General features: G+C 73.2%; 105 protein-coding genes (1 of these 105 cut by a window edge). 52 read left to right on the forward strand and 53 right to left on the reverse strand.

Features of this window, described 5'->3' with window-relative positions; all coding sequences use genetic code 11:
* From ACIRQF_RS28375 to ACIRQF_RS28385, 3 genes are all read left to right on the forward strand, one after another.
* The coding region (locus ACIRQF_RS28375) for an acyl-CoA dehydrogenase family protein (protein ID WP_404096138.1) at nucleotides 1-472 on the forward strand (472 nt) is incomplete at its 5' end.
* A gap of 37 nt (nucleotides 473-509) precedes the next feature.
* Complete coding sequence (locus tag ACIRQF_RS28380) at nucleotides 510-1295, forward strand: electron transfer flavoprotein subunit beta/FixA family protein (RefSeq protein ID WP_376629166.1); 786 nt, start codon at nucleotides 510-512, stop codon at nucleotides 1293-1295.
* Nucleotides 1296-1328: 33 nt separating this feature from the next.
* A complete protein-coding gene (locus ACIRQF_RS28385; RefSeq protein WP_376629164.1) occupies nucleotides 1329-2285 on the forward strand; it encodes an electron transfer flavoprotein subunit alpha/FixB family protein in 957 nt (318 codons plus the stop codon).
* Between the two features lie 67 nt (nucleotides 2286-2352).
* Here ACIRQF_RS28385 and ACIRQF_RS28390 read toward each other — a convergent pair whose 3' ends face one another.
* The 6 genes from ACIRQF_RS28390 to ACIRQF_RS28415 all read right to left on the reverse strand — a co-directional run bounded on the left by ACIRQF_RS28390 (nucleotide 2353) and on the right by ACIRQF_RS28415 (nucleotide 6758).
* Entirely contained in the window at nucleotides 2353-2748 is a 396-nt protein-coding gene (locus ACIRQF_RS28390; RefSeq protein WP_376629162.1) for a Zn-ribbon domain-containing OB-fold protein, read from the reverse strand.
* Nucleotides 2749-2876: 128 nt separating this feature from the next.
* The gene (locus ACIRQF_RS28395) at nucleotides 2877-3581 is read right to left on the reverse strand and encodes a TetR family transcriptional regulator (protein WP_382481305.1); all 705 of its coding nucleotides are present in this window, start codon (nucleotides 3579-3581) and stop codon (nucleotides 2877-2879) included.
* A gap of 57 nt (nucleotides 3582-3638) precedes the next feature.
* Nucleotides 3639-4400: an SDR family NAD(P)-dependent oxidoreductase gene (locus ACIRQF_RS28400; RefSeq protein ID WP_382481308.1), complete on the reverse strand. Its 762-nt coding sequence runs from the start codon at nucleotides 4398-4400 to the stop codon at nucleotides 3639-3641.
* A gap of 102 nt (nucleotides 4401-4502) precedes the next feature.
* On the reverse strand, nucleotides 4503-5129 hold the full coding sequence (locus ACIRQF_RS28405) for a GNAT family N-acetyltransferase (RefSeq protein ID WP_404096144.1): 627 nt from the start codon (nucleotides 5127-5129) through the stop codon (nucleotides 4503-4505).
* Nucleotides 5116-5520: a hypothetical protein gene (locus ACIRQF_RS28410; protein WP_376629154.1), complete on the reverse strand. Its 405-nt coding sequence runs from the start codon at nucleotides 5518-5520 to the stop codon at nucleotides 5116-5118. Before ACIRQF_RS28410 ends, ACIRQF_RS28405 begins: the two co-directional genes overlap by 14 nt.
* An 83-nt stretch (nucleotides 5521-5603) precedes the next feature.
* A complete protein-coding gene (locus ACIRQF_RS28415) occupies nucleotides 5604-6758 on the reverse strand; it encodes an acyl-CoA dehydrogenase family protein (RefSeq protein ID WP_376629152.1) in 1155 nt (384 codons plus the stop codon).
* A 127-nt stretch (nucleotides 6759-6885) separates the two neighbouring features.
* Between ACIRQF_RS28415 and ACIRQF_RS28420 the strand changes: the two genes are divergently transcribed.
* Entirely contained in the window at nucleotides 6886-7491 is a 606-nt protein-coding gene (locus ACIRQF_RS28420) for a TetR/AcrR family transcriptional regulator (protein ID WP_376629150.1), read from the forward strand.
* A gap of 65 nt (nucleotides 7492-7556) precedes the next feature.
* Here ACIRQF_RS28420 and ACIRQF_RS28425 read toward each other — a convergent pair whose 3' ends face one another.
* The gene (locus tag ACIRQF_RS28425; protein ID WP_404096654.1) at nucleotides 7557-8468 is read right to left on the reverse strand and encodes a GlxA family transcriptional regulator; all 912 of its coding nucleotides are present in this window, start codon (nucleotides 8466-8468) and stop codon (nucleotides 7557-7559) included.
* A gap of 140 nt (nucleotides 8469-8608) precedes the next feature.
* Between ACIRQF_RS28425 and ACIRQF_RS28430 the strand changes: the two genes are divergently transcribed.
* Nucleotides 8609-9202, forward strand: a complete 594-nt coding sequence (locus tag ACIRQF_RS28430; RefSeq protein WP_376629142.1) for an MBL fold metallo-hydrolase — start codon at nucleotides 8609-8611, stop codon at nucleotides 9200-9202.
* A 273-nt stretch (nucleotides 9203-9475) separates the two neighbouring features.
* On the opposite strand, the gene ACIRQF_RS28435 is transcribed toward ACIRQF_RS28430, so the two are convergent.
* The 3 genes from ACIRQF_RS28435 to ACIRQF_RS28445 are packed head-to-tail and all read right to left on the reverse strand — an operon-like array spanning nucleotide 9476 to nucleotide 13064.
* Nucleotides 9476-10357 (reverse strand): MerR family transcriptional regulator, encoded by an 882-nt coding sequence (locus tag ACIRQF_RS28435; RefSeq protein ID WP_404096148.1) that lies wholly within the window; start codon nucleotides 10355-10357, stop codon nucleotides 9476-9478.
* Nucleotides 10358-10390: 33 nt separating this feature from the next.
* Nucleotides 10391-11542 carry an XdhC family protein gene (locus ACIRQF_RS28440; RefSeq protein WP_404096151.1) on the reverse strand — a complete coding sequence of 384 codons (1152 nt, stop codon included), beginning with the start codon at nucleotides 11540-11542 and terminating at the stop codon, nucleotides 10391-10393.
* A 55-nt stretch (nucleotides 11543-11597) separates the two neighbouring features.
* Complete coding sequence (locus ACIRQF_RS28445; RefSeq protein WP_376629136.1) at nucleotides 11598-13064, reverse strand: NCS2 family permease; 1467 nt, start codon at nucleotides 13062-13064, stop codon at nucleotides 11598-11600.
* Nucleotides 13065-13550: 486 nt separating this feature from the next.
* On the opposite strand from ACIRQF_RS28445, the gene ACIRQF_RS28450 reads away from it, so the two are divergent.
* Both ACIRQF_RS28450 and ACIRQF_RS28455 read left to right on the forward strand, forming a co-directional pair.
* Entirely contained in the window at nucleotides 13551-15245 is a 1695-nt protein-coding gene (locus tag ACIRQF_RS28450) for a PucR family transcriptional regulator (protein ID WP_404096154.1), read from the forward strand.
* A gap of 179 nt (nucleotides 15246-15424) precedes the next feature.
* On the forward strand, nucleotides 15425-16192 hold the full coding sequence (locus tag ACIRQF_RS28455; protein WP_376629187.1) for a hypothetical protein: 768 nt from the start codon (nucleotides 15425-15427) through the stop codon (nucleotides 16190-16192).
* A gap of 151 nt (nucleotides 16193-16343) precedes the next feature.
* Here ACIRQF_RS28455 and ACIRQF_RS28460 read toward each other — a convergent pair whose 3' ends face one another.
* Nucleotides 16344-17870 carry a WD40 repeat domain-containing protein gene (locus ACIRQF_RS28460; RefSeq protein ID WP_404096157.1) on the reverse strand — a complete coding sequence of 509 codons (1527 nt, stop codon included), beginning with the start codon at nucleotides 17868-17870 and terminating at the stop codon, nucleotides 16344-16346.
* A 61-nt stretch (nucleotides 17871-17931) separates the two neighbouring features.
* Entirely contained in the window at nucleotides 17932-18927 is a 996-nt protein-coding gene (locus ACIRQF_RS28465; protein ID WP_404096160.1) for a GntR family transcriptional regulator, read from the reverse strand.
* Between the two features lie 148 nt (nucleotides 18928-19075).
* Between ACIRQF_RS28465 and ACIRQF_RS28470 the strand changes: the two genes are divergently transcribed.
* Together ACIRQF_RS28470 and ACIRQF_RS28475 are read left to right on the forward strand one after the other, a co-directional pair.
* Nucleotides 19076-19933, forward strand: a complete 858-nt coding sequence (locus ACIRQF_RS28470) for a (2Fe-2S)-binding protein (protein ID WP_404096163.1) — start codon at nucleotides 19076-19078, stop codon at nucleotides 19931-19933.
* Nucleotides 19934-20152: 219 nt separating this feature from the next.
* Nucleotides 20153-21226 (forward strand): DUF2637 domain-containing protein, encoded by a 1074-nt coding sequence (locus tag ACIRQF_RS28475; protein ID WP_382481328.1) that lies wholly within the window; start codon nucleotides 20153-20155, stop codon nucleotides 21224-21226.
* Nucleotides 21227-21271: 45 nt separating this feature from the next.
* Here the strand turns inward: ACIRQF_RS28475 and ACIRQF_RS28480 are convergent, their stop codons facing one another.
* From ACIRQF_RS28480 to ACIRQF_RS28495, 4 genes are all read right to left on the reverse strand, one after another.
* A complete protein-coding gene (locus tag ACIRQF_RS28480; protein ID WP_376629124.1) occupies nucleotides 21272-21673 on the reverse strand; it encodes an ATP-binding protein in 402 nt (133 codons plus the stop codon).
* An 85-nt stretch (nucleotides 21674-21758) separates the two neighbouring features.
* Nucleotides 21759-23501 carry a pyruvate dehydrogenase gene (locus ACIRQF_RS28485; protein ID WP_376629122.1) on the reverse strand — a complete coding sequence of 581 codons (1743 nt, stop codon included), beginning with the start codon at nucleotides 23499-23501 and terminating at the stop codon, nucleotides 21759-21761.
* 27 nt (nucleotides 23502-23528) lie between these two features.
* Entirely contained in the window at nucleotides 23529-24980 is a 1452-nt protein-coding gene (locus ACIRQF_RS28490; RefSeq protein ID WP_404096167.1) for a protein phosphatase 2C domain-containing protein, read from the reverse strand.
* 135 nt (nucleotides 24981-25115) lie between these two features.
* On the reverse strand, nucleotides 25116-28943 hold the full coding sequence (locus ACIRQF_RS28495) for a S8 family peptidase (protein ID WP_404096169.1): 3828 nt from the start codon (nucleotides 28941-28943) through the stop codon (nucleotides 25116-25118).
* 235 nt (nucleotides 28944-29178) lie between these two features.
* Between ACIRQF_RS28495 and ACIRQF_RS28500 the strand changes: the two genes are divergently transcribed.
* The 4 genes from ACIRQF_RS28500 to ACIRQF_RS28515 all read left to right on the forward strand — a co-directional run bounded on the left by ACIRQF_RS28500 (nucleotide 29179) and on the right by ACIRQF_RS28515 (nucleotide 31748).
* The gene (locus ACIRQF_RS28500; RefSeq protein ID WP_376629117.1) at nucleotides 29179-30162 is read left to right on the forward strand and encodes a helix-turn-helix domain-containing protein; all 984 of its coding nucleotides are present in this window, start codon (nucleotides 29179-29181) and stop codon (nucleotides 30160-30162) included.
* A gap of 76 nt (nucleotides 30163-30238) precedes the next feature.
* Nucleotides 30239-30673 carry a hypothetical protein gene (locus ACIRQF_RS28505; protein ID WP_382481341.1) on the forward strand — a complete coding sequence of 145 codons (435 nt, stop codon included), beginning with the start codon at nucleotides 30239-30241 and terminating at the stop codon, nucleotides 30671-30673.
* 65 nt (nucleotides 30674-30738) lie between these two features.
* A complete protein-coding gene (locus ACIRQF_RS28510) occupies nucleotides 30739-31221 on the forward strand; it encodes a DUF456 domain-containing protein (RefSeq protein ID WP_404096173.1) in 483 nt (160 codons plus the stop codon).
* A 146-nt stretch (nucleotides 31222-31367) separates the two neighbouring features.
* Nucleotides 31368-31748 (forward strand): PPOX class F420-dependent oxidoreductase, encoded by a 381-nt coding sequence (locus tag ACIRQF_RS28515; protein ID WP_376629111.1) that lies wholly within the window; start codon nucleotides 31368-31370, stop codon nucleotides 31746-31748.
* Between the two features lie 329 nt (nucleotides 31749-32077).
* On the opposite strand, the gene ACIRQF_RS28520 is transcribed toward ACIRQF_RS28515, so the two are convergent.
* From ACIRQF_RS28520 to ACIRQF_RS28530, 3 genes are all read right to left on the reverse strand, one after another.
* The gene (locus ACIRQF_RS28520; protein WP_404096176.1) at nucleotides 32078-33493 is read right to left on the reverse strand and encodes an AlkA N-terminal domain-containing protein; all 1416 of its coding nucleotides are present in this window, start codon (nucleotides 33491-33493) and stop codon (nucleotides 32078-32080) included.
* 193 nt (nucleotides 33494-33686) lie between these two features.
* On the reverse strand, nucleotides 33687-34808 hold the full coding sequence (rsgA, locus tag ACIRQF_RS28525) for a ribosome small subunit-dependent GTPase A (protein WP_376629108.1): 1122 nt from the start codon (nucleotides 34806-34808) through the stop codon (nucleotides 33687-33689).
* A gap of 259 nt (nucleotides 34809-35067) precedes the next feature.
* The gene (locus ACIRQF_RS28530) at nucleotides 35068-35886 is read right to left on the reverse strand and encodes an SDR family NAD(P)-dependent oxidoreductase (protein ID WP_404096179.1); all 819 of its coding nucleotides are present in this window, start codon (nucleotides 35884-35886) and stop codon (nucleotides 35068-35070) included.
* Between the two features lie 160 nt (nucleotides 35887-36046).
* Here ACIRQF_RS28530 and ACIRQF_RS28535 point away from each other — a divergent pair, with 160 nt between their 5' ends.
* Entirely contained in the window at nucleotides 36047-36466 is a 420-nt protein-coding gene (locus tag ACIRQF_RS28535; RefSeq protein ID WP_404096182.1) for a VOC family protein, read from the forward strand.
* A 27-nt stretch (nucleotides 36467-36493) separates the two neighbouring features.
* Here ACIRQF_RS28535 and ACIRQF_RS28540 read toward each other — a convergent pair whose 3' ends face one another.
* Nucleotides 36494-37183, reverse strand: a complete 690-nt coding sequence (locus tag ACIRQF_RS28540) for a helix-turn-helix domain-containing protein (RefSeq protein WP_404096184.1) — start codon at nucleotides 37181-37183, stop codon at nucleotides 36494-36496.
* A 69-nt stretch (nucleotides 37184-37252) separates the two neighbouring features.
* Complete coding sequence (locus ACIRQF_RS28545) at nucleotides 37253-38377, reverse strand: YihY/virulence factor BrkB family protein (RefSeq protein WP_376629100.1); 1125 nt, start codon at nucleotides 38375-38377, stop codon at nucleotides 37253-37255.
* A gap of 17 nt (nucleotides 38378-38394) precedes the next feature.
* Here ACIRQF_RS28545 and ACIRQF_RS28550 point away from each other — a divergent pair, with 17 nt between their 5' ends.
* The 14 genes from ACIRQF_RS28550 to ACIRQF_RS28615 all read left to right on the forward strand — a co-directional run bounded on the left by ACIRQF_RS28550 (nucleotide 38395) and on the right by ACIRQF_RS28615 (nucleotide 52392).
* Nucleotides 38395-40050 (forward strand): acyl-CoA dehydrogenase family protein, encoded by a 1656-nt coding sequence (locus ACIRQF_RS28550; protein WP_404096187.1) that lies wholly within the window; start codon nucleotides 38395-38397, stop codon nucleotides 40048-40050.
* 475 nt (nucleotides 40051-40525) lie between these two features.
* Entirely contained in the window at nucleotides 40526-41827 is a 1302-nt protein-coding gene (locus ACIRQF_RS28555; protein ID WP_382481361.1) for a GAF domain-containing protein, read from the forward strand.
* Between the two features lie 401 nt (nucleotides 41828-42228).
* Entirely contained in the window at nucleotides 42229-42798 is a 570-nt protein-coding gene (locus ACIRQF_RS28560) for a GNAT family N-acetyltransferase (RefSeq protein ID WP_376629094.1), read from the forward strand.
* A gap of 186 nt (nucleotides 42799-42984) precedes the next feature.
* A complete protein-coding gene (locus ACIRQF_RS28565; protein WP_351188065.1) occupies nucleotides 42985-43068 on the forward strand; it encodes a putative leader peptide in 84 nt (27 codons plus the stop codon).
* A 126-nt stretch (nucleotides 43069-43194) separates the two neighbouring features.
* On the forward strand, nucleotides 43195-44892 hold the full coding sequence (locus tag ACIRQF_RS28570) for a nitrite/sulfite reductase (RefSeq protein ID WP_382481364.1): 1698 nt from the start codon (nucleotides 43195-43197) through the stop codon (nucleotides 44890-44892).
* Nucleotides 44889-45068, forward strand: coding sequence for a hypothetical protein (locus ACIRQF_RS28575; RefSeq protein WP_376629090.1), 180 nt, complete (start codon nucleotides 44889-44891; stop codon nucleotides 45066-45068). Before ACIRQF_RS28570 ends, ACIRQF_RS28575 begins: the two co-directional genes overlap by 4 nt.
* Nucleotides 45065-45772, forward strand: a complete 708-nt coding sequence (locus ACIRQF_RS28580) for a phosphoadenylyl-sulfate reductase (protein WP_376629088.1) — start codon at nucleotides 45065-45067, stop codon at nucleotides 45770-45772. The genes ACIRQF_RS28575 and ACIRQF_RS28580 overlap by 4 nt, the downstream gene beginning before the upstream one ends.
* Nucleotides 45772-46341 carry an adenylyl-sulfate kinase gene (cysC, locus tag ACIRQF_RS28585; RefSeq protein ID WP_404096193.1) on the forward strand — a complete coding sequence of 190 codons (570 nt, stop codon included), beginning with the start codon at nucleotides 45772-45774 and terminating at the stop codon, nucleotides 46339-46341. Before ACIRQF_RS28580 ends, cysC begins: the two co-directional genes overlap by 1 nt.
* Nucleotides 46338-47273, forward strand: coding sequence for a sulfate adenylyltransferase subunit CysD (gene cysD / locus ACIRQF_RS28590; RefSeq protein ID WP_404096196.1), 936 nt, complete (start codon nucleotides 46338-46340; stop codon nucleotides 47271-47273). The genes cysC and cysD overlap by 4 nt, the downstream gene beginning before the upstream one ends.
* Nucleotides 47273-48619 (forward strand): sulfate adenylyltransferase subunit 1, encoded by a 1347-nt coding sequence (locus ACIRQF_RS28595; RefSeq protein ID WP_404096199.1) that lies wholly within the window; start codon nucleotides 47273-47275, stop codon nucleotides 48617-48619. The genes cysD and ACIRQF_RS28595 overlap by 1 nt, the downstream gene beginning before the upstream one ends.
* 205 nt (nucleotides 48620-48824) lie before the next feature.
* On the forward strand, nucleotides 48825-49934 hold the full coding sequence (locus ACIRQF_RS28600; protein ID WP_404096202.1) for an aliphatic sulfonate ABC transporter substrate-binding protein: 1110 nt from the start codon (nucleotides 48825-48827) through the stop codon (nucleotides 49932-49934).
* A 34-nt stretch (nucleotides 49935-49968) separates the two neighbouring features.
* Nucleotides 49969-50766, forward strand: coding sequence for an ABC transporter ATP-binding protein (locus ACIRQF_RS28605; RefSeq protein ID WP_376629079.1), 798 nt, complete (start codon nucleotides 49969-49971; stop codon nucleotides 50764-50766).
* Nucleotides 50753-51646 (forward strand): ABC transporter permease, encoded by an 894-nt coding sequence (locus tag ACIRQF_RS28610; RefSeq protein WP_404096205.1) that lies wholly within the window; start codon nucleotides 50753-50755, stop codon nucleotides 51644-51646. Before ACIRQF_RS28605 ends, ACIRQF_RS28610 begins: the two co-directional genes overlap by 14 nt.
* 2 nt (nucleotides 51647-51648) lie before the next feature.
* Nucleotides 51649-52392 (forward strand): sirohydrochlorin chelatase, encoded by a 744-nt coding sequence (locus ACIRQF_RS28615; protein ID WP_404096208.1) that lies wholly within the window; start codon nucleotides 51649-51651, stop codon nucleotides 52390-52392.
* Here the strand turns inward: ACIRQF_RS28615 and ACIRQF_RS28620 are convergent.
* The 4 genes from ACIRQF_RS28620 to ACIRQF_RS28635 form a co-directional block, all read right to left on the reverse strand.
* On the reverse strand, nucleotides 52389-52955 hold the full coding sequence (locus ACIRQF_RS28620) for a TIGR03086 family metal-binding protein (protein ID WP_404096211.1): 567 nt from the start codon (nucleotides 52953-52955) through the stop codon (nucleotides 52389-52391). The two genes, ACIRQF_RS28615 and ACIRQF_RS28620, sit on opposite strands and share 4 nt — an antisense overlap.
* A gap of 132 nt (nucleotides 52956-53087) precedes the next feature.
* Nucleotides 53088-53693 carry a DsbA family protein gene (locus ACIRQF_RS28625; protein WP_376629071.1) on the reverse strand — a complete coding sequence of 202 codons (606 nt, stop codon included), beginning with the start codon at nucleotides 53691-53693 and terminating at the stop codon, nucleotides 53088-53090.
* A gap of 67 nt (nucleotides 53694-53760) precedes the next feature.
* Complete coding sequence (locus ACIRQF_RS28630; protein WP_404096214.1) at nucleotides 53761-54318, reverse strand: DUF1697 domain-containing protein; 558 nt, start codon at nucleotides 54316-54318, stop codon at nucleotides 53761-53763.
* A gap of 74 nt (nucleotides 54319-54392) precedes the next feature.
* Nucleotides 54393-55598 (reverse strand): S8 family serine peptidase, encoded by a 1206-nt coding sequence (locus ACIRQF_RS28635; RefSeq protein ID WP_376629067.1) that lies wholly within the window; start codon nucleotides 55596-55598, stop codon nucleotides 54393-54395.
* Between the two features lie 485 nt (nucleotides 55599-56083).
* On the opposite strand from ACIRQF_RS28635, the gene ACIRQF_RS28640 reads away from it, so the two are divergent.
* The gene (locus ACIRQF_RS28640; protein ID WP_404096217.1) at nucleotides 56084-56494 is read left to right on the forward strand and encodes a RidA family protein; all 411 of its coding nucleotides are present in this window, start codon (nucleotides 56084-56086) and stop codon (nucleotides 56492-56494) included.
* A 97-nt stretch (nucleotides 56495-56591) separates the two neighbouring features.
* Here the strand turns inward: ACIRQF_RS28640 and ACIRQF_RS28645 are convergent, their stop codons facing one another.
* Genes ACIRQF_RS28645 through ACIRQF_RS28655 form a run of 3 tightly spaced genes read right to left on the reverse strand, consistent with a single transcriptional unit; the run spans nucleotide 56592 to nucleotide 59711 of the window.
* Nucleotides 56592-57935, reverse strand: coding sequence for an ABC transporter substrate-binding protein (locus tag ACIRQF_RS28645; protein ID WP_404096220.1), 1344 nt, complete (start codon nucleotides 57933-57935; stop codon nucleotides 56592-56594).
* Nucleotides 57932-58774, reverse strand: coding sequence for a carbohydrate ABC transporter permease (locus tag ACIRQF_RS28650; RefSeq protein ID WP_404096223.1), 843 nt, complete (start codon nucleotides 58772-58774; stop codon nucleotides 57932-57934). The genes ACIRQF_RS28645 and ACIRQF_RS28650 overlap by 4 nt, the downstream gene beginning before the upstream one ends.
* A 10-nt stretch (nucleotides 58775-58784) precedes the next feature.
* Entirely contained in the window at nucleotides 58785-59711 is a 927-nt protein-coding gene (locus ACIRQF_RS28655) for a carbohydrate ABC transporter permease (protein WP_404096658.1), read from the reverse strand.
* Between the two features lie 153 nt (nucleotides 59712-59864).
* Between ACIRQF_RS28655 and ACIRQF_RS28660 the strand changes: the two genes are divergently transcribed.
* On the forward strand, nucleotides 59865-60722 hold the full coding sequence (locus ACIRQF_RS28660) for a phosphotransferase enzyme family protein (RefSeq protein WP_404096226.1): 858 nt from the start codon (nucleotides 59865-59867) through the stop codon (nucleotides 60720-60722).
* 46 nt (nucleotides 60723-60768) lie between these two features.
* Nucleotides 60769-61596: an alpha/beta fold hydrolase gene (locus tag ACIRQF_RS28665; protein WP_404096229.1), complete on the forward strand. Its 828-nt coding sequence runs from the start codon at nucleotides 60769-60771 to the stop codon at nucleotides 61594-61596.
* 9 nt (nucleotides 61597-61605) lie between these two features.
* On the opposite strand, the gene ACIRQF_RS28670 is transcribed toward ACIRQF_RS28665, so the two are convergent.
* From ACIRQF_RS28670 to ACIRQF_RS28685, 4 genes are all read right to left on the reverse strand, one after another.
* Complete coding sequence (locus tag ACIRQF_RS28670) at nucleotides 61606-62328, reverse strand: 3'-5' exonuclease (RefSeq protein ID WP_404096232.1); 723 nt, start codon at nucleotides 62326-62328, stop codon at nucleotides 61606-61608.
* Nucleotides 62329-62403: 75 nt separating this feature from the next.
* On the reverse strand, nucleotides 62404-63657 hold the full coding sequence (locus ACIRQF_RS28675; protein WP_382481399.1) for an SAV2148 family HEPN domain-containing protein: 1254 nt from the start codon (nucleotides 63655-63657) through the stop codon (nucleotides 62404-62406).
* 131 nt (nucleotides 63658-63788) lie between these two features.
* On the reverse strand, nucleotides 63789-65096 hold the full coding sequence (locus ACIRQF_RS28680) for a copper amine oxidase (protein ID WP_404096237.1): 1308 nt from the start codon (nucleotides 65094-65096) through the stop codon (nucleotides 63789-63791).
* Between the two features lie 51 nt (nucleotides 65097-65147).
* A complete protein-coding gene (locus tag ACIRQF_RS28685; RefSeq protein ID WP_404096240.1) occupies nucleotides 65148-65990 on the reverse strand; it encodes a Tat pathway signal sequence domain protein in 843 nt (280 codons plus the stop codon).
* Between the two features lie 151 nt (nucleotides 65991-66141).
* Here ACIRQF_RS28685 and glgX point away from each other — a divergent pair, with 151 nt between their 5' ends.
* From glgX to ACIRQF_RS28705, 4 genes are all read left to right on the forward strand, one after another.
* The gene (gene glgX / locus ACIRQF_RS28690) at nucleotides 66142-68262 is read left to right on the forward strand and encodes a glycogen debranching protein GlgX (protein WP_376629049.1); all 2121 of its coding nucleotides are present in this window, start codon (nucleotides 66142-66144) and stop codon (nucleotides 68260-68262) included.
* Between the two features lie 454 nt (nucleotides 68263-68716).
* Nucleotides 68717-71080, forward strand: a complete 2364-nt coding sequence (gene treY / locus ACIRQF_RS28695; RefSeq protein ID WP_404096243.1) for a malto-oligosyltrehalose synthase — start codon at nucleotides 68717-68719, stop codon at nucleotides 71078-71080.
* A 126-nt stretch (nucleotides 71081-71206) separates the two neighbouring features.
* Nucleotides 71207-71635 (forward strand): hypothetical protein, encoded by a 429-nt coding sequence (locus tag ACIRQF_RS28700; protein WP_404096246.1) that lies wholly within the window; start codon nucleotides 71207-71209, stop codon nucleotides 71633-71635.
* 277 nt (nucleotides 71636-71912) lie between these two features.
* A complete protein-coding gene (locus ACIRQF_RS28705) occupies nucleotides 71913-72392 on the forward strand; it encodes an SsgA family sporulation/cell division regulator (protein ID WP_382481410.1) in 480 nt (159 codons plus the stop codon).
* 253 nt (nucleotides 72393-72645) lie between these two features.
* Here the strand turns inward: ACIRQF_RS28705 and ACIRQF_RS28710 are convergent, their stop codons facing one another.
* Nucleotides 72646-73677 (reverse strand): cytochrome P450, encoded by a 1032-nt coding sequence (locus ACIRQF_RS28710; protein ID WP_404096249.1) that lies wholly within the window; start codon nucleotides 73675-73677, stop codon nucleotides 72646-72648.
* A gap of 483 nt (nucleotides 73678-74160) precedes the next feature.
* Nucleotides 74161-74718, reverse strand: coding sequence for an FHA domain-containing protein (locus tag ACIRQF_RS28715; RefSeq protein ID WP_376629039.1), 558 nt, complete (start codon nucleotides 74716-74718; stop codon nucleotides 74161-74163).
* A 117-nt stretch (nucleotides 74719-74835) separates the two neighbouring features.
* On the opposite strand from ACIRQF_RS28715, the gene ACIRQF_RS28720 reads away from it, so the two are divergent.
* Together ACIRQF_RS28720 and treZ are read left to right on the forward strand one after the other, a co-directional pair.
* Nucleotides 74836-75807 (forward strand): GNAT family N-acetyltransferase, encoded by a 972-nt coding sequence (locus ACIRQF_RS28720; RefSeq protein ID WP_376629037.1) that lies wholly within the window; start codon nucleotides 74836-74838, stop codon nucleotides 75805-75807.
* A gap of 96 nt (nucleotides 75808-75903) precedes the next feature.
* Complete coding sequence (treZ, locus tag ACIRQF_RS28725; RefSeq protein ID WP_382481421.1) at nucleotides 75904-77655, forward strand: malto-oligosyltrehalose trehalohydrolase; 1752 nt, start codon at nucleotides 75904-75906, stop codon at nucleotides 77653-77655.
* Between the two features lie 46 nt (nucleotides 77656-77701).
* On the opposite strand, the gene ACIRQF_RS28730 is transcribed toward treZ, so the two are convergent.
* Nucleotides 77702-78835 carry a M24 family metallopeptidase gene (locus ACIRQF_RS28730; RefSeq protein ID WP_404096253.1) on the reverse strand — a complete coding sequence of 378 codons (1134 nt, stop codon included), beginning with the start codon at nucleotides 78833-78835 and terminating at the stop codon, nucleotides 77702-77704.
* A 389-nt stretch (nucleotides 78836-79224) separates the two neighbouring features.
* Here ACIRQF_RS28730 and ACIRQF_RS28735 point away from each other — a divergent pair, with 389 nt between their 5' ends.
* Entirely contained in the window at nucleotides 79225-81501 is a 2277-nt protein-coding gene (locus tag ACIRQF_RS28735; RefSeq protein WP_404096255.1) for a hypothetical protein, read from the forward strand.
* Between the two features lie 82 nt (nucleotides 81502-81583).
* On the opposite strand, the gene ACIRQF_RS28740 is transcribed toward ACIRQF_RS28735, so the two are convergent.
* The 3 genes from ACIRQF_RS28740 to ACIRQF_RS28750 are packed head-to-tail and all read right to left on the reverse strand — an operon-like array spanning nucleotide 81584 to nucleotide 84027.
* Nucleotides 81584-82546 carry a hypothetical protein gene (locus ACIRQF_RS28740; protein WP_376629030.1) on the reverse strand — a complete coding sequence of 321 codons (963 nt, stop codon included), beginning with the start codon at nucleotides 82544-82546 and terminating at the stop codon, nucleotides 81584-81586.
* A 52-nt stretch (nucleotides 82547-82598) separates the two neighbouring features.
* The gene (locus ACIRQF_RS28745; protein WP_382481426.1) at nucleotides 82599-83489 is read right to left on the reverse strand and encodes a LysR family transcriptional regulator; all 891 of its coding nucleotides are present in this window, start codon (nucleotides 83487-83489) and stop codon (nucleotides 82599-82601) included.
* Nucleotides 83490-83493: 4 nt separating this feature from the next.
* A complete protein-coding gene (locus tag ACIRQF_RS28750) occupies nucleotides 83494-84027 on the reverse strand; it encodes a tetratricopeptide repeat protein (protein ID WP_376629026.1) in 534 nt (177 codons plus the stop codon).
* 96 nt (nucleotides 84028-84123) lie between these two features.
* Here ACIRQF_RS28750 and ACIRQF_RS28755 point away from each other — a divergent pair, with 96 nt between their 5' ends.
* Nucleotides 84124-84915: a hypothetical protein gene (locus ACIRQF_RS28755; protein WP_404096259.1), complete on the forward strand. Its 792-nt coding sequence runs from the start codon at nucleotides 84124-84126 to the stop codon at nucleotides 84913-84915.
* Here ACIRQF_RS28755 and ACIRQF_RS28760 read toward each other — a convergent pair.
* Nucleotides 84902-85471: an isochorismatase family protein gene (locus tag ACIRQF_RS28760; protein ID WP_404096261.1), complete on the reverse strand. Its 570-nt coding sequence runs from the start codon at nucleotides 85469-85471 to the stop codon at nucleotides 84902-84904. The two genes, ACIRQF_RS28755 and ACIRQF_RS28760, sit on opposite strands and share 14 nt — an antisense overlap.
* 108 nt (nucleotides 85472-85579) lie before the next feature.
* Nucleotides 85580-86206 carry a nucleoside/nucleotide kinase family protein gene (locus tag ACIRQF_RS28765; RefSeq protein ID WP_382481435.1) on the reverse strand — a complete coding sequence of 209 codons (627 nt, stop codon included), beginning with the start codon at nucleotides 86204-86206 and terminating at the stop codon, nucleotides 85580-85582.
* 415 nt (nucleotides 86207-86621) lie between these two features.
* Between ACIRQF_RS28765 and ACIRQF_RS28770 the strand changes: the two genes are divergently transcribed.
* Together ACIRQF_RS28770 and ACIRQF_RS28775 are read left to right on the forward strand one after the other, a co-directional pair.
* On the forward strand, nucleotides 86622-87194 hold the full coding sequence (locus ACIRQF_RS28770; protein ID WP_382481439.1) for a GNAT family N-acetyltransferase: 573 nt from the start codon (nucleotides 86622-86624) through the stop codon (nucleotides 87192-87194).
* Nucleotides 87195-87399: 205 nt separating this feature from the next.
* On the forward strand, nucleotides 87400-87810 hold the full coding sequence (locus tag ACIRQF_RS28775; RefSeq protein WP_389757092.1) for a VOC family protein: 411 nt from the start codon (nucleotides 87400-87402) through the stop codon (nucleotides 87808-87810).
* Between the two features lie 113 nt (nucleotides 87811-87923).
* Here the strand turns inward: ACIRQF_RS28775 and ACIRQF_RS28780 are convergent, their stop codons facing one another.
* Nucleotides 87924-89639, reverse strand: a complete 1716-nt coding sequence (locus ACIRQF_RS28780) for an RICIN domain-containing protein (RefSeq protein WP_404096264.1) — start codon at nucleotides 89637-89639, stop codon at nucleotides 87924-87926.
* Nucleotides 89640-89757: 118 nt separating this feature from the next.
* Complete coding sequence (locus ACIRQF_RS28785) at nucleotides 89758-90105, reverse strand: hypothetical protein (protein WP_404096266.1); 348 nt, start codon at nucleotides 90103-90105, stop codon at nucleotides 89758-89760.
* A gap of 96 nt (nucleotides 90106-90201) precedes the next feature.
* On the opposite strand from ACIRQF_RS28785, the gene ACIRQF_RS28790 reads away from it, so the two are divergent.
* Complete coding sequence (locus tag ACIRQF_RS28790; RefSeq protein WP_404096268.1) at nucleotides 90202-91239, forward strand: NAD(P)-dependent alcohol dehydrogenase; 1038 nt, start codon at nucleotides 90202-90204, stop codon at nucleotides 91237-91239.
* A 54-nt stretch (nucleotides 91240-91293) separates the two neighbouring features.
* Here the strand turns inward: ACIRQF_RS28790 and ACIRQF_RS28795 are convergent, their stop codons facing one another.
* From ACIRQF_RS28795 to ACIRQF_RS28805, 3 genes are all read right to left on the reverse strand, one after another.
* Nucleotides 91294-92043: an SDR family oxidoreductase gene (locus ACIRQF_RS28795; RefSeq protein WP_404096270.1), complete on the reverse strand. Its 750-nt coding sequence runs from the start codon at nucleotides 92041-92043 to the stop codon at nucleotides 91294-91296.
* Nucleotides 92044-92266: 223 nt separating this feature from the next.
* Nucleotides 92267-92968: a DUF4232 domain-containing protein gene (locus ACIRQF_RS28800; RefSeq protein ID WP_404096272.1), complete on the reverse strand. Its 702-nt coding sequence runs from the start codon at nucleotides 92966-92968 to the stop codon at nucleotides 92267-92269.
* A 161-nt stretch (nucleotides 92969-93129) separates the two neighbouring features.
* Nucleotides 93130-93633: an ATP-binding protein gene (locus ACIRQF_RS28805; protein ID WP_404096275.1), complete on the reverse strand. Its 504-nt coding sequence runs from the start codon at nucleotides 93631-93633 to the stop codon at nucleotides 93130-93132.
* Nucleotides 93634-93762: 129 nt separating this feature from the next.
* On the opposite strand from ACIRQF_RS28805, the gene ACIRQF_RS28810 reads away from it, so the two are divergent.
* From ACIRQF_RS28810 to ACIRQF_RS28820, 3 genes are read left to right on the forward strand one after another with little or no spacing between them, the layout of a single operon-like run.
* Nucleotides 93763-94590, forward strand: coding sequence for a Scr1 family TA system antitoxin-like transcriptional regulator (locus ACIRQF_RS28810; RefSeq protein WP_404096278.1), 828 nt, complete (start codon nucleotides 93763-93765; stop codon nucleotides 94588-94590).
* On the forward strand, nucleotides 94587-94832 hold the full coding sequence (locus ACIRQF_RS28815) for a DUF397 domain-containing protein (protein ID WP_404096281.1): 246 nt from the start codon (nucleotides 94587-94589) through the stop codon (nucleotides 94830-94832). Before ACIRQF_RS28810 ends, ACIRQF_RS28815 begins: the two co-directional genes overlap by 4 nt.
* Complete coding sequence (locus ACIRQF_RS28820; protein WP_404096284.1) at nucleotides 94832-95602, forward strand: SDR family NAD(P)-dependent oxidoreductase; 771 nt, start codon at nucleotides 94832-94834, stop codon at nucleotides 95600-95602. Before ACIRQF_RS28815 ends, ACIRQF_RS28820 begins: the two co-directional genes overlap by 1 nt.
* Before the next feature lie 20 nt (nucleotides 95603-95622).
* Here the strand turns inward: ACIRQF_RS28820 and ACIRQF_RS28825 are convergent, their stop codons facing one another.
* From ACIRQF_RS28825 to katG, 3 genes are all read right to left on the reverse strand, one after another.
* A complete protein-coding gene (locus tag ACIRQF_RS28825; protein WP_403530201.1) occupies nucleotides 95623-95895 on the reverse strand; it encodes a hypothetical protein in 273 nt (90 codons plus the stop codon).
* Nucleotides 95896-95912: 17 nt separating this feature from the next.
* The gene (locus ACIRQF_RS28830) at nucleotides 95913-96671 is read right to left on the reverse strand and encodes a hyaluronoglucosaminidase (protein ID WP_404096288.1); all 759 of its coding nucleotides are present in this window, start codon (nucleotides 96669-96671) and stop codon (nucleotides 95913-95915) included.
* 224 nt (nucleotides 96672-96895) lie between these two features.
* Nucleotides 96896-99121, reverse strand: a complete 2226-nt coding sequence (gene katG, locus ACIRQF_RS28835; protein WP_376628996.1) for a catalase/peroxidase HPI — start codon at nucleotides 99119-99121, stop codon at nucleotides 96896-96898.
* 187 nt (nucleotides 99122-99308) lie between these two features.
* On the opposite strand from katG, the gene ACIRQF_RS28840 reads away from it, so the two are divergent.
* Nucleotides 99309-99746, forward strand: coding sequence for a Fur family transcriptional regulator (locus tag ACIRQF_RS28840; protein ID WP_376628994.1), 438 nt, complete (start codon nucleotides 99309-99311; stop codon nucleotides 99744-99746).
* A 57-nt stretch (nucleotides 99747-99803) separates the two neighbouring features.
* Here ACIRQF_RS28840 and msrB read toward each other — a convergent pair whose 3' ends face one another.
* The 4 genes from msrB to ACIRQF_RS28860 form a co-directional block, all read right to left on the reverse strand.
* The gene (gene msrB / locus ACIRQF_RS28845; protein ID WP_376628992.1) at nucleotides 99804-100211 is read right to left on the reverse strand and encodes a peptide-methionine (R)-S-oxide reductase MsrB; all 408 of its coding nucleotides are present in this window, start codon (nucleotides 100209-100211) and stop codon (nucleotides 99804-99806) included.
* Between the two features lie 43 nt (nucleotides 100212-100254).
* A complete protein-coding gene (gene murC / locus ACIRQF_RS28850) occupies nucleotides 100255-101646 on the reverse strand; it encodes a UDP-N-acetylmuramate--L-alanine ligase (RefSeq protein ID WP_376628990.1) in 1392 nt (463 codons plus the stop codon).
* Nucleotides 101647-102466: 820 nt separating this feature from the next.
* Nucleotides 102467-102937, reverse strand: coding sequence for an indole-3-glycerol phosphate synthase (locus ACIRQF_RS28855; protein WP_376628988.1), 471 nt, complete (start codon nucleotides 102935-102937; stop codon nucleotides 102467-102469).
* Between the two features lie 106 nt (nucleotides 102938-103043).
* Nucleotides 103044-103895, reverse strand: a complete 852-nt coding sequence (locus ACIRQF_RS28860; protein ID WP_382481469.1) for a pyrimidine reductase family protein — start codon at nucleotides 103893-103895, stop codon at nucleotides 103044-103046.
* Between the two features lie 36 nt (nucleotides 103896-103931).
* On the opposite strand from ACIRQF_RS28860, the gene zapE reads away from it, so the two are divergent.
* The 3 genes from zapE (at nucleotide 103932) to ACIRQF_RS28875 (ending at nucleotide 107010) form a co-directional block, all read left to right on the forward strand.
* Complete coding sequence (gene zapE / locus ACIRQF_RS28865; RefSeq protein ID WP_389757059.1) at nucleotides 103932-105023, forward strand: cell division protein ZapE; 1092 nt, start codon at nucleotides 103932-103934, stop codon at nucleotides 105021-105023.
* A gap of 34 nt (nucleotides 105024-105057) precedes the next feature.
* Complete coding sequence (locus ACIRQF_RS28870) at nucleotides 105058-105483, forward strand: OsmC family protein (RefSeq protein ID WP_376628983.1); 426 nt, start codon at nucleotides 105058-105060, stop codon at nucleotides 105481-105483.
* Between the two features lie 135 nt (nucleotides 105484-105618).
* Nucleotides 105619-107010 carry an alkaline phosphatase PhoX gene (locus ACIRQF_RS28875; RefSeq protein ID WP_404096295.1) on the forward strand — a complete coding sequence of 464 codons (1392 nt, stop codon included), beginning with the start codon at nucleotides 105619-105621 and terminating at the stop codon, nucleotides 107008-107010.
* Nucleotides 107011-107138: 128 nt separating this feature from the next.
* Here the strand turns inward: ACIRQF_RS28875 and ACIRQF_RS28880 are convergent, their stop codons facing one another.
* Nucleotides 107139-108071: an oxidoreductase gene (locus tag ACIRQF_RS28880; protein WP_404096298.1), complete on the reverse strand. Its 933-nt coding sequence runs from the start codon at nucleotides 108069-108071 to the stop codon at nucleotides 107139-107141.
* Nucleotides 108072-108148: 77 nt separating this feature from the next.
* Between ACIRQF_RS28880 and ACIRQF_RS28885 the strand changes: the two genes are divergently transcribed.
* From ACIRQF_RS28885 to ACIRQF_RS28895, 3 genes are all read left to right on the forward strand, one after another.
* On the forward strand, nucleotides 108149-108769 hold the full coding sequence (locus ACIRQF_RS28885; protein ID WP_404096301.1) for a TetR family transcriptional regulator: 621 nt from the start codon (nucleotides 108149-108151) through the stop codon (nucleotides 108767-108769).
* Between the two features lie 28 nt (nucleotides 108770-108797).
* Nucleotides 108798-109652 (forward strand): PPK2 family polyphosphate kinase, encoded by an 855-nt coding sequence (locus ACIRQF_RS28890; protein WP_404096304.1) that lies wholly within the window; start codon nucleotides 108798-108800, stop codon nucleotides 109650-109652.
* A gap of 94 nt (nucleotides 109653-109746) precedes the next feature.
* Nucleotides 109747-110644, forward strand: partial view of a polysaccharide deacetylase family protein gene (locus tag ACIRQF_RS28895; RefSeq protein WP_376628975.1) — the 5' portion only. The gene runs 56 nt beyond the window's last position; the window shows 898 of its 954 coding nt (coding positions 1-898); it begins with the start codon at nucleotides 109747-109749; its stop codon lies beyond the right edge, outside the window.

Raw genomic sequence — 110644 nt, forward strand, 5'->3', positions numbered from 1 at the left:
CATGATCGGCGCCGAGGGCACCGGCTTCGCCACCGCGATGAAGACCCTCGACCACACCCGCATCACCATCGCCGCCCAGGCCCTCGGCATCGCCCAGGGCGCCCTCGACTACGCCAAGGGCTACGTGCGGGAGCGCAAGCAGTTCGGCAAGCCCATCGCCGACTTCCAGGGCGTGCAGTTCATGCTCGCCGACATGGCCATGAAGCTCGAGGCCGCCCGCCAGCTCACCTACGCGGCCGCCGCCAAGTCCGAGCGGGTCGACGGCGACCTCACCTTCTTCGGCGCCGCCGCCAAGTGCTTCGCCTCCGACGTCGCCATGGAGGTCACCACCGACGCCGTCCAGCTCCTCGGCGGCTACGGCTACACCCGCGACTACCCCGTCGAGCGCATGATGCGCGACGCCAAGATCACCCAGATCTACGAGGGCACCAACCAGGTCCAGCGCATCGTCATGGCCCGCAACCTCCCGTAACCGTCTGCCACTCGCGCCTCTTGAAAGGAGACAGGCCGTGACCCTGAAGATCGCTGTCTGTGTGAAGTACGTTCCCGACGCCACCGGCGACCGCGGTTTCGCCGATGACCTCACCACCGACCGCGAGGCCGTCGACGGCCTCCTGTCGGAGCTCGACGAGTACGGCGTGGAGCAGGCGCTGCGGATCGCCGAGGAGGCGGACGACGCCGAGGTCACCGTGATCACGGTCGGCCCGGACGACGCCAAGGACGCGCTGCGCAAGGCGCTGTCGATGGGCGCCGACAAGGCCGTGCACGTCAACGACGAGGACATCCACGGCACCGACGTCATGGGCACCTCGGCGATCCTCGCCAAGGCCCTGGAGAAGACCGGCTTCGACCTGGTCGTCTGCGGCATGGCCTCGACGGACGGCACCATGGGCGTGCTGCCGGCGCTGCTCGCCGAGCGTCTGAACCTGCCCCAGGTGACGCTGCTGTCCGAGGTCTCGGTCGAGGACGGCACCGTGAAGGGCCGCCGTGACGGCGACGCCGCCAGCGAGCAGCTGGAGGCCCCGCTGCCGGCCGTGGTGTCGGTCACCGACCAGTCCGGCGAGGCGCGCTACCCCTCCTTCAAGGGGATCATGGCCGCCAAGAAGAAGCCGGTCGAGGAGCTGGACCTGGACGACCTCGGCATCGACGCCGACGAGGTCGGCCTCGGCGGCTCCTGGACCCTGGTCGAGTCGGCCGCGGCGCGCCCGGCCCGCACGCAGGGCACGATCGTTACGGACGAGGGCGACGGCGGCAAGCAGCTGGCCGTGTTCCTCGCCACCCAGAAGTTCATCTGACCCACCGTCACCACCCCTCAGGAGCAAGGAATCATGGCTGAGATCCTGGTTCTCGTGGACCACGCCGACGGTGCGGTCCGCAAGCCGGCCCTCGAACTGCTGACCCTGGCCCGCCGGATCGGCGAGCCGACGGCCGTCGTCCTCGGCGCCGGCGAGGCCGCCGCCGCCATCGCCGCGAAGGCCGGCGAGTACGGCGCGGCCACCGTGTACGTGGCGGACGGCGCCGAGTTCGCCGAGCAGCTCGTCGTGCCGAAGGTCGACGCGCTCACCCAGATCGCCAAGGACAAGGGCGTCGCCGCCGTACTGGTGACCTCCTCGGGCGAGGGCAAGGAGGTCGCGGCGCGCGTGGCGCTGCGCCTGGGCTCCGGTCTGATCACGGACGCGGTGGAGCTGGAGGCCGGTGAGAACGGCCCCGTCGCCACCCAGTCGGTGTTCGCCGCCTCGTACCAGACGAAGTCGACCGTCTCGCACGGCGTGCCGGTCATCACGGTCAAGCCGAACTCGGCGGCCCCGGAGGCGGCTCCGGCCGCGGGCGCGGTCGAGAACGTCACCGTGGCCTTCACCGGCAACGCGGCCAAGGTCGTCTCGCGCACCCCGCGGGTCTCCACCGGACGTCCGGAGCTGACCGAGTCGGCGATCGTGGTCTCGGGCGGCCGCGGTGTCGGCGCGGCCGAGGGCTTCGGGGTCGTCGAGAAGCTGGCCGACTCGCTCGGCGCCGCGGTCGGCGCCTCGCGCGCCGCGGTGGACGCGGGCTGGTACCCGCACTCCAACCAGGTCGGCCAGACCGGCAAGCAGGTCTCCCCGCAGCTGTACATCGCGGCGGGCATCTCCGGCGCGATCCAGCACCGGGCCGGCATGCAGACCTCGAAGACGATCGTCGCGGTCAACAAGGACCCCGAGGCCCCGATCTTCGACCTGGTCGACTACGGCGTGGTCGGCGACCTCTTCGAGGTCCTGCCGCAGCTGACGGACGAGATCGGCACCCGCTGATCCGAATGCCGAAGGGGCGGGTGGCACTCTGTGCCACCCGCCCCTTCCGTTCGCCCTCGGGCCGCGCTCAGAACCAGCCGTCGAGCGCGACCTCCTCGCACAGCCGGACGACCGGCCTGCGTCCCGGTCCGGAACCGTCGTGGGACAGCCGCACCCGCACCCCGGGGCGCACCGCGTGCGGCGGTCCGTCGACCCGGCAGCGCACCACGAAGCCCTCGGCCATGTGCACCGGCCAGAGGTCGGCCTGGGCGGCCGTGAAGGCCCGGCGTACGGAGATCACGCCTTCGCCCGCGCTGAGTTCGGGGTTCAGGTCCGTCGACCCGCAGGTCGGACAGAGCAGGCGCTGGAAGGTGGTGGTCTGGCACCAGCGGCAGCGCTGGAAGTAGAGCTCGGGCTCGGCGGCCGACTCGTCGGCCAGGACGGCGGTCCCGTTCCGCAGGCCCGTGGATCCGGTGTGGAACACGATGCTTCTCCTTGCACTCGGCGGCTCAACCGTGCATGGAGCAAACATATGGCACTGAGTGCCAGCAAATAAAGACCTGAGTTCCCTCAATTGACGATACTGAGATCCCCCCGTGTCCCGGGGGTCACTCAGACGTCCCCGAGGCTCGCCTCGACCTCGCGGACCACACGCCACATCGGGGTGGACCGCTTGGCGATGACCACGACCACGTCGTCGGTCTCCTGCTCCCCCGCCGCGCCGGCCGCGCCGCCCTCGGGGCTCCAGTTCTCGCGGACGAACTCCAGGGCCCGGTCGACCTCCGCCAGCGGATCACCCTCACCGCCGGAGCGCAGCCAGCGGCGCAGGCAGTGGTTGTGCGCGGCGACGACGGAGGCGGCGACGACGTTGGCCCGCAGGGTGCCGTCCCGCCGGTCGGCGAAACGCGTGCGCAGATAGTCGCCGAGGGTCTTCTCGTACCGCCAGACGACGGAGAGCTCGTACGTCCGCAGACCGGTCACCTCGCGGGTGAGGCGGTAGCGCTGGACGGAGAAGGTGGGGTTCTCGGCGTACATCCGCATGACGAGCCGGGTGGCCTCGCAGACCCGGGCCAGCGGGTCGTCGCCGTCCTCGCTCGCGGCGAGGAACGCGGTCATGTCGGCGAGGCTCTGCTCGTGGTCGGGGAAGACCACGTCCTCCTTGGACGGGAAGTACCGGAAGAAGGACCTCCGGCCGACCCCGGCCGTGCGGACGATGTCGTCGATCGTCGTCTGCTCGTAGCCGCGCTCCAGGAAGAGCTGGAAGGCCGCCGCGACGAGGGAGTCACGCATCGAGGGCTTGGCGGGGTGGGTACTCATGTCCCGAACCTAGCACTCGGATCCCTCACACGGCGGCACTTGGTGCCATTCTCCAGGTCAGCGGGCTGCCATGCGCAGGGCACCGTCCATCCGGATGGTCTCACCGTTCAGGTAGTCGTGCTCGGCGATCATCGTGACGAGGCGGGCGTACTCCTCGGGACGGGCCAGCCGCTGCGGGAAGGTGACGCTCGCGGCGAGCCCGGCCCGGACGTCGTCGCTGAAGCCGGCCATCATCGGGGTGTCGACGATGCCGGGCGCGACGGTCACGACCCGGATGCCGAACTGCGCGAGGTCACGGGCGGCGGTGACGGTCATCCCGGCGACGCCGGCCTTGGAGGCCGCGTACGCGATCTGGCCGACCTGTCCCTCGAAAGCGGCGATGGAGGCGGTGTTGACGACGAGCCCGCGCTGGCCGTGCGCGTCGGGCTCCTGCCGGGCGATGACCTCGGCGGCGAGCCGCATCACGTTGAAGGTGCCGACCAGGTTGACGTCGAGGACCGCGCGGAACAGGGCCAGATCGTGCGGGCCCTTCCGGCCGAGCACCCGCGCGGAGGGCGCGATGCCGGCGCAGTTCACGGCGAGCCGCAGCTCGGCGCCGTCCTCCTCGATCCGCGCGAGCGCGGCCCGCACCTGCTCCTCGTCGGTGACGTCGGCGCCGATCAGGGTGACGCCGTCCGTGGGGGCCCCGGCGCCCGCGACGGCCTTGTCCAGGTCGAGGCCGTAGACGGTGGCCCCCTTCGCGGCGAGCGCGGCGGCGGTGGCGGCGCCGAGCCCGGAGGCGGCACCGGTGACGAGCGCGGCGGAACCTGCGATGTCCATGAAACTCCTCGTACGAGATTGCCTTCGACTGAACTGTCTGCTGTGCCCGGCCGGCCGAACCGTCCGTTGCCACCGGTCTTCCGGCCGGTTCCTCCGACCGGTCTACCGGGTGTCGAGCTCCCTGCTCATGAACAGGGCCGTCTCCCCCTCGCTCGCGGTGCCCCGGTAGAAGGTGGTGTCGAGCCCGCACAGCTCGAAGCCCATGCGCCGGTAGGCCCGGATCGCGGGCGCGTTCACGTTCGTCACCTCGAGCCAGGCGGTACGCGCCCCGGCCCGGCGTCCGTAGGCGCAGGCCCGCTCCATGAGCGCGGCGCCGATGCCGCGGCCCCGGTGGGCGGGCGCCACCGCGATCTGGTGGACGACGAGGCGGCTGTGCCACTCCTCGATCCCGCAGGCGACGAAGCCGCACACCTCGTCCCCGGCGACGGCGACCTCGACGTGCGAGCCGCCGGGGCCCTCGCCGTCCCCCGCGCCGCCCGTCCCCTCCCCGGCGTCCTCGAAGTCCTCGGCGTCCTCGGGGTCCTCGGGGAAGACCTTCACGAGCGGCGGCTCGACGCCCCGCTCCCGCAGGGCGAACCCGCTGTCGTCCGCGACGACCTCGTAGATCCGGTCCGTCGTGAAGGAGTCGTCGATCGCCTCCACCGCCTCGCGGTCGGCGGGCGCCGCCGACCGGTAGCCGATCGGCGGCGCGGACGCCTCCCTGAGGCTCCTGGCGCTACTTCCACTCATAGACCTTCGCCGTGGCCTTTCCGCTCTCGTCCGTCTCGAACTCGAAAACGCCGGCGATCGTGTTGAGCCGGCTGAACGCGGCAGCGGCGGTCTCCCAGAAGAGGGCGCCGCGCCAGTGCACCGTGCCGGCCTCGTCGATGCGGCCGACGCCGGAGCCGTGCCAGGTGATCGTGTCGCCTCCCTGGGTCATGACGACGCCCTGGCCCTCTCCGAAGAGCGTGCCGTCGGGGCGCATCACCGACTCGTACGTGCCCATGTCCCTCACCCCGGTACCCAGGAGGGTGCCGGTCGCCTGGAAGGACGCCTCCAGGACCGGGTGGCCGCCGTCGGTGGACAGCACCCGCATTCCGGTGGTCTCGCCCTGTTCCTCGCCGATCAGGTCGCCGAGCATGATGGGGCTCCTCTCCGAACGTGACGGATCGGGTCCCCTCCTTCCGGACTACGCCCGAAGGCACGGCCGGGCAACCGGAGCCCTCAGGCGGTGAGCTGGCGGCTGATGACGAGGCGCTGGATCTGGTTGGTGCCCTCGAAGATCTGCATGATCTTGGCCTCGCGCATGTAGCGCTCGACCGGGAAGTCGCGCGTGTAGCCGTAGCCGCCGAGGACCTGGACGGCGTCCGTGGTGACCTTCATCGCCGTGTCGGTGGCGATGAGCTTGGCCGCGCTGGCCTGCCGGCTGAAGGGCCGGCCGAGGTCGCGGCGGCGGGCCGCGTCCAGGTAGGTGGCGCGGGCCGCGTCGACGGCGGCGGCCATGTCGGCGAGCAGGAAGCCGAGGCCCTGGTGGTCGATGATCTTCCGGCCGAAGGTGCTGCGCTCGTTGGCGTACGCGACGGCGGAGCTCAGGGCGGCCTGGGCGAGGCCGGTCGCGCAGGCGGCGATGCCGAGGCGCCCGGAGTCGAGGGCACTGAAGGCGATCTGCAGGCCCTGGCCCTCGTCGCCGATGCGACGGTCGGCCTCGATCAGGGCGCCGTCCCAGTGGGCGGAGGTGGTGGGGACGGCCTGGAGGCCCATCTTGCGCTCGGGCTTCCCGAAGCCGAGGCCCTCGGTGGCGCCGGGGGCGAGGAAGCAGGAGATGCCGTGGCTGCCGGGCGCGGTGCGGGCGAAGAGGGCGTAGAAGCCGGCCTTGCCACCGTGGGTGATCCACGCCTTGTTGCCGGTGATGCGGTAGGCGCTGCGGCCCTCGCCGTCGGTGGTCGGCTCGGCCTTGCAGGCGAGGGCCGCGGCGTCGGAGCCGGCCTGCGGCTCCGAGAGGCTGTAGCCGCCGATGAGCCTGCCCTCCAGCATCTCGGGCAGCCAGCGCTCCTTCTGCTCGGCGGTGCCGAAGGAGTGCAGCGGGTGGCAGGCGAGGGTGTGGACGCTGGTGGCGACGGCGACGGCGGCCCAGCGCGCGGCGAGCTCTTCGAGGGCCTGGAGGTACACCTCGTAGGGCTGGCCTCCGCCGCCGAACTCCTCGGGGTACGGAAGGCCGAGCAGACCGGCCTCGCCGAGGGTCGCGAACAGGCCTTCCGGATAGGTCTCGGCAGCCTCGTGCTCGTCGGCGCGAGGCGCGAGCTCCTTGTCGGCGATCTCCCGCGTGAGAGCGATGAGATCCGCTGCCTCGGAGGTGGGAAGCAGGCGGTCGACATCCATGGCGACTCCATCACGACGCGTACGGTGCTGCGAAACGGTACTGCGAGGGGTACGGCAGTACCGGTTAGCGTAGCGCAGAAGGGTGCTTCCGTAACCCCCCGAAAGAGTCACCCGGCATACTGTTCGGGTGATCGAGACCTCCGCCGTCGGCGCCCCCAAACTCACCGGCCGGGGTGCCGCCCGGCGCTCCGAGCTCTTCGAGGAGCTGGTGGCGCTGTTGGTCGGCGAGGGCTTCGCCCGGCTGACCCTCGACGACCTCGCCGCCCGGCTGCACTGCTCCAAGCGGACCCTCTACGGCCTCGCGGGAAGCAAGGAACAGCTGGTGCGGGCCGCCGTCGTGCACTTCTTCCGGCGCGCCACCGTGCGGGTCGAGGCGGTGCTCGCCGCGGCGACCGGCCCGGCCGAGCGCCTCGCCGCCTATCTGCGCGCGGTGTCCGCCGAACTCGCCCCGGTGTCCCCGCAGTTCTTCGACGACGTGGCCGCCTTCGAGCCCGCCGCCGAGGTCTACGAGCGCAATACGCGGGCCGCCGCCGGGCGGGTGCAGCAGCTGATCGAGGAGGGCGTGACGGCCGGGGTCTTCCGCGAGGTCCACGTGACCTTCGCGGCGGACGTGATCGCCTCGGTCATGGTCCGCATCCAGCGGCGGCAGGTGGCCGCCGCGACCGGGCTCGCCGACGCAGCGGCGTACGAGCAGCTCTCGGAGCTGCTGCTGCACGGCCTCCGCAAGGGCTGACGCAGGGGTCGGGTGCTCTCCCCTGTGGGCCGAGCCGCAAGCCCGGCGAGATCCGAAAGAGACGGCTAACCGGGCGTGGCGGTGAAGGCGCGCCGGTAGGAGCGGGGCGGGACGCCGCGGCGGCGGACGAACTGCTCGCGCAGGACGGCCGCGCTCGCGTAGCCCACCCGGTGGGCGATCTCCTCGACCGGAAGGTCGGTGGTCTCCAGGAGCTCCTCGGCCCTGCTCAGCCGCAGCTCGCGCAGCCAGGCGTGCGGAGTGCTGCCGGTCGCGGCGGTGAAGCGGCGGGCGAAGGTGCGCCGGCTCATCATGGCGCGGCGCGCGAGCTCGGTGATCGGCAGCGGCTCGTGCAGGTGCGCGCGGGCCCAGCCGAGGACCTCGGTGAGCCGTTCGTCCTGGCCGTCGGCGGGGACGGGCGCGGCCAGGTACTGGGCCTGCCCGCCGTCGCGGTGCGCGGGCAGCACCATGTCGCGGGAGACGCCGTTGGCCCGTGCCGCGCCGTACTCGCGCCGGAGCAGGTGCAGGCACAGGTCGAAGCCCGCGGCGGCGCCGGCGCCGGTGACGACGTCGCCCTCGTCGACGTAGAGGGCGTCGGCCTCCACGGTGACCGAGGGATGGCGCTCGGCGAGGAGTCCGGCGAACCGCCAGTGGGTGGTCGCCCGGAGCCCGTCGAGCAGTCCGGCGGCGGCGAGCGCGAAGGTGCCGACGCAGTGGGCCGCGACGACCGCGCCGCGCTCGTGCGCCGCCCGCAGCGCCTCGACCACGGCCGGGCCGGGCGGGGTCCGGAACCCGGCCCCGGGCAGGGCCATGACGAGATCGGCCTCGGCGAGCCGGTCGAGGCCGTGACCGACGGACAGCGGCACACCGCAGTCGGTCGGCACCGGGCCCGGTTCCTCGGCGCACAGGGCGAGGTCGAAGCCGGGCAGCGCCGGTCCGTGGGGGCCGAAGACCTCGGTGACGACACCGACGGCGAGCATGCCGACGCCCGGCGGGGCGTACGCGGCGACAGTCCTGAAGGGCGGCACGGCCGCAGTCTCGCACACCGTGGCACGAATCCTGCGATCGTAGGCACCCGTGCCACTCGTGCGCGGCCCCCACGATCCGCAGGATGGAGGGCATGACAGACGCACCGCTCGGCCGCAGCGCCGTGTACAAGGTCCTGACCACCGGTTACGTGGGCTCCACCGGCCCCGGCGTGGCCGCCACCGTCTCCTACGTCTCCGACGCCGGACGGCACGTGATCTTCGACCCCGGCATGGTCGCGAGCCCCGACCGCATCCTCGCCCCGCTCGCCGAACTGGGCCTCGGCCCCGCCGACATCACCGACGTGGTGCTCAGCCACCACCACCCGGACAACACCATGAACGTGGGCCTCTTCCCCGCGGCCCGGGTGCACGACCACAAGGTGGAGTACCGGGGCGACCGGTGGAGCAACCGGGACGCGGAGGGCTACGAGCTCACTCCGTCGCTGCGCCTGATCCGCACCCCGGGCCACAGCCCCGAGGACATCACGCTGCTCGCGGGCACGGACACGGGCGTGGTGGCCTTCGCCGGCGACCTGTGGTGGCACGCGGAGGGCCCGGCGGACGACCCGGTCGCCCCGGACCGCGAGCTGCTGCGCGCCTCCCGGCTGCGCGTGCTGGCCGCGGCGGACCTGATCGTGCCCGGCCACGGCGCCCCGTTCGAGGGCGGCGAGGACACCCCGCTCTGAGAGCCCTCTCGGCGCCGCCCCGGGCCGTGTGCGGAACGTGACGCCGTCCGCCCTGAGGGCAGTGCTCACGGCGTCCGCCGCGTGCGCCCGCACGGCGGCGGGTCGCCCTCGTACCGGACGCACTCCGACGATCCCGACCACGCCGCGAGCGTGCGGGCCGGGCGTCGCGGCCCAGGCGCGACCTCACGGACACGCCCTCGGACCAGCGCACCGACCCCCCTGACCTCACGGCCCTCAGGTCAGCGCGCCGACCACTCTGACCTCACGGCCCCCTCAGCTCAGCGCGCCGACCACCCAGTCGAGGACGGGTGCCAGGGGTTCCGGCGCCGGCCAGCCGTTGATCCGGGCGAGCAGCTCCAGGTGGCGTTGGCGGCGGGGGTCGTTCAGGGTCTTCAGGCGCGCGAGCAGCTCGGCGCGGCGCTCGGCTCCGCCGTACAGCGCGAGCAGGTCCCGCACCACCGGCGCGGCCTCGGGCGAACGAGGCGGGATGCCGGCGGCGAGGGCAGGGGTCACGAGGCCGCGGATCCGTGCGACCAGGTGCGGGCGCGGCGGCCCGGCGGGCTCGCGCTCGGCCACGTACTCCTCGGCCAGCCGCCGCAGCAGCGCGCGGAAGTCCGGGTCGCCGGCCAGCTCGGCCCATTCCAGCCAGGCCAGGAGCTGGTCCCGGGTGGGGTCGGCGGGCGGTTCGGGGGTCATGCTGCGGACGACGCCCGCGAGTTCGGGGGCGTCACCGAGCGCGGAGTCGAGGAAGTCCTCGACGAGGCGCGTGCGTTCGGCACCGGTGAGGCCGGCGAGCCGGTGCAGCAGGGCCGTCTGCTCGGCGTCGCACCCGCGCCGGACGACCTCGGTCAGCACCGCGTGCCGCCGGCGCTGCAGGCGGATGCTCACCTCCAGGGCCTCGGCGTGCGCGGCGGCCACCTCCGCGAGGGTGGACTCGCGGTCGAGCACCTTGCGGATGGTGGCCAGGTCGAGGCCGAGCTCGCGCAGGGTGCGGACGAGGTCGAGGCGGGCGGCGGCGTCGGCGTCGTAGAGCCGGTAGCCGGCGCCGGTCCGGGCGGCCGGTGCGACCAGGCCGGACTCGGACCAGGCGCGGATCGTCTTGACCGAGAGGCCGGTGCGCAGGGCGAGTTCGCCGATGGGGAGGAGCGTGTCCATGGCCCCACTGTGGCGTCTCCCCCGGGGGGAGACTCAAGCGCGGGCGGGTCGGGCGACGGAGCCGATCCGGCCGGCCGGTGCGCGGGTGCCGTCGTGGTGGATCGGGATCCGGGCGCCCGTCAGGGAGACGCCGCTGCCGCCGCGGCGGTCGGCGACGATCTCCGCGCCGATGGACAGCGCGGTCTCCTCGGGCGTGCGGCCGCCGAGGTCGAGTCCGATCGGGGAGCGCAGCCGGGCGAGTTCGCGTGCGGTGACACCGGCCTCGCGCAGACGCCGGTTGCGGTCCTCGTGGGTGCGGCGGGAGCCCATCGCGCCGATGTAGGCGACGGGAAGCCGGAGGGCGGCCCGGATCAGGGGGACGTCGAACCTGACGTCGTGCGTGAGGACGCAGAGCACGGTCCGGTGGTCGACCTCCGTCGACTCCAGGTAGCGGTGGGGCCACTCGACGACGATCTCGTCGGCTTCGGGGAAGCGGACCCGCGTGGCGAAGACGGGGCGGGCGTCGCACACGGTGACGTGGTAGCCGAGGAACTTGCCGACCCGGACCAGGGCGGAGGCGAAGTCGACGGCGCCGAAGACGATCATGCGCGGGGCGGGGACGGAGGACTCCACGAGGAGGGTGAGCGGCTGTCCGCAGCGGCTGCCTTCCTCGCCGATCTCCACGGTGCCGGTACGGCCCGCGTCCAGCAGCGCCCGCGCCTCGGCGGCGGCGGTGCGGTCCAGCTCGGGGTGGCCGCCGAGGCCGCCCTCGTACGACCCGTCGGGGCGGACCAGGATCGCCCGGCCGAGGAGGTCCCCGGGGCCGGAGACGACGCGGGCCAGGGCCGCGGCCTCGCCGGAGACGACCGCGGCCAGGGCGGCGGGGTAGACCCCGCCGCGTACCGGGGTGACGAGGATGTCGATGGTGCCGCCGCAGGTCAGGCCGACCGCGAAGGCGTCCTCGTCGCTGTAGCCGAAGCTCTCCAGGACGGTCCCGCCGTCCTGGAGGGATTCCCGGCACAGTTCGTAGACGGCGCCCTCCACACAGCCCCCGGAGACGGAGCCGATCACCGTGCCCTCGCCGTCGACGGCGAGGGCGGCTCCCGGTTGCCGGGGAGCGCTGCCGCCGACCGTCACGACCGTGGCGACGGCGAACTCCCGTCCCTGCTGGACCCACCGGTGCAGCTCGTCGGCGATGTCCAGCAACGCGTACTCCTCGGGAAGGGGTGTGGAGGGAGACGCTACCCCGCGTCCGGGCCCGTCACCCGACGCCCAGCCAGCTCTCGATGGGGTGGATGGCGAAGTAGATGACGAACACGCCGGTCAGCGCCCACATGAAGCCGCCGACCTCCCTCGCCTTGCCCTGCGCGAGCTTGATCACCACGTAGGAGATCACACCCGCCGCGACACCGGTGGTGATGGTGTAGGTGAAGGGCATCAGGACCACGGTCAGGAACACCGGGATCGCCACGGAGCGGTCGCTCCAGTCGACGTGCTTGGCGTTCTGCATCATCATCGAGCCGATGACGACCAGGGCGGCGGCGGCGACCTCCTGCGGCACGATCGCCGTCAGCGGCGTGAAGAAGAGGCACAGGGCGAAGAAGCCGCCGGTGACCACGGAGGCCAGACCGGTGCGGGCGCCCTCACCGACGCCGGTGGCGGACTCGACGAAGACCGTCTGACCGGAGGCACCGCCCGCGCCACCGAGGACGCCGCCGGCACCGTCGATGAACAGGGCCTTGGACAGGCCGGGCATGCGGCCCTGCTCGTCCGCGAGCTTGGCCTCGGTGCCGACGCCCAGGATGGTCGCCATGGCGTCGAAGAAGCCGGCCAGCACCAGGGTGAAGACGATCATCGTGATCGTGATGTAGCCGACGTCTCCCCATCCGCTGAAGGACACGTGCCCGATCAAGGAGAAGTCCGGTGCGGAGACCGCGCTGCCGTCCAGCTCCGGCGGGCCGGAGAACCAGGCCTTGCCCGGGATGTCCGCCACCGCGTTCAGGACGACCGCGACGAGGGTGCCGACGACGATGCCGATGAGGATGGCGCCGGGGACGTTGCGGGCCTGCAGGGCGAAGATCAGCAGCAGGGTGACCGCGAAGATCAGGACGGGCCAGCCTTCGAGCTCACCGGCCGGGCCGAGCGAGACGGGACCGCCGCCGGGGGCGGGGTTCTCGTGCACGAAGCCGGCCTTCACGAAGCCGATGATCGCGATGAAGAGACCGATGCCGATGGTGATCGCGTGCTTGAGCGCGAGGGGGATCGCGTTCATGATCATCTCGCGTAGGCCGGTGACGACCAGGAGACAGATCACGGCGCCGTACGCCACCGACATGCCCATCGCCTGCGGCCAGGTCATGACCGGGACGACCTGGGAGGCCATCACGCCGGAGACGCTGAGGCCAGCGGCGAGGGCCAGCGGGACCTTGCCCCAGAAGCCCATCAGGAGGGTCGTGGCGGCGGCGCAGAGCGCCGTCGCGGTGATCAGCGCGGGCTGGCTGAGGACGTTGCCGTCCACATCCTTGCCGGAGAGGATCAGGGGGTTGAGCAGGAGAATGTACGCCATCGCCATGAAGGTGGTGACGCCGCCGCGGATCTCCGTCGCGACGGTGGATCCTCTCTCCGAGATGTGAAAGTACCGGTCGAGCCAAGACCTGCCGGCCGGGTTGCGGGAACCGTTGCCCGCATCCTCCGACGTGGTCTTGGGCTCCACTGACGACTGGGTCATGGGGCCTACTCCCAAGGTTCAAAGGGGCACCCGCGTGAATCACTGGGGACTGCGGGATTTGGGATTTCCAGTTGGCTGCACGACCCGGGGGACGGCCCGAGACGAACGGGTGAATCGGTGCTGCGGTACTGCGGTCTCCCCGTGAGGGGGAGCCCCGGACGGGGCGGCGGGAGGGAAGTGTGACGTTCCTGGGAGGCACGCACCGTCCGGAGGGTCTGGCGAGGTGAAGGAGAGCGGTCGGTGGCCCAGGATCTCTTCACGTGCTGTTAACGCGGTGTTGTGTGGCCTAGTACACAAGCCCGGCTCGCCCGTGTGCAGCCACCGAACACATGAAGGAGTTGGCTGGCGACCGCCACCGTCTTGTAGATTCGAACGAAGAGCGCGGAAACAGTCACCTCACTGTTCCCCCGTGGAAACGGCGGCACCACGCCACCGACCACATCGCGACACCCACCCACCACCACGAGAAGGAACGGCGGCGACATCATGCGGCTGCGCGCATTGCTGGAGAACGACGCGCTGGGGCTGCGCCTGCTCGGCGGCGACGACGAGCTGGACCGGACCGTGCGTGGCGTGATGACGACGGACCTCAAGGACCCCAGTCGCTACCTTTCCGGGGGCGAGCTGGTCCTCACCGGCCTCGCCTGGCTCCACGAGCCGGCCGACGCCGAACCCTTCGTGCGCATCCTCACGGGCGCCGGAGTGGCCGCCCTGGCGGTCGGTGAGGCGGAACTCGGCGACATCCCCGGCGATCTCGTGGAGGCGTGTTCTCGCCACCGTCTGCCGCTGTTCGCGGTGAACGAATCCGTTGCTTTCGCGACGATCACCGAACACGTTGTTCGACAGGTCTCCGGCGAGCGGGCGGGCGACCTGGCGGCGGTGGTCGACCGGCACCGGCGCCTGATGACCTCCGGCCCGGCCGGCGGCGGCCCCGAGGTCGTCCTCGACCTGCTCGGCTCCGACCTGGACCTCCGGGCCTGGGTGCTCTCCCCCACCGGCCGCCAGATCGCGGGCGCCGGGGAGTCCCTCGACGCGTCGCTCGCCGCCACCCTCGCGGGCGAACACCTGGCCGCCACCCGTACCGGCCGGCGCGGCCCGCACCGGCTGACCGCGAGCGGAAGCACCTACTCGCTCTTCCCGATCCGCAACACCGGCCGCGGCGCCACGCCCGCGTCGCGCGACGTGCGCGAGACCGTGCTCTCCGACTGGCTGCTCGCCGTCGAGGCCGACGCCGGCGACTGGCCGGCCGCCCGCCTCGACCTGCTGCAGGGCGTCACCCAGCTGATCGCCGTCGAGCGGGACCGTAGGGACGCGGCCCGGACGGTACGCCGCCGGCTCGCCCAGGAGGTCCTGGAGCTGGTCCAGACGGGCGCCGCGCCCGCCGAGATCGCCGCCCGTCTGCGCGTCGCGGCCCCGGTGCTGCTGCCCGGCCTGGGCACCGCCCCGCACTGGCAGGTCGTGGTCGCGCGCGTCGAGTGGGACCAGGAGGCCGGCCAGAACCAGATCGACAGCGGGCCGGTCGCCCAGGCCCTCCTGGAGGAGATCCTGGTCGACCCCGCGGCCTCCGGCGCCGAGTCCGCCGACCGGATCGCCGTCGCCCACAGCGGCGACGAGGCCATCGCGCTGGTGCCGCTGGCCGCCGCGCCGCTGCCGGACAGCGAGGACGAGCTGCCCCCCGTGGCGGTCGGCCTGCACGCCGACGCGCTGCTCGCCGCCGTCCGCGCCCCGCTGTCCGCCGGGCTCTCCGACGACGGCCGGCTCACCCTGGGCGTCAGCGCCGCCGTGCACTCCGCGGAGGGCCTCCGCGGCGCCCTGGAGGAGGCCCGGCACGCCCGCCGGGTCGCCGCCGCCCGTCCGGGCCGGGTCTGCGCCGCCGGGCACCACGAACTGGCCTCGCACGTCCTGCTGCTGCCCTTCGTCCCGGACGACGTCCGCCGGGCCTTCACGGCCCGCCTGCTCGACCCGCTGCGCGACTACGACCGCCGGCACCGGGCGGAGCTCATCCCGACCCTGGAGGCCTTCCTGGACTGCGACGGCTCCTGGACCCGCTGCGCGACCCGGCTCCACCTGCACGTGAACACGCTGCGCTACCGGGTGGGCCGCATCGAGCAGCTCACGGGCCGGGACCTGTCCCGCCTGGAGGACAAGCTCGACTTCTTCCTGGCCCTGCGGATGAGCTGACCTCCCGGTTCATCTCTTCGGGTGATCGCGGGAACTGACGGGGCGGCAGGCGACTGCCGCCCCGTTGCGGCGTCAGGCCCGGTCCCGGACGCCCCTCCCCTTGTGAATTCTTTCACCCGACCCCTTGGCCCCCGCCCCGCGCCCGTGCTGAGATGCCGTCCTACTCACAGCTCGATGGCGTGCTCGGGGAGGGCAATGTGGCGTACGGCCGGGAAACCCCACTGGAGACCGCGGTCTGGAGACTTCGCTCCCGCGGCTGCTGGACGGACGCCGCCGAACTCCTCACCCCCCGAGCGGCCGAGCCGGCCGCGGCCCTGGAACGGGCGGCCCTGCTGATCGAACGCTGCCTGTACACCGAGCAGGGCTGGGCCGAGGCGGAGGAGGCCCTGCGGGCGGCGGAGGCGGTGGCCAGGACCGACGAGGAGCGCGGGGCGGCCGCGTGCGAGCGCGGCTACCTCGCGTACGCGTCCACCCTGCTGGCCGTACGGGACCGGGCGGACGAGGCGAGGGCCGCGCTGGGCCGCGCGGCGGCGCTCATCGGCCCGGAGACGCCGGGCCGGGCCGTGCTGGACTTCCGGCGCGGCCTGATCGCGCAGAACCTGGGCGACTCGCCCCAGGCGGCCCGCGCCGCCTACCGCCGCGCCCACGCGGCGGCCACCGCCCACGACGACGCCCTGCTGCTGTCGTTCACCTGGCGACACCTGGCCGGACTCGCCCTGCGCGAGGGCGAGTTGGCGGAGGCGCGACACGGATTCGCCGAATCCCTGCGCATCCGCGAGGAGTTGGGCTACCTGGTGGGCACGGCCCCGGCCCTGGCGTCACTCGCCGAAGCGGAGACCGAACCGGAGGCGGGCCGCCTCCGCGCCGAGGCCACCCGCCTCTTCCGTCTGCTGGGTGGCGTCCCGACCTGGCTGGCGGGCCAGCTGACACCACGTCCGGCGATCTGAGGGGGCTCCGTCCGGCGGAGCCGGCGTGCGGGCCGGGCGCGCCGGGCCGGGGGGCGTTCGCCGGGCCGGGCGCCGACCGGGCGTTCGCCGGGTGGCCCGCGGGAAGGCTGCCGCGACGGCCGCGGCCCGTGCGAGGAGCCCGGGCGCCGGGTCAGTCGGCCCGGCGCTCCAGGCGGACCAGTGCGTCCTCCAGGCCGACCACGAGGGCGCCGTCCGCCGTGACCGTGACCGCCCGGACCGGCGGGCCGGGGCGGTAGGTCACGTGGTGGGACCGTTCCACACGGTGGAGTTCGACCGTGCCGTCCGCCCAGGCGACGCCGAGGACCGGGCCGTGCGGGGTCTCGGTGGCGGCCAGCGAGACGACCGGCGAGGAGCGCTCCGCGAGCGGGGCCGGGTCGGGGTCGCGGCCCGGCGTCCAGCGGCGGACCGCACCGTCGGCGCCGCCGCTGCACACGAAGGGGGTCGCCGACTCGACGGCCGCCACGGCCGTGACCCGCCCGCTGTGCAGCGCCGCCTGGTGCAGCCCGGTCAGTCCGAAGGCGTGCACGGAGCCGAGCCGGTCGCCCACCACCACGGAGCCCGCGATGGCCGCGAGCGCCGTGCCGGGGTGCCGGGTCAGGGTGGCCGAGACCGCCTCCGTGAGGCGTTGCAGGTACGGCGCGCGCGGCTCCCGTCCCCGTAGGGTGTGCAGCCGGCCCCGTTCGTCCAGCAGCAGCACGGTCCCGTCCGGCGCCGGAGCAAGCGCTGTCACGCGTCCGGTCACCGGGTGGTCGAGCCGGCCCAGCGGGCGCGCGTCGGCGGCCGCGAGCAGCCGTACGGTGCCGCCGAGGTCGGCGACGAGCAGCGTGCCGTCCTGCGCGGCGAGCGCGGCGACCGGGCCGGGCCACGGCGGGGCGACGTCGCCCACGACGCGGGACCACCGCATCCGCCAGGCGGCCTGTGCGGACAGTTCCTCCAGGGCGGGCCGCAGCCGCGGGTCTGCGCCGTCGCCGAGGACGGCGAGGAGCCCGAGGGCCCGGTCCGCCGGGTTCCGGGCCGCGCACAGCGCCTGACCGGCGCGCAGCCAGGCCGCGCGCAGACCGCCGTGGGCGTCGTCCGGGTCCCGTACGTAGCCGGTGGTGACCGTGACCGGGTCGGCGGCGCACACGGCGGCGGGGTCCGAGAGCTCCACGGCGGGCCGCGCCGGCGGCTCCGGCTCCGCGGTGGACTCGTCGGCGTCCACCTCCGCGAAGCGGCCCTCCGCGAGGAGCTCGTACTCCGGCGTCCCGGGCCGCGCCTCGACGACCAGCCGCACCCGCCCGAGCCGCGCGAGGTCGGCGAGCAGCGCCGCGACGGCCTCGGGCTCGGCGGCCGCGTGCAGCGCGGGAAGCAACAGCACCGTGCGCGCGGCACGGCCGTTGTCGCTGGTGGCGAGGGCGCGGACGAGGTCGGCGGGGGACGTGGCGACGACGCCCAGGTGGTCGGCGACGGCCCATGCCGTGCCGAGCGCGGTGCGTCCGGTCAGCGGGACGAGCGCGCGGGCGCTGCGGTGACGGCCGGCGGCCCGGGGGCCGTGCGCGGCGAACCAGCCGAGCAGCCCGGGGGCGTCGGTGACGAGGCAGAGGCGGGGGGCCTCGGGGTCGGTGAGCCAGCCGAGCAGGGCCGAGGCCCCGGGGCGCTCCGCGCGGACGGACGGCATGGACACCTCTCGGTCGGCGCGGCTGGGACGGAAAGCGGGCTGACGCTGTCGACCTTAGTCGTCAGTCCTGCGCTCCGGTGAAGTGCTCCCGTACGAGTGACGAAACCACCGCGAGGTCCTGGGCGACAAGGGCGTCGAGGAGGGCGGTGTGCTCGGCCGCGTCGGCGACGAGTTCGCCGTGCCGGGTGGCCGGGGCGCTGACGAGGGGCCACTGGGAGCGCCGGTGGAGGTCGTCGGCGACGACCAGGAGCTGTGCGTTGCCGGCGAGGGAGAGGACGGCGCGGTGGAAGGCGCGGTCGGCCTCGGCGTAGTGGGCGCGGTCGCCGCGCGCGGCGGCGGTGGCGGTGGCCTCGGCGAGCGGCCGCAGCTCGGCCCAGCGGACGGCGGGCACCGTGCGGGCGAGCCGGAGCATGACGGGCACCTCGATGAGCGCGCGCACCTCTGCGAGCTCGGCCAGCTCGCGGGGGGTGCGTTCGGTGACGCGGAAGCCGCGGTTCGGCACGACCTCGACGGCGCCCTCGGTGGCGAGCTGCTGCATGGCCTCGCGGACCGGGGTGGCGGACACGCCGAAGCGTTCGCCGAGGGCGGGGGCGGAGTAGACCTCGCCGGGGACGAGTTCGCCGCCGACGAGGGCGGTGCGCAGGGCTTGGAGGATCTGTCCGCGCACGGAGTGCCGCCGCACGGTCCGGGGCGCGAGCCCGGGTACGGGTTCCTCGCCGTGGACGTGTTCACCGCGGGCCTCGTGCCCGCGGGCCTGCTCGGGGACGCGCGCGGGGTCGCGGTGGGCCCAGGAGGCCGCGCCGGAGGACGCGCCCCGCCGGGAGGCCGGGTCGTGGGAGGCCGGGTCGTGGGACGCCGGGTCGTGGGAAGCGGGGTGGCGGGAGGCCGCGTCGCCGCCCGGCGAGCCGGGCGAGGCCGGGTGACGCGAAGCCGGATCACGGGGAGCCGGATCACGGAGCGCCGGGTCGCGGGAACCCGCGCCGAGGCCCGCCTCGTCGGCCTCCGCCGGCGCGGCGGACGGTCCTGTCGTCCGCCCGCGCGTGCTGCCCTGGTCCACCCGGGTCCTCCTGCGCCTTCGTGCCGGGCCCGGCTCGCGGCGCCGGGGTCCCCCGTGCACGATAGGCGGACGGCGTCGCAGTTCAAACATCGAACGCATCGGGTAAGGTAAGGCTAACCTGCCAACGATCGCGATTCGGTGGTCCCGCATGGCCCTGCCCACCCTGCTGCCGTCCCTGCCCGCCTCGCCCGTCGCGGCCGCCTACGCCCGGCTCGCCGAGGTCTTCCCCGGTCTGCACATCGACGAACGCGGCCGGGACGCGCGGCTGCCGGACGGTGCGGACTGGATCGGCACGGAACGGATGGCGGCCGGCGGCGAGGAACTGGACACCTTCCTGGCCTGGGACGAGGAGCAGGTGCGACAGGACTACGAGGCGGTCGCCCGGCCCGACGTGGTGGCGAGCTTCGGCCTGCACCGGTACGCGTGGCCCGTCTGCCTCCTGGTGACGCTCCCCTGGTTCCTGCACCGCCGGGTACCCCGGCTGCCTGCCCGGAACGTGGCCTTCCACCGGCCGCTGGGCCGGCTCGCAGTCCGGGTGGAGGAGTTCGCCTGCCTGCCGGGCGACCCGGCCGCCGCCCTGCCGGGCGCACGGGTGGTCGCGGACGAGGAGGCGCTGCGGGCGGAGGTGCGGGACGCGCTGGCGGAGCACTTCGAGGAGCTGCTCGCCGGGTTCGGACCCCGGATGCGGCGCGGCCGCCGGGCCCTGTGGGGCATGGTGACGGACGAGATCGTCGAGGGCCTCTGGTACGTCGCGGCGCTGCTCGGCGAGGAGGGCCGGGCGCTCGCCGAGCTCGAACGCCTGATGCCCGGCACGGCGAAGCCGTACGTGGGGAAGGCCGGCTTCCGCGAGCTCACGGGCTCGGCCGAGGTGTGCGGAACGACCCGCTCCACCCGCGACCGGGCGACCTGCTGCCTCTTCTACACCCTGCGGCCCGAGGACACCTGTCTCACCTGCCCGCGCACCCCCGACGCGGAGCGGGTCCACCGCCTCGCCGCGACCGCCTGACCGGCTCCCGCCGATACGCCACCCGCCCGGGTGGTGTGAATCGAACGTAACTCCCTTTCCTAGGGCGCCAGTTCGAGTAGATCGCCCCTCTTCGCCTGCCGTACGCCCCCGATGGCGTGCTCTTGCCCCGAAACCCCCTGCCCACCCCGCGCGGTCGGCCAATATGGGCGGCCGTATCGCCCTACTGCGAGGCACTACTGCGAGGCAAGGGACACCGCAATGAGACTGACCGACATATCGCTGGACTGGCTGCTTCCGGGCGGCGTGATGGTGGCGGGGGTCCTGACGGCGGTGGCGGTGCTCGCGCGCGGGAAGCGCGCCGGTGACCAGGCCGCGGCCGAGGACTCCTGGGAGCGCAGCGAGGAGCGCCGCCGACGCAAGGAGGCCGTCTACGGCACCGCCTCCTACGTCCTGCTCTTCTGCTGCGCCGCGGTCGCGGCGGCACTGTCCTTCCACGGGCTGGTCGGGTTCGGCCGGCAGAACCTCAACCTCACCGGGGGCTGGGAGTACCTGGTGCCCTTCGGCCTCGACGGGGCCGCGATGTTCTGTTCGGTGCTCGCCGTCCGCGAGGCCAGCCACGGCGACGCGGCCCTCGGCTCGCGCCTCCTCGTGTGGACGTTCGCGGGCGCGGCGGCCTGGTTCAACTGGGTGCACGCCCCCCGCGGCCTGGGCCACGCGGGCGCCCCGCAGTTCTTCGCGGGCATGTCGCTGTCGGCGGCGGTGCTGTTCGACCGGGCCCTGAAGCAGACCAGGCGGGCCGCGCTGCGCGAGCAGGGCCTGATCCCGAGGCCGCTGCCGCAGATCCGCATGGTCCGCTGGCTGCGGGCGCCCCGGGAGACCTTCGGCGCGTGGTCGCTGATGCTCCTGGAAGGCGTACGGACCCTGGACGAGGCCGTCGACGAGGTACGCGAGGACCGGCGGGAGAAGGAGCAGAACCGGATCCGCCGGCGGGAGCAGGCCAAGCTGGACCGTGCACGGCTGAAGGCGCTCAACCGGCAGCACCGGGCCTTCGGGCGGAGCGGCCGGCAGGTCGAGGTGGCGGCGCTGGGTGCCGCCCCGGGTGCGGGCTCCGCGACGGGGCCGGTGCAGGCCGCCGTCGCGGAGCCCGCCATAGCGGACCCCGGACAGCTGCCGCTTCGATCCCGGCCCTCCCTGCAGGCCGTGAGGGGAACTGACACCCGCACGGGCGAGCCCCGGACGGTGGACCTCACCGCCGAGGACGACACCCAGACGCTGCCCCGGCTGGACTCCCTGGAGCGCAAGCTCGCGGACCTGGAGCAGCAGTTCGGCTGAGCGTGCCCCTTTCTCACGGTCCGGCGGGGCCGCCCGAGGAGATCCTCAGGCGGCCCCGCCGTTCAGTTCGAACCAGACCACCTTGCCCACGCCGTGGTTCTCGACGCCCCAGGAGTCGGCGAGGGCCTGCACCAGGACGAGCCCACGGCCGTGCGTACCGTCGTCGGCGTGCGGTACGCGTCGGCCCAGCCCGGACATGAAGTCCCGCACTTCGACACGCAGTTGTTCGGGGGCGACGCTGGCGGTCACGACCGCGCCGTGGTCGGTGTGGACGAGGGCGTTGGTGACGAGTTCGCTGGTGAGCAGTTCCGCGACGTCGGTGGCGCCCGGCCCGCCCCAGGCCCCCAGCATCGCGCGTAAGGCGTGCCGTACCTCGGGTACCGCGGTGAGATCCGCGCATCCCACCTTTCTGTGCAGTTGAGTCGGCTGTGTCGCCTCCCCGGCCATATCCCCCACCCCGTCGTCGATCGAACAGGCTCACGGGGATGCATGCCCAAGCTCCGTGCCCGCATTCATCGGCGCGTACGGACCGTCAGGGCCGCGGCACGTTCCGCAGGTTCGACCGGGCCATCTGGAGCATCCGCCCCACTCCCCCGTCGAGCACGATCTTGCTCGCCGAGAGCGCGAACCCGGTGACCATCTCGGCACTGATCTTCGGCGGAATCGACAGCGCGTTGGGGTCGGTGACGATGTCCACGAGCGCCGGGCCCTTGTGCTTGAAGGCGTCCTTCAGGGCGCCCGCGAGCTGCCGGGGCTTCTCCACGCGGACTCCGTAGGCGCCGGCGGCGCGCGCGACGGCGGCGAAGTCGGGGTTCTTGTTCGTGGTTCCGTACGAGGGAAGTCCTGCCACCAGCATCTCCAACTCCACCATGCCGAGGGAGGAGTTGTCGAAGAGCACGACCTTCACCGGCAGGTCGTACTGGACCAGCGTGAGGAAGTCGCCCATCAGCATGGAGAACCCGCCGTCACCGGACATCGACACGACCTGCCGTCCGCGGTCGACGAACTGCGCGCCGATGGCCTGGGGCAGCGCGTTGGCCATGGAGCCGTGGCTGAAGGACCCGATGATCCTGCGCCGCCCGTTGGGGGTGAGATAGCGGGCGGCCCAGACGTTGCACATGCCCGTGTCGACGGTGAACACCGCGTCGTCGTCGGCGAGTTCGTCGAGCACGGCGGCCACGTACTCGGGATGGATCGGGACGTGCTTCTCGACCTTGCGGGTGTACGCCTTGACCACGCCCTCCAGGGCGTCGGCGTGCTTCTTCAGCATCTTGTCGAGGAAGCGCCGGTCGGTCTTGGCGCGGACGCGGGGAACGACGCAGCGCAGGGTCTCGCGGACGTCGCCCCAGACCGCGAGGTCGAGCTTGGACCGCCTGCCGAGCCGTTCGGGCCGTACGTCGATCTGCACGATCTTCACGTCGTCCGGCAGGAAGGCGTTGTAGGGGAAGTCGGTGCCGAGCAGGATCAGCAGGTCGCACTCGTGGGTGGCCTCGTAGGCGGCGCCGTAGCCGAGGAGTCCGCTCATCCCGACGTCGTACGGATTGTCGTACTGGATCCACTCCTTGCCGCGCAGCGCGTGTCCGACGGGCGACTTCACCCGTTCGGCGAACTGCATGACCTCGGCGTGCGCGCCGGCGGTGCCGCTGCCGCAGAACAGCGTCACCCGTTCGGCCTCGTCGATCATCCGGACCAGGGCGTCGATCTCCCCGTCGCCCGGCCGGACGGTGGGCCGTGCGGTGACGAGCGCGGTCTCGGCCGGCTTGTCGGGGGCCGGCTGGGAGGCGATGTCGCCGGGCAGGGAGACCACGCTGACGCCGCCCTGCCCCACCGCGTGCTGGATCGCGGTCTGCAGCAGCCGGGGCATCTGCCGGGGGTTGGAGATCAGCTCGCTGTAGTGGCTGCACTCCCGGAACAGCTGGTCCGGGTGGGTCTCCTGGAAGTAGCCGAGGCCGATCTCGCTGGAGGGGATCTGGGAGGCGAGGGCCAGCACCGGGGCCATGGAGCGGTGGGCGTCGTACAGACCGTTGATGAGGTGCAGATTGCCCGGGCCGCAGGAGCCCGCGCAGGCCGCGAGCTTCCCGGTGACCTGCGCCTCGGCGCCGGCGGCGAAGGCGGCCGTCTCCTCGTGCCGGACCTGGATCCAGTCGATGGCGGAGTCACGGCGGATCGCGTCGACGACGGGATTCAGGCTGTCGCCGACCACTCCGTAGAGGCGCTGGACGCCCGCGCGGACGAGGATGTCGACGAACTGTTCTGCGACGTTCTGTTTGCCCATGGGTCCATCAACCCACGGGCGGGGAGGTTACGCCTCCCAGACCGCCACCCCCGTACGGTCGTCGGCGTAACCGGTGACGCGCAGTTGGGTGTCGGCGAGGAAGGCGGCGAGGCCGGGCGGTTCGGCTGCCCCCGCCCAGCGGGCGGCGAGCTCTCGGGCGAGCGCCGGTTCGCCGCGCAGGGGGGCGGCGAGACCGGGCGAGGCGAGCAGCAGGGTGTCGCCTGCGCGGGCGACGGAGGCGCGGAAGCGGAAGGGTTCGGCGGGCGGCGGCAGCGGGTCCTCGACGAACGGCCGGCCGGGGGCGTCGGTGACGCCGAGCCTCATGGTGTGCCGGTCACCGTCCTCACCGGCCTCGGGCACGTCGGGAACCCCGGGGGCGTCCGGCGTCTGCTTCGCGGCCTGCGGTCCGGGACCCGGGGACGGGGAGCCGAAGCCGACGACGGGCGCGCCGACGGTCGCCGAGGGTTCGGGCAGGAGTGGCTCGATGTCCTGCCAGGAGCCGTCGCGGAGCCGGAACAGGCCGCCGGGCCCGATGCCGAAGAAGACCCGGGTGCGGCACTCGGGGTCGGCGGAGAGCAGCAGGCAGCGCAGCCCGGCCGTGTACTCCTCGGGGTCGAGGCCACGTTCGACGGCGCGGGCGCGGAGTCTGCCGTAGGTGCGGTCGGTGAGCCGGTGGAGGCCGGACTTGAGGGCGCCGCGGCGGCCGGAGCGGATGTCCTCGGAGAGCCGGGTGTGGCTGCGGCCGACGGCCTCGCCGATCCAGCGGCAGACATCGGCGGCGGCGAGGTGGGTGTGCTCGGTGGCCCGCCGGCCGGCGGCCACGGCGACGAGGACGAGGGCGGTCTCGTCCTGGCCGAAGCGGGCGGTGAGCAGGGCGTCGCGGCGGGGTTCGCCGCGGAAGCGTGCAGAGTCGCCGCGGACGGAGGCGGCGCGCAGGGTGTAGGCGCCGTAGCGGGCTCCGTCGAGGACGGTGTCGGCGACGAGTGCGTCGAGCTCGCCCGGGTGGGCGGCGGGCAGGTGGGTGGGCTCGGCCTCGTAGGTGGGGGGCCGGGTGCCGACGTGCCCGCTGTGGGGCCGGGGCGCGGGGACCTGCACGGTGGGCGCCTCGACGGACGGGCTCTCGGCGGACGCGCTCCCGGCGGTCGGGGCGGCCGGCTCGGGCGGCTCGACCTCGACGGTCGGCTCGGGCGGCACGGGCGGCACGGGCGGCTCGACCTCGACGGTCGGCACGGGCGGCACGGGCGGCGCGGCCTCGACCGTCGGCTCGGGTCGCACGGGCGACGCGGGGCGCGGGGGCGGCGGAGGTGCCTCGGCGGGCCGGGCGGGTGCTTCGGCCGCGCCGGCCGGTGCGGCCGTGGTGGTCCGGGCGGCGGAGTCGTAGCGCTCGTCGAGGCTGTCGCCGGTCGGGGCGGGCCCGGTGTCGGGCGCCGCCTCGTCGTAGAGCTCGTCCCACCAGCTGGTGTCCCCCTGCTGCGTCATGCCCATATTGTCCACCGCACAGGCCGTCAGAAAACGGGACATCCACAAATGTGTCGCGGTGAATCGGTGACGCGGGGGGTGGTCCGCCGGACGACCCCACCCCCCACGGGAAGGACGCCCGGCGGACCGGCGTGATCAGCGCACGTCGTAAGCGCGGACCACGGTCTGGGTGACGGAGTTGCCGTTGGCGTCCGTCAGTTCGGTCTTCAGGGTGACCTGCTTGCCGGTGGCGCCCGCGTGGTTCACGGTCGCGGTCCAGGCGTCGCCCTGGTGGGAGACCTGCGCTTCGGTCCAGGTCGTGCCGCCGTCGTAGGAGTACGAGAGCCTGGCCGAGGTGAGTGCCGCGGGGGTGTAGCCCGCGTGGCCCGTCACGCCGAGGCCGATCTGTTGGCCGTCGGTCGCTGCGAGGGTCTTGAGTCCGTCCTCCGGAAGGTCGTACCGGGGGAAGAGAATCGGGATGCCTTGAGAATAGACGTTCTCGTCAAGCTTGGAGGTGAATTTCCATGCCGAGTTGACCGAAACCGAGCGGGCCCACACCTTGCTGCCGATCTTCATGGTGTTCTGCTCCAGGGTGTACGTGCCCGGCTCGGCCGGCACCTCGAACACTCCGAACGGCCAGCCCGTCGAACCGATCTCCTCCCCGTCCCTGGTCAGCCGCAGGTTGCCGATGTCACCGAAGGAACCGGGCTCCGCGTGGTGCGTGCTGTCGCCCCACATGGCGTCGGCGAATCCGATGAGGTTGCCCTGCCGCTCGGAGACGAGCACGGGCCGGCCGGCGGGGTCGCGCGGGGCGGTCGGGGCGATGACGCCGTCGTACCAGTTCTCTGTGCGGTGCTCCCCGGGGGCGTAGGCGTGCCGTTCACCGACCATCAGCTCACCGAACGGGAAGCTGCTGCCGACGAGCGACTGCCAGGCGATGTCGCCGGTGGTGTGGTAGGCGGTGCGGGTGCCGGGCGCGGGGACGGTCTCCAGGGAGCCGAAGCTGACGACGGTGCCGTCGGGCCGGTAGGCCGCGGGGAACTCGACGAAGTCCGTCTCGACGCCGGAGGAGCCGTAGCGGGAGTCCGTGCGGCCCAGGTCGCGGTCCTCGACTCGGTAGGTCCGGTCGTCGTGGATCGCGCGGTTCTCCGGGAAGGCCAGGTTGTAGACGTACGGGCTCTTCGCGGTGGCCTTCCAGGTGAGCGCGACCTCGCCGGCGGCCAGCCTGCCGAGCAGCTGGGTGGCTTCCGCGGTGGGCACCGAGAGGACCGGCAGGCCGATTCCGGTGAAGCCGCCGCTCGGGTACCAGCGGCCTTCGGCCTGGTGGTACGCGAGCACCGCGACGGCGCCCGCCGCCTTGGCGTTGCGGGCGAGGGTGCCCGCCGCGGTGCTGTCGTCGGGCAGGCGGACCAGGGCGATCCGGCCCTTGACCTGGGCGGCGGCGAGCTCGGCGGGGGTGCCGGTGCCCGCGTCGACGAGCCGGGCGGAGCCGGTGCCGTCGAGGTTGTCGGAGGCGAGGGACCCGGTCAGCGGGTGCAGGCGCAGCCCGTCGGCCGTCCTGAGCTCGCTGATCTGCGGGGCGGCGGCCCGCCAGTAGCTGCCGAACCCGAAGGTGCCGTCCTCGGCGCGGCCTTCGACGGAGGCGTAGTAGCCGCGGATGGTGCGCGGGCCGGTGGCGGTGCCGGCGTGCAGCCAGGTGTCGTCCCAGGCGCGGCTGAACGCGAGTGTGGCGCCGCGGAGTTCGGAGGGCTGCTGGGTGCGGACCTGGAGGCGGTGGGCCCGGCGGGCGTCGAGGACGACCGTGGTGTCCTTCTTCAGCTCCAGCTGCGGGCGGGCCAGGTAGCTGACCGAGTCGTTGAGCGTGGCGCCCTCCCCCGCGTCGGGGGTGGTGACGAAGGAGGAGAGGAAGTAGCTGCCGGCGCGCAGTCGGTAGACCTGGTCGGCGGAGCCTTCGTTGAAGCGGCGCTCGCCGCGGGCGTCGTCGGTCCCGATGACGTCGAGCGAGGAGGCGCCGGCGGCGGCCTGGCCCTGACGGTCGATCAGCTTGACGCGCAGGGTGAGGGTTTCGGGCTCGACGTAGAGGGCGAACGGGGTGGAGACGTGGATGCGGCCCTTGCCGGCGGTGCCGGTGGCCACCACGCGTCCGGTGACGTCGCCGTACTGGGCGCGCTCCAGGCGGGCGGTGGGGTCGATCGTGAGCGGGACCTCGACGGTGCCGCCGGCCGGGACGGTCACGGTGCGCCGGGCGAGGCGGGCGACGGGGGAACGCACGGCGGAGCCGTCGTTGCCGGTGACCTTCTCGACGGCGAGGTCGAGGGTGACGGGCGACTTGCCGGTGTTGGTGTAGGGGACGGCGACGGTGCTGCGGTCGCTGCTGTCCTGCGGCCAGTCGAAGGTGCCGCCCTGGACGGCGGGGGCGCCGAGGACCGTCTGGTCGATCGCGGCCTTGACGTCGAGGCGGCCGCCGCCGACCTCGCGGGCGTCACCGGGGACGCCGCTGTCGGCGGAGGAGACGAGCGCGGCCTTGATCTGCTGGGCGGTCCAGTCGGGGTGGCGCTGCTTGACGACGGCGGCGGCGCCCGCGACGTGCGGGGTGGCCATCGAGGTGCCGGACATCGACTGGTAGGCGTAGACGCCGCGGCCGCCGGCCGCGGCCGCGGAGATGCCGACGCCGGGGGCGGCGATCTCCGGCTTGAGGGTGTGGGTGGCGTTGGCCGCGGGCCCGCGGCTGGAGAAGGAGGCGGTGGAGTCGTCGCGGTCGGTGGCACCGACGGTGAGGACGCTCGGCGCGCAGCCGGGCGAGGAGACCGTGTTGGTGGCGGGGCCCGAGTTGCCGGCGGCGACGACGAACAACGTTCCCTTGTTCTGGGAGAGTTGTTCGGCGGCGACGCTCATCGGGTCCGTGCAGTCGGTCTCGGAGGGGTTGCCGAGGCTCATGGAGACGACGTCGGCGCCCTGGGCGACGGCCCACTCCATGCCGGCGATGATCCACGAAGTGGCTCCGGATCCGGAGTCGTTGAGGACCTTGCCGTTGAGGAGGGCCGCGCCGGGGGCGACGCCCTTCTTCCTGCCGCCGCTCGCGGCGCCGCTGCCGCCGACGGTGGAGATGGTGTGGGTGCCGTGACCCTGGTGGTCGTCGGCGCTGTCGGAGTCGGTGAAGTTCTCCGCGGCGACGATCCGGCCCTTGAGGTCGGGGTGTTCGGCGTCGGCGCCGGTGTCGAGGACGGCGACCTTGGTGCCGGTGCCGTCGAAGCCGGCGGCCCAGGCCTCGGGGGCGTGCACCTGGGCGGTCGAGCGCTCCAGGGTGGCGTGCACCTTGCGGTCGAGCCACAGCTTCTTCAGGCCGCCGGCGGCAGACCGGGCTGCGGCGGGGCCGGTGACGTCGGCCCAGAAGGCCGCGGCCTGCTTCTTGTCTGCCTTGAGCGCGACCGCGTCGACGGTCTTCAGGACCTGGCCGCGGGTGGCGCCGCGCGGGGCGGCCGGCACCGCGCGGGCGGTGGCCAGATCCGTGCCGTAGACGGCGATGAGCGGCAGGGTGGCCGAGCCGGCGTCGTCGTAGCCCTGGCGGATGAGTCCGGTGACGTTGAAGAGCTCCTCGTCGACCCGGCCGGCGGCCAGCGCGGCGGTGGCGCCCTCGGGGTAGACGTAGAGGTCCTGGCCGGACCGGCGGGTCTGCAGGAACGGCACGGTGCCGTCCTCGCGGGGCAGCGCGGCGGCGGCCGCGGCCCCTGCGGCGTCGCGGGTCACCACGACCCGGTCGCCGGTCACGAGGGTGACCGTGGCGGTCCTCCCCCGGCCTTCGGCCGGGGGGACCCCCATCTCGCTTCGCTCGCCGGCGCGGGCGGCTGCCTCGCTGCCCACCAGCGGTCGCTTGCCGGTCGCCGGGGCGTCCTGCGGCGCTGCTGCCGCGGACGCCGCGACCGCGGTGACCGCCAGGACGGCGGCGGTCGCCGCCCCCAGGGCCGTACGCGAAATCGGGCGCATCGCTCTCCCCATCTGATTCCGGGCATGACGGCACAAGGTGCCTATGTCCGGAGGCTGTTGATGCTGCGGTGGCGCCACATTGGCAGAGGTGAGGGTGGTGCAGGCAGGATGGGCGCGGCGGGAATGCGCCGTGGCCGATTCCCGCCACGGCACCAACGGAACGAATGCGTCCGGTGGGCGTCCGGGAAATGTCCCGGGTCGTCCGGGGACGTCCGCGCGAGGGGTGGGGTCAGCGATGCTGGGAGCGATAGGTCTCGACGAACGGGCGGAGTCCGCCTACCGCGCGCTGGTCGCGATGGGCGCGGCCGAGGTCTCCGACCTGGCCCATCGGCTCGCCCTCCCCCAGGACGACACCGAACGGGCCCTGCGCCGCCTGGAGTCCCAGGGCCTGGCCGCCCAGTCCTCGGCCCGCACCGGCCGCTGGGTCGCGGCCCCGCCCGGGGTGGCGCTCGGTGCCCTGCTCACCCAGCAGCGGCACGAGCTGGAGCAGGCCGAGATGGCGGCGGCGCTGCTCGCGCAGGAGTACCGCGCCGAGGCGACCGAGCCGGCCGTGCACGACCTGGTCGAGGTGGTGACCGGCGCCAGCGCCGTCACCCACCGCTTCCTGCAGCTCCAGCTCGGCGCGACGGAGGAGGTCTGCGCGCTGGTGACGGGCAAGCCGATCGCCGTGTCCGGCCTGGAGAACACCGCGGAGGCGCTGGCCGTCGAGCGCGGCGTCCACTACCGCGTGGTGATCGAGCGCGAGGTGTTCGGCCTGCCCTCGGGCCTGGTCGAGCTGTCGGCGGCGCTCGGCCGCCACGAGCAGATCCGGGTGGTGGACCGGGTGCCCACCAAGCTCGTGGTCGCCGACCGCACCCTCGCGATGGTCCCGCTCACCGGCCGCGGCGCCGAGCCGGCCGCGCTCGTGGTGCACGCCAGCGGCCTGCTCGAATCGCTCATGGGCCTCTTCGAGTCGGTCTGGCGCGACGCCCTGCCGCTGCGGCTCGGCGCGGGCGCGCAGGTGACGGAGGAGGAGACCGCGGGCCCCGACCCCACGGACCTGGAGATCCTCAGCCTGCTGCTGGCCGGCATGACGGACGCGAGCGTGGCCAAGCAGCTGGACCTGGGCCTGCGGACGGTGCAGCGACGGGTGAAGGGCCTGATGGAGCTGACCGGTGTGACGACCCGGCTGCAGCTGGGCTGGCACGCGTACGAGAAGGGGTGGGTGGCCCGCCGCTGAGGCGCCCGGGGCCGTATGGCAGGGTGAGCGCCCGGTTTTCCTCCGTATCCTCCGAAGCACCTCAGGAGCACCGCCCATGAACGGAAGGCGCCGCCGCGCCCTGCTGACCACCGTCACCCCGATGCTGGAGCCCGGGGAGCGGGTGGAGGTCACCTCCCTCGTCAACCTGAGCTCGGTGTCGGTGCGCCGGACCGCCGCCTTCGGCATCGCGTCGGCGATCGCCAGCGCCGGGTCGGTCACGGTGGTCCCCGTACCGACGCCGATGTACCTGGCGATGACGGACCGCCGGATCTTCATCTTCCGGGCGGACCCGATGTTCGCGAAGCCGGTCGAGCACACGATGACGATCCAGCGGGAGGGCCTGTTCCGCTCGGAGATCAAGGAGCGGATCCTGAACTCCTCCTTCGTGCTCTCGTCGCCGTACAGCGAGACCTCCCTGAAGATCATCTTCCCGCTGGTCGACCGCAAGGCGCGCAATCTGGTCGCCGCGGCCCTGCCGATCGCCCACTGACCGCTCCGTCCCCCGTCCGTCCGCCTTGACCTGCGAGAACACCGGCCGTCCTGCACCCTTGGCAGATGGGTGTGTGGCAGCTCCTGCTGATCGCGATGGTGATGCTGCTCGGCCTGTTCGGGGTCCTGACGCCCGGCGTGCCGGGAACGTGGCTGGTGTGGGCGGCGATGCTGTGGTGGTCGCTGCACGAGCAGACCGGCCTCGCGTGGATCCTCCTCGTCTCCTCCACCGGCCTGCTGCTCCTCACCCAGGTGGTCGTGTGGCAGCTGCCGCCCCGCCGCTTCCGGGGCGTCGGCATCACCCGGCGGATGGTGGCGTACGCGGGGTTCGGCTCCCTCCTGGGCTTCTTCCTGATCCCGGTGCTCGGCGCGATCCCGGGTTTCGTCGGCGGCATCTACCTCTCCGAACGCCTCCGCCTGGGCGGTCACGGCCAGGCCAGGGCGGCCACCCGCACGGTGATGCGCGCGGCGGGGACGAGCGTCCTGGTGGAGCTGTTCGCGTGCCTGCTGATCGTGGGGGCGTGGGCGGGGGCGGTGATCTGGGGCTGAGCCTCGCCCCCGTGTCCGGAGCGGAGTCTCCCGGGACCGGTGAAGGCCGCCGGACCGGGCGGCGCGCGGATCCCCCGCGGGGCGGGGCGGATCCCCTGATAGCTCCAGGATCCCCTCGGGGGCGCCCCCGAGGGGATCCTGGAGCTATGAGGGATTTCGACGGTTTCAGCGAGGCCGAGCAGGCGTATCTGCGGACGCAGCGGCTCGGACGGATGGCCACGGTCGACCCCACCGGGCAGCCGCAGGCCAACCCGGTGGGCTTCTTCCCGCAGGACGACGGCACCGTCCTGGTCGGCGGCCGGGCCATGGGCGGGACGAAGAAGTGGCGCAACCTCCGCACCAACCCGAAGGTGGCCCTGGTCGTCGACGACCTGGCGAGCGTCCGCCCCTGGCAGGTGCGCGGCGTGGAGATCCGCGGAGAGGCGGAGCTCCTCGTGGGCCCGCACATCCTGGGCCCGTACTTCAGCGAGGAGGTGATCCGCATCCACCCGCGCCGGATCCACAGCTGGGGGCTGGACGAGGTCTAGGCGGGGCCTCGCCGGGCCCGGTCGGTGCCTTGTCGCGCCCCGGCGGGGCGTTGTCGGGCCGTCCTGCCGATCGGGCCGGGCTCGCGGTCGTCCGATCCGGTCAGGTCACCGGTCCGGTACGGGATCAGGCCGACGGTCCCCGTACGGGACCAGGCCGACCGTCCCCATACGGGACCAGGCCGACCGTGCCCATACGGGACCAGGCCGACCGTCCCCATACGGGACCAGGCCGACGGTCCCCAAGCGGGTCGACCGGCTCGTCGGCCGGTGAGCGGGTCGACCGGCTCGTGGCCGGTGAGCGGCGGGACGTCCCCGAGGGTGTCCGCGGATCACGCCGGGCGCGCGGCCCGGTCGGCGGGACGTTCCCCGGGGATGCGCAGGTAGCGGGCGGCGTACGAGCGCCAGGGCCGCCATTCCGGGTGGTCCGGGAGGCCCTCCGGCGCGACGTCCGGGTCCCCGAGGGCGCGCGTGCGGATGACGGCGGCGGCCCGCGGGGTGATCCCCGGGACGGCGGCGAGGGCGGCGGCGGAGGCGTCGCGGTCGGCGCCCGGGTCGAGCCGCAGGTTCCCGTCGGCGAGCGCCGCGGCCAGCGGGCCGGCGACCGGGTGGCCGGTGAGCGCGCCGGGCTCGGGGAAGACATGGCGGAGCGTGCCGCAGGGGGTCTGCAGGGGCGTGCCGTACCGCTCGACCAGCCGCGCGGCCTCCTCCGGCCCGACGACCGTCCGCAGGGCGAACTCCTCCGGCTCGGCCGTACCGGGTGAGCGGACGCCGGGCCGCCCCGCGACCTCGGCGGCGAGGGCCGGGTCGGCGCCGAGGCGCTCGGCGACGGCGTACGGGTCGGCGTCCAGGTCGAGCAGCCGCCGCAGCCGCTGGACGGCGGTGGTGAGGTCACGGAGCTCGGTGAGATGGATTCGGGCCTCCAGCCAGCGGCCCGGGGACCGCTCGTCGACGGACACGATCCCGATGCCGTACGGCAGCCGGAGCGTGCGCCGGTACGTGCGGGCGCCGGGTGCGCCGACGACCTCCTCGATGCCCGGGACCGCCTCGGCGGCCAACAGGTCGAAGACCTCCCCGGCGGCGTACGGACCCCGGTGCGCGAGCCGCAGCGGGACCCCGGCGGCGAGCGCGGTGCGCGGGCCCGCCCCGGTGCCGGACTCGGTGCGCAGCTCGGTGGGGGTGCGGGCGTAGACGGCGCGCATGGTGTCGTTGAACTGCCGGACGCTGGCGAAACCGGAGGCGAAGGCGATCTCGGTGACGGGCAGGCCGGTGGTCTGCAGCAGCAGCCGCGCGGTGTGCGCGCGCTGGGCGCGGGCGAGCGCGACGGGGCCCGCCCCGAGCTCGGCGGTGAGCTGCCGCTGCACCTGCCGGGCGCTGTATCCGAGGCGTACGGCGAGCCCGGGCACGCCCTCGCGGTCCACGACCCCGTCGCCGATCATGCGCATGGCCCGCGCGACGACGTCGGCCCGCACGTTCCACTCGGCCGAGCCCGGCACGGCGTCGGGCCGGCACCGCCGGCAGGCCCGGAAGCCGTGCCCCTGCGCCGCCGCGGCGCTGGGGAAGAAGCTGACGTTGCGCCGCTTGGGGGTGACGGCCGGGCAGCTGGGCCGGCAGTAGATGCCGGTGGTGGCGACCGCGAAGAAGAACACGCCGTCGAACCGCGCGTCCCTGCTGCTGACCGCCTCGTACCGGGTGTCCTCGTCCGCGCTCGCGCCCACTGCCGCGGTCGCCGTCGCCGTGTCCGTCATGCCTCCAGTCTGCGGGAGGGCAGGGAGCCCGGCTGGCGGATTTCGGACACGGAGACGGGTGCGGGCCCTGGGGCGTGCGGCGGGTGGCGGGCGGCCCGAGGCCCGCCCGCCACCGCCACCGCCACTCGGCGCCCACCACCCGGCGCCCGTCACCCGTCACCCGTCCGCTCGCGGCCGCGAGTGGACGGCAGGCTCAGCGCAGGCGGCCCCGCTTGATGTCCATCGCCGCACGGCCCTCCGCGCCCTTGCGCTTCCAGTCCTTGAGGATCTCGGCGCGGACGCGGGCGTCGGTCTTGGCCACCAGGCGCTGGTTCTCCCGCAGGAGCTTGTGGTAGCTCTCCAGACGCCGCTCGGGAAGGGAGCCGTCGGCGATGGCGGCGGTGACCGCACAGCCGGGCTCCGACGCATGACCGCAGTCCTGGAAGCGGCACTGCGCCGCCAGGTCCTCGATCTCCGCGAAGACCTGACCGACCCCGGCCTCGGCGTCCCAGAGGCCGACGCCCCGCAGGCCCGGGGTGTCGATGAGCACGCCGCCGCCGGGGAGGACGAGCAGGTTGCGGGTGGTCGTGGTGTGCCGGCCCTTGCCGTCCACGTCACGCGCCGCCCGGACGTCCATGACGTCGTCGCCGAGCAGGGTGTTGGCGAGGGTCGACTTGCCGGCGCCGGAGACGCCGAGCAGCACGCTCGTCCCGCCCGCCGCGACCGCGTGGAGCACGTCGAGCCCCTCGCCGGTGTGGGAGCTGACGGGCAGCACCTGGACGCCGGGGGCGACCGTCTCGACGTCCTCGACCAGGTACGACAGACCGACGGGGTCGGGCACCAGATCGGCCTTGCTGAGGACGACGAGCGGCTGCGCGCCGGACTCCCAGGCGAGCGCCAGGAAGCGCTCGATCCGGCCCAGGTCGAGCTCGACGGCCAGCGAGACGGTGATGATCGCGTGGTCGACGTTGGCGGCGAGGATCTGCCCCTCGGACCGCTTGGACGAGGTGGAACGGGCGAAGGCCGTACGGCGCGGCAGGCATGCCCGTACGTAGCGCGGATCGCCGACGCCCTCGGGGTCGACGGCGGCCCAGTCACCGGTGCAGACGACCCGCAGCGGGTCGTGCGGGGTGACGAACGCGGTGTCGGCGCGCACGAGACCCTCGGGGGTCACGAGGTCGCACTGCCCGCGGTCGACCCGGACGACCCGCCCGGGCAGCAGACCCTGAGCGGCGTACGGGGCGAACTCGGCCTCCCAGGCCTCGTCCCAGCCGTAGGCGCGCAGGGCGGAGGAGAAGGTGGAGGAGGAGAAAGAAGAGGAAAGCGAGGAAGACAAGGGGAGCCCTTCACAGGGTGGCCCCGGCGCTGCGCGCGGGCAGCTGGAAGAAGAGGTCAGCCGGTGGCCACGGAGGTGGAGTGGACGATCATCTGGATGCGGGCACGGCCCTTCGTGACGACAGCCATCGGTCACACCTCCTGGTCTCGACGGTCTTCCGGACCGCGGCCTTCTGGACCGCGGTCTTCGTGAGCGCTCACCGTAGCGCGGCCCCCACGGGGAGCGCCACGCATTTGTTCTCCCTCCCGCTCCCCTCCCTTCAGCGGCGGATCAGACGGTGTGTCAGCTCCATCAACCGGGCTCGGGCGTCGGTGTCGTACGCCTGCTCATGGGCCCGGCTGTCGGTGAACCGGTCGAAGTAGCGCCCCGTGGTGCCGGCGAGTTCGGGGTCGAGGAGCAGGCGAACGGTCGGCCGGACACCCTCCTCCGTGCCGACGGCGGGCGCCAGCCCGTACGCGCGGACGCCGGGCGTGTCCATGAGATGTGCGGGGTGCAGGGTGTTCACCGTCACCCCGGTGCCGCGCAGTTCGGCTGCGAGTTCGAAGGTGGCGATGATCAGGGCCAGCTTGCTGCGGCAGTAGGCGCGCAGGCCCTCGTAGGCGCGCTCCAGCATGACGTCGTCGAAGTCGACGGCTTCCTGGCCGATGGACGCGACGTTGACGACGCGGGCGGGAGCCGACGCCGTGAGCAGCGGCAGCAGGCCCCGGGTGAGGGCGTAGGGCGCCAAGTGGTTCACGGCGAAACGGAGTTCGTGCCCCTGGGCGCTCAGCTCGCGCACCAGCGGCCGGGCGCCGCCTCCGGCCACGGCGTTGTTGATCAGACCGTCGAGACGCGGCTCCGCCGCGCGGACGCGCTCGGCGAGGGTGTGCACCTGGTCGAGGTCGGCCAGGTCGGCGACGTACGTGCGGACGGTGGCGCCCGGGGCGGCGACGGCCCGCGCCTCGGCGGCCACGCCGTCCAGCCGGGCGCGGTCCCGGCCGTGCAGCAGGAGCGTGCCGCCGCGGGCGGCCAGGTCGAGGGCGAGGGCGCGGCCCATGCCGGAGGTGGCGCCGGTGACGAGAGTGGTGCGCTGGTTCATGGCACAGACGTTGTCAGGGTGCGGCACGGAGTGGGGAGTGGGTGATGGACCTGGTGTCGGCACCACCACCCTGGAGACGCGAGAGGGGGCGGAGGTGCGGGGTGCACGGTGTCCGATCCGTTCAAGACGCGCCGGGCGAGGCGCTCCTACCGTGCGGGGCATGAACGAGAACCGATCCACCCCCCGTCTCGACGTCATCGGCCTGGTCACCTCCGACATGGCCGCCTCCCTCGCCTTCTACCGCCTGCTCGGCCTGGACGTCCCGCCGGGCGCCGAGTCCGCCCCGCACGTGGAGGTGACCCTGCCCGGCGGCCTGCGGGTGCTGTGGGACACCGAGGAGGTCGTACGGTCCTACGACCCCGGCCGGACCCGCCCGGCCGGTGGCGGCGACCGGGTCGCGCTCGCCTTCCGCTGCGCGGACCCGCACGAGGTCGACACGGTCTACGAAGCCCTCACCGCTGCCGGCCACCGCGGCCACCTCAAGCCCTGGAACGCCGTCTGGGGCCAGCGCTACGCGGTCGTGCTCGACCCGGACGGGGCTGCGGTGTCGCTGTACGCGGACGGGACGGGGGAGGCATAGCGAGCCTGCCTGATCGGCACGGAACCCCTACGGGACCGCCGCGAGGTAGGCCGTCAAGGTGGTACCGGTGAGCGCGCGCATCTCGCGGGCCAGGTGGGCCTGGTCCGCGCAGCCCGCGCGGAGGGCCGCCTCGGCGTACGGCATCCCGGCCGCGGCGAGGTCCAGCGCCCGGCGCAGCCGCAGGATCCGGGCCAGGGTCTTCGGCCCGTACCCGAACGCGACGAGCGAGCGCCGGTGCAGTTGCCGGGCGCCGAGCCCGACCGTGTCCGCCGCGACCCCGACGCTCGCACCCGCGCGGAGCCGGGCGACCACCGCGCGCAGCAGCGGGTCGGGGGCGGGCGCGTCGGACGCGCGGCGCAGCACCAGTGTCTCCAGGGCGGTCCCCCGGTCGGGCGCGCCGGTCACGCCGTCGGCGAGGCGGCGGGCCGTGCGGGCGCCCCAGAGGTCGCCGAGGTCGACCCGCAGGTCGCGCAGGGCGCTCGCCTCGACGCCGAGCACGGTGGGTGCGTCGCCGGGCGCGAAGCGCACCCCGGCGTACCGGGCGGCGGGGCCCTCGGGGACGTACGCCCGGGTGTCGGGACCGGCCACGAGCAGCCGCCCGTCGGCCCAGATCAGATCCATGCACCCGTCGGGCAGGACCGGCCGGAAGCCCTGGCCGGTCGGGCTGTTGCTCCAGACGACCGCTCCGTCGAGCCGGGCGGGACGTTCCTCGTACACCCCCTCAGGGTAGGCCGGACCACCGGCACCGGCCCCGCGCCGGAGCGGCTCCCGGTCCGGGACGAGCAGTCAGTCCTTCTCCCACCCGGAGTGCAGACGCGACTTCACGTCGTCCGGCGGCAGGAACTTCGACCAGCGTTCCGGGAACTCCGACGGCATGTCGGGGTCGTCCTCGTCCACGTCGTCCGCCTCGGCACGCAGGCGGGCGACCAGGTCGGCGGCCTGGGCGGCGCGGGCGCGTTCGGTGGCCTCGCGGGCGGCGGCGGTGGCGACGGAGGGCCAGACGCGGTCGATGGCGGCGTTGACCGCGGCTCCGACGAGGACGGCGAAGGCGGAGATGCCGATCCAGAGGAGGACGGCGATGGGCGCGGCCAGGGAGCCGTAGATGGTGGGCCCCTCGACCTGGCTGGTCAGGTAGATGCGGAGCAGGAAGCTGCCGAGGACCCACATCGCGAGGGCGACGAGGGCGCCGGGGATGTCCTCGATCCACGGGGAGCGGACGGGGACGGAGACGTGGTAGAGCGTCGTCAGGAAGGCGATGGACAGGAGGATGACCGTCGGCCAGTACAGGACCGAGACGACTTCCGTGCCCCAGGGGACGATCTCGACGATCCGGTCGGGGCCGACGACCGCGAGCGGCAGCACCACGGCGCCGATGAGCAGGGCGACGATGTAGAGCAGGAAGGCGAGGAGCCGGGTCTTCACGATGCCGCGGTGCCCGTCGAGGCCGTACATGACGGTGATCGTGTCGATGAAGACGTTGACGGCGCGCGAGCCGGACCACAGGGCGATGGCGAAGCCGAGGGAGATGAGGTCGGGGCGTTTGCCCTGGGTGACGTCCTCCAGGAGGGGGCGGGCGATCTCCCGGACGCCGCGGTCGGAGAGGACGGTCCCGGCGGCGTGGAGGATGTTCTCCTCGATGCTGGCGACGGTGTCGGTGTTGGTCCACTCGTCCGCGTAGCCCAGGAGGGCGATCAGGCCGAGCAGCAGCGGCGGCAGTGACAGCAGGGTGAAGAACGCGGCCTCGGCGGCCAGACCGAGGATGCGGTACTCGATGCACGAGTTGACCGTGTCCTTGAGGAGCAGCCAGACCATCTTCCGCTTGGAGACGTTGCGGTAGAGGACGCGGGCGCGGTGGAGCCTGCTCCAGGGCCGCCGCTCGGGCCGTTCGGGTGTTTCGTTTGCTGCCTGCACCTCCTTACCGTATCGGCATGGCACCCGGCACCCACACCGTGACCAACCAGGCTCCGCCCCTGGTGGGGTACGACATGTTCGCGTCCGACGCGGCCCTCGCGGAGGCCGTGGAGCGGCACCTGCCGCAGGACGTCCACGACGAGGCGCGCGAGGAGCTGACGGCCCTCGGGGTCTCGGCGGGATCGGCGCAGGCGCAGGAATGGGGGCGGCTCGCGAACGAGTACCCGCCGCGGCTGCGGACCCATGACCGGTACGGGAACCGGATCGACGAGGTGGAGTTCCACCCGGCCTGGCACCGGCTGCTCGGCCGCGGGGTCGGCGCGGGGCTGGCGGGCGCGGCGTGGGGCCGTCCGGGTGGACATGTGCGGCGGGCGGCGGCCTTCCTGCTCGCCTCCCAGGTGGAGGCGGGGCACGGCTGTCCGCTGTCGATGACCCACGCGGCGGTGCCGGCGCTCCGCGCCGAGCCGGAGCTGGCGGCGGCGTGGGAGCCGCTGCTCGCGTCGCGCGTCTACGAGCAGGGCCTGCGGCCGCCGCTGGAGAAGGCCGGCGTGCTGCTCGGGATGGGCATGACGGAGAAGCAGGGCGGCAGCGACGTACGGGCGAACACGACCCGGGCCGAGCCGCTGGCGGCCGACGGGGAGTACGTCCTGACGGGGCACAAGTGGTTCTGTTCGGCACCGATGTCGGACGGCTTCCTGGTGCTCGCGCAGGCCTCCCCCGCCACCGGAGGGGACGGCCCGACCTGCTTCCTCGTCCCGCGGGTGCTGCCGGACGGGTCGCGCAACGCCTTCGCGGTCCAGCGGCTGAAGGACAAGCTCGGCAACCGCTCGAACGCGTCGGCCGAGGTGGAGTTCGACGGGTCGACGTGGGCGCGCCGGGTCGGCGAGGAGGGGCGCGGGATCCGCACGATCATCGGGATGGTGGCGGCGACCCGGCTGGACTGCGTGCTGGGCTCGGCGGCGCTGATGCGGCAGGCGGTGACGCAGGCGGTGCACCACGCCTCGTACCGCAGCGCGTTCGGCGGCCTCCTCGTCGACAAGCCGCTGATGCGCAACGTGCTGGCCGATCTGGCGCTGGAGTCGGAGGCGGCGACGGTGCTGGGGCTGCGGCTGGCGGCGGCGTACGACGCCGACACGGACGCGGAGCGCGCGCTGCTGCGGATCGCGGTGCCGGCGGCGAAGTACTGGGTGACGAAGCGGTGCACGCCGGTGGTGGCGGAGGCCCTGGAGTGCCTGGGCGGGAACGGCTACGTGGAGGAGTCGGGGCTGCCGCGGCTGCTGCGCGAGTCACCGCTGAACTCGATCTGGGAAGGCGCGGGGAACGTGCAGGCGCTCGACGTGCTGCGGGCGCTCCAGCGGGAGCCGCAGGCCCTGAACGCCTTCCTGACGGAGGTGGGACGGGCGCGGGGCGCGGACCACCGCCTGGACCGGGCGATCCGCGACCTGCTGGCCGAGCTCGCCGACCTGGAGGGCATCGAGGCACGGGCGCGCCGGCTGGTGGAGCGGATGGCGCGGGTGCTGCAGGGCGCGCTGCTGGTGCGGTGGGCGCCGCCGGAGGTCGCGGACGCGTTCTGCGCGTCGCGGCTGGGCGGCGACTGGGGCGCCGCGTTCGGGACGCTGCCGCACTCGCTGGACCTGGCGACGGTGGTGGAACGGGCGCGGGCGGTCGTCTAGGAAGGGGCGCGGGCGGTCGTCCAGGAAGGGGCGCGGGCGGTCGTCCAGGAAGGGGCGCGGGCGGTCGTCCAGGAAGGGGCGCGGACGGGGAGGCGGCCGCCCGGGGCGTGGGTGATAGCTGATCGCCGGGGCTCCGGCTCGCCGCCCTGCGGCCGCCGAACGTCGTTTCGGGAAGCCCGTCGTGCGAGTGAGTCCCGGACGGGCGAGGCGAGTGGCCGCGCGTACCGGGGGTGGACCCGAGGGGGTCGGCACGCGCGGAAAAGCCGAGGGTGGTGCTGCGCCGACACGGCACCACCCTCCGCTTCGGTTACACCCTCGTGTACGGGGTCCGGGGTCGCCAGAGTTGCAAAAGGTTGCAGGATTACCCGAAGCGCGCCGCGCGTGACGCTGCGGAGCGGCACCATGGGCGCCGGGACTCGCACAGTGCAGAACCGATACAGCACCGATACGGCACCGCGGGGACTGGAAGGGACCGATGAACGACACTCAGCTCGACCTGAACCGGCTTGCCGCCATGGATTCCGTCAAGGCGAGCCGTCTGCTGCACAGGGTCCGGGAGGAGACCCTGGCCGGCCGGACCCCGCCGGTGGCTCCCCGGCCGGTGATCGACGCGTCCTGGCAGCGGATGGCCCGGATCGGCCTCGACCCCGACCGGGGGACGAACAGTGTGCTGCTGCGCCGGGACGAGCTGGAGGAGCGGCGCCGTTCGACCGTGCTGGGCGAGGTGATGCGGACGCTCAGCGCGGGGCTCGCGGGCATCGCGGACGCCTCGATGCAGATCATGGTGGTGACGGACGAGCTGGGCCGGGTGCTGTGGCGCGAGGGCAACCTGGCGGTGATGCGCCAGGCCAACGGCATCTGTCTGGAGGAGGGCGCGGCCTGGAGCGAACAGACCACCGGGACGAACGCCGTGGGGACGGCGCTCGCCATGGGCAAGGCCGTGCAGGTCCACTCCGCCGAACACTACGTCCACACCCTGCACAACTGGACCTGCGCTGCGGCCCCCGTCCACGACCCGCGCGACCAGCGCCTTCTGGGCATCGTCGACGTGAGCGGTCCGGCCTCCAGCTTCCACCCGGCGACGCTCGCGCTCGTCGCGTCGGTCGCGCAACTGGCGGAGGCGGAGATGCGCCAGCGCCATCTGCGGTCGATCGAGCGGCTGCGGTCGGTGGCCGCGCCGATCCTGTGCCGGGTGGGCGGCCGCGCCGTCGCCGTGGACACGCACGGCTGGACGGCGGCGGTGACCGGTCTGGCACCGGTGGACCGGCTGGCGCTGCCCAAGTCCTTCCGCGCGGGCCGGGTCTGGCTGCCGTCGCTCGGCATGTGCGCGGTCGAACCGCTCCCGGGCGGCTGGCTGCTGCGGGTCGAGGAGGAGGCCCGCCCGGCCGACACCGCGTCCGGCGCGGCGAGCCACGTGGTGCTCGACCTGAGCCGGCCGCACCGCTGGACGGTCGCCGTCTCGGGCGCGGCCGGCAGCTGGACCCAGGAGCTCAGCCCGCGGCACGCCGAACTCCTCTACCTCCTCGCGCTCCACCCGGAGGGGCGTACGGCGGCGGACCTGGCCGAGGACGTGTTCGGCGACCGCACCCGTACGGTCACGGTCCGCGCGGAGCTGTCCCGCATCCGCCGCAACCTGGCCGGCGTCCTCGCCCACCGCCCGTACCGCTTCAGCGAGGAGGTGGCCGTGGAACTCCGCCGCCCCACCCACCCCTCGGGCCTCCTCCCCCAGTCGACGGCCCCGGCGATCCGGGCGGCACGGACGGGCACGACCGCGTAGCCCGGCGGCGCGGGCGGCGGCACGGACGGGCACAACCGCGTAGCCCGCCGGTCCGGGCGGCACGGACGGGCACAACCGCGTAGCCCGGCGGCGCGGACGCGGCCGGACGCGGCCGCTGGTCCTGCTGGGCGCCGCCGGGCGCGGCGCGCGGCCTGGCACGGCCTGGCACGGCCTGGCCCCGCTGGGCCGCGGAGGCGGGCCGCACGAGACCGCTCCCGGGGTCGTCGCCAGGCCGCACCGGGTGATCCGAGCCCGCCGCCGGCGGCGGGCTCGGATCACCCGGTGCGGTAAGAGGGGACGGGATGCGGGCACGGCGTCCAGCCGTGTCCGTATGCCGGACAGCTTGTCCGCCAGGACCGAACACGGTGGGAATCCTGCGCTCCGCATGATGCGATAAGCCCATGAGCATCACTCTCACCACCTGGTCCCTGGAACAGACCTCGCCCGCCGATCTGCGTCCGGTCCCCGCCCCCGAGGGCCGTGACGTCACGATCGCGCGGGCCGGGGTGCCCTCGGCGGAGTTCAGCCGCTTCCTCTATACGGCGGTCGGCGGCGACATCCGCTGGACCGACCGCCTGTCCCTGACGTACGCGCAGTGGCAGGAGATCGTGGAGAAGCCGGGTGCCGAGATCTGGGTGGCGTACGAGCAGGGGACGCCGGCCGGGTACGTGGAGCTGGACCCGCAGGACGACGGCGTGGTCGAGATCGTGTACTTCGGGCTCGTCCCGGCCTTCCGGGGTCACGGGATCGGCGGGCACCTGCTGTCGTACGGGGTGGAGCGCGCCTGGGACCTGGCGGAACGCTGGCCGGACCGCGAACCCACCAAGCGGGTGTGGCTGCACACCTGCTCCCTCGACGGGGAGCACGCGATGGCCAACTACGAGCGCCGCGGTTTCCGGCTCTTCGACACGAAGGTCGAGCAGGCCGAGGAGGTCGAGACCCCCGGTCCCTGGCCCGGCGCCCACGCCTGAGGGGCCGCAGGTCCCGCGTCGACGCACGGGACCGCGGCACCGCACCACCGCACGACCTGCCGAAGGGGCCCTGAGCTGGGCCCCTTTCGCGTGACCCACACCACACCGTCTCGTGGAGCGAGACGACCTTGTCCACATCGTGGACGAAGCTGGACTGGGTCCAAAGTCCCGTGACACGCTTCCGTCATGTCTGGAACTGGAATTGCCTTGGTGAGTCGGCGGCACGTCGACCTCGGCCGCATGTCCAGCGCCATCTGTTCGGCGCGCTGAGCACCTCAGCACCGCCGCACATTCTCCTGACGTCCCGTTCTCTGCGCACTGCCGCGCCACCCTCACATCCGAGCGCGAGTGTGCAGGTCAGAGCCGCCCTCCCGCAGTCCCGAAGGACATATCGCCATGGCCGCCACCCCGGAAAACCCCACTCCCGCCACCGCCCGCCGCAAGGCCGGGCGACACCGTGGCGAGGGTCAGTGGGCCGCGGGGCACTTCACCCCGCTGAACGGCAATGAGCAGTTCAAGAAGGATGACGACGGTCTCAATGTGCGGACACGTATTGAGACGATCTACTCGAAGCGCGGCTTCGACTCCATCGACCCCAACGACCTGCGTGGTCGCATGCGCTGGTGGGGTCTCTACACCCAGCGTCGTGAGGGTCTCGACGGCACCAAGACCGGTGTCCTGGAGCCGGAGGAGCTGGACGCCGAGTACTTCATGCTCCGGGTCCGCATCGACGGCGGCCGCCTGACCACCGAGCAGCTGCGGGTCATCGGCGAGATCTCCGAGGAGTTCGCGCGCGGCACGGCCGACATCACCGACCGGCAGAACGTCCAGTACCACTGGATCCGGATCGAGGACGTCCCGGAGATCTGGAACCGGCTGGAGGCCGTCGGCCTGTCGACGACCGAGGCCTGCGGTGACACCCCGCGTGTCATCCTCGGCTCGCCGGTCGCCGGGATCGCCCAGGACGAGATCATCGACGGCACCCCCGCGATCGAGGAGATCCAGCGGCGGATCATCGGCAACAAGGACTTCTCCAACCTGCCCCGTAAGTTCAAGTCGGCGGTCTCCGGCTCGCCGCTGCTCGACGTGGCGCACGAGATCAACGACATCGCCTTCGTCGGCGTGGAGCACCCCGAGCACGGTCCCGGCTTCGACGTCTGGGTCGGCGGCGGTCTGTCCACCAACCCCAAGCTCGGCGTACGGCTGGGCACCTGGGTCTCCCTCGACGAGGTGCCGGACGTCTACGAGGGCGTCATCTCGATCTTCCGCGACTACGGCTACCGCCGGCTGCGCAACCGCGCGCGCCTGAAGTTCCTCGTCGCCGACTGGGGCCCGGAGAAGTTCCGCCAGGTCCTGGAGGACGAGTACCTGAAGCGCAAGCTGACGGACGGGCCCGCCCCCACGGAGCCCGCCGGCCGGTGGCGCGACCACGTGGGCGTCCACCAGCAGAAGGACGGGCGCTTCTACGTCGGCTTCGCCCCGCGCGTCGGCCGGGTCGACGGCGCCACGCTGACGAAGATCGCCGAGATCGCCGAGGAGCACGGCTCGGGCAGGGTGCGCACCACCGCCGAGCAGAAGATGATCGTCCTCGACATCGAGGAGTCGAAGGTCGAGTCGATCGTCTCCGCCCTGGAGTCGCTCGACCTGCGGGTCACCCCCTCGCCGTTCCGGCGCGGCACGATGGCCTGCACCGGCATCGAGTTCTGCAAGCTGGCCATCGTCGAGACCAAGGGCCGCGGCTCCTCGCTCATCGACGAACTGGAGCGCCGCGTCCCGGACTTCGACGAGCCGCTGACGATCAACATCAACGGCTGCCCGAACGCCTGCGCCCGCATCCAGGTCGCCGACATCGGTCTCAAGGGCCAGCTGGTCCTCGACGACGACGGCAACCGGGTCGAGGGCTACCAGGTGCACCTGGGTGGCGCGCTCGGTCTGGAGGCCGGCTTCGGCCGCAAGGTCCGCGGTCTGAAGGTCACCTCGGCCGAGCTGCCGGACTACGTCGAGCGGCTGCTGAAGCGCTTCCAGGCGGAGCGCGAGGACGGCGAGCGCTTCGCCACCTGGGCGGCGCGCGCCTCGGAAGAGGCCCTGTCATGAGCGAGCGGGCGGCCCCGTTCCACTGCCCGTACTGCGGCGACGAGGACCTGCGGCCCAACGAGCAGGGGCACGGCGCCTGGGAATGCGCCGCGTGCAGCCGAGCCTTCCAGCTGAAGTTCCTGGGGCTGCTCGCCCCGGGCACTTCGAGCAACTCCGGCGGAGGGGAACAGCTATGACGATCACTCAGGACGCGACCGCGGCCGACCTGAAGGCACTTGCCGAGCAGGCCGGCCGCGAGCTGGAGGACGCCTCCGCGCTGGAGATCCTCCAGTGGGCGGTCGACACCTTCGGCGAGCGCTTCTGCGTCACCTCCTCCATGGAGGACGCGGTGGTCGCCCATCTCGCCTCGCGTGCCAGGCCCGGTGTGGACGTCGTCTTCCTCGACACGGGCTACCACTTCGAGGAGACCATCGGCACCCGTGACGCGGTCGACGCCGTCATGGACGTCAACGTCATCACCCTGACCCCGCGTCAGACCGTGGCCGAGCAGGACGCCGAGTACGGCCCGAAGCTGCACGACCGCGACCCGGACCTGTGCTGCGCGCTGCGCAAGGTGAAGCCCCTCGAAGAGGGTCTGACCGGCTACGCCGCGTGGGCGACCGGCCTGCGCCGCGACGAGTCCCCGACCCGGGCCGGCACCCCGGTGGTCGGCTGGGACGAGAAGCGGCAGAAGGTGAAGGTCTCCCCGATCGCCCGCTGGACGCAGGAGGACGTCGAGGCCTACGTCCTGGAGCACGGGGTGCTCACCAACCCGCTACTCATGGACGGTTACGCCTCCGTCGGCTGCGCGCCCTGCACCCGCCGGGTCGCCGAGGGCGAGGACGCCCGGGCCGGCCGCTGGGCCGGGCGCGCCAAGACCGAATGCGGGCTGCACGGCTGATGACCACCACCCCCCAGACCTCCCAGGAGAACCACGTGACCGGTGCCACCATCTGGCTCACGGGCCTGCCCAGCGCCGGCAAGACCACCATCGCGTACGAGCTGGCCGGCCGGCTGCGCGAGGAGGGGCAGCGCGTCGAGATCCTCGACGGCGACGAGATCCGCGAGTTCCTGTCCGCGGGCCTCGGCTTCTCCCGCGAGGACCGCCACACCAACGTGCAGCGGATCGGCTTCGTCGCGGAGCTGCTCGCCTCGCACGGGGTCAAGGTGCTGGTCCCCGTGATCGCCCCGTACGCCGACAGCCGCGAGGCCGTCCGCAAGCGCCACCAGGCCGAGGGCACCGCGTTCGTCGAGGTGCACGTGGCCACTCCGGTGGAGGTGTGCTCGGTCCGCGACGTGAAGGGCCTGTACGCCAAGCAGGCGGCGGGCGAGATCAGCGGGCTCACCGGCGTCGACGACCCGTACGAGGCACCCGAGACGCCCGATCTCCGGATCGAGTCCCAGAACCAGACCGTGCAGGAGTCCGCGGCGCAGCTTCACGCGCTGCTCACCGAGAGGGGTCTGCTGTGACCACCGTTGCCCACGCCCACGAGGCGACCGACAGTCCGTTCGCGCTGTCGCACCTCGACTCGCTGGAGTCCGAGGCCGTCCACATCTTCCGTGAGGTGGCGGGCGAGTTCGAGCGACCGGTGATCCTCTTCTCCGGCGGCAAGGACTCCATCGTCATGCTGCACCTGGCGCTGAAGGCCTTCGCCCCGGCGCCGGTCCCCTTCACGCTGCTGCACGTCGACACCGGGCACAACTTCCCCGAGGTCATCGAGTACCGCGACCGCGTGGTCGCCGAGCACGGCCTGCGGCTGCACGTCGCCTCCGTGCAGGACTACATCGACGCGGGCAAGCTGCGCGAGCGTCCGGACGGCACCCGCAACCCGCTGCAGACCGTCCCGCTGACCGAGGCGATCCAGCAGCACCGTTTCGACGCCGTGTTCGGCGGCGGCCGTCGCGACGAGGAGAAGGCCCGCGCCAAGGAGCGGGTGTTCAGCCTCCGTGACGAGTTCTCCCAGTGGGACCCGCGCCGCCAGCGCCCCGAGCTGTGGCAGCTGTACAACGGCCGGCACGCCCCCGGTGAGCACGTCCGCGTGTTCCCCCTGTCCAACTGGACCGAGCTGGACGTCTGGCAGTACATCCAGCGGGAGCGGATCGCGCTCCCGGACATCTACTTCGCGCACGAGCGCGAGGTGTTCCAGCGCAACGGCATGTGGCTGACGGCCGGCGAGTGGGGCGGCCCGAAGGAGTCGGAGACCGTCGAGACCCGGCTGATCCGCTACCGCACGGTCGGCGACATGTCCTGCACCGGCGCGGTGGACTCCGACGCCACCACGCTGGATGCCGTGATCGCCGAGATCGCCGCGTCCCGGCTCACCGAGCGGGGCGCCACCCGGGCGGACGACAAGATGTCCGAGGCCGCGATGGAAGACCGCAAGCGCGAGGGGTACTTCTAATGAGCACGTCCACCGAACAGCAGCCGGCCGCCGAGCTGGCGGCCACCACCCTGCTGCGCTTCGCGACCGCCGGTTCCGTCGACGACGGCAAGTCCACCCTGGTGGGCCGGCTCCTGCACGACTCCAAGTCGGTCCTCACCGACCAGCTGGAGGCCGTGGAGCACGCCTCGCGGTCGCGCGGCCAGGAGGCCCCGGACCTGGCGCTGCTCACCGACGGTCTGCGGGCCGAGCGGGAGCAGGGCATCACCATCGACGTGGCGTACCGCTACTTCGCGACCCCGCGGCGCCGGTTCATCCTGGCGGACACCCCCGGGCACGTGCAGTACACCCGGAACATGGTGACGGGCGCCTCGACGGCCGAGCTGGCCGTGGTCCTGGTCGACGCCCGCAACGGCGTCGTCGAGCAGACCCGCCGGCACGCCGCCGTCGCCGCGCTGCTGCGCGTCCCGCACGTGGTCCTGGCCGTGAACAAGATGGACCTGGTCGACTACCAGGAGCCCGTCTTCGCCACGATCGCCGAGGAGTTCACGACGTACGCGTCGGAGCTGGGGGTCCCCGAGATCACCGCGATCCCGATCTCCGCGCTCGCCGGCGACAACGTCGTGGAGCCGTCCGCCAACATGGACTGGTACGGCGGACCGACCGTCCTGGAGCACCTGGAGACCGTGCCGGTCAGCCACGACCTGACCGCCTGCCACGCGCGCTTCCCGGTGCAGTACGTGATCCGTCCGCAGACCCCCGAACACCCCGACTACCGCGGCTACGCGGGCCAGATCGCGGCCGGCGCGTTCCGGGTCGGCGAGGAGGTCACCGTCCTGCCCTCCGGCAAGACGTCGACGATCACGGCGATCGACGCGCTCGGCGAGTCCGTGGACATCGCCTGGGCCCCGCAGTCGGTCACCATCCGGCTCGCCGACGACATCGACATCTCGCGCGGCGACCTGCTGGCCCCGAGCGCCGACGCCCCGGCGACCAGCCAGGACGTCGAGGCGACCGTGTGCCACGTGGCGGACCGGCCGCTCGCCGTGGGCCAGCGGGTGCTGCTCAAGCACACCACGCGTACGGTCAAGGCGATCGTGAAGGAGATCCCGTCCCGGCTCACCCTGGACGACCTCTCCCAGCACCCGGACCCGGGTCAGCTCGTCGCCAACGACATCGGCCGGGTCAGGGTCCGCACCGCCGAGCCGCTCGCGCTCGACGCGTACGCCGACTCGCGCCGTACGGGCTCGTTCCTGCTGATCGACCCGGCGGACGGCACCACGCTGGCCGCGGGCATGGCGGGCGAGTCGTTCGCCACGAACAAGGCCGTCACCGCGGCCGAGGACGAAGAAGGGTGGGACTTCTGAGCATGGTCAAGAACATGTACTCCACGTTCGCCAAGGAGGGCGGCCGGGTGGGCTCCGGTGCCCTCGGGGCCGGCATGGGAGGTGTCGCGCGATGTGCGTGCTGACCTCCGTACGCCGCTGCGGCGGCGCTCTGCCGCTCCACCCGCAACACCTTGAAAGACATAGACACCGACTGCGAAGTCGCTGAACCGAGGGGAACCCTCCCGTGCCTGCCACCACCCGTACCACCCTGCGCCGCGGCCTGTTCGCGGCCGCCGCTCTGCCCCTGCTGGTCGGGGCGCTCGCCTCCTGCAGCTACGGCTCCGAGGCCAAGAACGACGAGAAGAAGGTGGCGGCCGAGGGCACGAAGCTCTCCGCGGACACCGTACGGCTCGGGTACTTCCCCAATCTGACGCACGCGACGGCCCTGGTCGGCGACCAGGAGGGCATCTTCCAGAAGGAACTGGGCGGCACCACCCTGCGGTCCACCACCTTCAACGCCGGCCCGTCCGAGATCGAGGCGCTCAACGCCGGCTCGATCGACATCGGCTTCATCGGCCCCTCGCCCTCCATCAACGGCTACACCAAGTCCAAGGGCACCAACCTGCGCATCGTCGGCGGCTCGGCCTCCGGCGGCGTGAAGCTCGTGGTCGACCCCAAGAAGATCAAGACCCTGGACGACGTGAAGGGCAAGCGGATCGCCACCCCGCAGCTCGGCAACACCCAGGACGTGGCCTTCCTCAACTGGGTCGCCGAGAAGGGCTGGAAGGTCGACTCCCAGAGCGGCAAGGGCGACGTCTCCGTGCTCCGCACGGACAACAAGATCACCCCGGACGCCTACAAGTCCGGTTCCATCGACGGCGCCTGGGTGCCCGAGCCGACCGCGTCGAAGCTGGTCAGCGAGGGCGCGAAGGTCCTGCTCGACGAGTCCGACCTGTGGCCGGACAAGAAGTTCGTCATCACCAACATCATCGTGTCGCAGAAGTTCCTCAAGGAGCACCCCGACGTGGTGGAGGCCGTGCTTCGCGGCTCGGTGAAGACCAACGCGTGGATCAACGCCAACCCTGAGAAGGCGAAGGCCTCGGCCAACGCCAAGCTGAAGGAGCTCTCCGGCAAGCCGCTCGGTGACAAGGTCATCAACAACGCCTGGCCGTCGATCCAGTTCATCGACGACCCGCTGGCCGCCACCCTCCGCGCGCAGGCCGACCACGCCGTGAAGGCGGGTCTGCTGAAGCAGCCCGACCTGAACGGCATCTACGACCTGACGGCCCTCAACAAGGTCCTGAAGGCCGCGGGCAAGCCCGAGGTCTCCGACGCCGGCCTCGGCGTCAAGTAACACAGTCCGCAGCCCAACCCAGGAGGTGACGACCATGGCCACGACCACCACGCTCGCCAAGGCCGAGGACCGCGTCCGCGCGGCCGGGCACGCCGCGCGCCTCGAGCACGTCTCGAAGTCCTTCGGCGGTCCCGCCGGCGGCCAGCTCGTCCTCGACGACATCTCGCTCGATGTCGCCCCGGGCGAGTTCGTCACCCTCCTGGGAGCCTCGGGCTGCGGCAAGTCCACGCTGCTCAACCTGGTCGCCGGGCTCGACCGGCCGTCCGCGGGGTCCATCGAGACCCCCGGCGGCCGGCCGGCCCTGATGTTCCAGGAGCACGCCCTGTTCCCGTGGCTCACCGCGGGCAAGAACATCGAACTCGCCCTGAAGCTGCGCGGGCTGCCCAAGGCCGAGCGTCGCCCGGAGGCCGAGCGGCTGCTCGAACTCGTGCGGCTCGGCGGCTCGTACGACAAGCGCGTGCACGAGCTGTCCGGCGGCATGCGGCAGCGCGTGGCGCTGGCCCGGGCGCTCGCCCAGGACAGCGACCTGCTGCTGATGGACGAGCCGTTCGCGGCGCTCGACGCGATCACCCGCGACGTGCTGCACGACGAGCTGACCCGGATCTGGCGCGAGACGCGCCTGTCGGTCCTGTTCGTCACCCACAACGTGCGCGAGGCCGTGCGGCTGGCCGAGCGTGTCGTCCTGCTCTCCTCCCGGCCCGGCCGGATCGCCCGGGAGTGGACCATCGACATCCCGCAGCCGCGCCGCATCGAGGACGCCGCCGTGGCGGAGCTGTCCGTCGAGATCACCGAAGAACTGCGTGGGGAGATCCGCCGTCATGGCCAGCACTGACACCACCGCCGACGCGGTGAAGACCGACGACCTCGCCGGCCTGGAGGCCGGGCTCGACGCCCTGGACAGCGTGCAGGTCCGCAGGACCCCGGTGCGCGAGGTCCTCCTGAAGAAGGTCCTGCCGCCGGTCCTGGCGGTCGTGCTCGTCGTCGTGGTCTGGCAGCTGCTCGTGACCGCGAAGGTCGCCGACGAGGGCAAGCTGCCCTCGCCCGGGGCGGTCTGGGACAGCCTGTCCACCATGTGGCTGGAGGGCACCCTCCTCGGCGTGCTGTGGACCAGCGTCTCCCGGGCCCTGCTCGGCTTCCTGCTCGCGCTGGCGATCGGTACCCCGCTGGGTCTGATCGTCGCCCGGGTGGGTGTCGTCCGCACCGCGATCGGCCCGATCCTGTCCGGTCTGCAGTCGCTGCCCTCGGTCGCCTGGGTGGCGCCGGCGGTGCTGTGGCTGGGCCTCAACGACAGCATGATGTACGCGGTGATCCTGCTCGGCGCGGTGCCGTCGATCGCGAACGGCCTGGTGGCCGGCGTGGACCAGGTGCCGCCGCTGTTCCTGCGGGCGGGCCGGACGCTCGGCGCGACGGGGCTCAGGGGCGCCTGGCACATCGTGATGCCGGCCGCGCTGCCGGGCTATCTCGCGGGCCTGAAGCAGGGCTGGGCGTTCTCGTGGCGCTCGCTGATGGCGGCGGAGATCATCGCCTCCTCGCCGGACCTGGGGCTCGGCCTCGGCCAGCTCCTGGAGAACGGCCGCAACAACTTCGACATGCCGGGGATCTTCCTGGCGATCATCCTGATCCTGCTCGTCGGTGTCGCCATCGACCTGCTGTTCTTCAGCCCCCTGGAGCGCGCGGTGCTGCGCCGTCGCGGCCTGCTGGTGAAGGCCTGACCATGAGTTACCCCACCCTTCTCGTCATCGCCCACGGCAGCCGCGACCCGCGGCACGCGGCGACCGTCCAGGCCCTCGTGCGCCGGGCCGGCCTGCTGCGGCCGGGGCTGCGGGTGGAGACGGCGTTCCTGGACTTCAACCTGCCGTCCGTCACGGGGGTGCTCGACCGGCTCGCCGCGGACGGGGTGCGGGAGGTCGTGGCCCTGCCGCTCCTCCTCACCCGGGCCTTCCACGCGAAGGCCGACGTCCCCGGCGTCCTGCGCCAGGCCCCCGCCTCGCTGCGGGTGCGGCAGGCGGAGGTCCTGGGCCCGTCCCCGCTGCTGCTGGCGGCGGTGGAACGGCGCCTGTACGAGGCCGGGCTGACGCCCGGCGACAAGAGCACGACCGGGGTCGTCCTGGCCTCGGCGGGCTCCACCGACCCGGAGGCGATCGCAGTGATCGCAGAAACGGCGCGGGAGCTGCGGCGCACCGGTTGGTGCTCCGTGCGGCCTGCGTTCGCCTCCGCATCCCTTCCTCGCACGGAGGACGTGGTCCGCGCCCTGCGCGCGGAGCCCGGGGTCGGCCGCGTGGCGGTGTCCCCGTACGTGATCGCCCCGGGACGACTCCCGGACCGCATCGCCGGCGGCGCGGTCGAGGCCGATGTCCTCGCGGACGTCCTCGGCCCCTCCCCCGAACTGGCCCGGCTGCTGGTGGAGCGTTACGAGCAGGCCGTACGCGCCCCGGAGCGGCTGGCGGCCGCCGGTTAGGGCGTGCGGCCGCTCACCGCGAGGGCCCGCGTGAAGGCGCCGGCCCCGGCGGGGGCGGTGACCGGGGCGGCGAAGCCCTGGTACTCGCGGTACATCCCGGCGTAGCGCTCGACGACGCCGAGCAGATGCCGACCGGTCTCCTCGGGCACGGTGAACTCCTGGTCCGTGGCGAGTGCCAGGTCCCAGCCGTGCAGGGCGAGTTCTGCCAGCAGCATGGCGGCGATCTCGGGCGCGGGCACGGCGCTGCCGCCGAGGTCGACGTCCCCTTCCCACGCCTCGGGCTTCGCCCAGGCGGCGAGCGCCCGGTCGAGCTGGGCCGCGTACCGCTCGGACCAGTCGGCGTCCGCGGTGAAGTCGCGCCGGACGGTCTCCTCGGGGAGCTCGGTGCGCAGGGCGCGGTGTTCGAGGCCGTGGGCGGTGTAGAGGACCAGGTGGTTGGCCAGCTCGCGGACCGTCCAGTCGGTGCAGCCGGTGGGCCCGGCGAGCTGCTCGGCGGTGATCCCGCGGCTGACGCGGGCGGCTTCGGCGGCGCAGGCGGTGAGGTGAGCGTGGATCTCGTTCATGCCACCCACGGTAGGGAGCACCCCGTGGGCCGGTCTTGAAGAATCGCGACACCCCGCACCGGCGGACGCCGCGAGCCGGACACGACCAGGTGTATTGATCACCAGCGTCAACAACGCTCGTGATCAATACACCTAGCTGAAGTCGAGCCCGCCGGTGCGGGTGCGCTTCATCTCGAAGAAGTCGGGGTGGCGGGCGAGGACGCGGAAGGCGTCGAAGAGTTCGGCGGCCTCCTCCCCGCGCGGGACGGCGCGCAGGACCGGCCCGAACCAGGCGGTGCCGTCGACGTGGAGGGTGGGCGTGCCGACGTAGGCACCGGCCTCGGGGTCCTTGCCGGCGTCGTGCCGGCGGCGGACGGCCTCGTCGTAGGCCGGGTCGTGGGCCGCGGCGGCGAGCTCGGCTGGGAGGCCGAGTTCGGCGAGGGACTCGGCGATCACGGCGTCGAAGTCCTGGTTCTTCCGCTCGTGGATGCGGGTGCCGTACGCGGTGTAGAGCGGGCGCAGGATCTCCTCGCCGGCCTTGTCGGCCGCGGCGGCGGCGACCCGGACGGGGCCGATGGAGGCGTCGACGAGGGTGCGGTACCAGTCGGGCAGGTCGTTGCCCTCGTTGTGGAGGTAGAGGCTCATGAGCCGGAAGCGGAGATCGATGTCGCGGTGCCGCTCGACTTCGAGGATCCAGCGGGAGGTGATCCAGGCGAAGGGGCAGGCGGGGTCGAAGGAGAAGTCCACGGTCGTCGTCATGCGGGAAGCGTAGTTCTGCTTTGGCCCGTCGTTCCGGGCCATTCGCACACTCTTCCACTGGGCCACTTCAGGCGTGGGGGCCGGTCATCTCGACGAGCTTGACCACGGTGTTCCAGTTCCGCGCGGTGACGGTGAGGCCCTTGAAGAGGGCGGGCCGGGAGAGGACCTCGCCGAGCTTGGAGCGGCCCAGGCCCTCGGGGGCGTAGAGGTAGAGGACGCGGTCGCCGAGCGCGAATTCCTCGGGCAGGTAGGCCGCCCGGTCGACCGCGGCGAGGCGCTGCTCGTCGAGGGGGCCGGAGAGGTAGAAGGCGTGCAGCTGCTTGCCCTCCAGCTCGGCGGCGGGGAAGGGGCAGTTCTCGGCGACGGCGGCGAGCCGCTCGTGGTCGAGGACGAGGCAGTCGACGTGGAAGCCGAACCGCTCCTCGATCGCCCCTTCGAGTGCCGCGGTGAGTTCCGCGGGAGCGGTGTCGGCGTCGGTGGTGAAGACCGCGTTGCCGCTCTGGAGGTAGGTCTTCACGTCCCGGTGGCCGAGCTCCTCCAGCAGGGAACGGAGCTGCGCCATGGGGACCTTGCGGTGTCCGCCGACATTGATCCCGCGCAGCAGCGCCGCATAGCTCGTCGTCATGATCACACCATAAGGCGGCCGCCATGCCCCGTGGGGGAGGGCACGGCGGCCGCCGTATCAGGGGATCGCCGTCGCTACTCGACGATCTTCAGGAGCTTGTTGGCGGTGCCGGGGCTGGCGTTGCCGATCTTGTCGGGGGTGGCCCCCGAGGTCAGCGCCTCGGCGACCTGGTCCGGGGTGGCGTCCTTGTGGGCCGCGAGGTACACGGCCGCGGCGCCGACGACGTGCGGGGTGGCCATCGAGGTGCCGGAGATGGTCTTGGTCCCGGTGTCACTGTCGTTCCAGGCCGAGGTGATCTCCGAGCCCGGGGCGTAGAGGTCCACGACCGAACCGAAGTTGGAGAAGTCGGACTGCTGGTCGTCCTTGGTGGAGGAGGCGACGGTGATCGCCTCGGGCACCCGGGACGGCGAGCCCTGTCCGGCGTCCGCCGACTCGTTCCCCGCGGCGACGGCGAAGGTGACGCCGGAGGCGATGGCCTTCTTGACCGCGTCGTCGAGCGCCGGGTCGGCGCCGCCGCCGAGGCTCATGTTGGCGACGGACGGGCCCTGGTGGTTCTTGGTGACCCAGTCGATGCCGGCGACGACCTGCTCGGTGGTGCCGGAGCCGGCGTCGTCGAGCACACGGACGGCGACGATCTTGGCCTTCTTGGCGACGCCGTGCTCGGTTCCGGCGATGGTGCCGGCCACGTGCGTGCCGTGGCCGTTGCCGTCCTGGGCGGTGTCGTCGTTGTCGACCGCGTCGAAGCCGTTCGAGGCACGGCCGCCGAAGTCCTTGTGGCTGATGCGGACGCCGGTGTCGATGACGTACGCGGTGACGCCCTCGCCGCCGGAGTCGGGGTAGGTGTACTTGGAGTCGCCGGCCGTGTCGGTCTGGTCGACCCGGTCCAGGCCCCAGGACGGGGGGTTCTCCTGGGTGGCGCTGATGGAGAACGTGCGGTTCTGGACGACCTTGGCGACGGCCGGGTCCGCGGCGAGGCGCTTGGCCTCGGTCTCGGTGAGGCCGTTCACGGAGAAGCCGTTGACGCTGGAGTCGTAGCTGCGGCGCAGGGTGCCGCCGTACTCCTTCGCCAGGTCGCCCTTGTTCGCCTTCTCGTCGAGCAGCACGACGTAGCTGCCCGCGACGGCGCCCTCGACGCCGAGTCCGTAGACCGTTCCTTCGGCGGGCGTGGGGGCCGCGCCGGCGAACGGGCCGGTGAGGACGGTGATTCCGGCCGCTGCCGCGATCGCGGTCGTGACGGCGATGATCCGGACGTGCTTGCGGTCACGCTTGTGTATTGCCATGAAGAGGGGTCTCCTCGTCAGGATTTGTGGGGGGTTGGGCCGTTGGAAGAAAACCTTCCGGCGACCCGTTCGAAACCCTGACCGATTGACGAGTGCAAATCAAGGCCTTCACAGACTCATGACTTTTTCAGCAAGGTTTCTTAATAAGAAAACGGGGCGAGTCATCACAACTCGCCCCGCCCACATGCGCGTTTACGTCGTCATGATTTCGCCAGCTCCGCCTCGATCAGGTCAGCGGCCCACTTCGTTCCCCCTTCAAGCATCATCCCTTCTGCTATCTCCCGCTCTCCGCGGGCGACTTCGGGATCGCAGGCGAGGACGGGCACGGCCTCGCGCGGCCGTTCGGGCATGTCGTCCCCCGCCGGCAGGTGCCGTGCGCCCCCGAGTCCCCGGCGCGGGCGCGTCATGAAAGGAAAATGCGTCGAACGCGGAGCCGACCTCTGAGAAGGTCCTGAGTGCCCCGGAACTGCCGCGAAAGGAAGCCCGTGCCGCGCGCTGTCACCTTGATCCGTTCCGCCTCCCTGTCCGATGTAGCGGAGTACGCCTACGCGGCCACGGCCCCGGCCGAGTCGCGGCTGATCTTCCTGGCCGGAGCATGTCCTCTGAACGAGGACGGCTCCACTGCGGCGATCGGGGACGTCGCGGGGCAGGCGGCCAGGGCCGTGGAGAACATGCGGACCGCTCTGAAGGACTCGGGCGCGTCACTCCTCGATGTCATCAGCACCCGTGTTCTCGTTGCCTCTCACCGGCGGGAGGACCTGGTGACGGCGTGGGAGGTCGTGCGGGACGCGTTCGGTGAGCACGACGTGCCGAGCACCTTGATGGGTGTCACCGTGCTCGGCTACGACGGCCAGCTCGTAGAGATCGAAGCCGTCGCCGCCGTACTCGATTCCTGAGCCGACGGGCCGTCCGGGCCGCCTCTTTCGGATCCTGCCGGGCTCGCGAGCGTGCGTGCCAGACCCCGCGAGCCCGGCAGGATCCGAAAGAGGCGGCCTAGTCCCGTTGGTAGCGGGCGAGCACCCGGTTGCCGTCCACCACCAGCCGGCGTCTCAGCTCCTCCGTTCCGATGGCGCCGCTGTAGTACTCCTGGAAGGCGGGCGTGGCGACCTTGTCCTTCCACTCCGGATAGCCGCGCACCGACTGGGCGGGGGCCGGGCGCAGTTGCCGGGCCACGGCCGCGCCGGTGGCCCAGCCGTACGCCGGGGTGTGCAGGGCCGGGTCGGCGAGGGCGGTCGTGGAGGTGGGCAGCATCCAGTCGCCGAGGGCGAGCCGGACCATGTTGCGGGGCTGGAGGAAGAAGTCGAGGAACCTCGCGGCCTCCCGCTTGTGGGGGCTGTCCTCGGCGATGGAGAGGGTCTGCGGGCTGACCCCCTGCGCGAGCCCGCCCGCCCCGGCCGGAGCGGGCAGCACGATCCAGTCGAAGCCCTTGGGCGCCTGCTGCACGATCTGCTGCCGGTACGAGAAGCCCAGCGGGACCATCGCGTACCTGCCCCCGAAGAAGCCGGGCAGCGTGTCGGAGCCGCCGCTGCCGAGGGTGGCCCGGGAGGCGGTGCGGTCGGTCTCGACCATGGCCCGGACCGTGCCGGGGACGACCGCGTCGGCGTCGGTGAAGCGGAGGGTGGTCCTGCCGTCCGCGCCGCGGTGGAAGAGCCGGCCGCCGGCCGACAGGCCCAGGTTGAGCGAGACGGAGACCGGCTCCTTGAGCGGCCAGGCGACGGCGTAGCGCCCCTCCCCCATGCGGGCCGTCAGGTCCCGGGCGATCCGCCGGAACTCCTGCCAGGTCCAGGGGCGTTCGGCGGTCGGGATCCGGACACCGGCGTCGGTGAGGAGCCTACGGTCGGCCATGATCATGCGCGGTTCCTGGAGGAACGGCACGCCGTAGACCCCGTCCCCGAAGGTCGTGGTGCTCCAGCTGTGCGCGGGGATGTCGGCGCGCAGCCGTTCGGGCAGCAGCGTGCGCAGGTCGGCGAGGTAGCCCCCGTAGGCGAAGTCCGCGAGGTCGTCGGAGGCGTCGTGGACGAGGTCGGGCGCCTCGCCGGCCTCGAAGGAGGTGAGCAACTGGTCGTGGACGGAGTCCCAGCTGCCCTGGACGTAGTCGACCTGGATGTCGGGGTGGGCCGCGTTCCACTCCCGTACGAGCTCCTTGTTGGCGTCGACCGACTCCTTCTGCCAGGCGAGCGACTGGAAGCGGAGCCGGATCACTCCGTCGTCGGCCTCGCGCGCGCCGCCGGCGGTGCAGCCGGCGAGCAGCAGCACGAGGGCGGCGAACGGAGCGAGGATCCGCAGGGGACCGAACCGGGCTCGGAGCCCGGCGCGACCGGGCCGGGCGCGCCTCATGACTTCACCGCCCCGGCCAGCATGCCGCCGGTGATCCGCCGCTGGACGATCGCGAAGACGACGAGCGAGGGGAGGGTGGCGAGGAAGGCCGCGGCGGCGAGCGGCCCGAGGTCGGCGGCGCCCTCCGCGCCGAGGAAGTGGGTGAGGACCACGGGCAGCGTCTGTTTCTCCGGGCTCTTCAGGAGGACCAGGGCGAAGAAGAACTCGTTCCACGCGGTGACGAAGGCGAAGAGCGCGGTGGCGACGAGGCCGGGGGCGAGCAGCGGGCCGGTGACGGAGACGAGGGTGCGCAGCCGTCCGGCGCCGTCGACGGCCGCGGCCTCCTCCAGCTCGGCGGGGACGGCCCGGACGTAGCCGGTGAGCATCCACAGCGCGAAGGGCAGCGACCACACCACGTACACGAGGGTCAGGCCGGCCAGGCTGTTGACCAGGTGGAGGTTCTTCAGGACCAGGAAGAGCGGGATGATCAGGAGGACGAACGGGAAGGCCTGGCTGACCACGACCCAGCCGGTCGCCGCGCCGGTGAGCCGGGAGCGGTGGCGGGCGAGGACGTAGGCCATGGGGGTGGCGACGACGACCGCGACGAGGGCGGCGGTGAGCGCCGCGAGCAGGCTGTTCCCGGCGGCTCTCAGCAGGGGCTGCTCGTCGAAGGCCTGCCGGAAGTTGTCGAGGGTGGGGTCCTCCGGGATCCAGGTGGGGTGCAGGGAGCCGAGTTCCGTGGCGGGCTTGAAGGCGGTCGAGACCAGCCACAGGAACGGGAAGGCGAGGAAGACCAGGTACGCGAGGAGTGCCGCGTACTGGCCGGCGCGGGCGGGCCCGCTGGTACGGAAGGCGCTCACCGGCCTCTCCTCACTGTTCCTCCTTGAGCCGGCCGACGAGATACAGGGCGAGGAGCACGGAGACGACGGCGACGAGCACACAGCCCATGGCGGCCGCGTAGCCGAACTGCCCGTAGCGGAAGGCCTCCTCGTAGGCGAAGAGCATGGGGAGCCGGGTGCGGCCGCCCGGTCCGCCGTTGGTCAGCACGTAGACCAGGGCGAAGGAGTTGACGTTCCAGATGAAGTTCAGCGCGGTGATGGCGAGGGCCACCGGGCGCAGCGCGGGCCAGGTGACCGTGCGGAAGCGGCGCCAGGCGCCGGCGCCGTCGAGCGCGGCGGCCTCGTGGAGTTCGCGAGGGGTGTTCTGCACGCCGGCGAGCAGGGCGACCGTGGTCTGCGGCATGCCCGCCCAGACGCCGACCACGATCACGGCGGGCAGGGCGGTGCCGAGGCCGCTGAGCCAGGCCCGCCCGTCGCCGAGGCCGAGGTCGTGGAGGGTCTCGTTGAGGATGCCCGCGTCGGGGTTGTAGACCAGCCGCCACATGATGCCGACGACGACCTCGGGCATGGCCCAGGGGAGGATCGCGAGCGCCCGGGCGAGCCAGCGCAGCCGGAGCCTCTGGTTCAGGAGCAGCGCGAGGCCGAGGGAGAGGAGGAACTGCGGGACGGTGACGCCGACGGCCCACAGCAGGCCGATGCGGAAGGACTCCCAGAACAGGGTGTCGTGCAGCAGGTCCTGGAAGTTCAGGGTGCCGATCCATCGGGTGGCCTGGGTGCGCCCGGACTGGGCGTCGGTGAAGGCCAGTGCGATGCCGTAGAGGAGGGGGCCGACGCTGAGGACCAGGATCGGCAGGAGCGCGGGCAGGACCAGGAACCAGGCACCCAGGTCGCGGCCCGGGCCGCCGGGGGCCCGGCCCGGGGTGGTGCGCGCCGCGGACCGCCTCGGCGCGGTCGTCACACTCACCAATGCTCCCCCTGTGCGCGGTGTGCCACCTTGCCTGGGACCCGGTCATCGTCCTGAGGGGCCGTCGGTTCGTCAAGGTGACCTGCACGGATGCGAGACTTTGGCGAGATCGCACCTACGGTGCGCACCTGCTGTGGGGAGAGAACGATGGACGAGGCCCGGGCCCGGGAGATCCTGGCCGCCGCGGGACTGCGGGCGGCCGACGCGAGCCTGCTCGCTCTGGGCGAGAACGCGGTCTTCGCGCTCGGCGACCTGGTGGTGAAGGTCGGCCGTGACCCCGAACTGCTGCCGCGCGCCGAGCGTGAACTGACCCTCGCCGGCTGGCTGGAATCGGCCGGAGTCCCGGCCGTCCGGGCCGCCGAGGCCGAGCCGCTGGTGGCCGAGGGGCACCCGATCACGCTGTGGCACCGGTTGCCCGCGGCCGTCCGGCCGGCCGAACCCCGCGACCTGGCCCCGCTGCTGCGCCTGATCCACGCCCTGCCCGAGCCGGCCGGCCTCACCCTGCCGCGCCGCGAACTGCTCGGCGGGGTGGAGCGCTGGCTGCGGCTCGCCGGTGACGCGATCGACCCGGCGGACGCGGCCTTCCTGCGGGAGCGCCGCGACTCCTTCGCCCCGGCGGCGGCCGCGCTCACCCCGCACCTCACGCCCGGCCCGATCCACGGCGACGCGCTGCCCCGCAACGTCCACGTCGGCTCCGAGGGACCGGTCCTGGTGGACCTGGAGACCTTCTCCTCCGATCTGCGCGAGCACGACCTCGTGGTGCTGGCCCTGTCCCGGGACCGGTACGGGCTCGACCCGGCCGCCTACGACGCCTTCACCGAGGCCTACGGCTGGGACGTCCGGGAGTGGGAGGGCTGCGCGGTGCTGCGGGGGGCACGGGAGACGGCGAGCTGTGCCTGGGTGGCCCAGCACGCGCCGGTGAACCCGAAGGCGCTCGCCGAGTTCGAGCGGCGGGTGGCCTCGCTGCGGGACGGTGACCCCGAGGTGCGCTGGTACCCCTTCTGACATCATGAGCCCTGTCGAACCGGCCGGTAACGAACGGGGTGTTGGGATGCGGATGGAACTGTCGGACGTCACGCTCGACGTCGATGTGAGCGGCGAGGGACCGGCCGTGCTGCTGGTGCACGGCTTCCCGGACTCGCACGAGCTGTGGCGCCATCAGGTCCCCGCCCTGAACGCGGCCGGCTTCCGGACGATCGCGCCGACCCTGCGCGGCTACGGCGGGTCGGACCGGCCGGAGGGCGGCCCGGAGGCCTACCACCCGGCGAAGCACGTGCGCGACATGCTGGAGCTGCTCGCCCGGCTCGACGTCGACCGCTGCCACGTCGTGGGCCACGACTGGGGCTCCGGGGTGGCACAGGGGCTCGCACAGTTCGCCGCCGAGCGGGTGGCGAGCCTGACGGTGATGTCGGTGGGGGACATCTCCGTGGTCCTGGGGCCGGACGGCTGGCAGGAGCGCCAGCGCATGTGGCACATGACGATGTTCCAGTTCGAGGGGCTCGCCGAGGAGTGGCTGTCCCGTGACGACTTCGCGAACCTGCGCCAGATGCTCACCGGCCACGCCGATCTCGACAAGGTGCTGGAACCCTTGCGGGCGCCCGGCGCCCTGACCGCGGCTCTGAACATCTACCGCGCCGCCCTGCCGATGGAGGTCCAGCTGGGCGTGCCCCCGACGCCGTCGGCCTTCACCGTGCCGGTGATGGGCGTCTGGTCCGCCGACGACCGCTTTCTCACCGAGCGCCAGATGACCGCCATGGCCGCGCGCGTCCCCGGGCGCTGGCGCTACGAGCGGGTCGAGGACGCCGGTCACTGGCTCCAGCTGGACCAGCCGGAGCGGGTCAACGACCTGCTGCTCTCCTTCCTGAAGGAGAACGGCTGACCGGGACGGCTAGGAGGCCACGACGACCGCCGAGCGGACCGGCCACACCGGGTCGACGACCGCGTCCGCGTCGCCCTTGCGGCGCAGGAAGGCCTGGAAGTCCTCGGCCCACTCCCGGTACCAGCCGATCTGGCGCTCGTGCAGCGCGGCCGGGTCGAGGGCGGCGACCGAGGCGTGCCGCTCGGCTATCGCGATCGCGACCCGGACGGCGGCGAGCGCGTCGGCGGCCGCCTGGTGGGCGGCGGTGAGCTCCACCCCGTACTCCGCGCAGACCGCTTCCAGGGTGCGCTTGCCGCGCCGGTAGCGGTCGACGGCCCGGTCGATCGTGTACGGGTCGACGACCGGGCCCAGGCCCCTGCCGCCGAGCCGCTCGTCCAGCGAGGGCAGTCCGTGCCGTCGCAGTTCGGCGGTGAGCAGGGTCAGGTCGAACGAGGCGTTGTACGCCACGACGGGGACGCCCTGGGCCCAGTAGCCGGTCAGGGTCTCGGCGACCTCGTCGGCCACCTCGCGCACCGGGCGTCCCTCGGCGGCCGCGCGCTCGTTGCTGATGCCGTGGATCGCGGACGCCTGCGCGGGGATGCGGATGCCCGGGTCGGCGAGCCAGTCGCGCTGCCGGACCACCCGGCCGCCGTGGACGCCGACGATCGAGGCCGTGACGATACGGGCCTCCAGCGGGTCGGTGCCCGTCGTCTCCAGGTCGAAGCCGACCAGCGGTTCCCCATGCCAAGCCATCGGGTCCTCCTTACGTGATCTCCCCCGTGGTGAGGAAAACCCTCGCACGGCCCACTGACAATCCGGTCCGGGGCGTCAGGAGACCGGCCGGGAGTCGAGCCACACCGACTCGAACTCCTCCCTATATGTGGCGAAAAGTCCGGTTTCACCGTCCCGTTCGAAGCCCTGCCCTGCCCGCACCACGTTCCGTCCGCCGCCACGCAGCACCAGGACCGGGGCCTCCATGCCGCGGGCCTTGCGGAGGTAGGACTGCACGACCCCGACCCCGTCCGGCCCGTCGCCGTCGACCAGGTACGCGGTGAAGCGCGGGGTCTCGTCGAAGACGTGGATCTGGAAGGCACCCGGGTCGCGGAGTTTGGACCGCACCCGGCGCATGTGCAGGATGTTCATCTCGACCGACCGGCTGAGCTCGCCCTTCTTCAGCCCCAGTTCTCGCTCGCGCCGCTTGACGGCGCTGCTGGCCGGATTGAGGAAGAGCAGCCTCGTGCGGCAGCCGGACTCGGCGAGCCGCACCATGCGCCGCCCGGAGAAGTTCTGCACGAGCAGATTGAGACCTATGCCCGTGGCGTCGAGGCGGCGGGCCCCGCCGAACAGGTCCTCGGCCGGGAGCTGCCGCTGCAGCCGGACCCGGTCGGGATGGACCGAGACCACGTCCGCGTACCGGTCGCCGACCAGGTCCTCGACGGCGTCGACCGGCAGCCGCTCGGCCGAGGGCACCCCCGCCCCGCTCCCGAGGATCTCCAGGAGCCGCGCGGAGGCCCGCTCGGACTGGGCGAGCACGGTCAGCGACAGCGCCCGGTTGCGGGAGACGACGTTGCGGGTCACCTCCAGCTCGTCCAGGGCGAGTTCCACCTCGCGCCGGTCGTCGAAGTAGGGCTCGAAGCAGGGCCAGTGCTGGACCATCAGCTCCCGCAGCTGCGGAAGCGTGAGGAAGCTGAGGACGTTGTCGTCGGCCGGGTCGAGGAGATAGCCCTTGCGGCGCGAGACCTCACGGACCGCCACCGCCCGCTGGACCCACTCCTGGCCGGCCGGTCCGGCGGCCGCCACGACCCACTCCTCGCCGTGCACCGGCTCGTAGACCGGCCGCAGCACCGCCGCGACGACGGCCCGCAGCCGCTGCTCGACGAGATTCAGCCAGATGTAGGCGCGGCCGGCCCGCTGGGCCCGGGTGCGCACCTCGCTCCACGCCTCCGCGCCCCACTCCAGCTCGGCACCGATCTCCACCGGCCGTGCGACGGAGACCGCGCCGGGCGGGCCCTCCGCGGGCTCGGCCGGTCCTCCCTCGTGACCCGCCTCGCCCGAGGGCAGCTCCAGACCTCCCGAGCTCACCCGCGCACCGCCTTCTGCTCCCGGACATCCGGTCCGGCCGACTGGAACACCATCTGACAACGATCGGCAACGATCAAGGAAGGGTACTCCGGGAGCGGGAGGCGGTGCAGCAGGATCGACCGGCCGGTTGCTCAACTACCCTGACGCGGCTGCCCGTTCTGGCCGGCGAGATCGGCCGGAGTGAGCGGATTCATAGCGGTTACGTCCCTGGGCGCGAGCTGGAAGCCCTGCCAGTGCACGGGCATCGGCTGCTGGTCCTCGTCCCGGGCGACGTGGTGGAACCCGATGTTGACCCACACGGCCGGGTTGGTCAGCGTCTCGCCGTTGACCCACTTGTCCACGCTGTCGGGGGCGTTGCGTCCGCAGTCGAGGATGTTGTTGCTGGCGAACTGCTCGCAGGCGCGGGCCTGGGTGAAGTAGACGTCGTGCTGGGTGAAGCCCCGGCCCGCGTAGGTGTTGGTGTGGCCGGGAACGATCTCGTACGAGCGGGCGTGGCCGTCCTTGTTCTTGCCGGTCGCGCTCACCACCCGCCACCAGCGCATGTTCCGGGCGTCCCCGGCGAGTTCCCTGGTGACCGGGGTGCGCTTGGTCTTCACGGTGGGGCTGCCGTCGCGGGCCGGCGGGGTGACCGTGGAGTCGTACTGCTCGACGCGGCCCTTGTTGCTGCCGTCGAGGCCGAAGTCCAGCTTCCAGAAGACGTTGTGGGCGTGGCTGGTCGCGTAGTCGCGGGCGCCCTTGCCGATGGGCCAGCCGCGTCCGTCGGTGGCGTTGTAGTCGCCGGGCGACAGGCTGCCGGTGGCGCCGACGTTGGCGGCGATGGCGCCGTCGGAGGAGAAGCGCCACTCGGTGATGTACTCGTACCAGCCGACCTTGTTGACGCTGTAGACGAGCAGGTCCTTGCCCTGGGCCTGCCAGACCTTGGTGCCCTCGTCGTTGGCCATGCGGTAGGCGTGGCCGCGGGCGCGGGTGGTGGTGCACAGGCCCTTGACCTGCCCCACGTCCGGCACCTTCACGGAGGTGATGGTGCCGCCGGGACACTCCCCCGGCTTGAGGTTCTGCAGGCCCCAGCCGAAGCCGGCGCCGGTGAGGTCGTCGTACTCGGCGTTGCCGTCGTCGTACGGGACGTGGATCTGGGCCAGCTTGGCGCTGTTGAGGACCCGGATGGGCGCGGGCTCGCCGGGCGGCTGGTAGGTCACCTTGTCCAGGACCAGCCCGGAGTCGGTGGAGTAGCGCCAGCACATGCGCCACACGGTGCCGCCGTCGAGCTTCTGCTCGATGCGGTACGCGGCGGAGCAGTCGGCGGGCGCGGGGGCCGCCGGGGCGGCCGGGGCGGCGCTGACGGGCGTGGCGCCGCTCGTGGTGGCGACGGTGCCGAACAGGGCGCCGGCGGCGAGGACGGTGCCCGCGGTGCGGGCATGCCGGAGTCGCGGAGAGGTCATGGCGAACGTACTCCCTCGGTACGGACGTGCGGGGTGGGACCGGGCCGGTGGTCAGCCGACGCGGGTGACGCTCCTGGCGCTGAGGTCGACGATCAGGTCGCGGGTGTCGATCCAGGAGCCGTTGCGGATCTTGGTGACGAGCCGGAGGCAGCGGTGCTCGCCGCACTTCCGCAGCTGCGCGGGGACGTTCGCCTCGCGGTAGGTGCGGTAGACGTCGCCGTTGAACCAGAGCTGCCCGGTGGAGGTGAGCTCCTTCCCGGTGGCGTCCTTGTAGTCCTCCTTGACGCCCTTGCCGAGCGGGCTCGCCAGGATGAGGTCCAGGGCCGCGCGCAGTTCCTCGGGGTGGGCGGAGGGCTGCACCCCGCGCTGCGCGCCGGACTGCTCGACCTTGCCGGTGTCGAGGTTGACCGTGCGGGTGACGAGCTCGTCGCGTCCGTAGTCGTAGAGGCGGACGAGGGCGCGGCGCGGTCCGGTGGCCGGCTCCCCGGGGAGCGGATCGGCGAGTTCGGTGCCGAGGCGCTGGGGGCCGCGGCCGCCCTCGGCGTTCCTCCCCCAGCCTCCGGCCGGGGGTGCCCCCAGGGCGGCGCCCGGCGGGGTCAGCGCCAGGGCCTCGGCCCGCTTGAGCTCGTCGTCGGTGAGCGGGTCGGTGCCGATGCCCTTCGCGCCCTCGGGCGGCGCGGAGGCGAGGGTCGCGGGGCCGGGCTCGGGCCCCTCCGTGCGCGGCGCGCCCGGGGACCCCGGGGCCGTGCCGTCGGTGGCGGCGGCGCCGCGCGGCACCTCGTCGGCCCCGGCGCTTCCGGGCAGGGCGACCGCGACGGCGACGGCGGTTCCGGTGATCGCCATGGCCGTGCCCGCCACCACCTTCCCCAAATGGCGGCGCACTATTTCGTACATATTTCCCCCCATTTTTTTCAATTTCCCCCTATTGAGATGAGTGGTCACCCGGTAGGACGGGTCGAAGTCCTAGGAGGTTGCGCCTGTTTCGGGCAGGATCTGGCCGAAGAAACCCCCTTGCCCCCGGATCAGAAGTGGAAGAGTTTCGCCTATGCAGGTCTGGCCGGGACAGGCGTATCCCCTGGGCGCCACCTATGACGGCGCCGGTACCAACTTCGCGGTCTTCTCGGAGGCCGCCCACAGGATCGAGCTGTGTCTGCTCCACGACGACGGCTCGGAGACGGCGGTGGAGCTGCGCGAGACCGACGCGTTCGTGCGGCACGCCTATCTGCCGGGCGTGATGCCCGGCCAGCGCTACGGCTTCCGGGTGCACGGCCCGTACGCGCCGGAGCACGGTCAGCGGTGCAATCCCGCGAAGCTGCTCCTCGACCCGTACGCGCGTGCGATCTCGGGCCGGGTGACGTGGGGAGAGGCGGTGTACGGCTATCCGTTCGGACGGCCGGACGCGCGCAACGACCTCGACTCCGGCCCGCACACGATGACCTCGGTCGTGGTCAACCCGTACTTCGACTGGGGCGACGACCGGCGCCCGCGCACCGAGTACCACCACACGGTGATCTACGAGGCCCACGTGAAGGGCCTGACCATGCTCCACCCGGACCTCCCGGAGGAGCTCCGCGGCACCTACGCGGGGCTCGCCCACCCGTCCGTCATCGGCCACCTGAAGGAACTCGGCGTCACGGCCCTGGAATTGATGCCGGTCCACCAGTTCGTGAACGACCACCGGCTGGCCGACGCGGGGCTGTCCAACTACTGGGGCTACAACACCATCGGCTTCTTCGCCCCACACAACACGTACGCCTCCTGGGGCGACCGCGGACAGCAGGTCCTGGAGTTCAAGTCCGCGGTGCGGGCGCTGCACCAGGCCGGCATCGAGGTGATCCTCGACGTGGTCTACAACCACACCGCCGAGGGCAACCACCTGGGCCCCACGCTCTCCTTCCGCGGCCTGGACAACCCCTCGTACTACCGGCTCGCCGACGACCCCCGCTACTACATGGACACCACCGGCACCGGGAACTCGCTGCTCATGCGGTCCCCGCACGTCCTGCAGATGATCATGGACAGCCTGCGGTACTGGGTCACGGAGATGCACGTCGACGGCTTCCGCTTCGACCTGGCGGCCACCCTGGCCCGCCAGTTCCACGAGGTGGACCGGCTGTCGTCGTTCTTCGACCTGGTGCAGCAGGACCCGGTGGTCAGCCAGGTCAAGCTGATCGCCGAGCCGTGGGACCTGGGCGAGGGCGGCTACCAGGTGGGCAACTTCCCGCCCCAGTGGGCCGAGTGGAACGGCAAGTACCGCGACTGCGTGCGGGACCTGTGGCGCGGCGAGCCGCGCACGCTCGCCGAGTTCGCCTCCCGGCTCACCGGCTCCTCGGACCTCTACCAGGACGACGGGCGCCGCCCGCTCGCCTCGGTCAACTTCGTGACCTGCCACGACGGTTTCACCCTGCACGACCTCGTCTCGTACAACGACAAGCACAACGAGGCCAACGGCGAGGGCAACCGGGACGGCGAGAGCTACAACCGCTCCTGGAACTGCGGCGCCGAGGGCCCCACGGAGGACATCGGGATCCTCGAACTGAGGGCCCGACAGATGCGCAACTTCCTCGCCACGCTGATGCTGTCGCAGGGCGTGCCGATGCTCGCCCACGGCGACGAGTTCGGGCGCACCCAGGGCGGCAACAACAACGCCTACTGCCAGGACAGCGAGGTCGCGTGGGTGCGCTGGCCGAAGTCCGGCAGTGAACCGGAGGCCACGCTGCTGGAGTTCACCCGGGCGATGGTGCGGCTGCGCCGCGAGCACCCGGTGTTCCGGCGGCGCCGCTTCTTCCACGGACGCCCGGTGGAGGGCACTCACGACGAGCTCACCGACATCGCCTGGTTCACACCGCAGGGCGAGGAGATGACGGCCCGCGACTGGCAGGCGGCGCACGCAGGGGCGCTGACGGTCTTCCTCAACGGCAACGCGATCTCCGAGCCGGGCCCGCAGGGCGAGCGGATCACCGACGACTCCTTCCTCCTCATGTTCAACGCCTCCTCGGAGGAGCTGGAGTTCGAGGTGCCCGACAGCCACGGCGAGTGCTGGACGGTGGTCGTGGACACCTCCCACCCGGAGGGCATGCCGCCGCAGCAGGGCCCGAAGGTGGACGCCGGCGAGCGCGTGACCCTCGCCCCGCTCACGCTGACGGTGCTGCGCCGGCCGGCCTGAGGCGGCGGGCGGCGAGGCGGCGGCGGGCGGACTGAGGCGGCGGCCCGCCCGGCACCATCGGCCGGTGGCGGGCGCGGCCCGGCACGGTCGGCCGGTGGCGGGCGACCCTGCACCGTCGGCCGGTGGCGGGCGGCCCGGCACCCGTCGGCCGGTGGCGGGCGACCCCGCACCGTCGGCCGGTGGCGGGCGGCCCGGCACCCGTCGGCCGGTGGCGGGCGACCGGCGACCGGGAGGTCCCGACGGGGCGGCGGGGAGCCATGGCGGGGGCCGCCCCGGCCCCCGGCCGAGCCGCCGCCGGGGTGGGCACGTCCGTTCGGCGGCACTCGTACGAGTGAACCTCCGCCCGGCCACCGCCCAGGTCGGCCGCGGGCCGCACCCGTACGTAACGCGCGCCACACGAACGGACGCGGGCGGCGATGACACAGACACCTCCGCGCGGGGTACGTACGTTCGCATGACGTCCTCCTCGGAACGGGCGCTGCCCACCGCCACCTACCGGCTCCAACTCCGTCCGGAGTTCCCGTTCGGCGCGGCCGAGCGGGCCGTGCCGTACCTCGCCGAACTAGGGATCTCGCACCTCCACCTGTCCCCGGTCCTGGAGGCGGTGCCCGGCTCCTCACACGGCTACGACGTGACCGACCACCGCTCCGTACGGGCCGAGCTGGGCGGCGAGAGCGGGCTCCGCGCGCTCGCCGCCACCGCACGGGCGCACGGCGTCGGCCTGGTCCTGGACCTGGTGCCCAACCACATGGCGGCCTCGCCCCGGCACAACCACGCCCTGCGCGCGGTGCTGCGCGAGGGCCCGGACTCGCCGTACGCCCGCTGGTTCGACGTGGACTGGGCGGCGGGCGACGGGCGGATGCTGCTGCCGGTACTGCCGGCCCGCCTCTCCGAGGTCCGCGAGCGGATGCGGGTCGCCGACGGGGTCCTCACCTTCGACGGACAGGAGTTCCCGCTCCGGGAGGGCACCGAGGAGCTGCCGCTCGACGAGCTGCTCGACGCCCAGTGGTACCGGCTCGGCTGGTGGCGGCTGGCCCGCACCGAGCTCAACTACCGCCGCTTCTTCACCATCTCCGACCTCATCGGGGTGCGGGTCGAGGACCCCGAGGTCTTCGCCGCGACCCACGGGAAGATCCTCGAACTGGTCGCGGACGGGGTCGTGGAGGGGCTGCGGATCGACCATCCGGACGGACTCGCCGACCCGGAGGGCTATCTGGAGCGCCTGGAGGAGGCCACCGGCGGGCGGTGCTGGACGGTGGTGGAGAAGATCCTCACCGGGACCGAGCCCCTGCCCCCGTCCTGGCCGGTGGCCGGCACCACCGGCTACGACGCCCTGCGCCAGGTGGACGGGGTCTTCACCGACCCGGTGGGTGCCGCCGAACTCACGGATGTCTACCGGGAGTTCGTCGGCCGGGCCGGGGACCGCGGCGGCTACTGGGAGGCGACCGCCCGCCGCGCCGCGTACAAGGTGGTGACGCACGAACTGGCCGCCGAGACGACGGCGTTGATGCGGATCGCCGACCGGATCTGCGCCACCGACCCACGGCTGCGCGACCACGCGCCCTGGGCGCTGCACACCGCGATCCGTGAACTCCTCGTCCGGGTGCCGGTGTACCGGTCGTACCGCACCGGCGGCGAGGAGGTGCTCACCCCGGAGGCGGCACGCGGGGCGAAGGCCGCGTTCGCGGTGCCGGAGGAGGCGACGGCGGTGGACACGGTCCGCGACCTGGCACTCGGCCTGTGCGGGGACGGTCCGGAGCACCGGGCGTTCCGGGCCCGCTTCGCCCAGACCTCGTCGGCGCTGCGGGCCAAGTCCGTGGAGGACACGGCCTTCTACCGCTACACCCCGCTGCTCTCGGCGAACGAGGTGGGCGGCGACCCGGGCCGCCCCGCGGTCGCCCCCGACGAGTTCCACGCCTACTGCGCGCGGCTGGCCCGCGACTGGCCGGCCACCGGGACCGTGCTCACCACCCACGACACCAAGCGCAGCGCGGACGTACGGGCCGGGATCGCGGTCCTGGCGCAGTGCCCGCAGCGCTGGGCGGAGCTCCTGGAGGAGGTCTCCGGGGTGCCCGCGCCCGATCCGCACCTGGCGTGGACGGCCTGGCAGACCGCGTTCGGCTTCGGCAGCCCGGACGCCGCGCGGCTCGGGCCCGCGATCCTCAAGTCCGTACGGGAGGCGGGGCTGCACACCAGCTGGACCGAGCCGGACGCCGGGTACGAGCGGGCCGTGGCCGAGTTCGTGGCGGCCGGGCCGGGCCGGATCCCGCTGCGCGGCGCCTCGGAGTCGGCGTTCGCCCTCGAACCCCACATCCGGGCGCAGATCCTCGGCACCGCACTCGTCCAGCTGACGATGCCGGGCGTGCCGGAGCTCTACCAGGGCACCGAGCGGGAGTACCGGGCGCTGGTCGACCCGGACAACCGGGCGCCGTTCGCGGTCGGCGCGGACGACGACAAGACGGCTCTGGTCCGCGCGGCCCTGCGGCTGCGCCGCGCGTACCCGGAGAGCTTCGGCCCCTCGGGCACGTACGCCCCGCTGTCCGCGACCGGCCCGGCCGCCCCGCACTGCCTGGCCTTCGGCCGCGCGGACCGGGTCCTGACGGCCGTCACCCGGCTCTCGCTGCGGCTCGCGGAGGCGGGCGGCTGGCAGGACACCTCGCTCGCGCTGCCGGCGGGCCGCTGGGTCGACGCCCTGGACGGCATCCGGGAGTTCACGGGCGGGCCGGACACCCCGGTGAAGCTGGCGGAGCTGTTCGAGGCGCGTCCGGTGGCGCTGCTGGTGCGGGAGTCCGGCACGTCCGGCGGGGAGCCGCGATGACCGGATGACGGTCACGGGAAGGGGGCGAGTCGGACGGCTCATCGGCGCGGCGTTCGGGCTCGTGTTCGTCCAGGCGGACGTAGGCACCCTGCCGGTCCGCATCGGCACCGCCCTGCGGCCGCCTTCGTGGCCCCGGTCGTCCTCGGTCGGCGCACGGCGGCGGACGGGGCTGCGCCCGGAGACGGGGACGACGGAGGGGCGACGGCCTCAGGGCAGCGCTCCTGGTACGTGGTGGCGGCCGAAGCGCTCGGGCTCATGGCCCGGCTCGTGGTGATCACCCGGGTGTTCCACGCGCCCCAGGCCTCCGTGGGCCGGATCGCCCTCGTCGTCGGGGTGCACTTCTTCGCACTCGCCGCCGTCTGGCGCGGGCCGTCCCTGCACCTGCTCGGCGCGGGCATCGCGGGCTGCGGCGCGGCGGGCCTGGCCCTGGCGGCCGGCGGCGCGTCGGCCTCCCTGATCCGCGTGACGGCCGGCGTCCTGCCCGGCGTGCTGCTGCTCGGCTCGGCGTGGTGCGCCGGACGGCCACGGACCGGCGTGACTCCCACGGTTTGCTAAGGGGGGCGCCGCCCGTGCGGCCGCCGGGAGACCAGGGCCACGTCGAACTGCCGGACGACGGCGCGCCCTTCACCGGGGGACGGCTCGCCGTCGGGGCGGGACGCGCAGGGTCTGCCGTACGACCAGGCGTTCGAGAGTGGAGCGCATGGCGGCGTGGGCGCAGGCGTCCACGCCCGCGGCACACGGATTCCGCCAGGTGCGCGTCCGGCAGGCATAGGTCCGGCGCCAGCGGTTACGCGAGGAGCAGGCGAGTGCAGGCGTTGAAGGGAGAGCGGACATGTCCGAACCGTGGCGACGCGGCGACCGCGCCGGACACACGGCGGCGGCACCCCCGGCCGGCCCCTGGCGGACGACGGGGCGACGGGTCTACGCCGACCTGGAGTTCCCGATCGAGGTGACGTTCTCCTACGATCCCGACGATCCGTGGGCGGTCCGGGTCTCCTTCGGGGAGATCGGCCGCACCGTCGACTGGACGCTCTCGCGCGAGATGCTCCACACCGGGACCCGCGCCTCCTGCGGGGAGGGCGACGTGCAGCTGTGGCCGCTGCGGGCCGGCGGCCGCGCCGGCCGGCTCCGGATCCGCCTCGGTGGTACGGGGGTTCCGGTGATGGTCGACGTCGACCGTGCGGCGCTCCGCCGCTGGCTGTCGACGACCTTCGACACGGTGCCGGCCGGGACCGAGGTGGAGCGGATCGACTGGGCGGCCGAGGCGACGCACATAGGACCGGGGGTCGCTCCGCGGCAGCCGGAGGACTAGGGGGTGTCCCGGGAACTCCCCCGGCGTCCTCCGCCCCTGAGCGGGGCCGGGCCTGCCCAGCGGCCGTGCGGGCCGGGGATCGGGGTGGCCGGGCTCGTCCCCGTACTGCCGTAGTCGGCCGCCGAGTTCGAGGGTCATCCGGTCCACGCTGGAGGTCGACGGCCTGTGCCGCACCCGGAATTCCCGCGCCGTGACGCGGCTCGCCCACCAGTCGCTCAGGACGGCGAGCCCGGCAAGATCCGAAAGAGACGGCCTAGCCGCCCGGCCGGACGATGAGGCTCTGGGGGGCTCTCGTGATCACGCCCGTGCGCTCGGGGCGGAAGCCGTCGGCGAGGCGGAGGCGGGGCATGGCCCGGAAGAGGGCGCGCAGGGCGTACTCGGCCTCCAGGCCGGCCAGGGCGACGGCCGGGCAGAGGCCGCTGCCGTAGGTGAGCTGACCCGGGTCGTCGCGCAGCGGGTCGTAGCGGTCCGGGTCGCGGAAGCGCTCGGGGTCGCGACCCGCGGCGCCGATGAGCAGGGCCACGGGGGCGCCGGAGGGAAGGGTGCCGCCGGAGACCTCGATCTCGCCGTGGGCGCGGCGCATGACGATCTGCACCGGCGGGTCGCGGCGCAGGGACTCGGTCCAGGCGCGGGCGACGAGCCCGGCGGGTGCCTCGCGGAGCGCGGCGACCTGGTCGGGGTCGGCGAGGACGTCGGCGAGGAAGCCGGCCAGGGCCTTCTCGCGGACCGCGATCTGGGCCGTGCACTGCCCGGCGAGCGCCGAGGCGGCCCGGCCGCGGACCAGCCGCATCATGTCCCGGTAGGGGACGCCGACGGCGGCGGCGACGGTGCCGGCGGGCAGCCAGTGGCAGAAGTCCGCGACGAGGTCGGCCCGCGGACGGTCGGCGAGGCGGCGGGCGAGGACGAACGCGGTGCGCTCGGCGACGGACCGCAGTTCCGCCTCGTCCACGTCGGTGTGGGTCTCGGCGCACGGCGGGTCGCCGGGCCGGTGGCCGTGGGTGAAACGGGCGTCGGTGAGCGCACCCGCCACGTCCGCGTACCGGCTGAGCACCCAGGACCGCAGCAGCGGGTCGTAGGTGAGCGGGAACTCCTCGCGGAGCACCCGGTAGGTGCGGTACGGGTCCCGCGTGGCGCCCGGCTCCAGCGGGCTGGGCGCGACCCGGCGGACCGTGCTGTCCGCCCCGGCGGTCGCGGCCCGGCTTCCGGCCGGTGCCATGGCGGGCACCTTGGCCCCGTGGCCGCGCCATGGTGCGCGGTGCGGCGTGTGCTTCGGCTCGTCGCTCATCTGGCCCCCTCGTCGGTCAGCGGCGCGTCTCCCCAGCCCACCACCGGGTGGACCCGGTCGCAGCAGGTATACCGCCGAACGGGTGATTCCAGGAGGTGAAGGTGCGCCACTTCGCAGCGTCGGCGAGAACGACCGGTTCTGGGCGTGAAAGGCCGGTTCGAGGGGGCAGGGCGGTGGTCGCGGTCGTCAGGGGCCCACGGCAGCCGGGCGTGCTGGGCGTGCTGGGCGCCCATGGCGGCCGGCCGCGCAGGGGTCCACGGCGACCGAGGCGGGCAGGCCGGGCGCGTGGGCCGGGCGCATCAGCGGACCGAGCAGGCCGGGCCCCAGGGCGAGCGGGTGCGGAGGCCGCCACCCCTCCCGCCACGCGCCCCCTCGAACACGCAGGCCCGCCACGTCACCCAGCGCGAGCTCACCCGAACACGCAGGCCGGCCACGCCACCCAACGCGCCCGCCCGCCACGCGCTCACCGCGGGCCCGTCGCCGTCAGTTCAGCGAGAGCCGGAACGCCATCTGTCCGAAGGACACCGCGTCCCCCGCTCGTACGACCACCGCGCCCGTGACCCGGCGTCCGTTGACCGTCGTGCCGTTCGTGGACCCCAGGTCCCGCAGTACCCAGAGGCCGCTCTGCAGCGACAGTTCCGCGTGCAGCCGGGAGACCGTCTCGTGGCTGAGCCGCAGACCGTTCACCGGGTCGCGCCCGATCCGCAGCGGATGCGGCCCCGGCTGCGGGAGCAGCAGCTTCGGCAGCCGCTCGGCCTGCCAGGCCCGGCCCAGCTTCGCCGTGAACGCGGACATCCGCTCGACCGCGCTCACCACCTTCCTCGTCCACGTCGACTCGGTCGCGAGGTCGGCGGTGAGCAGCGCGAGTTCGTCGGAGCGGCGGGCGACGAGCGCCCGCTCCATCCGGAAGAGGAAGGTGTCGTGCGACAGACGCCCCTGCGCCGCGCCCTCACGGAGCACCGCGAGCGCGCGCTCCCGCTCGGCATCGGTCAGCCGAGGGGCGTCCGGCGGGTTCGCCGGGAGCTCGTAAGGGGTCGTCACATCCGTGATTGTCGGCCGCAAGGGGCCGGGGTGTCCAGAAGGGCCCCGACAACCCGGGTGCCTCACGGCGTGATCATTGCTACGGTCTGCCCCTTCGACTACCTGGGGGATCCCTGTATGACCGCTGAACCTGCGCTCGTCGTCCGGCCGCTGTCCGGACCGCAGGAGCTGGACCTGTTCAACCGTCTCGACTACGTCCTCGACCACGAGCTCGAGGACGACCTCGCCACCGGCCGCCGCCGCCCGGAGTGGATGTGGGTGGCGCTGCGCGGGGACCGGCTCGTGGGCCGCATCTCCTGGTGGACCTCACGGGCCGGCACCGAGCCGCAGGCCCTGGACTTCCTCGACCTCGATCCGGGGCTTCCGGCCGACGAGGCCGCGGAGACCGGCCGCCGGCTCCTGGAGACCGCCTCGGCGGCGGTCCTCGGCGACGGCACGCGCCCGGAGTACGGGCGCTTCATGCCGGCGGACTGGCGCGAGGTGCCGGAGACCCGCGCGTATCTGGAGACGCTCTTCGGGGTCCTGGAGGCCTCGGGCGCGCGCCCGCTGGTCGAGCGGCTGCGCCTGGAGTGGCAGCCGGGCGCCCCCGTGCCCGAGCCGGGTGACCGCCTGGCCTTCCGGCCGGTCCGGGACCGCGAGGACCTGCTGGCGCTGATGGCCCCGGTGATGGAGGGCACCCTCGACGCCCACGGGCAGGCCGACCTGGCCTCCGGCCTCTCGCCGCGCGAGGCGGCCGAGCAGCACTACGACGAGGAGCTCGCGCACTACGCCACGCCCCGCGAGTGGTGGCGGATCGCCGAGCTGCCGGGGACCGGGGAGCCGGTCGGCTTCGTCGTCCCCGCACGCAACAACTACCACGCGATCATCGCGTACATCGGCGTGCTGCCCGGCCACCGCGGCCGGGGTTACATCGACGACATCCTGGCCGAGGGCACCCGGGTGCTCGCCGCGCAGGACGTGCCGCGGATCCGGGCGGCGACCGACCTCGGCAACGTGCCGATGGCGAAATCCTTCGCCCGGGCCGGTTACGTGAACTTCGAGCGGGCGATCAACTTCGTGTGGGACGTGCCGGGCACGCCGGGCGACTGACTGCCAGGATGGTCCCGTAGCCGTGTCCAGGCGCACGGGCACCGGCTCCAGGATCTGGATCCGGTGCCCACGCGCCCTCGACGAGGGGACCTTCGCGTGCTGTTCGAGGTATGGGCGCCGCACGCCCGTGACCGGGTGACGCTGGAGCTGAACGGCGTCCGGCATCCGATGGATCGGGACGCCGAGCGGCCCGGCTGGTGGACGGGCGTCGTCCCCGCCACCGACGGCGACCGTTACGGCTTCGCCCTCGACGACGGGCCGCTGCTGCCCGACCCGCGCTCGCGGCGCCTCCCGGACGGCCCGGACGGCCTCACCGCCGTCCTCGACCACGACACGTACGCCTGGCGCCACGACACCCCGCGGCTGCGCCTGCGCAGCGGCGTCCTGTACGAGCTGCACGTGGGCACCTTCACCCCCGAGGGCACCCTCGACGCGGCGGCGGAGCGGCTCGGGGAGCTCGCCGGGCTCGGCATCACCCATGTGGAGCTGATGCCGCTGTGCCCGTTCCCGGGGGTCAACGGCTGGGGCTACGACGGGGTCGCCCCCTGGGCGGTGCACGAGCCGTACGGGGGGCCCGAGGCGCTCAAGCGCTTCGTGGACACGGCCCACGGGCTCGGCCTCGGCGTGGTCCTGGACGTGGTGCACAACCACCTCGGCCCGGACGGGAACCATCTGCCCTCCTTCGGCCCGTACTTCACCGAGACCCACCACACGCCCTGGGGCGCGGCGGTGAACCTGGACGCGCCCGGCTCGGACGAGGTCCGGGCGTACTTCCTGGGCAGCGCGCTCGCCTGGCTGCGGGACTACCGGATCGACGGGCTGCGGCTGGACGCGGTGCACGCACTCGCCGACACCCGGGCGCTGACCTTCCTGGAGGAGCTGTCGGCGGCCGTCGACGCGCTGGCCAGGGAGCAGGGCCGGCAGCACTTCCTGATCGCCGAGTCCGACCTCGGCGACCCGCGCACGACCACCCCGCGCGCGGTCGGCGGGCTCGGCGTCCACGCCCAGTGGAACGACGACTTCCATCACGCCCTGCACACCGCCCTCACCGGCGAGTCCCAGGGTTACTACGCGGACTTCGCGCACGCCCCGATGGCCGCCCTCGCCAAGACCCTCACCCGGGTCTTCTTCCACGACGGCACCTGGTCCGGCTTCCGCGGCCGGCGCCACGGGCGCCCGGTGGACCGCGAGCGCACCCCCGCGCACCGCTTCCTCGGCTACGCCCAGACCCACGACCAGATCGGCAACCGGGCCACGGGTGACCGTCTTTCGGCCACCCTCTCCCCCGGTCTGCTCGCCTGCGCGGCGGCCCTGGTGCTGACCGGCCCTTCGGTGCCGATGCTGTTCATGGGCGAGGAGTGGGGGGCGCGCACGCCCTGGATGTACTTCACCGACCACACCGACCCGGAGCTCGCCGAGGCGGTACGGCGCGGCCGGCGCCGGGAGTTCGCGGCCCACGGCTGGGCCGAGGAAGATGTGCCCGACCCTCAGGAACAGGCCACCCGGGACCGCTCGGTCCTGGACCGCTCGGAGCGCGAACGCGAGCCGCACAAGCGCCTGCTGGCCTGGCACCGGGAGCTGATCGCCCTGCGCCGCACCCAGCCTGACCTCACCGACCCGGACCTGGCCGGGGTGAAGGTGGCGTACGACGAGGAGGCCCACTGGCTGGTGTTCCGGCGCGGCTACATCCGGGTCGCGGTCAACCTGGGCAAGGAGCCGGCGGACATCGCGCTGGGTTCCAACGGCCGCGACCGGGTGCTCGCCGCGTGGGAGCGGACGGAGGCACCCGGCCGGGACGGTCTGCTGCGGCTGCCCGCGGAGTCGGCGGTCGTCCTGGCGGACGGCTGAGGGACCGAGGAGCGGGGGCCGGCCCGGGTACGGCGCCCGGGCACGGCTACTCGACGATCGCCATCTCCCGCGAGGTGTTGTTGAAGCGGCGCCCGGTGCCGTCCTCGGTGAGGGTCACGATGTCCTCGATGCGGACGCCGAAGCGGCCGGGCAGGTAGACGCCCGGTTCGATGGAGAAGCACATGCCGGGGACGATCGGGCGCTCCTCGCCCTCGATCATGTACGGGGGCTCGTGGGTGGTGACGCCGATGCCGTGGCCGGTGCGGTGGATGAAGTACTCGCCGTAGCCCGCATCGGTGATGACCTTGCGGGCCGCCCGGTCCACGTCCTGGCACGCGGCCCCGGAGCGTACCGCCTCGAAGCCGGCCTGCTGCGCCTCCCGGACGAGCTCGTGGACGCTGCGCTCCTCGTCGGTCGGCTCGCCCACGTGCACCGTGCGCGTGGTGTCGGAGCCGTAGCCGTGCTTGAGGCCTCCGAAGTCGAGGACGACCATGTCGCCGTGCTCGATGACCCGGTCGCCTGCCTCGTGGTGCGGGTTGGCGCCGTTGGGGCCGGAGCCGACGACGGTGAAGTCGACCTGGGAGTGGCCGAAGCCCATGAGCAGCGTGGCGAGGTCGGCGGCCACCTCGGTCTCCTTGCGGCCGGCGAAGCGGACCTTCACGATCTCGCCGTACGCCCGGTCGGCGGCGGCGCCCGCGGCCTCGATCCGGGCGAGTTCGTGCGCGTCCTTGACGGCGCGGAGCATCGGCAGGGCCTCGGTGAGCGAGACGTAGGAGGTGCTCGGCAGCGCCTGCTGGAGTCCGAGCAGGTGCATGGCCCAGGCGTTGTCGCTGACGCCGAAGCGGCCCGCGGCGTCGAGCAGCGGGGCCGCGACCGCGTACGGGTCCTTGCCGTCGGTCCAGTCGCGCAGGGTGAGCGCGGCGGCGCCCGCGGCCTTCTCGGCGTCCGGGGCCTCCAGCGTGGGCACGACGAGGACCGGCTCCCGTCCGGGGGTGACGACGAGGACGGTGAGCCGCTCGGTGATCGCGGTGGGCTGGTAGCCGGTGAGATAGACCAGGTCGGGGCCGGGGGCGACGAGGACGCCGGCGAGGCCCGCCGCGGCGGCGGAGTCGGCGGCGCGGGCCATCCGGGCCCGGTAGTCGTCGGCGGTGAAGGGGGCGGGGGCGGTGCTCTCGGACATGTGGGGTCTCCTCCTCGACGTACGCCATCCTGCCCGTGGGCCGTCGGGGGCGCGACCTGGAAAATGGGGTCCAGGAGTGCCCTCGTGGTCGGCCCGTGGTGACCCCTTCGGGGCGCGGTTCGGCTGCCTCGGCCGTACCGGCTCAGGAACCCGGCGCACGGGGCCGAGCCCGAGGGCCCTCGCTCACGGATCCCGCGACGGAGACGCCGGCGCCTCGGAAACGGGAGCGGCCCGTCCTGGCCCGGGAGTCCGGGAGTCCGGGAGTCCGGGAGTCCGGGAGTCCGGGAGTCCGGGAGTCCGGGAGTCCGGGAGTCTGGGAGAGGGTGTCAACATCTCCCCCGCAGCGTGCCTGCGTGCATGGCTTCGTTTCAGGGGCTTGGTTGCTCCTCATGTGGAATCGCCTCGCTCTCCGACTGGCTGTTCTCCTCTTCGCCCTCACGCCGACTCTTGCCGCGGCGCCGGCCGACACCGTGGCCCAGCAGACATGCGCGGCGGCGGACGGGCACCGGCTGGCGGGGTCGCTGGATCGAGCCAAGAAGCTGTACGAGTCGGTGAAAGCAGGCGACGGGAACCAGCGTTGCGCAGCGGACGGTCTCCGCCTCGTGGCCAAGGCACGCCAGGACGCGGCGGAGCTCGTCACCGCCGGGCAGTTGCTGATCCGGTCCGGGGACCTCGAGGGAGCCGAGGACAGATTCCGCCGCGCACTCCGCCTCGATGCGGCCAGCACCGCCGCGGGCGCCGGTATCGGCCGCGTCCTTGAGCTGCGGAGCCGGCCTCTGCCGACCGCGGTGTCGAACGGGGACCGCTTCTACCGGGACTGGGCCCTTCCTCTCGGAGGACTGGCCGTGTTCGCGGCCGTCGGGATGCTGGTGCTCTTCGCCCTCTCGGGACTGTGTTCGCGGTGGCTGGTGAAGGTGGACGCGGTTGCCTGGACGAAGTGGCCCCGGCGGATCGCCAAGGCGCTCGGCGGATTCCTGCTGTTCGCCGCCGCGGTCATGACGCCTCTGTTCGCGATGTTCAACCCCTTCACACCGACCTGGACGCAATGCCGGGTCGGTGTGCTGGTCCTCCTCGTGGTCGGCGCGGGCGCGGCCTTCCTGGCGTTCTGGGGCGCGGACTGGAAGGCGTTCCCCCACTGGCGCGCGTTGCTCGTCTCCCTCGGGGTGGTGACGGTGGCCCTGGGGGCCGTGGCCCTGCTCGCTTCCGGCCTCAGCCATGACGTCCGGCTGATGGGCGTGCACGTCGGTCTCGCGGTCATCGGTGTGCTGGTGACGGCGGCGGCGTTCGGGCAGAACCTGCGTCTCCAGGTCGAGGTGCAGGAGTCGGACGGCTCCGTGAACGCGGCCTCCTCCGACTATCTGCTCGCCAGGATGAAAAGTCTCGGCACCGAGGACCCGGCAGCGCTGCACAAGGCGACGTCCACTCCGGGGAACGCGCCGCTGAGCCAGATCCCCGTGGAGGAAATGAGCGTCCTGCCCGCGGGCAAGGTGGTGGGAGCGCTGTCCCGTCTGTTCTTCGCCCTCAGACCCGACCTCACCTGGCGGGCCAGGGTCACCCTGGTGGACGACAACCGGGTGGCGACCGCCTTGACCCGCAACGGGCAGCACGCGGCGAGCCAGGTGTTCAGCCGACCGGACCTGAGACTGCCCGCGGAGAGCGACACGGACCGCGCCAAGGCGCAGATGCTCACCGGAGCCGCCGCCTTCATCCTCGTACAGCTGAGCACGGTGTACCACGAGCTTCAGGACGGCCTGTACGGTGCGCGCCACTGGAGGAGCGTCGCTCTGCAGGTGATCGCGAGGAGCAGATCCCTGCTCGCCGACGACTCCACCCGTACCGCCACGCGGGTGCGGCTCCTCGCCAAAGCCGTCGACGAGGATCAGAACAACGAGATGGCCCGGTTCGCGTACCTGTGGGCGGAATACGAGCACAGGCCTTACTCCGAGACGGACTTCGGCGCGTTCGCCCGGATCATCGACCAGCAGTACAAGGCCTCCACCGTCTCCGGCGTCACCGACGAGCAGGAAGGATGGATGCCGCTGAAGCTCAGTGTCCTCTACAGCAGTGCGACGCAATGGCTCAACTCCTATGTCGAGGGCGACGGCACCGCGGAAGAGCGCGCAGAAATGCTGCGCAACTCGTACGCGTCCGCCGCGGAGCTCGACCGCTTGTGCGACGCCCAGCGAGTCCCCTGGAAGGGGAAGGAGTTGCGACGCCAGCAGGCACTGATGCATCCGCACGCCCGCAACCTCGTCAACTGTCACGAGGCGCTCTCCCCCGGCCCCACCTCCCTCGGCACCGAGCAGGAACACAGCCATGACGGCCCGCCCGCCCCGCCACGGCTTGCCTACGACCACGCCTGCCTGCACATGCTCGTCGCGCGACGCTCCGACAGGACGGAACAGGATCGCCGTCGGCAGCGGGACTACGCGATCGAGGACCTGGCGCGCGCCCTCGTGACCGAGTCGGACAGACAGGACGCGAAGGGCGACCCCTGCTTCGTGGAGCTGCAGACCGACCCACGCTTCCGGAAACTGGTGAGGGCGGGACTCACCCCGTCGGCCGGCTCGCCCGGGAAGGCGGTGGCCGGCCGAGCCGCTCCGGCCCACAAGGCGTTCCGGATTTGGCGTCCGAAGCGGGTGCGCGGGCCGGCCCGGGAGCCGTAGCGCTCGGGCCCGTCAGCCCCGGTGCGGTCCGGGGCGGATGCGGTCCCACGGGTCGCCCGGCGGCCGTCGGGGGCGCGACCCGTCAGTCGGGGCTGTCGGGGCGCCGCACGATGAGGCGTTCCAGGAGGTCCTGGAAGTCGTCGCCGACGACGATCCGCAGCTGCCCGTCCTCCTCGCCGTGCTCGCTGAGCTGGGTGAGCGTGCCGGCCCGCCACCAGAAGACGTACGGGCTGATGGCACCGGGCGTGTCCTCGTAGCCGGAGGCGGCGAAGGAGGCCATCGCGCCGAGCGCGGGCACGATGGTCGTGTCCCGGATCGGGTGGAAGGCCAGCTGGTGCCGGAAGGGCATGGCGACGAGGGCGCCGTCCTCGCCGAGCGGCCGGCCGGTGACGCGCCGGACGACGGCGTCGAGGTCGAGGACGCGGCTCGCGGTGTAGAAGGAGTCGCCGAGGATGACCTCGAAGCGCATGCCGTCGGAGTCCTTGACGGTCTCGTGGCCCTCGACGGGCAGGTCACGCAGGTTGTGCAGGGCGCGCTCGCGCAGCCGGGCCGGGTCGCCGAGCCGTTCCAGGGCCTCGTCGGTGAGCGTCATCACGCTCTCCGGCAGGTCGAGGGCGAGGACCTCGTAGAGCCCGGGGGCGACGGTCCTCGCATAGCCGAAGGCGCCGGGGTCGATGCCCTCGCCGCTGACCACCCGCGGGTAGAGCTGACGGCGGATCTGCTCGGGCGGCAGGGTGTCGAGGGCGGACGGGCCGTCGAGGGCGCGGACCACGAGCCGCACGTGGCGGGAGATCAGCTGGGGCCAGATGCGGGTGCCGCGCGGGTCCTGGTGGCAGACGGCGGCCAGATTGCCGAGGCCGAAGCGGCGGCCGGCGTCGTCGGTCACGGAGTCGGCGTAGACCGTGACTTCGAGGCCCATCTCCGCGAACGCCGTGCGGACCCGGCCGCGGAAGAGGGCGGCCTCGCGCTCGGAGAAGTACGTGAACTCCGGGTCCCGAGGCACGTCCTCGACGTCCCGCCTGGGCCCTCGCCGGAACCACCCCACGCCGTCCCGCCTTTCGTCGCCGTTCCCGCCGTCTACCCCGCCGTGGGCCAGATTAGCGACCGGCCGTCGGGCGGGTGGCGAGACGGCGGGCCAACTCGGCCGCCGGACCGTCCGGTTCACGACCGGTGTGGAGGAGTTCGGTGCGGTGCACGAGCCGGGGCGCGGCCAGCGGGACGGGGACCGCGCCGGGGACCCCCGCGACGGCGAAGGCCGGCAGCAGGGCGAGGCCGTGACCCGCGGCCGCCAGGGTGGCGAGGGTGCGGGCGTCGGTGCCGTCGTAGCGCAGGGCGGTACGGAAGCCGTGTCCGGCCGGGCCGCCGTGGACGGCGCGCAGCCGGTCGAGCGGGAGCCCGGCCCCGGGGGCGTCGAGCCAGCGGGCGTCGACGAGGTCGGCGAGATCGAGCCCGGTGCGCCCGGCGAGCGGATGGCCGGCGGGCAGCACGACGGCGAGGGGCTCCTCGGCGACCCGCCGGGCGGTGAGCGGGGCGACGTCGGGCAGCCGCAGCGGGTCGCTGGACGCGGTGAGGCCGTCCACGAGTCCGAGGTCGGCCTCGCCGACGGCGACGGCCGCGGGGATCTCGTCGCGGGGCAGGGTGCGCAGCGTGACGCCGGTGGCGGGCAGCGCGGCGAGGACGTCCGGGTGGAGGGCCAGCGGGGCGGCGGCGAGGGTGAGCGTCTCCCGGGGCGCGGCGGCGAAGCGGGCGAGGTCGGCGCGGGCCGCGTCCAGCCGCAGCAGCAGCGATCCGGCGTGTTCGAGGAGGCGCTCTCCGGCCGCGGTGGGGGCGACGGGCCTGCGGGTGAGCAGCGGCAGGCCGAGGTCGGCCTCCAGGGCGGCGACGTGCTGGGAGACGGCGGACTGGGTGTAGCCGAGGTCGCGGGCCGCCTCCGAGAAGGAGGCGTGCCGGGCGACGGCGACGTACGTGCGGAGCAGGTGCGGGTCCACCGGCTCAGGACCCCTGGGGCGTCTTCAGGAGGTCCTTGGCGTAGTGGGCGAGGGAGCGGTTGTAGCGGGGCAGCAGCGGGGAGAGGGCGCCGAGCGTGAGCGACAGGGCCTCCCGGTCGCGGCCGGTGTCGGCGAGGGCGAGGGCGAGGAAGGCGTCGACGGCGGGGGCGAGGGCGGTCTCGTCGGCGTCGAGCCGCTCGGCGGGGATCGCCCGCTCCTCGGTGAGGAGTTCGACGCTCCGGTCCGGGCGGCCGAGGTTGCGCAGGCTGCTGGCGAGCTGGATGACGGCGCGGCGGCGGCGCAGTCCGGTGAGGCCGCCGTCGAGGGCCCGTCGGTAGAGGCGCACGGCCTGCTCGGGCTCGCCGGTGGAGTCGTGGGCGGCGCCCTGCTCGAAGAGACCGACGGGGTCGTCGGCGGGCCGCTCGGCGGCGAGTTCGGCGATGCGGGCGCGGAACGCGGCGGGGTCCTCGTCGCTGTCGAGTCCGTCCCACGCGGCGGCGAGCCGCCGCTCCCAGTCGGGGGTCTCACTGGTGGTCATGGTGGCAGCCTATCGAGAGCGGGATAAGCGTTCGTGATGGTGAGTCCAGGAATCATCGTTGGACGTGAACGGGCGGGCCCGCGAAGGATGGACGCCATGAACACGCACCCCGATTCCCGTACGCCGGCGCCCGGTACGACGGCCCGTGCCGCCTCGCGCCTCCCTCGGATCGCCCTGGTCGGCGACCGCTCTCCGCACGTCAAGTCCCATGTCCGGATCCCGATGCTGCTCGACGCGCTGGCCGAGAGCGACGGGCTCGTCCTCGACGCGTACTGGATCCCCAGCGGTGACGCCGAGCAGCCGGGCGCGGTCGAGGGCTTCGACGCCGTGTGGCTCATCCCGGGCAGCCCGTACGCGAGCGAGGCGGGCGCGCTGGCCGCGGTCCGCACGGCCCGCGAGGGCGGGATCCCGTTCCTCGGGACCTGCGCGGGCTTCCAGCACGCGATGATCGAGTACGCGCGGGACGTCTGCGGCCTGACCCGCGCCGCGCACGCCGAGAACGATCCCACGGCCGACCCCGGCGACCTGCTGATCGCCCCGCTCGCCTGCTCGCTCGTCGGCCACGAGGGTGCGGTGCGCGTGACGCCCGGCTCGCTCGCGGAGGCGGTTCTGGGCGCCGAGCGGACGACCGAGCGCTACCACTGCAACTACGGTCCCGACAGCCGTCATCTGGACACGCTGCGGGCGCACGGGATGCGGTTCACGGGCGAGGACGAGGACGGCCGGATCCGCATCCTGGAGCTGCCCGGCCATCCCTTCTTCATGGCCACCCTCTTCCAGCCGGAACTGGCGGGCGACGGCAGCCGCCCGCACCCGGTCGTCCGGGCCCTCGCGCGGGCGGCGACCGGGAGGGCCGCACTCGCGCCGGCGGCGCTCACCCCGGCGTGACCCCTCGGGCCGGCGGGCGGAAGTCCACGTCGGCCGCGGCCAGGACGCGGATGCTGCGCCCGGGGAAGTCCAGGTGACGGAAGATCTCGTTGTGGTGGGCGACGGACGCGTCGGGCGCGGCGTAGGGGCCGTCCGCCTCCTCCCGTACGGAGGTGGTGTGGCCGTCGGCGACGAGCACGAGGTCGTAGCGGCGGCTGAGGGCCTGGCGGGCGGTGGTGTCGACACAGATCTCGGTGGCGAAGCCGGTGACGAGGAGCTCGGTGGTGCCGAGCGCGTCGAGGGTCGCGGCCAGCTCGGTGTCGAGGAAGCTGTCGGCGCTCGTCTTCGCGACGACCGGATCGGCTCCCTCCGGGGCGAGTTCGGGCACGATCCGCCAGCCGTCGGTGCCGGGTTCGAGGCCGCCGCCGTGGTGCTGGACGGTGATGACGGGGATCCCGGCGGCGCGGGCACGGGCGCTAAGCCCGGCGATCACGGAGACGGTCTCGGCGGAGCGGTGGGCGATCGCGGCGAGGGCGTTCTGCATGTCGATGACGAGGAGCGCCGGGGCGTGGGTCATGCGCGCATGCTAGGGGGTGTCCCGTCGATCGGGCCGGGTCAGGGGCGGTGGCCCCCGCGAGCCCGGCCTGATCGCCAGAACACCCCCCAGGGCAGACCCCGGAGCCCTTCAGCTCATCCGTACGACGAGATGGGCCCGGTCCCGACTCCGCGCCACCAGGCGGGCGTTGGCCTCGTCGGACTCGGCGACCCAGCGGGCGGCGCGCGCCGGGTCCTTGCCGAAGCGCACGTGCCGGGCGACGAGCCTCGGGACGCGCCGCCGGTCGTCGAGGTCCAGGTACCAGGCCTCGTCGAGCAGGGGGAGCACGCCCGCCCAGTGCCCTTCCTCGTGCAGCAGGTAGTTCCCCTCGGTGATGACGAGCGGCACCTCTGGCGGTACGGGTATCGCCCCGGCGACGGGCTCCTCCAGGGCGCGGTCGAAGGCGGGCGCGTAGACGGTGACGCCCGGCTCGGCGGCACGGAGCCGGACGAGGAGGGCGGTGTAGCCGGCGGCGTCGAAGGTGTCGGGGGCGCCCTTGCGCCCGGCGCGGCCGAGCCGCTCCAGCTCGGCCTGGGCCAGATGGAAGCCGTCCATCGGGACGAGCGCGGCGAGCCCGTCGAGGCGGGCGGTGAGGCGGGCGGCCAGCGTGGACTTCCCGGCCCCGGGCGGCCCGGCGATCCCGAGCACCCGCCGCTGCCCTCCGGCGACGAGCGCACGGGCCCGCTCGGCGAGGAGACCCAGTTCCCGCGTGTCCATGGGGGGCATTCTCCCACTCGTACGTGTGCACGACAGGGGCGCGGCCCACGTCGGCGGGGGCGGGACACGGGCGCGTGGGCCCGGGCCGGCCGGCGAAGGGTACGGACCCACCGGGCCGATTCGGACGGTCGGAACAGGGGCGCGCGCCTACGGCGAGCCGGCCCGTGCGACCCCGGCGCGTACGCGGCGTCGACCCGTCCAGGACACCGGCACTCACGCGGCGCCGACCCGCCCAGGACACCAGCACTCACGCGGCGCCGACCCGCCCAGGACACCGGCACTCACGCGGCGCCGACCCGCCCAGGACACCAGCACTCATGCGGCGTCGGCCCGTCCAGGACACCGGCGCGCACGGCGGGTCGGCCGGCACGGAACACGGGCACGTGGGCGGGCCCGCCGTGACATCGTGGGTGTCATGAGCATCGAAGTCCGCCCGGCCTCGGTCTACGAGGACGTCCGCGCCGTGATCGGTCCGAAGTCGCCGACGGCCAACGTCTGCTTCTGTCTGAGCTACCGGATCGGATCCCGGCTCAACACGTCGCTCGTCGGCCCGGCCCGCGGCGAGTACGTCGCCGGACTGTGCCGCGCGGACCCCCCGCCGGGAGTGCTCGCCTACGACGGCGACGAGCCGGTCGGCTGGGCCGCCGTGGCGCCGCGCGCGGAGACGTCCTTCGCCCACAGCCGCAAGATCCCGCACGTCGACGACCTGCCGGTCTGGTCCCTGTGGTGCGTCCGGGTCCGCCCCGGCCACCGCAAGCAGGGCGTCTCGCACGCCCTGATCGCGGGCGCGGTCGCCTTCGCCCGCGAGCACGGCGCCCCGGCCGTCGAGGCCTACCCCCTGGACAACGGGGACGCGAGGGTCGACCTGACGATGGCGTACGCGGGCCTCCGCAAGAACTTCGCACGCGCGGGCTTCGTGCACGCGGCGGACACGACGTCGGTACTGGCGGGGCATCCACGGATCCTGATGCGGCTGGACCTGCGCTGAGGGTCGGACCGGCACCGGCAGGCGGGCACGCGCCCGGCAGGCCCCAGCAGACCCCGGCAGGCCCCGGCAGGCGAGCGCCCCCGCCGGCCGCGCGCCCAGGGCAGGCGCCCACCGGCGCGCACCCAAGGCAGGCCCCCATCCGCGGGCCCGACCCGCGCCGCGCCTCCGTTGGCACGGCAGCCGTCATACGTATTACCTTGGCCTCATGTCCGGCACTCCGCAGCTCCCCACCCTCGCCCTGGTCACCCTCGTCGTCGGCGACTACGACGAGGCGATCGACTTCTACACCCGCGCCCTCGGCTTCGAGCTCGCCGAGGACACCGACCGCGGCGACGGCAGCCGCTGGGTCGTGGTGCGCCCGCGCGGCGGGCAGGGCACGGGGCTGCTGCTCGCCAAGGCGAAGGGCGAGGCGCAGGCCGCGGCGGTCGGCGCCCAGACGGGCGGCCGGGTCGGCTTCTTCCTGTACACCGACGACTTCGCCCGCGACCACGCGCACATGACGGCCGAGGGCGTCCGCTTCCTGGAGGACCCGCGCCACGAGCCGTACGGCTCGGTCGCGGTCTTCGAAGACCTCTACGGCAACCGCTGGGACCTCCTCCAGCCCGCCGGCGCCTGACCCCGGACCCGCCGGTCGTCCCCTGACGGCCTGGTCCACGACCGCGAGCGCCGAGAAGGGGCCGGCCCAGGTACGGGCCGGCCCCTTCTCGGTGTGCGGGGAGCGGTGCGGGACTAGAAGCCCTTCACCACCCAGTCCTGGACGTCGGGGGTGGGGCTGCCCTGGGTCCACAGGGTCAGCCAGACGCCGTTGCCCAGCGAGTTGCCCTTCGGGGTGAGGGCCTTGCCGTAGGCGTTGACGGCGCTGCCGTCGGCCGACGGGGAGAACCGCTGGACGTCACTGGCGGGGTTGCACGTCCACAGGGTCAGCAGCGCGCCGTTGGTGTTCGCGCCGTTGGCCTCGGGGGTGATGCACTTGCCGCTCGCCTTGTGGACGATCAGGCCGTTCTCGTACTTCCACCGCTGGGCGTCCGACCCGGTGCAGGTCCACACCGTGATCGGGGTGCCGTTGGCGGTGCCGTTGCCCTGGGGCGTCGCGCAGACCGAGCCCGCCACGTGGAAGTTGGAGAGCCAGCTCCAGCCGTCGACGGGCTTGCCCGCGTCGGGCTCGATGTTGAAGACGACCCTGCGCGGTCCGCTGGCGTCCACCAGTGCCTCGTTGGCACCCCAGAGCCGCTTGGCGAGGGGGTCCCAGGACAGGCCCTGGGTCAGCTGGGGCGCCTGGGTGAGGACGTGCGGGGCCTCACCGGGCTTGGCCACGTGGATGCAGGACCAGAGGTCGGTGCCGCCCGGCCAGTACGTGGGGCAGGTGCCGCTCATGTAGTAGTTGGTGCCGTCCGTGGCCGTGCCCTGGATGCCCCACACGGGAGAGGTGTATCCCGTGGTCTCCGAGGCGACCGTGGTGGGAAGGCCGGTGCCGAGGGCGGACAGCGGCCAGCGGACGATGCGGGCGCCCGCGCCGCTCCGGTTCTCCACCGAGACCAGGGCCGGCGTCGCGCCGGAGCGGTCGACGCTCAGGCTGCTGAGGCACAGGATGTCGCTGACGGACGGACCGCAGGCGCGCGGGCTGTTGTTGGCCCAGGCGGTGGTGACGTTGTCGACGACGGCGGTGCCGACGGTGCTGTAGCGGGCGACGAGCGGCATGGCCCACAGGTGGAAGCGCGCGGAGGTCTTGCCCGACTCCAGGCTGGTGAGGGCGCTCGTGGTGTCGTTCATGCGCCACATGCGCGTGAGGTCGAAGACCTGGAGTTCCGCGCCGTTGGCGACGAACAGGCGGTTGCCGTACCAGGCGACGCCGTCCGAGTGGGAGGGGTACTGGAGCGGCTTGAAGTTGCCGGCGACCGGCTCCACGAGCGCGATGTGCCCGTACTTGACCTGGCCGCCGGCCGACTCCGCGATCGTGACCCTCGCGTAGTCCTCGACGGTCTTCGGGGTGCGGCTCTCCACGTACGTGCCGTGGTACCAGGAGGTGGCGGTGAGGGAGCGGCCCGCATACAGCCCGTCGGCGGTGGCGGCATGCGAACCCGCGAAGCCCTGCGGCATCCAGCCACCGCCGCCGTCCGCGTAGTTGGACCGGTCGTCCTCGTCGTCCCAGCAGAACCCGTCGGGCTTGAGTGCCCCGTTCAGCGCGGTGGCGTGGCACAGCCCCGGACGCCCGGTCCGGGTACCCAGGACGTCGGTGACGGACGCCTTGGCGACTCCGGCGGCCTCCGCGGAGTCGATGAGGCCCGTCTTGTCCCCGTCGACGCGAGTGAGCTTGAAGTTCGCGGCGAACGGGTCCAGGCCCGAGGCGGCCTGGGCGGGCTGGGTGGGAAGCAGGACGGAGGCGGCCACGGCCGCGCCGAGCGCGAGCTGGGCGAAGCGGCTTCTTCGTCCGAACATGAGTTTCATTCGGGCAGGCTAACCGCCACCCTTCCCTCATGATCATCTTCTTCACGAGGCCTTCACCGCAGGTCACAGAGTCGCCCCAGTTGACAGCAGGCGCGTCACGCGACCCCGCGCGGACGGCTCAGACCTCCGACAGGATCCCCTCCGCCAGCTCCCGCGCCGCGTCGGCCGGGTCCGCGCCCGGGCGGGTGGCCCCCACCGCGAGGACGCCGTCGACGAGGACGAGGAGCTGGGTGGCGGCGCGGGCCGGCCGCGGGTGGCCGAGGCGGACCAGTTCGCCCTCGAGGAGGCCGGTCACGCGCTCGCGGTACGCGCGGGTGACCGCCCGCCCCGGGTGCTCCGGGTCCGCCAGGGCGAGGTCCGCCGCGAGATACCGGCAGCCCCGGAAGTCCGGCGCCGCGATGATCCGCCCCAGCTCGTCGAACACGGCCAGCAGCCGCTTCCGCGGGTCGTCGCCCGCAGCACTCATGGTCCGCACGTACCCGGCCTCGTCCTCGTCGGCGCTGCGTCGTTCAGCACCGCCCCCACCGGCCCCGGCACCACCTCCTCGAACGGAGCCTGAAACGTGCGCAGTTACCACGTCGACAGCGGCGCGGGCATCGACGGGCTCGCGCTCCGTGAGCACCCGGCCGTCCCCTCCCCCGGCCCCGGGCAGGTCCTCGTGGCCGTGCGCGCGGCCTCGCTGAGCTATCGCGACCTGCTGGTGCTCCGCGGCACCTACGTCCTGCCCGTGAAGCCCGACGTCGTCCCGCTCGCGGACGGCGCCGGCCAGGTCGTCGCGGTGGGGCCCGGCGTCACCTCCGTACGGGTCGGGGAACGCGTGGCGGCCTCGGTGTTCCCGAGCTGGCAGGACGGCCCCTTCGACCTCCGGCACCTGCCGCAGCTCGGCGGCTCGCTGGACGGCCTGCTCACCGAGTTCGCCGTGCTCGACGCGGCCGCGCTGGTGCCGGTCCCCGAGCACCTGTCGTACGAGGAGGCCGCGACGCTCCCCGTCGCCGCCGTCACCGCCTGGAACGCCCTGACCGGCGACGGGAACGGCGGGACCGGCGGGCTGCGCCCCGGGCAGACGCTCGTCACCCTCGGCTCCGGCGGCGTGTCCCTGTTCGCCCTCCGACTGGGCAAGGCCCTCGGCGCCCGCGTGATCGCCACCACCAGCGGTCCGGCCAAGGCCGCGCGCCTCTACGAGCTCGGCGCGGACGAGGTGATCGACTACCGGGCCACGCCCGACTGGCACGAGGCCGTGCGGGAGTTGACGGCAGGTCAGGGCGCCGATCGCGTGGTCGACGTCGCGGGCTCGCTCGACGCGTCCCTGAAGGCGGTACGGGTGGCGGGCCGCGTCGCCTGCGTCGGCTTCGTCGCCGACTCCGCACCGCCCCTCGACCCGCGGGTGCTGTTCGGCTCCGGCGCCACCGTGCGTGCGCTCGCCGTCGGCAGCCGCGCGCAGTTCCTGGAGATGAACGAGGTCGTCGAGCGGGAGCGGATCCGCCCGGTCCTGGACCGCACCTTCCGGTTCGACGAGGCTCCGGAGGCCTTCCGTCACTACGCCTCCGGAGCCTCCTTCGGAAAGGTCGTGATCAGCATGACGGGCGCCGGCGACGCGTGAGCCCCCGCGCCCGCCGCACCTCGGGGACCCCGCACCGGCGCCCGCCCCGCGGTCTCAGACCCGCGCCCCCGGCCGGGTCGACAGGTACTGCTCGAAGGTGATGCGCCCTTCCGCCCGCCCCGGTGCCAGGTGCCCGCCCGCACGGAAGGCCCGGTACGCCTTGCCCGCCAGGGGCACGTTCAGGAGGCCGCGGCGGCGGCCGCTCGCGCGGAGGTAGGCCCGGGCCAGGTCGGGGAAGGCCCGGACCTCCGGGCCGCCCATGTCGGCGACGCGCCCCGCCGGATCGCCGACGGCCAGCGCGCACAGCCGGTCGGCGACCTCGCCGACGTCGATCGGCTGGTCGGAGACGCCGGCCGGGAGCGGCATGACGGGCAGCTTGGCCGCGTACTCCAGGACCTGGAGGACGAGGTCGTGGAACTGGGTCGCGCGCAGGAGCGTCCAGCCGAGCCCCGACTCCTCGACGATCCGCTCGACGGCCAGCTTGGTGGTGTAGTAGCCGAACGGCACCTGGTCGACGCCGACGATGGAGATGTACACGAGGTGCCGGACGCCCGCCCGGCGGGCCGCCCCGACCAGATGGCGCGCCGCCTGCTCGTCGCCGCCGCGCGGCGTGCTGGCGCAGTGCACGACGGTGTCCACGCCGTCCAGGGCCGCGTCGAGCCCCGGGCCGCCCTCGCGCAGGTCGACGGCGTACGGCTGGGCGTGCCGGCTCAGCACCCGCACCTCGTGCCCGGCCGCGCGCAGCCGCTCCGTGACGAGCCGGCCGAGGGTGCCGGTACCGCCGGTCACCAGGATCGTGGTCATCGCGGTCGTGTCCTTCCGGTACGCGGGGCCCCCGGTGGAGCGCCCGTCATCGATGAGGACCGCCGGGCGCCCGGAAATGTGACATCGGGGCGTACTGCCGCCCCGCGAGGACCAGCTTGTCGGGGTTCGTCATGATCCGCACCCCGGCGGGCGGAGGTGGCCCCGTCGGGAACGGAGTCCCGCCGTCGCGCGGAGGTGGTGGCCGCCTGCGCCCGCCCGACCGTCACTTCGACATGATGAAGTCCAGGGCCATGCCCTCGGCGGTCGTCCAGTACGTGACGAGCTGGCCGTCGTCCGCGTACAGGGTTGCGACGGGCAGGGGCACGTCGATCGGCTTGCTCGCCCTGCTGCCGGCCTTGCTGCCCTGGAGGGTCAGGGTGATGCTCTTCGCCTGGTATTCGTCCCTGTGGCCACCGGCGACGAGCAGGGCGACGTGGGCCTCCTCGCCCGGCGCGAGGGTGACGGGCCGGCCGGGGTCCGGGTCGCTGTCCTTGATCACGGGCACCGTGGTCCGCGCGTCCGCGCCGAGTCGCACGTACGGGAAGCGGTAGAGGACGCACTTCTCGCTGCCGGCGTTCTGGACGGTGAGGAGGAGGTGCCGGGCCTCCTTGCTGTCCGCGGGCTCCTTCCGGGACGAGACCCCGAGGTCCTCCGCGGTGCAGGCGGCGACGGTGCCGCCGCTCCCGCCGCCCTCACCGCTGCCGCCGTTCCCGCCCGGGTTGGCCGAGGTGCCGCTCGGCTTCGGTGCGGAGGTCCCGCCCGGCTGTGCCGAGACCGTCGGGGTCGGTGCGCCCGTCGCGCTCGGCGGGGCCGAGGGCGTGCCCGTGCCCGCGGCGTCGGACGCGCCGGGCTCGCAGGCCGTGGTCCCGAGCAGGGCGGCCGCCACCGCGGCCCCTATGGCACAGGACTTCCAGTGAGTCTTCATGTCGTATCCCCCGTGGTCGGCCGCAGGCGGCCGCTCTCGACTCTCGTCTTCCTGAAAAGTCTGTACCTGACCGCCCCGCACGCCATGCGCGCCGTGTCGTCCTGTTACCGACGAGGTACAGGGAACAGGCGATTCCGGCCCTGGAGCTCGCCGGCCGTGACTCAGGTGACACCCGTGACGCCCGTAGCGCCCCTGGCGCCCGCGCGGAGGTGGCGTGTCCCCGTGGACGAGAGGTCGAGTTCGGCCCGGACCGTCTTGCCGATCGGGACGCGGTCCAGGATCTCCCAGCGGGTCGCGAGCGCGTCGACGAGAAGGAGGCCCCGGCCACGGTCGGAGAGCGGGGCCACCTCGGGCCGTACGGGGCCGGGCCGGCGTTCCGTCCGCGTGTCGGAGACGTCGATGCGCAGGCTCTCGCCCTGCCGGTACGACAGCGCCAGCTCGAAGTCCCGGCCAGGTACGCGGCCGTGGGTGACGGCGTTCGCCGCGAGCTCCGCGACGATCTGCGCGGCGGCGTCGGAGTCCGCGCTCCCGTGCGGGACGCCCCACCGGTCGAGCTGGTGGAGGGCCAGCCGACGCGCGAGCCGGGCTCCGCGCGGCGTCGAGCTGAAGCGCTGGGTGAACACACGTACGGTGACCGGATCTTGGCGGGTCTGCTGCGTCGTCATGGGGCCAATGTGGCGGCGCCGGGTGCGGGTTCCCAGGTCAGCAACTCGTACGCTGCGTGAGCGTACGAGTGCGAAGGGTGGACAGTACTCATCACGGCCCGTGACCATACGGGGTGGGAGGTGCGCGTGATGACGACGGACGGAATCGCGGAACCCGAGACCTCGGACAGCCTGAAGGCCTTCGGGGAGGTGGTCAAGGCGTTCCGCAGACGGGCGGGACTCACCCAGGAGGAGTTCGCCGCGCAGGTGCGGTATTCGCGGGAGACGATCGCGTCGGTCGAGCAGGGGCGACGGTTCCCGTCGCCGACGTTCGTCGACCGGGCGGAGTCGCTGCTGGACGCGTTCGGGGTGGTCCGGGCGGCGGCGAAGCACCTGTCGCGGCAGCCGGGGCTGGCCAGTTGGTTCCAGCGGTGGGCCAGGCTGGAGGCGACGGCGCTGTGCCTGTACACGTACGAGAACCGGCTGGTGCCGGGGCTGTTACAGATCGAGCCGTACGCGAAGACCCTGTTCGAGCAGCAGTTGCCGCCGCTCGGGGACGGGGAGGTCGAGGAGAAGCTCGCGGCGCGGATGGGGCGTCACAAGCTGCTCGCCGAACGCCCCAACACCGCCTACAGCTTCATCGTCGAGGAGCACGTGCTCCGTCGCCGGACGGGCGGGACCGAGGTGCACCGCGCGCAGATCGAGCACATCCTGCGGATGTCCGAGCAGCGCAACATCGAGATCCAGGTGATGGAGCAGGGACGGGGGCATCACGCGGGGCTCGCCGGACCGATGCGGTTGCTGGAGACACCCGAGAACCATTGGTACGCGTACTGCGAGGGGCAGGAAAGCAGACTGCTTGTCACCGACTCCAAGGTCGTCGGCATCCTCCAGATGCGGTATGCCAGGATGCGCTCACAGGCTCTTACCCTGGAAGACTCCCAGAGCCTGTTGCGGCAGATGCGAGGAGCGACATGAGCACCACAGACCTGGCCTGGTTCAAGAGCAGCTACAGCAGCGGCGGCGACGGCGACTGTGTCGAAGTGGCGCTCTCCTGGCACAAGTCCAGCTACAGCAGCGGCTCCGGCGACGACTGCGTCGAGGTGGCCGCCTGCCCCGGTACCGTCCACGTCCGCGACTCCAAGCGCCCCAAGGACGCGCAGCTGGCGCTCGCGCCCGCTGCCTGGGGCGCGTTCGTCGCGCGCTGCGAGCAGATCTGATGACGTATCTGGACGACCTGTTCTCCCTCTCCGGACGTACCGCCCTGGTCACGGGCGGCAGTTCGGGGATCGGCAAGGCCATCGCCCGTGCCCTGGCGCGGGCCGGGGCGAAGGTCGTGATCGTCGCCCGGCGCGAGGCCGAGCTGAAGGCGGCCGTCGACGAGCTGACCGGGTTCGGCGCGACCGCGGCCTGGGTCAGCGGCGACCTCGGCACCCGCGAGGGCGTCCGGGCGGTCGCCGAGGAGGCCGCGGCCGTCCAAGGCGAGCCGGACATCCTCGTCAACTCGGCCGGGATCAACCTGCGTCCGCCGCTGTCCGACCTCTCCGACGAGGTCTGGGACCGGACGATGACCGTGAACCTGGAGGCGCCGTTCCTGCTCGGGCAGCGCTTCGGGCCCGGGATGGCCGAGCGCGGTTTCGGGCGGATCATCCACGTGACCTCGCAGCAGGCGCACCGGGCGTTCGTGCAGTCCGGGGCCTACGGCGTGTCGAAGGGCGCGCTGGAGTCGCTCGCGCGGTCGCAGGCCGAGGCCTGGTCCCCGTACGGCGTCACCGTCAACACCCTGGTGCCGGGCTTCGTGATGACCCCGCTGAACGAGCGCCTGTCGTCCGACGCGGCGAAGGTCGCCGAGCTCGCCGCGCGCACGATGATCGGGCGCAACGGGCTCGCCGAGGACTTCGAGGGGGCCGCCGTGTTCCTGGCGAGCCGGGCCTCCGCGTACGTCACGGGGCAGGCGGTCTTCGTGGACGGCGGCCTGTCCGTCCACTGACGGCGCGGGGAGCCGGGGTGCTACGCCGCCGGCTCTCCCGGCCCGGCCGTGAACCACTGCTCCCCACCGCCGGCCTCGCCCGCGGCGTCACGGGCCGCGTCACGTGCGGGGTCGGCGGGCACCTCGGCCGGCACCTCGGCGGGCACCCCCTGCGAGGGCACGGGGGCCGTCAGCCGCGCCTTGAGGGCGGCGTTCTCGGCCTCCAGGGCGCCGATGCGCTTGCGCGCGAAATAGAGCTCGACGACCGCGTCCTGGAACTCCGCGACCAACTCGTCCGGGGTGAGCTGCACCATCGGTTTCTTCTCTCTCCTTATGCCGGGGCTATTCGGGTACGGGTGCCGGCGGAGCCGCGCCACCACAGCTCGCCGTTCTGGGCGTAGAGCGTGCCGCCGCCGGCCGCCGAGACGGTGCCGGCGGGCGGGGTGGCGGTGTTGCCGACCTCGACGGTGCCGTCGACCAGGAGGCCCGGCTTGTCGGTGCGCTGCACGATGTGGACCTGGGCGCGCGGGGTGGCGCCGCGGTCGATGCCGATGCCGATGAGGCCGGTGCCCTTGACGGTGAGGTCGTCGAGGTTCGCGTTGTTGCGCAGCACGAGCAGGGCGCCGGTGGTGGGGCCGTGGGTGGCGGTGACGTAGATGCCCTGGGCGGCGGTGCCGGGCTTCTGGGGGTCGGTCGCGCCGGGGGTCTGGAGGTCGATGGAGAGCGCGGCGGCGTTGGCGTCCGAGGCGTCGGTGTAGCCGCGGTGGGCGATCTTCAGGGTGCCGCGGCCGGTCTCCGTACCGGAGAGGTACATCGCCGACGTGCCGGGGTTGTCGGAGATCACGTTGAGGGCGACGCCGGTGCCGCTGGTGCCGGCCTGGTAGACCGTGGCGGCGTGCTCACCGGTGGACGTGGTCTTCAGGAAGGCGGAGTTGGTCGCGGAGTTCGTCGTGAAGCGCTCCGCGTGCACCTCCCCGGCGAAGGTCTCGACCGGTCCGGCCGCCTCGGCCTCCCCCGCCGTCGTGCCGACGGCCACGGTCACGGCCCCGGCCGTGAAGCCGCCCATGAACAGTCTCCTGCTGACAGCCATGTTCTTCTTCCCTCCCCTTGATCCATCTGTGTCGGCGTCATTCTGACAGGACGTCCGGGTGATGTTCATGCGCGCCGGGCGTCCTCGGGCGGGCGGCCCCGGACTTCGGCTGACCGGCGAGGCGTGGGCGCTGGATCCGGCGCGCTCGGGTACGACCAGGGCCCCGGGCGGGAGATCCGCCCGGGGCCCGGGGTCCGTTCACGCGCCCGTCAGGCGCGAGCCGTTCAGCGCAGGTCGAACCGGTCCAGGTCCATGACCTTGGCCCACGCCGCGACGAAGTCCGTCACGAACTTCTCCCGGGCGTCGTCGGAGGCGTAGACCTCGGCGACGGCGCGCAGCTCGGCGTTGGCGCCGAAGACCAGGTCGGCACGGGTGCCGGTCCACTTGACCTTGCCGGAGGCGTCACGGGCCTCGAACGTGGTCTGGTCGTCGGAGGTGGACTGCCAGACGGTGCCCAGGTCGAGCAGGTTGACGAAGAAGTCGTTCGTCAGCTTGCCCGGGGTCTCGGTGAGGACACCGAGGGAGGACTGCGGCTGCGTGACGCCCAGGGCGCGCAGACCGCCGACGAGGACCGTCATCTCCGGCGCGGACAGGGTGAGCAGGTTCGCCTTGTCGACGAGCAGGTACTCGGCGGGGAGGCGGTGGCCCTTGCCCAGGTAGTTGCGGAAGCCGTCCGCGGTCGGCTCCAGGGCGGCGAAGGACTCGACGTCCGTCTGCTCCTGGGAGGCGTCGACGCGGCCCGCGGAGAACGGGACCTGGACGTCGAAGCCGGCGTCCTTGGCGGCCTTCTCGACGGCCGCGCTGCCCGCGAGGACGACGAGGTCGGCGATCGAGACCTGCTTGCCGCCGGCCTTGTTGAAGGACTCCTGGACGCCCTCCAGGACGCGCAGCACCTGGGCGAGCTCGTCCGGGTTGTTGGCCTGCCAGCCGCGCTGCGGCTCCAGGCGGATGCGGCCGCCGTTGGCGCCACCGCGCTTGTCGCTGCCGCGGAAGGAGGCGGCGGCCGCCCAGGCGGCGGAGACCAGCTGGGTCACCGAGAGGTCGGAACCGAGGATCTGCTCCTTGAGGGAGGCGACGTCCGCGGCGTCGATCGTCTCGCCCTGGCGCGCCGGCAGCGGGTCCTGCCAGAGCAGCTCCTCGCTCGGGACCTCGGCGCCGAGGTAGCGCACGACGGGGCCCATGTCGCGGTGGGTGAGCTTGTACCAGGCGCGGGCGAAGGCGTCCGCGAACTGGTCCGGGTTCTCGTAGAAGCGACGCGAGATCGGCCCGTAGACCGGGTCGAGCTTGAGCGCCAGGTCGGTGGTGAGCATCGTCGGCAGGTGCTTCTTCGACGCGTCGTAGGCGTCGGGGATGACCGCCTCGGCGTTCTTCGCGACCCACTGGTGGGCGCCGGCCGGGCTCTTGCCGAGCTCGTACTCGTACTCGAAGAGGTTCTTGAAGAAGCCGTTGCCCCACTGGGTCGGCGTCTCCGTCCAGGTGACCTCCAGGCCGGACGTGATGGCGTCCTTGCCGACGCCCGTGCTGTAGGAGCTCTTCCAGCCGAGGCCGAGCTGCTCGATGGGCGCGGCCTCCGGGTCCTCGCCCACGTTGTCCGCCGGGCCGGCGCCGTGCGTCTTGCCGAAGGTGTGGCCACCTGCGATGAGGGCGACGGTCTCCTCGTCGTTCATCGCCATCCGCGCGAAGGTCTCGCGGATGTCGCGGGCCGCGGCGATCGGGTCCGGGTTGCCGTTGGGGCCCTCCGGGTTGACGTAGATGAGGCCCATCTGGACGGCGGCGAGCGGGTTCTCCAGCTCCCGGTCGCCGGAGTAGCGCTCGTCGGCGAGCCACTCCGTCTCGGGACCCCAGTAGACGTCCTCGTCCGGCTCCCACTCGTCGACGCGGCCGCCGCCGAAGCCGAAGGTCTCGAAGCCCATGGTCTCCAGGGCCACGTTGCCGGTGAGGACCATGAGGTCGGCCCAGGAGATGGCCTTGCCGTACTTCTTCTTGACCGGCCACAGCAGACGGCGGGCCTTGTCCAGGTTCGCGTTGTCCGGCCAGCTGTTCAGCGGGGCGAAGCGCTGCTGACCGCCGCCGGCGCCGCCGCGGCCGTCGCTGATGCGGTAGGTGCCGGCGCTGTGCCAGGCCATGCGGACCATCAGCGGGCCGTAGTGGCCGAAGTCGGCGGGCCACCAGTCCTGCGAGGTGGTGAGCACCTCGGCGATGTCCTGCTTGACGGCGGCGAGGTCGAGGGCCTTGAAGGCCTCCGCGTAGTCGAACTCCTCACCGAGGGGGTTCGAGACGGCGGTGTTCTTGGCGAGGATCTTCAGATTGAGCCGCTCCGGCCACCACTGGCGGTTGCCCCCGCCCTGGGTGGGGTGCGCGGCACGGCCGTGCGCGACCGGGCAGCCGCCGGTGCCTTCCGCCGCCGCCTCGTTCTCGGTGACAAGGGGATCGTGCTTCTGCTCAGACATCGGTCTTTCCTTCCGAACCATTCGGATCGCGGAGCTCGGGAACTGCCGAGGCGTCGGGGTGACGACACCGGTGTGACCGGCGTACACCCTCTTGGCTACTACTGGAGTCGATCCTATGGTGGACCCAGTCCAAGTCAATACGACAGCCGGACTCATACGGATTACTCGCACAGCAAGGCTGGTGACCATGAGCAATCTGCTGGAACGGCTTCGCCGACGTGGCTGGCGCATGACCGCCCAGCGACGCGTGGTCGCCGAGGTCCTCGACGGCGAGCACATCCATCTGACCGCCGACGAGGTGCTCTCCCGCGCCACGGCGCGACTGCCGGAGATCTCGCGCGCCACGGTGTACAACACGCTGGGCGAGCTCGTCTCGCTCGGCGAGGTGCTGGAGGTGTCCAGCGTCGGCCGCGCCAAGCGCTACGACCCGAACGCCCACCGGGCGCACCAGCACCTGGTCTGCGCGGGCTGCGGCACGGTCCGCGACGTCCACCCGGAGGGCGATCCGCTGGACGGACTTCCGGAGGCGGAACGCTACGGCTTCACGGTGACGGGGGTGGAGGTCACGTACCGGGGGGTCTGCCCGGCGTGCGGGGCAGCCGAGGCGGTGGCCGGAAACAGCTGAGCCGACCGGCGCTCGGGGCGCCGATCGGCTCAGGTGCGTGTCCGTGGTCCGTACCGCTCAGCTCTCGTCCGGCTCCAGCCGCAGCGAGATCGAGTTGATGCAGTACCGCTGGTCGGTCGGGGTCGGGTAGCCCTCGCCCTCGAAGACGTGCCCCAGGTGGGAGCCGCAGCGGGCGCAGCGCACCTCGGTGCGGATCATGCCGTGGGACGTGTCCGCGACCAGCTCGACGGCGGAGCTGTCCTTCGGGTCGTAGAAGGACGGCCAGCCGCAGTGCGACTCGAACTTCTCCGTCGACGTGAAGAGCTCGGCGCCGCAGGCCCGGCAGGAGTAGACGCCCTTGGTCTTCGTGTCCGTGTACTCACCGCGGAAGGCGGGCTCGGTACCGGCCAGCCGGAGCACCTGGTACTCCGACGGCGTCAGCTCCGCCTGCCATTCCTCGTCGGTCTTCTCGACGTCGTACGCCATCGTTCGCTCCCTCGGCGGCCGGTCGGCTCCGGTCCGCCCTCGATCAGCTCGACAGGTGGGCGAGGATCTTCGGACCCAGGTCCGTGACGTCACCCGCCCCCATGGTCAGAACCAGGTCACCGGGCTTCGCCATTCCCGCGACGACCTCGGGCACGGCGGCCTTGTCGCTCACGGGCGTGACGTCGGCCCCGGCCGTACGGGCCGCGGCGATGATCAGCTCGCTCGTGACGCCCGGGATCGGGTCCTCGCGGGCCGGGTAGATGTCCAGGACCACGGAGGCGTCGGCGAGCGCGAGGGCCTCGCCCATCTCCCGGCCCAGCTCCTGGGTGCGGGAGAAGAGGTGCGGCTGGAAGACGACCAGCAGCCGGGAGGCGCCGGCGGCGCCCCGCATGGCCTCCAGGTCGGCGGTCATCTCGGTGGGGTGGTGCGCGTACGAGTCGATGACCTGGACGCCCGCGGCCTCGCCCTTGAGCTGGAGGCGCCGGCCGACACCGGTGTAGGCGGTGAGGGCCTGGGCCAGCTCGGCCGGGTCGATGCCGACGCGGGAGCCGGCCGCGAGGGCCGCGGCGGCGTTGTGGGCGTAGTGGCGGCCGGGGACGGAGACGGTGAAGGTGTGCTCGGTGCCGTCGAGGGCGACGGTGACCTCGCTCTTCATGCCGTTCGGCACGATCTTCAGGATGCGGGCGTCGGAGTCCTCGGACTCGCCGACGGTCAGGACCGTCAGGCCCTCGCGGCCGGCCACCCGGCGGGCCAGCTCACGGGCGCCGGAGTGCTCGCCGACGACGAGGGTGCCGCCGGGGCGGATCTTGGCGGCAAAGGCCTCGAAGGACTCGTAGATCTCGTCCATCGACGCGTAGTTGGCGTGGTGGTCCAGCTCGACGTTGAGGACGATCGCGACCTCGGGGTCGTACTTCTGGAAGCTGCGGTCGCTTTCGTCCGCCTCGGCCACGAAGACCCGGCCGTCGCCGTGCCGGGCGTTGGTGCCGGGGCCGGCGAGGTCGCCGCCGATCGCGTACGAGGGGTCGAGGCCGAGCTCGGTGAGGGCGACGGCCAGCATCGAGGTGGTCGTCGTCTTGCCGTGCGTGCCGGCGACGGCGATCGCGCTCAGGCCGTCCATGAGGGAGGCGAGCGCGTCGGAGCGGTGGACGACCGGGATGCCGAGCTCCGCGGCGCGGGCCAGCTCCGGGTTGTCGGCGCGGATGGCGCTGGAGACGACGACGGCGGAGGCGTCGTCGGCCAGGTGCTCGGCGGCGTGTCCGATGTGCACGGTGGCGCCCAGCGCGCGCAGCGACTCGGCGGTCGCGGACTCCTTGGCGTCACTGCCCGCGACCTTGGCGCCGCGCTGGGCGAGGATCTTCGCGATGCCCGACATTCCGGCACCGCCGATGCCGATGAAGTGCGGCCGTTCCATGGCGGCAGGGATGGCGGGTGCCATGCGGATCTCTCCCCGGGGGTACGTGCGGATGTCGAGACTCCAGCCTAGTGGCTGGCGACGGGCGCCCCGGGCGGCACGCCCTCGGCCCCGGGCGACCGGGGCGGCGGGGGCGGCACGCCCTCGGCCCCGGGCGACCGGGGCGGCGGGGGCCGGGGAGGCGGGGGCCGGGGGCGTGGGGGCCGAGGGACAGGCCGCGTCGGGGCCGGGGCGCGGGGAGCCGCGGCGCGGGTGGGGCGGAGGGCGGAGGCCCGGAGGCCGAGGGACAGGCCGCCTCGGCGGCGGGGGCCCGGGGCGCCGCGGCGCGGGTGGGGCGGAGGGCGGAGGCCCGGAGGCCGAGGGACAGGCCGCCTCGGGACCGGAGGCCCGCCGCCCGGAAGGGGCGGAGGCCCAGGGTCCCGCGGCGCGGGAGGAGCGGGCCCGGGGACCCCCCGCCCGGAAAGGCCGGAGGCCGAGGATTCCGAGCGTGGGAGGGACGGGCCCGGGGGACCCGCGGCGAGGGGCCGAGGGGCCGAGGGGCCGACGGCCCTCGGGGCCGGGGCCCGGGGAGCTGCGGCGTGGGAGGGGCGGAGGGCGGTGGCCCCCGGCGCGAGAGGGACGGGGCCCGGAGGCCCGCGGCGCGGGAGAGGCGGAGGGCGGTGGCCCGCGGCGTGGGTGGGGCGGAGGGCGGTGGCCCGCGGCGCGGGAGGGGCGGGCCCAGGGGCCCGCCGCCCGGAAAGGCCGGAGGGCTAGGGTCCCGCCCTGCGGGAGGCGCGGGGCCCGGGGGCCCGCCGCCTGGAAGGGGCGGAGGCGCCCAAGGGCCCGCGGCGGTGCCGCTACGCGCTCACTCGCTGTGCGCGAACAGTTTCAGGACGGGCACCCCGACCTTGTGGCGGGCCCGGGACGCCCAGTCGCGGTGGAAGAACTCCTCCACGTAGTGCGGGGCGGTCAGCACGATCACCTCGTCGGCGTTCACCTCGTCCACGACGGACTTCATCTTGTCCAGGGGATGGTCCTCGACCACCTGCCCGACGGCCTCGCAGCCCGCCTTCCTCAGGGCCTGGAGCGAGACCTCCAGGGCCTGCTCAGCGAGCGGCCGGGCGTCCTTGCCCTCGGGCTCCTCGCCCTCCCGGGTCGCTTCCTTCAGTTCGCCCATGGCGACGTCGTCGATGGCACGCAGCAGGACATCGGCCTGGTCACCACGCGGCTGCATCAGCACGATGAAGGACACGCCCTCGTCGCCGTGCAGGGTGGTGACGAAATCCACGTCGACGGACGTGAGGGGCTTCTCGATCATCAGAACGCTTGTGAACACCTCAGGAGCCCTTCTGCGGAAACCATCCTTCCCCGTGCCCACACGGGGACTGCGAGAGTAAGTGTGCCCAGCGGACGCTAAGCGGAACGACAAATTCCGCCGATTGTCAGATCCGACGGTAGCGGGTGAAGAGAAAGCCGTCCTGCTCCAGCACCGACGCCACGGCGAAGCGTTTCGGAACCGCCACGGCAGGGCCTCCGGCGATCCGCTGGGCGGTGCCCGCGGTCATCGTCGGAGAGACGGTCAGGCACAGTTCGTCGAGCACGCCCGCGGCCACGAACTGGCCCAGCAGACGGGGTCCGCCCTCGGTCAGCTGCCGCCGCAGACCGCGCGCCGCGAGGGCCGTGACGGCACGTTCCGGATCGACCCCGGGACCGTCGCCGGCGACGAGCACCTCGGCGCCCGCCCGCTCGGCCTCCGCCCGCCGCTCCGGGGAGGACGCCGCGCCCGTCAGGATCAGGGTCGGCACCAGCGGCTCGGTGAAAAGCGGAAGCGAGAAATCCAGGTCCAGCGAGGCCGTCACGACGGCGATCACCGGCGCCGGACCCTGCCCCGCGGCCTCGCGCCGGGCCGCGAAGGCGTCCCGCGCCCGGGCCGGTCGGTAACCCTCCGCCCGCACGGTCTCGGCGCCGACGACGACCACGTCGGCCAGGCCCCGCAGGGTCCCGAAGATCCGCATGTCGGTGTCGGAGGACAGCGGCTGGGACCGGCCGTCGTGCTGGCCTGCCCCGTCGAGCGAGGCGACCATGTTGGCGCGCAGCCAGCGCGAGCCGGCGGCGTCCGCCGGGTAGGCGTAGGCGTCGGCGAGCTCGTCGAGGGACCACTCCCGGTCGGAGGTGTCCGGCGCGGCCGCCGTCGCCCCCTTCGCCTCTTTCGCGTCCTCCGCGTCCTGGGCGTCCGCCGCGCCCGTGGCACGGTCGGTGGCTGTCATGTCCGTCACAGGGAACAGGCGTCGCATCCCCGCAGTCTGACATGGCGCTTACAGTGGGGAACTGTGTCGACCCGTGCCATAACCGAAGCGGCTTCCACCGAAGCGGCCCCGCTCTCGCTCTGCTCCCGAGAGCCGCATGTCCCCGCCGACCGCCTCGTGGCGGAGATGGTGCCGCCGCCCCGGTTCGACGCCGTGCGCTTCGACACGTACATCCCGGACCCGAACCAGCCCAGTCAGATCGAGGCCGTCAAGGTGCTGAGCGGCTTCGCCGAGGGGCTGGGCGGCGCCCACGCCTCCGGCGCGGGCAGGCGCCGCTGGTTCTCCAGGGCCCCGAAGAAGCCGGCCGCGACCGGCCCGCGCGGCGTCTACCTCGACGGCGGCTACGGCGTCGGCAAGACCCACCTGCTCGCCTCCCTCTGGCACGCCACCCCGGCCGAGCCCTCGCTCAAGGCCTTCGGCACCTTCGTGGAGCTCACGAACCTGGTGGGCGCCCTCGGGTTCCAGCAGACCGTGCAGACCCTGAGCGGGCACCGGCTGCTGTGCATCGACGAGTTCGAGCTGGACGACCCGGGCGACACGGTGCTCGTGTCCACCCTGCTCGGCAAGCTGGTCGACGCGGGCGTCGCGCTCGCCGCCACCTCCAACACCCTGCCCGGCAAGCTCGGCGAGGGCCGGTTCGCCGCGGCCGACTTCCTGCGCGAGATCCAGGGACTGTCGGCGCACTTCCGGCCGCTGCGGATCGACGGCGAGGACTACCGCCACCGCGGTCTGCCCGAGGCCCCCGCCCCGTACTCCGACGAGATCGTCGCGAAGACCGCGTACGCGACCCCGGGCGCCTCCCTCGACGACTTCCCGCATCTGCTCGACCACCTGGCCAGGGTGCACCCGAGCCGCTACGGCGCGCTCACCGACGACCTCGCCGCGGTCTGCCTCACCGACGTCCAGCCGATCCCGGACCAGTCGACCGCGCTGCGCCTCGTCGTGCTCGCCGACCGGCTCTACGACCGCGAGATACCCGTGCTCGCCTCGGGGCTGCCCTTCGACCGCCTGTTCAGCGAAGAGATGCTGAACGGCGGGTACCGGAAGAAGTACTTCCGGGCGATCTCGCGGCTCACCGCGCTCGCGCGGGACGCGAAGGGACTGGTCGCGCAGTAGCTTGGGGGCCATACCCGATCGAAAGGGATACACCATGGCCACCGTGCGTCACGCCCACACCGTCTGGGAGGGCGACCTCCTCAAGGGCAAGGGCGAGGTCACGCTCGACTCCTCCGGCATCGGTTCCTACGAGGTCTCCTGGCCGTCGCGAGCCGAGGAGCCCAACGGCAGGACCAGCCCCGAGGAGCTCATCGCCGCCGCGCACTCGTCCTGCTTCTCGATGGCCTTCTCCAACGGCCTGGCCAAGGCCGGCAACCCGCCGACCCGCCTGGAGACCAAGGCCGACGTGACCTTCCAGCCGGGCGAGGGCATCACCGGCATCCACCTGACCGTGCGCGGCGAGGTGCCGGGCCTGGACGCCGACCAGTTCCAGGCGCTCGCCGAGGACGCCAAGAAGAACTGCCCCGTCAGCCAGGCGCTGACGGGCACCACGATCACGCTGACGGCCGAGCTGGCCTAGCCGCCGCCCCTTGAGGCACCGCGTGGCCCGCATGGTTCACGTGCCACCCCTGTGCGTGGTACACACATGCGGGTCACGCGTCACACCACGCTCTTTCGAGTCCTGTCCGCCAACAGGAAGTGGGTTGGTTGCCTCATGTCCGCAACACGACGTCAGATCCTCGCCGGCATCGTCTTCTCCGGTGCCCTCTCCGAACTCTTCGCCGGTACCGCGGTCGCCGCACCGACGACCGGCCGTCACGCCGGTTACGGCCCGCTGGTCCCCGACCCCGACGGCCTGCTCGACCTGCCGGCCGGCTTCCGCTACAAGGTCCTGTCCCGGCAGGGCGACCCGCTCCGCTCGGGCGAGGGGCTCGTCCCCGGCAACCACGACGGCATGGGCGCCTTCGCCGGCCGCCGCGGCCGGGTCCACCTCGTCCGGAACCACGAGAACCGCGTCACGGCGCCGACCTCCGTGCCCACGGTCGAGGGCCTCACGTACGACCCCGCGGCCAAGGGCGGCTGCACCGCCCTCGAACTCGACGGCCGGAACGACGTCCGCGGTGAGCGGGTCGCCATCGCCGGCACCGCGGTCAACTGCGCCGGCGGGCCCACCCCCTGGAACACCTGGCTGACCTGCGAGGAGACCGAGGACCGGGCCGGCACCAACGGCTACACCAAGGACCACGGCTTCGTCTTCGAGGTCGACGGCGCCGACCCGCGCCGCACGGGCGCGGTGCCGCTCACCGCGATGGGCCGCTTCCAGCACGAGGCCGTCGCGATCGACCCGCGGAGCGGGATCGTCTACGAGACGGAGGACGCCTTCCAGCAGCCCTTCGGCCTCTTCTACCGCTTCCTGCCGAACAGACCGCTCGGCGGCACCGGTTCGCTGCGGGCCGGCGGCGCCCTGGAGGCGATGCGGGTGCCGGGCGTGCCGGACCTGTCGGCGGTCCAGGAGACGGGGGCGCGCTTCGAGGGCGTCGAGTGGGTGCCCGTACCGGATCCGATGGCCACGCGGACCCCCGTCCGGCTCCAGGACTTCGGCCCGAAGGGCATCACGCACGCGCAGAAGCTGGAGGGCTGCTACTGGGGCGGGAACGGCGGCGGCCCGGGGGCGGTGTACTTCGTGTCCTCCTTCGCCCGTGCCAAGGACGGCTCCGCGGCGACCCACTTCGGACAGGTGTGGAAGTACGAGCCGCACCGGCGCCGCCTCACCCTCGTCGTCGTCTTCGGTCCGGACACGGACGTGCGGCTGCCGGGCGAGTCCCCGGACAACATCTGCCTGGCGCCGGCCGGCGGCCTGATGGTCTGCGAGGACGGGGACGGCGCACAGCACGTCTTCGGCGTGAGCCGGAAGGGCGAGGTGTACGCGATGGCCCGGAACGCCCAGGCGCTGACAGCGGCCGCCACCGCAGCGGGCGGCACCCCGGAGACCCTGGAGTGGGGCGAGTTCGCGGGCGTCACGTTCTCGCCGGACGCTTCGACGATGTACGTGAACTGCTACACGCCGGGGACGACGTTCGCGGTGACGGGCCCGTGGCGCCGGTGAGGGCCGCCCGCGGGCCGGTGAGGTTGCCGGTGACGGGCCGGTGAGGTTGCCGGTGACGGGCCCGTGGCTCCGGTGAGGGGCCGCGGGGCCGGGAGCCGACGGGCCGGAGACCCGGCCCGGGCGCCTGATCAGCCCAGCGGGTAGCGCACGTCGGTGAGCCGCTCGGAGAGCTCCCACAGGCGGCGGCCGGTCTCCGGATCGGTCGCCGCCGGCGCGTAGGCGACCGGCCTGGGGGCGCCGCGCAGCTCGCCGGGCCCGTCCGGCCCGAGGAACGCGCCGCCCTCGACGCCCGGGGCGGTCGCCGCGTACAGCTGGGGCCGGGCGCCGGACTCCGGTGCCTGGGCGAGCAGCGGGCCGAGGACCTTCCCGTACACCCACCGGACGAGGGCGACGGGGGTGTCGTTCTGGAGGTTGGTGGCGGTGTAGCCGGGGTGGGCGAGGACGCTGCGCACCGGGCTGCCGGCGGCGGTGAGGCGCAGGTGCAGCTCGTGGCCGAAGACGGTGTTGGCGAGCTTGGCCTGGTTGTAGTGCCCCATGGGCGAGTAGCGGCGCGCGCCGTCGATGTCGTCGAAGTCGATGCGCCCCTTTCGGTGCTGGAGGCTGCTGACGGTGACGACCCGCGGGTCCCGGCCGGCCGCGAGGCGGTCGAGCAGCAGCCCGGTGAGGGCGAAGTGGCCGAGATGGTTGGCGGCGAACTGGAGCTCGTGGCCCTGGGCGCTGAGCGTGCGCGGCGGTGCCATGACGCCGGCGTTGTTGACGAGCACGTCGAGGCGCGGGTGCTCGGCGCGCAGCTTGTCGGCGAACTCCCGCACGGAGTCGAGGTCGGCGAGGTCGACCCGCCGGACGTCGAGCCGGGCGCCCGGGACCTCCCCGGCGATCCGCTGCGCGGCGGCGCGCCCCCTGCCCCCGTCGCGTACGGCGAGGACGACGTGCCCGCCGTGGCGGGCCAGCTCCCGGGTGGTGGCGAGGCCGAGGCCGCTGTTGGCCCCGGTGACGACGAAGGTCCGTCCGGTGAGGTCGGGGATGCGGTCGGCGTTCCACTGCTCTGTCGCATGGGTCATGTGACACACGCTGCCGCTGATGACACTTGGTGTCAAGCATTGCCCCGAGTGCCAGCGGGCCGGGCTAGGATCGGCGCATGACGTCCGACAACCTCTCGCTGGCCGAGCGCAAACGCCTTCTCGTGGCGACGGAGCTGACCGAGGCGGCACTCCAACTCCTCGCCCGGCGCGGCTTCGACGCCGTGACGGTGGACGAGATCGTGGCCGAGGCCGGGGTGTCGAAGCGGACCTTCTTCCGCTACTTCGCGTCCAAGGAGGACGTCGTCGTCCAGTTCCTCTCCGGCATGGGCACCGAGATCCACGCGGCGCTCGCGGAGCGCCCGGCCGACGAGCCGCCGTCCGCGTCACTGCGGCACGCCGTCGCCGTACCGCTCGCCGCCTGCACCCTGGACACGCCCGAGCACGCGGCCCGCGCACTGCGCGTGGTCCAGCTGATCCTGCGCACCCCGGCGCTGCTCGGGCGCCTGCTGGAACGGCAGGCCGAGTGGCGCGCGACCCTCGCGACCGAGCTGGCCCGCCGTCAGGGCCTGGACCCGGCCGCCGACCTCTACCCGCGGCTCGCCGCCGGGACGGCCCTGGTCGCCTTCCACACCGCGCTCCAGCAGTGGGCCGACGGCGAGGCCGCGGAGGACCCGCTGCTGCTGCTCGACCGGGCGTTCGCGGTGGTGCGCCCGGCGCTCGACCCGCAGGATCGGTGAAGGGACCGCCGTACGGGAAGGGCGAGAGATGCCGAAGGACAAGAAGCGTCCGCTGAAGGACCGACTCAGGCTTCCGGTCGGCGAGAGCGTCGACCTCGCCTCGTACGACACCTCCGCGACTCCCGGCGGCCCCGACGGCAAGGCGGCCGGTCTGGCCGCCACCGCCGCGCTGGGCCCGCGGCTCGCGGACCTCCAGGAACGCCTGTACGCGGCGAGCACCGCCGGCGACCGGCGCCGGCTGCTCCTGGTGCTCCAGGGCATGGACACCAGCGGCAAGGGCGGCACGGTCAAGCACGTGATCGGCCACTTCAACCCCTCGGGCTGTCGCATCCGTGCCTTCAAGGCCCCGACCGAGGAGGAGCGCGAGCACCCCTTCCTGTGGCGCGTGACGAAGGCACTCCCCCAGGCGGGCGAGATCGGCATCTTCGACCGGTCGCACTACGAGGACGTCCTCATCGCCCGGGTCCGCGAGCTGGTCCCGCGGGGCGAGATCGAAGACCGTTACGGCGAGATCGCGGGCTTCGAGAAGGGTCTGGCGGACAGCGGCGTCACCCTCGTGAAGGTGTTCCTGCACATCTCCTACGAGGAGCAGCGCAAGAGGCTCCTGGAACGCCTGGACAACCCGGAGAAGCACTGGAAGTTCAACCCTGGCGACATCGAGGAACGGGCCATGTGGCCCGCCTACCAGGACGCCTACGAACTGGCCCTGGAGCGCTGCGCGACCGACCGCGCCCCCTGGTACCTGGTCCCGGCCGACCGCAAGTGGTACCGCAACTGGGCGATCAGCACCCTGCTGCTGGAGCACCTGGCGGAACTGGACCCGCAGTACCCGAAGGGCGACTTCGACGTGGCGGAGGCGCGGAGGCGGCTCCTGGAGTCGTGAGACGCGGGGCGCCGTTGCGGCGCCTGAGTGTCCGTCCGGCACGTACGCGTCGAGCCGCGGACCGGGACGGAGTCCGATCGGATAATTTCACCGGGTGACCATTCCTGCACGAAAACTATCGGCACTGGCCCTCCTGGGTGCCGTACTGGTCGGCTGCGGCGGGGGCGCGGCCGACACGGCCGGGCGCAGCGGCGCGGCGTCCCCCGCACGGCCCTCCGGCAGCACGAGCGCCGCCCCCTCCGGCACCACCGCCGGCGCCGACCCCGCCCACGAGCCGGGCGGGCAGCCCAGCGCCAAGGCGGGGGCCCCGCCCGCCCCGGGCCACCGGGCGGCCCCCGCACGGAAGGCCCCGCCCACGCTCGCACCGGCGGCGGGCGGCCTGACCCCGGTCTACAGCCACCGGGCGAAGAGCACCGAGAAGGTCGTGGCGCTCACCTTCGACGCCGACATGACGGCCGACCAGGGACCGCGCGCGGCCCGCGGCGAGCACTTCGACAACCCGCAGCTGATCGCGACCCTGCGCCGGCTGAAGGTCGACGCGACGGTGTTCATGACGGGCCGCTGGGCCGAGGAGTACCCGGACCAGGCCAGGTCGATCGGCAACGACGCCCGCTTCGAGATCGCCAACCACTCCTTCAGCCACTACGCCTTCGCGAACCCCTGCTACGGGCTCCCGACCGTCGCGAGGCCCGACATGGCGGCCGACGTCCAGCGCGCCTTCGACGCCTTCCGCGACGCCGGGGCCACCAACGTCGTGCCGTACTTCCGCTTTCCCGGCGGCTGCTACGACGACGAGGCCCGCCGCGCCCTCGCCCCGGCCGGCGTCACCGCCGTGCAGTGGGACGTGGTCAGCGGGGACGCCTTCGCCAAGGACGCCGACGCCGTCGCCGAGCAGGTCCTGTCCGAGGTGAAGCCGGGCTCCCTGGTCGTCATGCACTGCACCCGCAGCGCGGCCCCGGTCACCGAGCGGGCGATCCGCCGGATCGTCCCGG

This window comes from Streptomyces sp. NPDC101191, assembly GCF_044767915.1.
In the GTDB taxonomy this organism is placed as follows: Bacteria; Actinomycetota; Actinomycetes; order Streptomycetales; family Streptomycetaceae; genus Streptomyces.

What these genes read in the sequence shown, in the direction of transcription:
- ACIRQF_RS28760 (WP_404096261.1), bottom strand. Translation starts at nt 85,471, where the DNA reads ATGACCCACGCCCCGGCGCTCCTCGTCATCGACATGCAGAACGCCCTC.
- ACIRQF_RS28505 (WP_382481341.1), top strand. Translation starts at nt 30,239, where the DNA reads ATGAACGGAAGGCGCCGCCGCGCCCTGCTGACCACCGTCACCCCGATG.
- ACIRQF_RS28490 (WP_404096167.1), bottom strand. Translation starts at nt 24,980, where the DNA reads ATGACGCAGCAGGGGGACACCAGCTGGTGGGACGAGCTCTACGACGAG.
- ACIRQF_RS28780 (WP_404096264.1), bottom strand. Translation starts at nt 89,639, where the DNA reads ATGAAACTCATGTTCGGACGAAGAAGCCGCTTCGCCCAGCTCGCGCTC.
- ACIRQF_RS28630 (WP_404096214.1), bottom strand. Translation starts at nt 54,318, where the DNA reads ATGACGACGAGCTATGCGGCGCTGCTGCGCGGGATCAATGTCGGCGGA.
- ACIRQF_RS28765 (WP_382481435.1), bottom strand. Translation starts at nt 86,206, where the DNA reads ATGGACACGCGGGAACTGGGTCTCCTCGCCGAGCGGGCCCGTGCGCTC.
- ACIRQF_RS28825 (WP_403530201.1), bottom strand. Translation starts at nt 95,895, where the DNA reads ATGGTGCAGCTCACCCCGGACGAGTTGGTCGCGGAGTTCCAGGACGCG.
- ACIRQF_RS28425 (WP_404096654.1), bottom strand. Translation starts at nt 8,468, where the DNA reads ATGCTCGCCGTCGGTGTCGTCACCGAGGTCTTCGGCCCCCACGGACCG.
- ACIRQF_RS28430 (WP_376629142.1), top strand. Translation starts at nt 8,609, where the DNA reads ATGACAGACGCACCGCTCGGCCGCAGCGCCGTGTACAAGGTCCTGACC.
- ACIRQF_RS28535 (WP_404096182.1), top strand. Translation starts at nt 36,047, where the DNA reads ATGAACGAGAACCGATCCACCCCCCGTCTCGACGTCATCGGCCTGGTC.
- ACIRQF_RS28565 (WP_351188065.1), top strand. Translation starts at nt 42,985, where the DNA reads ATGTCTGGAACTGGAATTGCCTTGGTGAGTCGGCGGCACGTCGACCTC.
- ACIRQF_RS28645 (WP_404096220.1), bottom strand. Translation starts at nt 57,935, where the DNA reads ATGAGGCGCGCCCGGCCCGGTCGCGCCGGGCTCCGAGCCCGGTTCGGT.
- ACIRQF_RS28795 (WP_404096270.1), bottom strand. Translation starts at nt 92,043, where the DNA reads ATGACCACGATCCTGGTGACCGGCGGTACCGGCACCCTCGGCCGGCTC.
- ACIRQF_RS28800 (WP_404096272.1), bottom strand. Translation starts at nt 92,968, where the DNA reads ATGAAGACTCACTGGAAGTCCTGTGCCATAGGGGCCGCGGTGGCGGCC.
- ACIRQF_RS28770 (WP_382481439.1), top strand. Translation starts at nt 86,622, where the DNA reads ATGAGCATCGAAGTCCGCCCGGCCTCGGTCTACGAGGACGTCCGCGCC.
- ACIRQF_RS28485 (WP_376629122.1), bottom strand. Translation starts at nt 23,501, where the DNA reads ATGGGCAAACAGAACGTCGCAGAACAGTTCGTCGACATCCTCGTCCGC.
- ACIRQF_RS28680 (WP_404096237.1), bottom strand. Translation starts at nt 65,096, where the DNA reads ATGACCTCTCCGCGACTCCGGCATGCCCGCACCGCGGGCACCGTCCTC.
- ACIRQF_RS28580 (WP_376629088.1), top strand. Translation starts at nt 45,065, where the DNA reads ATGACGATCACTCAGGACGCGACCGCGGCCGACCTGAAGGCACTTGCC.
- ACIRQF_RS28875 (WP_404096295.1), top strand. Translation starts at nt 105,619, where the DNA reads ATGTCCGCAACACGACGTCAGATCCTCGCCGGCATCGTCTTCTCCGGT.
- ACIRQF_RS28670 (WP_404096232.1), bottom strand. Translation starts at nt 62,328, where the DNA reads ATGGCTTGGCATGGGGAACCGCTGGTCGGCTTCGACCTGGAGACGACG.
- ACIRQF_RS28710 (WP_404096249.1), bottom strand. Translation starts at nt 73,677, where the DNA reads ATGAGCGACGAGCCGAAGCACACGCCGCACCGCGCACCATGGCGCGGC.
- ACIRQF_RS28705 (WP_382481410.1), top strand. Translation starts at nt 71,913, where the DNA reads ATGTCCGAACCGTGGCGACGCGGCGACCGCGCCGGACACACGGCGGCG.
- ACIRQF_RS28870 (WP_376628983.1), top strand. Translation starts at nt 105,058, where the DNA reads ATGGCCACCGTGCGTCACGCCCACACCGTCTGGGAGGGCGACCTCCTC.
- ACIRQF_RS28570 (WP_382481364.1), top strand. Translation starts at nt 43,195, where the DNA reads ATGGCCGCCACCCCGGAAAACCCCACTCCCGCCACCGCCCGCCGCAAG.
- ACIRQF_RS28665 (WP_404096229.1), top strand. Translation starts at nt 60,769, where the DNA reads ATGCGGATGGAACTGTCGGACGTCACGCTCGACGTCGATGTGAGCGGC.
- ACIRQF_RS28810 (WP_404096278.1), top strand. Translation starts at nt 93,763, where the DNA reads ATGACGACGGACGGAATCGCGGAACCCGAGACCTCGGACAGCCTGAAG.
- ACIRQF_RS28685 (WP_404096240.1), bottom strand. Translation starts at nt 65,990, where the DNA reads ATGTACGAAATAGTGCGCCGCCATTTGGGGAAGGTGGTGGCGGGCACG.
- ACIRQF_RS28820 (WP_404096284.1), top strand. Translation starts at nt 94,832, where the DNA reads ATGACGTATCTGGACGACCTGTTCTCCCTCTCCGGACGTACCGCCCTG.
- ACIRQF_RS28750 (WP_376629026.1), bottom strand. Translation starts at nt 84,027, where the DNA reads ATGACCACCAGTGAGACCCCCGACTGGGAGCGGCGGCTCGCCGCCGCG.
- ACIRQF_RS28830 (WP_404096288.1), bottom strand. Translation starts at nt 96,671, where the DNA reads ATGGCTGTCAGCAGGAGACTGTTCATGGGCGGCTTCACGGCCGGGGCC.
- ACIRQF_RS28450 (WP_404096154.1), top strand. Translation starts at nt 13,551, where the DNA reads ATGCGGCTGCGCGCATTGCTGGAGAACGACGCGCTGGGGCTGCGCCTG.
- ACIRQF_RS28735 (WP_404096255.1), top strand. Translation starts at nt 79,225, where the DNA reads ATGTGGAATCGCCTCGCTCTCCGACTGGCTGTTCTCCTCTTCGCCCTC.
- ACIRQF_RS28575 (WP_376629090.1), top strand. Translation starts at nt 44,889, where the DNA reads ATGAGCGAGCGGGCGGCCCCGTTCCACTGCCCGTACTGCGGCGACGAG.
- ACIRQF_RS28755 (WP_404096259.1), top strand. Translation starts at nt 84,124, where the DNA reads ATGAACACGCACCCCGATTCCCGTACGCCGGCGCCCGGTACGACGGCC.
- katG (WP_376628996.1), bottom strand. Translation starts at nt 99,121, where the DNA reads ATGTCTGAGCAGAAGCACGATCCCCTTGTCACCGAGAACGAGGCGGCG.
- ACIRQF_RS28470 (WP_404096163.1), top strand. Translation starts at nt 19,076, where the DNA reads ATGGCCCTGCCCACCCTGCTGCCGTCCCTGCCCGCCTCGCCCGTCGCG.
- ACIRQF_RS28410 (WP_376629154.1), bottom strand. Translation starts at nt 5,520, where the DNA reads ATGCTCGGCGACCTGATCGGCGAGGAACAGGGCGAGACCACCGGAATG.
- ACIRQF_RS28885 (WP_404096301.1), top strand. Translation starts at nt 108,149, where the DNA reads ATGACGTCCGACAACCTCTCGCTGGCCGAGCGCAAACGCCTTCTCGTG.
- ACIRQF_RS28815 (WP_404096281.1), top strand. Translation starts at nt 94,587, where the DNA reads ATGAGCACCACAGACCTGGCCTGGTTCAAGAGCAGCTACAGCAGCGGC.
- ACIRQF_RS28530 (WP_404096179.1), bottom strand. Translation starts at nt 35,886, where the DNA reads ATGAACCAGCGCACCACTCTCGTCACCGGCGCCACCTCCGGCATGGGC.
- cysC (WP_404096193.1), top strand. Translation starts at nt 45,772, where the DNA reads ATGACCACCACCCCCCAGACCTCCCAGGAGAACCACGTGACCGGTGCC.
- ACIRQF_RS28625 (WP_376629071.1), bottom strand. Translation starts at nt 53,693, where the DNA reads ATGACGACGACCGTGGACTTCTCCTTCGACCCCGCCTGCCCCTTCGCC.
- ACIRQF_RS28495 (WP_404096169.1), bottom strand. Translation starts at nt 28,943, where the DNA reads ATGCGCCCGATTTCGCGTACGGCCCTGGGGGCGGCGACCGCCGCCGTC.
- ACIRQF_RS28520 (WP_404096176.1), bottom strand. Translation starts at nt 33,493, where the DNA reads ATGACGGACACGGCGACGGCGACCGCGGCAGTGGGCGCGAGCGCGGAC.
- ACIRQF_RS28620 (WP_404096211.1), bottom strand. Translation starts at nt 52,955, where the DNA reads ATGAACGAGATCCACGCTCACCTCACCGCCTGCGCCGCCGAAGCCGCC.
- ACIRQF_RS28475 (WP_382481328.1), top strand. Translation starts at nt 20,153, where the DNA reads ATGAGACTGACCGACATATCGCTGGACTGGCTGCTTCCGGGCGGCGTG.
- murC (WP_376628990.1), bottom strand. Translation starts at nt 101,646, where the DNA reads ATGGCACCCGCCATCCCTGCCGCCATGGAACGGCCGCACTTCATCGGC.
- ACIRQF_RS28660 (WP_404096226.1), top strand. Translation starts at nt 59,865, where the DNA reads ATGGACGAGGCCCGGGCCCGGGAGATCCTGGCCGCCGCGGGACTGCGG.
- treY (WP_404096243.1), top strand. Translation starts at nt 68,717, where the DNA reads ATGACGTCCTCCTCGGAACGGGCGCTGCCCACCGCCACCTACCGGCTC.
- ACIRQF_RS28605 (WP_376629079.1), top strand. Translation starts at nt 49,969, where the DNA reads ATGGCCACGACCACCACGCTCGCCAAGGCCGAGGACCGCGTCCGCGCG.
- ACIRQF_RS28775 (WP_389757092.1), top strand. Translation starts at nt 87,400, where the DNA reads ATGTCCGGCACTCCGCAGCTCCCCACCCTCGCCCTGGTCACCCTCGTC.
- ACIRQF_RS28720 (WP_376629037.1), top strand. Translation starts at nt 74,836, where the DNA reads ATGACCGCTGAACCTGCGCTCGTCGTCCGGCCGCTGTCCGGACCGCAG.
- ACIRQF_RS28615 (WP_404096208.1), top strand. Translation starts at nt 51,649, where the DNA reads ATGAGTTACCCCACCCTTCTCGTCATCGCCCACGGCAGCCGCGACCCG.
- ACIRQF_RS28415 (WP_376629152.1), bottom strand. Translation starts at nt 6,758, where the DNA reads ATGGATGTCGACCGCCTGCTTCCCACCTCCGAGGCAGCGGATCTCATC.
- ACIRQF_RS28400 (WP_382481308.1), bottom strand. Translation starts at nt 4,400, where the DNA reads ATGGACATCGCAGGTTCCGCCGCGCTCGTCACCGGTGCCGCCTCCGGG.
- ACIRQF_RS28515 (WP_376629111.1), top strand. Translation starts at nt 31,368, where the DNA reads ATGAGGGATTTCGACGGTTTCAGCGAGGCCGAGCAGGCGTATCTGCGG.
- ACIRQF_RS28805 (WP_404096275.1), bottom strand. Translation starts at nt 93,633, where the DNA reads ATGACGACGCAGCAGACCCGCCAAGATCCGGTCACCGTACGTGTGTTC.
- ACIRQF_RS28395 (WP_382481305.1), bottom strand. Translation starts at nt 3,581, where the DNA reads ATGAGTACCCACCCCGCCAAGCCCTCGATGCGTGACTCCCTCGTCGCG.
- ACIRQF_RS28550 (WP_404096187.1), top strand. Translation starts at nt 38,395, where the DNA reads ATGGCACCCGGCACCCACACCGTGACCAACCAGGCTCCGCCCCTGGTG.
- ACIRQF_RS28445 (WP_376629136.1), bottom strand. Translation starts at nt 13,064, where the DNA reads ATGACCCAGTCGTCAGTGGAGCCCAAGACCACGTCGGAGGATGCGGGC.
- ACIRQF_RS28595 (WP_404096199.1), top strand. Translation starts at nt 47,273, where the DNA reads ATGAGCACGTCCACCGAACAGCAGCCGGCCGCCGAGCTGGCGGCCACC.
- ACIRQF_RS28785 (WP_404096266.1), bottom strand. Translation starts at nt 90,105, where the DNA reads ATGAGTGCTGCGGGCGACGACCCGCGGAAGCGGCTGCTGGCCGTGTTC.
- ACIRQF_RS28385 (WP_376629164.1), top strand. Translation starts at nt 1,329, where the DNA reads ATGGCTGAGATCCTGGTTCTCGTGGACCACGCCGACGGTGCGGTCCGC.
- ACIRQF_RS28730 (WP_404096253.1), bottom strand. Translation starts at nt 78,835, where the DNA reads ATGTCCGAGAGCACCGCCCCCGCCCCCTTCACCGCCGACGACTACCGG.
- ACIRQF_RS28480 (WP_376629124.1), bottom strand. Translation starts at nt 21,673, where the DNA reads ATGGCCGGGGAGGCGACACAGCCGACTCAACTGCACAGAAAGGTGGGA.
- msrB (WP_376628992.1), bottom strand. Translation starts at nt 100,211, where the DNA reads ATGGCGTACGACGTCGAGAAGACCGACGAGGAATGGCAGGCGGAGCTG.
- ACIRQF_RS28860 (WP_382481469.1), bottom strand. Translation starts at nt 103,895, where the DNA reads ATGCGACGCCTGTTCCCTGTGACGGACATGACAGCCACCGACCGTGCC.
- ACIRQF_RS28500 (WP_376629117.1), top strand. Translation starts at nt 29,179, where the DNA reads ATGCTGGGAGCGATAGGTCTCGACGAACGGGCGGAGTCCGCCTACCGC.
- ACIRQF_RS28510 (WP_404096173.1), top strand. Translation starts at nt 30,739, where the DNA reads ATGGGTGTGTGGCAGCTCCTGCTGATCGCGATGGTGATGCTGCTCGGC.
- ACIRQF_RS28635 (WP_376629067.1), bottom strand. Translation starts at nt 55,598, where the DNA reads ATGGCAATACACAAGCGTGACCGCAAGCACGTCCGGATCATCGCCGTC.
- ACIRQF_RS28460 (WP_404096157.1), bottom strand. Translation starts at nt 17,870, where the DNA reads ATGCCGTCCGTCCGCGCGGAGCGCCCCGGGGCCTCGGCCCTGCTCGGC.
- glgX (WP_376629049.1), top strand. Translation starts at nt 66,142, where the DNA reads ATGCAGGTCTGGCCGGGACAGGCGTATCCCCTGGGCGCCACCTATGAC.
- ACIRQF_RS28405 (WP_404096144.1), bottom strand. Translation starts at nt 5,129, where the DNA reads ATGAGTGGAAGTAGCGCCAGGAGCCTCAGGGAGGCGTCCGCGCCGCCG.
- ACIRQF_RS28555 (WP_382481361.1), top strand. Translation starts at nt 40,526, where the DNA reads ATGAACGACACTCAGCTCGACCTGAACCGGCTTGCCGCCATGGATTCC.
- ACIRQF_RS28890 (WP_404096304.1), top strand. Translation starts at nt 108,798, where the DNA reads ATGCCGAAGGACAAGAAGCGTCCGCTGAAGGACCGACTCAGGCTTCCG.
- ACIRQF_RS28435 (WP_404096148.1), bottom strand. Translation starts at nt 10,357, where the DNA reads ATGGACACGCTCCTCCCCATCGGCGAACTCGCCCTGCGCACCGGCCTC.
- ACIRQF_RS28840 (WP_376628994.1), top strand. Translation starts at nt 99,309, where the DNA reads ATGAGCAATCTGCTGGAACGGCTTCGCCGACGTGGCTGGCGCATGACC.
- ACIRQF_RS28610 (WP_404096205.1), top strand. Translation starts at nt 50,753, where the DNA reads ATGGCCAGCACTGACACCACCGCCGACGCGGTGAAGACCGACGACCTC.
- ACIRQF_RS28560 (WP_376629094.1), top strand. Translation starts at nt 42,229, where the DNA reads ATGAGCATCACTCTCACCACCTGGTCCCTGGAACAGACCTCGCCCGCC.
- ACIRQF_RS28880 (WP_404096298.1), bottom strand. Translation starts at nt 108,071, where the DNA reads ATGACCCATGCGACAGAGCAGTGGAACGCCGACCGCATCCCCGACCTC.